This window comes from Gibbsiella quercinecans (assembly GCF_002291425.1).
Lineage (GTDB): Bacteria > Pseudomonadota > Gammaproteobacteria > Enterobacterales > Enterobacteriaceae > Gibbsiella > Gibbsiella quercinecans.
The window spans coordinates 2,987,055-3,102,397 of sequence record NZ_CP014136.1 but is presented as its reverse complement, the minus strand read 5'-3'; the positions used below and the strand labels follow the sequence as shown (position 1 = coordinate 3,102,397).

Below are 115,343 nucleotides of genomic sequence, written 5' to 3'. Positions count from 1 at the left end.
CAAACAGAATCGCGATTTGGCTCTTGAGCGTTTCCCGTACCAGATATCTAATGATAATCACGCTTATTACGCCTGTGAAAACTTGTCTTTTTGCAGGAAAATCGATAGTTTCTTCGCTAATCCGCCATTTATTCTCATCATATGGCAACCTTCACAGCTAAAATAGTATTACAACATCAAGCTGTTTGTGTGTCCTATAGGAACGCGCCTATAGTCGCCAAAACAGAGAAATTTTCGCCGTTCAGGTTAACACACACAGTTAACTCAATGGCGGGAGATCGTTACGGAGTTGGTCATTCTAGCCGTAGCGCCCGCCTTTGTCTTTAAGATTCAGGAGAGTGCATGGAGTTCAGTGTAAAAAGCGGTAGCCCGGAAAAACAGCGCAGCGCCTGTATTGTCGTCGGTGTTTTTGAACCGCGCCGCCTGTCACCTATCGCAGAACAACTCGACAAAATCAGTGATGGTTATATCAGCGCCCTGTTGCGCCGTGGCGAACTGGAAGGCAAAGTCGGGCAGACATTACTGCTGCACCATGTGCCTAACATTCTCTCTGAACGTATCCTGCTGATCGGCTGCGGCAAAGAGCGCGAACTTGATGAGCGCCAGTACAAACAGGTGATCCAGAAAACCATCAACACCCTCAACGACACCGGCTCGATGGAAGCGGTCTGCTTCCTGACCGAGCTGCACGTCAAAGGCCGCAACACCTACTGGAAGGTGCGCCAAGCGGTGGAAACCGCCAAAGAAACGCTTTACACCTTCGATCAGTTGAAAAGCAACAAGATCGAACCGCGCCGCCCGCTGCGCAAAATGGTATTCAACGTGCCGACCCGCCGCGAACTGACCAGCGGCGAGCGCGCCATCCAGCATGGCCTGGCGATCGCCGCCGGCATCAAGGCCGCCAAAGATCTCGGCAACATGCCGCCGAACATCTGCAACGCCGGCTATCTGGCTTCGCAGGCGCGCCAACTGGCGGATGCCTTCAGCAGCCATATCGCCACCCGCGTCATCGGCGAGCAGCAGATGAAAGAGCTGGGCATGAACGCCTATCTGGCGGTCGGCGCCGGTTCGCAAAACGAATCGCTGATGTCCGTGGTGGAATATAAGGGCAACCCGAACCCGGACGCTAAGCCAATCGTGCTGGTGGGCAAAGGGCTGACCTTCGATTCCGGCGGTATCTCGATCAAACCGGCCGAAGCCATGGACGAAATGAAGTACGACATGTGCGGCGCGGCCACGGTGTACGGCGTGATGCGCGTGGTGGCGGAGCTGAACCTGCCGCTGAACGTGATCGGCGTGCTGGCCGGCTGCGAAAACATGGTCGGCGGGCGTGCCTATCGCCCCGGCGACGTGCTGACCACCATGTCCGGCCAAACGGTCGAAGTGCTGAATACCGACGCCGAAGGCCGCCTGGTGCTGTGCGACACCCTGACCTACGTCGAGCGCTTTGAGCCGGAACTGGTGATCGACATCGCCACGCTGACCGGTGCCTGCGTGATCGCGCTGGGCCACCACCTGACCGGGCTGATGTCCAACCATAACCCGTTGGCGCACGAGCTGATCGGCGCTTCCGAGCAGGCCGGCGACCGCGCATGGCGTTTGCCGTTGGCGGACGAGTTCTACGAACAGTTGGACTCCAACTTTGCCGATATGGCCAACATCGGCGGCCGCCCGGGCGGCGCCATCACCGCAGGCTGCTTCCTGTCGCGCTTTACCCGCAAATACAGCTGGGCGCACTTGGACATCGCTGGCACCGCCTGGCGCTCCGGCAAGGCCAAAGGCGCCACCGGCCGCCCGGTGGCGATGCTGGCGCAGTTCCTGCTGAACCGTGCTGGGCTTAACGGCGACGAGTGATGCCGATACACCGTGGGTTTCAGGCCGCCGCGTTGTTGGCTGCAACTTGAAATCCATTGGGTATATAATCGCCGTCATGCAGATCCCGAAGGGCGCACAAGTTGCGCCCCTACTTTTTTCTAACGGCAAATGAGCTAATGAGCAAACAGGCAACGTTCTATCTCTTCGAACACGACCAGCCCGCAGGCGCGCTCAGCGCCCATGAAGCCGTGGCCTGCGCCGTTGCCGCAGAAAGATGGCGCGCCGGCAAACGGGTGTTGATCGCCTGTGAAAGCCAGGAACAGGCCCAGCGCCTGGACGAAGCGCTGTGGCAACGCGAGCCGCATGAATTCGTGCCGCACAACCTGGCCGGCGAAGGGCCGTATGCCGGCGCGCCGGTCGAGCTGTGCTGGCCGGGCAAACGCGGCAACGCCCCGCGCGATTTGCTGATTAACCTGCAGCCGCAGTTTGCAGATTTTGCTACCGCTTTCCATGAAGTGGTAGACTTCGTCCCTTACGAGGACACCTTAAAACAGTTGGCGCGCGAACGTTACAAAGCCTATCGCAGCGTCGGCTTCCACTTGACCACGGCAACGCCGCCAACTCACTGAATTACGAAATAAAATGGAAAAGACAAACAGTCAACTCGACACCGCATACGATCCAACCCAGATCGAACAGAAGCTGTACGATCACTGGGAAAGCCAGGGTTACTTCAAGCCGAACGGCGATACCAGCCAGGAAAGCTTCTGCATCATGATCCCGCCGCCGAACGTGACCGGCAGCCTGCACATGGGCCACGCTTTCCAGCAAACCATCATGGATACCATGATCCGCTACCAGCGCATGCAGGGTAAAAACACCCTGTGGCAGGCGGGCACCGACCACGCCGGCATCGCCACCCAAATGGTGGTTGAACGCAAAATCGCCGCGGAAGAGAACAAAACCCGCCATGACTACGGCCGCGATGCGTTCATCGACAAAATCTGGCAGTGGAAGGCGGAATCCGGCGGCACCATCACCCGCCAGATGCGCCGCCTCGGCAACTCCGTGGACTGGGAGCGTGAACGCTTCACCATGGACGAAGGCTTGTCCAACGCAGTGAAAGAAGTGTTTGTCCGCCTGTATAACGAAGATCTGATTTATCGCGGCAAGCGCCTGGTGAACTGGGATCCCAAACTGCGCACTGCCATTTCCGATCTGGAAGTGGAAAACCGCGAGTCCAAAGGGTCGATGTGGCACCTGCGTTACCCGCTGGCCGACGGCGCGAAAACCGCCGAAGGCAAGGATTACCTGATCGTCGCCACCACCCGCCCGGAAACCGTGCTGGGCGATACCGGCGTGGCGGTTAACCCGGAAGATCCGCGCTATAAGGATCTGATTGGCAAAGAGATCATCCTGCCGCTGGTCAACCGCCGCATTCGCATCGTCGGCGATGAACACGCCGATATGGAAAAAGGCACCGGCTGCGTGAAAATCACCCCGGCGCACGACTTCAACGACTACGAAGTGGGCAAGCGCCACGGCCTGCCGATGATCAACATTCTGACTTTCGACGGCGACATCCGCCAGGAAGCCGAAGTGTTCGATACCCTGGGCGAAGCCAGCCAGGTTTACAGCAGCGAGATCCCGGCCCAGTTCCGCGGCCTGGAGCGCTTTGCCGCCCGTAAGGCCATCGTGGCCGCCTTCGACGAGCTTGGCCTGCTGGCCGAGATAAAGCCACACGATCTGACGGTGCCGTACGGCGATCGCGGCGGTGTGGTTATCGAACCAATGCTGACCGACCAATGGTACGTGCGCACCGCGCCGCTGGCCAAAGTGGCGGTGGAAGCCGTGGAACAGGGCGAAATCCAGTTCGTGCCGAAGCAGTATGAAAACATGTACTTCAGTTGGATGCGGGATATCCAGGACTGGTGTATCTCCCGCCAACTGTGGTGGGGCCACCGTATCCCGGCCTGGTACGACGCCAACGGCAAAGTGTACGTCGGCCGCAACGAAGAAGAAGTGCGCCGCGAGAACAACCTGGGTGCCGACGTTCAGTTGAACCAGGATGAAGACGTGCTGGACACCTGGTTCTCTTCCGGCCTGTGGACCTTCTCCACCCTCGGCTGGCCGGAGCAGACCGAAGCGCTGAAAACCTTCCACCCGACCAACGTGATGGTGAGCGGGTTCGACATCATCTTCTTCTGGATTGCCCGCATGATCATGCTGACCATGCACTTCATCAAAGATGAAAACGGCAAGCCGCAGGTGCCGTTTAAAACCGTGTACATGACCGGCCTGATCCGCGACGACGAAGGGCAGAAAATGTCCAAGTCCAAGGGCAACGTGATCGATCCGCTCGACATGGTGGACGGTATTTCGCTGACGGACCTGCTGGAAAAACGCACCGGCAACATGATGCAGCCGCAGTTGGCGGAAAAAATCCGTAAGCGCACCGAGAAGCAGTTCCCGAATGGCATCGAGCCGCACGGCACCGACGCCTTGCGCTTCACTCTGGCGGCGCTGGCCTCCACCGGCCGCGACATCAACTGGGACATGAAGCGCCTGGAAGGCTACCGCAACTTCTGTAACAAGCTGTGGAACGCCAGCCGCTTTGTGTTGATGAACACCGAAGAGCACGATTGCGGCTTTAACGGCGGCGAAATGCAGCTTTCGCTGGCAGATCGCTGGGTGCTGGCAGAGTTCAACCGCACGGTGAAAGCCTACCGCGAAGCGCTGGACAGCTACCGTTTCGATATCGCCGCCGGCATCCTGTATGAGTTCACCTGGAACCAGTTCTGCGACTGGTATCTGGAACTGACCAAGCCGGTGCTGGGCAACGGCAGCGAAGCGGAACAGCGCGCCACCCGCCACACGCTGATCACCGTGCTGGAAGCGTTGCTGCGCCTGGCGCACCCGATCATTCCGTTCATCACCGAGACCATCTGGCAGCGTGTGAAGCAGTTGAAAGGCATCACCGCCGACACCATCATGCTGCAGCCGTTCCCGGCCTATGACGCCGCCCAAGAAGACCAGCAGGCGCTGGACGATCTGGAGTGGATCAAGCAGGCGATCACCGCGGTGCGCAACATCCGCGCCGAGATGAACATCGCGCCGAGCAAGCAACTGGACGTGCTGCTGCGCAACGCCAACGCCGATGCACAACGCCGCGTGCAGGAAAACCAGAGCTTTATCGAGAAGCTGGCGCGCCTGCAGTCCATCACCCTGCTGCCTGCTGGCGAGAAAGGCCCGGTTTCCGTCACCAAACTGGTGGACGGCGCCGAACTGCTGATCCCAATGGCGGGCTTTATCGATAAGGATGCGGAAATCGCGCGCCTGACGAAAGAAATGGCCAAGCTGGACGGCGAAATCGCCGCGATCGAAGGCAAGTTGGCGAACGAAAGCTTCGTCGCCCGAGCGCCGGAAGCGGTGGTGAATAAAGAGCGCGATCGTCTGGCGGCCTGCAAGGAAGGCAAAGTGAAACTGCAGGAACAACAGGCGACCATCGCCGCCCTGTAAGCCGCACCGTTGCCCTTCATCCGTTTAGGGTGCGGGGCAACGGTTAGCATCAGCAGAGAGCCTGGCCCACGGCGGCGGCTTGCCGCCATTGCATCCGGCCGGGTTTCAATGTTATTACAAAGCATTGCTATAGTAGAACACGCTTGGGCGCGGCCCCGGCGTGTTTTGCCCTGCCATCGCGACAGGTTTTCACGATTATTGGCAAGTGAGTATAAAGATATGACCACAGCAATCTCTACGCGCCTGCGGGTGCGCCCGATTACGGCAGCAGACAATGCCGCTATTGCTCAAGTCATTCGCGACGTTTCCGCCGAGCACGGCCTGACGGCGGATAAAGGCTATACCGTTTCCGATCCCGATCTGGACACGCTCTATCAGCTCTACAGTCGGCCGCGCAGCGCCTACTGGGTGGTTGAGATCGACGGGCGGGTTGCCGGCGGCGGCGGCGTGGCGCCGTTACAGGGCGGCGAGCCTGACGTGTGCGAATTGCAAAAGATGTACTTTCTGCCGGTGCTGCGCGGCAAAGGCCTGGCAAAACGCCTGGCGCTGCAGGCGCTGGACTTTGCCCGTGAACAGGGGTTCCGCCGCTGTTACCTGGAAACCACCGCCAGCCTGACGCAGGCCATCGCCCTGTATCAGCACCTGGGCTTTGCGCATATCGATCACGCCATGGGCACCACCGGGCACAGCGACTGCGAAGTCACGATGCTGAAAACGCTGTAGCCTTCAAAGAGCACGCTCCCCGCGCTGAAGCCCCAGTGCCTCTCGGGAGCGTGATTTCTGCCGGTTAGGCTAAACAGCCTAACCCGGCACTCCTGGCGATGGCTCACAACGGCTGATGTTCAACCTGCGGTATCCATGTTGGCCACGAACGGCCTTTTGATCATGCGTTCAATATGGGCCAGCACAACGCTGGTCAGATATGAAACCGCGATCAATAGCATGAGTATTAATGGCGTATACATCGGGTAGAAAATCGCTTTCTGCGCAAAGTGGTAACAATAAAAACTGTGGGTAAGCCACATATACATTGAGTGCCGGCCAAGCGCATCGACAACGCCATACAACGTTGCATTTATTTTTTCAGAGGACTTCATCAACGCACTAATAAATAACGGCGTTGCGAGGATCAAGCCCAGGTTCTTCAATAAGATGAAAGCAATCGCCGTCAGGAGAAACAGCCAAATAGCCGGCGTGGTTTCGATCTTATTCAGAACCTTTGCGATTAACGCGTTCTTAGGAAAGTCATTCGCGCGGCCAAAGACCATGCCAAGGCCAAATGGCAGTAGCCAGACAAAGTAATCGCTGATAAACAACGGCGCCAAATCATGACTGGTTAAGACCTTGCCAATACCCGCAGCCAATAACATAACCAACAATAATGTATAGTTATTCAGTTTAATCAATAACGGCAGAGAAAGCAGATACAATACGTAAAGCCTAAAGAACCACCACTCACCATTGTAGGTGGATTTTATCCCGATCAGGTTTTCAATAAATGTGGTGATTGACGTTGAGAAAGTCGGGCCAGGATAAAATATTATCCCGATTGGCACAAAAATAAAAATAACCAGCCAATAGCTAATATAGAGACTTTTCAACTTACCGAAAATATATTTAGCGGAGACTTCTCTCCGTAAAGAAAAACCATAGCCAGAAAGGAATAAAAACATCGCAACGCAGATGCGCCCAAACAAGCCAAGATAGGTTTCAATATACATATCGGTACCTGGCAGTATTCCTATGTAATTTATTGATACCTCGGGGCTGATTCGTTCAGGAAAAGAAAAAAGATGGTGGGCCAGCATTAATATAATCGCAATGCCCTTTAAATAGTTGGATTTCCCTTTTGAGATATTCATTGATAGTACCGTAACAATATGTCCCTGTAGGGGTATCGTACCATAGACAATGTCTCATTCCACCGATTTCACCCCTGATAAATATACCCACTCGCGGCGATATTAAGAATAATCCCATTAAAAATAAACATTATACTATTAAACAATAAATTAGCCGGGCGTTTAAAACCGTTAATTAATTATCATCCCTATTTCCGGGTAGCTTTAGCCAAAATAATTCGCGTTGTAGGCAGCACCACTGCCTATTCTGGCACAGCGGCCAGAATAGGTACGGACAACACGCAAACAGCATGACAGGGTATGTAAGCCGGCGTTAACCCAGCGCCCGGCCATCAGCCCCCGCCGGCACGCCGCTGTGAAAACGGAACTCGCTGTCCGGCGCCAGAATAAGCTGTGCCTCCAGCCGCCCGAAATGCGCAACGCGCTCGCTGATATCCTCACCGGCAATCTGCTGCGCCAGCGCCAGATAATCCTGATAGTGGCGCGCTTCAGAACGCAGCAGCGAAACATAAAAGCGGTTCAACTCATCGTCCAGGTGCGGCGCCAGCCGGGCAAAGCGCTCGCAGGAACGCGCTTCGATATAGGCGCCGCAGATGAGTTTATCGATCAGCGTCGCCGGATCGTGGGTGCGCACTTCGCGGATCATTCCCTTGGCATAACGGCTGGCGGTGATTTTACGATACGGGATCTGCCGCGCCTGCATAATGCCCAACACCTGGGAAAAATGATGCAGCTCTTCTTTAATCAGCAGCACCATCTTATCCACCAGATCCTGCCCGTAGGCCGAGCCGTTTTTCGGCAGGATCTTCTTGGTGAAATTGCTCTGGCGGAACAGGGTTTCCGGCTCGCCCTGCTCTTCGTGTACAAAGGCCTCGTAAGGCTTCAGCAATGCCAGCAGCGCGTCCCCGCCCTGTTTGTCCGCCACATAGCGGCGGATCAGCCACATGCCGGTCTGCGCCGCTTTCAGCTCGCACACCATATGGTCGGTCAGCAGCAGGCGCAGGTTTTCCGGGCGGCGCGCGGCGGCAATCCAGGCGTCTGGGGTTTCACAATGCAGGAAGTTCAGAATGGGTGTTAAAAGTGATTGGTATGTCATCGGGGTTAGCAAAGGCCGGCGCTGGCCGGCCCACAGGATAATGTTTTACCCTTCAGGCACCGGGCGCACGGCCTGATGCCTGAAAGCCTCGGCGGTAATCAGTGGCGTTTGCCGTCGTCGTCTTCGTCGATGAAATCGCCGTCTTCGTCATCCTCGCCGTCTTCACCGTTCGGATCTTCGAAGTAAGTGCCCCAACCGTCGTAGTTGACGCCGATTTTCTCGGCCAACTGCACCAGCTGTTCCACCTGTTGATCGATAGCATCAGCATTCAGGCCAAGTTCACTGATCACGTCGCAGCACATCAGCAAGACGCCATCTTCCCCTTCCAGCTCTTCGGCATCGGTCACTTCGTAGCCCAGCTTAAACGCCTCAACCGCAGCCTGTTCCAGCACCTCGAACTTTTCAGCGGAAAGGTGATGCTCGATGGTATAGAGCGCATCAGGATCGCTGCCGTCATCCAGCAGTTCTTCGATGATCAGGCGGGTTTCTTCACGTTGTTCTTCCAGCAATGCGCGGTTTGCCATGCCTATATCCTCAAGTCAAATGGCCGTTATTGGCGCTATTTTCCCACACCGCCGCCGCCGCTGCACGATAAACGTGAAAGATTTCCATCCCGGGGTTGAAATTGAATATTCATACATATAAAGTGAATTTTAATTCAACTCGAACTGCAGGGATACCCGGATATGAGCACGATGAACCCATTTTATAAACGTCATTTCTTAAGGTTAATGGATTTCACTCCCGCCGAGATCCTGGCGCTGCTTAAGCTGGCAGCCGATCTGAAACAGGCGAAAAAACAGGGCCAGGAAACCCGCCACCTGCAGGGTAAAAATATCGCGCTCATCTTCGAAAAAGACTCAACCCGCACCCGATGCTCTTTCGAAGTTGCCGCATACGATCAAGGCGCCCAGGTGACCTACCTCGGCCCAAGCGGCAGCCAGATCGGCCATAAGGAATCCATGAAAGACACCGCGCGCGTGCTTGGCCGCATGTACGACGGTATTCAATACCGCGGCTACGGCCAGGAACTGGTGGAAACCCTGGCGCACTATGCCGGCGTGCCGGTGTGGAACGGCCTGACCAACGAGTTCCACCCGACCCAACTGCTGGCGGATCTGCTCACCGTGCAGGAACACCTGCCGGGCAAAACCCTGGCGGACGTCAAGTTCGCCTATATCGGCGACGCCCGCAATAACATGGGCAACACCCTGATGGAAGCCGCGGCGCTGGTGGGGATGGACCTGCGCCTGGTGGCGCCGAAAGCCTGCTGGCCGGAAGCCGAACTGGTTGCCGAGTGCCAGGCGCTGGCGCAGCAGACCGGCGGCAAAATCACCCTGACGGATGAGATTGCCATCGGCGTGAAAGGCGTGGACTTCCTGTATACCGATGTGTGGGTATCCATGGGCGAACCGAAAGAAGCCTGGCAGGAGCGCATCCAGCAGTTGCGGCCTTATCAGGTGAACATGGCCATGGTGCAGCAGACCGGCAACCCGGCGGTGAAATTCCTGCACTGCCTGCCGGCGTTCCACGACGATAAAACCACCATTGGCAAACAGATGGCGGAACAGTACGGCCTGCACGGCGGCATGGAAGTCACCGACGAGGTGTTTGAATCCGAACACAGCGTGGTGTTCGATCAGGCGGAAAACCGCCTGCACACCATCAAAGCGGTGATGGTCGCGACGCTAAGCCAAACGCTGTAACCCCCTTTGGCGGGGTGCGGGCCAGGCCCGTACCCCGTTCACCACTGCCCTGCCCACTCCCCAGCCCAGGCGTTATCGCTTTTTGGCATATTAAATACCCGTTTGGCCTTTGCCAGACACGGAGCAAAATCCTACCGTGGGATGCGGCCGCCAGGCCGCCGGGTAACCCAATGATAAAAAAAACGTCTTACTGCGCACTCTGCACAGCATTCAGGGGATATTCATCTATGAAAGCCAAAACGCTGCTTCTGTTGATCCTGGCCGGCCTTTCCGCCCATGCGCTGGCCGCCACGCCGCCCACCACGTTAGTGGTGGCGCAATCGCTTGATGATATCGTCAGCCTCGATCCGGCCGAAGCCAACGAACTGTCCAGCATCCAAACCATTCCCAGCCTTTACCAACGGCTGGTCCAGGCCGATCGCGACGCCCCGGCTAAAATCACACCGGTGCTGGCGGAAAGCTGGCAGGCGGACGCGGCGGCGAAAACATTAACCGTCAAGCTACGCCCGCAGGCGGTTTTCACCTCCGGCAACCCATTGACCGCCGACGACGTGATCTTCTCCTATAGCCGCGCGGTGAAGATGAATAAATCCCCGGCGTTTATCCTCAACGTGCTGGGTTGGCAGCCAGATAACATTGACGCGCAGTTAACGAAAATCGACCAACACACGGTGCAACTGCGCTGGATCGCCGATGTCAGCCCGGCGGTGGCGCTGAATATCCTTTCCACGCCGATTGCCTCCATCGTCGACAGCAAAACCGTGCAGCACAACGTGAAAAGCGGCGACTACGGCAATGCCTGGCTGAAAATGCACTCGGCCGGCAGCGGCCCGTTCACTATGCGCGTTTACCAGCCGCACCAGGCGATTGTGCTGGATGCCAACCCGACCACCACAGGCAGCAAGCCGCTGCTGCACAGCATCATCATTAAAAACGTGCCGGATCCCGCCACCCGCCGCCTGCTCATCCAGCAGGGCGACGCCGACATCGCCCGCGAACTGGGGCCGGATCAAACCATCGCGCTGAAGAGCCAGCCGGGGATCAAGGTGCTGGAGATCCCCTCTGCCGAACTTAACTATCTGGCGTTCAACACCGGCAACACCGCTAATCCGCTGCTGAAAAACCCGGCGTTCTGGGAAGCGGCGCGCTACCTGGTGGATTACCAAGGCATCACCCGGGATCTGCTGAAGGGCCAGTATTTCGTTCACCAAAGCTTCTTGCCGATCGGTATGCCCGGCGCGCTGGAAGATAATCCATTCAGTTTCGATCCGGCCAAAGCCAAGGCCATCCTGGCTAAAGCCGGCATCACCCACGCCGCCTTCACGCTGGACGTAGAAAACAAACCGCCGTTCATCACCATTGCCGAAGCCTTGCAGGCCAGCTTCGCCGCGGGTGGTGTGAAGGTCGAACTGCTGCCGGCCGCCGGCAGCCAGGTGTATGCGCGGGTGCGCGCCCGGCAGCACCAGGCCGCCATCCGCCTGTGGATACCGGACTATTTCGACGCCCATTCCAACGCCAGCGCCTTTGCCTATAACGACGGCAAGGCCAGCACGGTCGCCGGTTTGAACGGCTGGCAGATCCCGCAGTTGAACAAGCAAACGCTGGCCGCGGTGGCCGAGGCCGATCCGGCTAAGCGCACCGCGTTGTATACTGAACTACAGCAGGCGCTGCAACGCAGCTCACCTTATGTGTTTATCGATCAGGCCAAAACCGAAGTGGCGCTGCGCGATAACGTTAAAGGCTACCAGCAGGGCCTGAATGCCGATATGGTCTACTACGATCGCGTCAGTAAATAACCCAGCCGCGCGCCGGGTGCTGTTGTATTCGTTAAGGTGAGTAAAATCGGAGCCAATCGTTTGCTCGTGGGCAAAAATGCGCGCTTTAGCGCTTGCAGTCGCGAAAAGCATGCGTATAATGCGCGACAATTTGCCAGGAGAAAGTATGACTATCAGCGTGTGTTTTGTTCGCCATAACCGACAAAACCGGCTGCCGTTCGGCGGCCTGCTGCCGTTATTTCTCCTGTGGCTAAACCGATCGCTTCAAGCCCCTCGTTGAGGGGCTTTTTTTTGCCTGAAAAAGACAGTTTGTTCAACACGCCCAGCGCCACGGGCACGAGTCGAGGAGAGTGAAAATGGCCAACCCGCTGTATCATAAGAATATCATCTCTATTAACGATCTCAGCCGCGAGGAGCTGGAGCTGGCGCTGCGCACCGCCGCCCGCCTGAAAGCCACCCCACAGCCGGAGCTGCTGCGCCACAAAGTGATCGCCAGCTGTTTCTTCGAAGCCTCGACCCGCACCCGTCTGTCGTTCGAAACCGCCATCCAGCGCCTGGGCGCGTCGGTGGTCGGCTTTTCCGACAGCAGCAACACCTCGCTGGGCAAAAAAGGCGAAACGCTCGCCGACACCATCTCGGTCATCAGCACCTACGTCGACGCCATCGTGATGCGCCATCCGCAGGAAGGGGCCGCGCGCCTGGCGTCTGAATTCGCCGGCGGTATCCCGGTGCTTAACGCCGGCGACGGCGCCAACCAGCACCCAACGCAAACGCTGCTGGATCTGTTCACCATCCAGGAAACCCAGGGCCGCCTGAACAACATCAACATCGCGATGGTGGGCGATCTGAAATACGGCCGCACGGTGCACTCGCTGGCCCAGGCGCTGGCCAAATTCCAGGGCAACCGCTTCTACTTTATCGCGCCGGAAGCGCTGGCGATGCCGGGCTACATCCTGCAAATGCTGGAAGAGAAAGGCATTGCCTACAGCCTGCACGAAAGCATTGAAGAGGTGGTGCCGGAGCTGGATATCCTGTACATGACGCGCGTGCAGAAAGAGCGGCTCGATCCTTCCGAATACGCCAACGTGAAGGCGCAGTTCATTCTGCGCGCCGCCGATCTGCACGGTGCGCGCGCCAACCTGAAAGTGCTGCACCCGCTGCCACGCATTGATGAAATCACCAGTGACGTGGACAAAACGCCCTATGCCTACTATTTCCAGCAGGCGGGCAACGGTATCTTTGCCCGCCAGGCGTTGCTGGCGCTGGTGTTAAACGAAGAATTGGCTTTTTAAGGGGAGAAACGTAATGACTCACGATAACAAACTCCAGGTTGAAGCGATCAAATGCGGTACGGTGATTGACCACATCCCGGCGCAGATCGGTTTTAAACTGCTCACCCTGTTCAAGCTGACCGCGACCGACCAGCGCATCACCATCGGCCTGAACCTGCCTTCCAAGGCGCTGGGGCACAAGGATCTTATCAAGATCGAGAACACCTTCCTGACCGAGCAGCAGGCCAACCAGTTGGCGATGTACGCGCCGAAGGCCACGGTCAACCGCATCGACAATTACGAAGTGGTGCGCAAACTGACGCTAAGTCTGCCGGACCACATCGACGGCGTGCTGACCTGCCCCAACAGCAACTGCATCAGCCGCAGCGAGCCGGTGTCGTCCAGCTTCAGCGTGAAGTCACGGGAAGGCGACGTGCACCTCAAATGCCGCTACTGCGAAAAAGAGTTTGAACATCAGGTGGTTCTGCAAGCGGACTGACCAGGCGGCCGGCGGAGGACGCGTCCGCTGCCGGCGGTTGCCCCGGCCAACGTACATGCAACTTGAGCGATGACGTGTATATAATGCGTTTTCTACATTAAAGACGCCGTTAATCAGGAGAGAAAATGTCTCGTAATATCAGCACCGAATTAGCCCCCGCTGCGATTGGCCCTTACGTACAGGGCGTGGATCTGGGCAGTATGATCATGACCTCCGGCCAGATCCCTGTCGATCCGAAAACCGGCGCCGTTGCCGAAGACGTTACCGCCCAGGCGCGCCAGTCGCTGGAGAACGTGAAGGCGATCGTCGAAGCCGCCGGCCTGAAAGTGGCCGATATCGTGAAAACGACCGTTTTCGTGAAAGATCTTAACGACTTCGCCACGGTTAACGCCGCTTATGAAGCCTTCTTTACCGAGCACCACGCGCCGTTCCCGGCTCGTTCCTGTGTGGAAGTGGCCCGTCTGCCAAAAGACGTAAAAATCGAAATCGAAGCGATCGCTGTTCGCCGCTAATCGGCGGTAATCCGCAGTGCCCCACGGCTGGCCACGCCGGCCGTGCAATCCCCCCGCCTACGGCCCATCGTTGTGCATCTGCCGGCAATGAGATCTTTTTTGCCCTCCAGGGTGCGCCATCAGCGACCATAGTTAACTCTATGCCCCGAAAAGCTGCCCCGTTTTAACGCGCAGCGCGCCGGCCACGCACCATAAACGTGCTTGATACGGCCTTTTTCACGGTTTTAGCGCCCTTTTTCACCCCGAAAACATTTTGGCACATTTTATGCTGAATCCTTCTACAGCCTGGAATGCCAACGAGGTGATGGATGCTAAATATAGACCTTTCTGCTTCACCGTTTTTTGATGAGATGTTACTGGCTGAGGGGAAACACCGCGGCCACTACGAAGCTTACTGGCATTGGCTGCAACAGGCCGACCAAAAGGCCATTCAACGTAAAAAAGAAGAAGCTGCACTGCTGTTTCACCGTGTGGGAATTACCTTCAACGTCTATGGCGAGGACGACGGCGCCGAGCGGCTGATCCCGTTCGACAGCGTGCCCCGTATCATCCCGGCCGGCGAATGGGCGATGCTCGATCGCGGCATTCGCCAACGCGTACAGGCGCTCAACGCCTTCCTGCATGATATCTACCACCAACAACATATCCTGAAAGCGGGCATCATCCCGGCGGAGCAGGTGTTGGCCAACGACCAATACCAGCCCTGTATGCAAGGGGTCGATCTGCACCGCAATATCTATGCGCATATCATCGGCGTGGACATGGTGCGCAACAGCGACGGCCAGTACTACGTGCTGGAGGACAACCTGCGCACCCCGTCCGGCGTGTCCTACATGCTGGAAAACCGCAAGATGATGATGCGCCTGTATCCGGAGCTGTTCGCCCAGCAGCGTATCCGCCCGGTGGAACGCTACCCGTCCTACCTGCTGCAAACCCTGCGTGAAAGCACCCCCGTCAACGATCCCACCGTGGTGGTGCTGACGCCGGGCCGCTTCAACAGCGCCTATTTCGAGCACAGCTTCCTGGCGCAGCAGATGGGGGTGGAGCTGGTGGAAAGCGCCGATCTGTTTGTGAAAGACGGCGTGGTGTTTATGCGCACCACCGAAGGGCCGTGCAAGGTCGATGTGATTTACCGCCGCGTTGACGATGCGTTTCTTGATCCGTTGGCGTTCCGCCCGGATTCGATGCTCGGCGTGCCGGGGCTGCTGTCGGTTTACCGCGCCGGCAACGTGGTGCTGGCGAACGCCATCGGCACCGGCGTGGCCGACGACAAATCCATCTACCCGTACGTGCCGGAAATGGTGCGCTTCTATCTGCAGGAAGAGCCGATCCTCAACAACGTGCCCACCTGGCAGTGCCGCCACCCGAACGAGCTTTCCTACGTGCTGGCCAATCTGGAAAAAATGGTGGTGAAAGAAGTCCACGGCGCCGGCGGTTACGGCATGCTGATCGGGCCGGCCGCCACGAAGGACGAGATCGCGCATTTCCGCACCCTGCTGCAAACCAAACCGCACAATTATATCGCCCAGCACACGCTGGCGCTGTCTACCTGCCCGACCTTCGTCAACGAGGGCCTGGCGCCGCGCCATATCGATCTACGCCCCTTTGCCTTAAGCGGGGCCGAGATCCGCCTGGTGCCGGGCGGCCTGACGCGCGTTGCGCTGGCGGAGGGTTCGCTGGTGGTCAACTCGTCACAGGGGGGTGGAACAAAAGATACCTGGGTATTGGAGGATGACGCATGCTGAGCCGCACTGCCAGTGAACTCTATTGGATGGCCCGCTATCTGGAGCGGGCCGAAAGCATCGCCCGGGTACTGGACGTCACCAACAAGCTGTCAATGATGCCGACCCGCGGCAGCGAAAACCACGATTTAAAAGTGCCTCTTAACCTGACCAACACCGGAGAACTTTACGCGGCGGCCTATACTGAAATCACTATGGCGAATCTGGTGAGCTTCTTCGCGCTGGACAACCGCAACCACAGCAGCATCTACAGTTGCCTGCAGATGGGCTGGAATAATGCCCATGCGGTGCGCGGCAGCCTGTCGTCGGAAGTGTGGGAGTGCATTAACGCCACCTGGATCGAAATGAAGCTGATCCGCCGCCAAGGCATCGACGCCGTCGGCGCAGACAGCTTTTTCGACTGGGTGAAAGAGCGCGCCCATCTGTTCCGCGGCGCCATCTTCGGCACCCTGTTGCGCAGCGACGCCATGTACTTTATCCGCCTGGGCACCCTGCTGGAACGGGCGGACGGCACGGCGCGCTTACTGGATGTAAAAAACCAACTGCAGGCAGCCGATGACGACCCGGTGCGCGAGTATTACCGAATGGACACGCTGTTGCGGGCGGTCAGCGCGCGCGAAGCCTACCACAGTATTTATAAGCAGCAGCTCAGCCGCGACACCATTGCCGAACTGATGATTTTGCGTAATGAAATCCCGCGTTCGCTGCTGGCCTGCGTCGGCGATATGGTACAGCAGTTGGAACACATCGGCGGCACTCGCTCCAACGGGCCACGCCGCCTGGCGCATACGCTGCTGGCAGAACTGCGCTTTAGCAGTATCCAGGATCTGAATGCGGTCGGCCTGCACACCTGGCTGAACGACTTCCTGGCGCAGATTAACCAGATTGCCGAAAGCATTCACCATACCTATCTGGAGGCACAATGAGACTGAACATTGAGCACAGCACCCATTACACCTATGCCCAGCAGGTACGGCGCAGCACCCAATACCTGCGCCTGACGCCGCAGGATTCGCAGCATCAGCGCATCATATCCTGGCAGTTGACGCTGCCGGAAAACGCGGTGCGCACCACCGATGCGTTTGGCAATGTGCTGCACGTGCTGACGCTGGACGTGCCGCACCAGGCCATCACCATACAGGCCCACGGCGTGGTCGAGATTGAAGACAGCGCCGCGGATCAGGCGGCCGGCCATCTTTCACCGCTGGTGTACCTGCGCCACAGCCCGCTGACCCAGCCGGACAGCGCGATCCGCACCTTCGCCCAGCGCTATTACCAGCCACAGGACGCGCTGGCCAGCCTGGAAACCCTGATGAGCGAGCTGCTGCTGAAAATGCCCTACAGCCCAGGCACCACCAGCGTCACCGACAGCGCCGCCGAAGCATTCGCCGTCGGCCAGGGCGTTTGCCAGGATCACACCCACGTGTTCCTGGCCTGCTGCCGCAGCCTGAACATCCCCGCCCGCTATGTGAGCGGTTATCTGTATAACGACGATTCGCCGCACGTTGCTACTCACGCCTGGGCCGAAGCCTGGCTCAACGATCGCTGGCACTGTTTCGACATCAGCAACAACACTTGCCTGCCGCACAGGCACCTGAAACTGGCGGTCGGGATAGACTATCTGGATGCCTGCCCGGTACGCGGCGTGCGCCTGGGCGGCGGCAGCGAAAATATGCAAACCGCGGCTGCGGTGCAAATGTTGCCGGATGAGCAAGAACAGTAGAGGGGAAAAGATAATGGCGCCCGCTGGGGCGCCATTAATAGAAATCAGCTAAGTTTATCTTCCAGCCCGTGGCGTTTGATCATCGCCGGCGGCGTGGCGTTATGGCTCCAGTTCAGCGAGCGAATTTGCGGGCGTGGGGCTTTGTTTTTTTTACCGGGCAGCTTAATCACCAACGCTTTTTCGTGATACAGCTTCAGCACAATCACCGCAAACGCCAGTAGCGCGGTGATACCGTTGGCAGACATGACCGGCACGTCATGCATTTTAAAACCGTAGAAAGTCCAGCAGGAAACGCCGAAGAACAGCGCCGCGTACATCCCGAGCGAAATACCGGTGGTGTCTTTGTTTTTTATGATGTGCAACACCTGCAGGCAGAAGGAACCGGTGGTGACCCAGGCCGCCAACGTCCCAAGCGCAAACGGCCACGGCGAAAGGAAAATGATCGAAAGCATTGCCGCAGCAATGGTAAAAACAACAATTAGAATACTTTTCATATTATGCCTCTGTTATTTTTCCTGGCTACTCAACCATCGCTTAACCTCAGCAACGGCATCACGCAGATCGCTTATCAATTCTTTTTTCTGCGCCAGTGAACCAAAGAGTTTTTTATTGCTGGCGTAGGCCAGTAGAGCGTCATCCGCAGCAAAAATAGCATCGAAATCCACGCTGTCGATTGCCCGATCCTGATAGTCAAACGGCAGCTTCTGCTGCTGGCGCGCCTGCATAAACAAGAAGAACAGGGCCGGCAGGATCATTGCCGCACGCGGTGTTTCACCCTGCTGATAACGCTGCTTGAGCGTCGGGACAATAAACTCATGCATCTTGGCGATGCTGTCTGAAGAGACGCGCTGATTGGTATCGCGCACCCAGCGGTTGCCAAAGCGCTCCAACGTCGTATCGCAGTACTCTGTCAAATCAAAGGCAGCGGGATGCAGCGCCGCGGCCACGTCGTCCAGCACATAGGCGCGGATCCAGGCGTCCACCTGCGGCAGGGCAATGCTTTGATCGATATATTTTTTACCCACCAGCGCCCCGGCCCAGGCAATGCCGCTGTGGCTGGCGTTGAGGATGCGAATTTTCGCTTCTTCATACGGCGTGACGCGTTCGGTAAACTCCACGCCCACCTTCTCCAGCGCCGGGCGGCCGGCGATGAAATCATCCTCAATCACCCATTGGGAGAAGGTTTCGCAGGTCAGGGGCGCGCGGTCTTCAATGCCCTGCTGCGCCAAACGTTCGTTGATTTGCGGATCGTATTTCGGCGTGATGCGATCCACCATGCTGTTCGGCGCCCGCGTATTGGCGCGGATCCAGGCTTCCAGCGCGCTATTGTTCTGCGCCTGCACGAACTCAATCAGGCCGCGGTAGAAGCTGTCGCCGTTGTTGCGCAGGTTATCGCAGCTCAGCAACGTTACCGGGCCGCTGTCCTGGGCCATTCTGGCACGCAGAATTTTACTCAGCGCGCCGTACAGCGTGCGGGTTTCCCCTTCTTCACGCAGATCTGCGGCAATCGCTTTATCCGTAATATCCAGGTGGCCGTCATCATCCAGGAAATAGCCCCCTTCAGTGACGGTAAAAGAAATTATTTTGGTTGACGCCTGTGCACCACATTTAATAACGGAGCGGATGCCTTCATCCCACAGAATAATGTCTTTAATAGCGGAAATGGTTTGATAATTGAATTCACCCTGCGGTGAGATTGATTCCAGCGTATAGCGGCCTTGCTGTTGATGGAGGTGTTGCAGCATTTCTTGCGTGGCGCTGTTACGAATATTCGCCAACGCCATATGCCAGTCTGTTTCCCCATTCTCCCTCAGTTGATTCAAATACCACGCCTGATGCGCTCGATGAAATGCGCCAGCCCCAAGATGCAACCACGTTCGCTTATTTTCTACAGTCAAACTTACTCCTTAATCCCAATGGACAGATTCAGTCATGTTGTTAACGTTAGCATATTTATTTCACAAAATAAAATTAATGGCCAAATAAGCAGCGACTGCCCGGGAAAATATCCGTGGGATATATTGAATTTATTACCGTATATCAACCAGCTAGCGGCTGAACATTATTTGGCCGCTGCCACTTGCCGAACGGCCTGGATTACGGCAGGCTAACGGTATCGTTTTCCGGTGCGCAAAGCCTGCGGCGCGCGGCGTATGCAGGCACCGGTATCCACCGCCGCGCGGTGTAACACCTTGTTTGAGGGACTGTTGTATGACCTATTGTGTGGCCATGGGTTTGTCATCCGGGTTGGTGTTTGCTTCCGATTCACGCACCAACGCCGGGGTCGACCATATTTCAACCTTTCGTAAACTGCATGTGTTCCAGCAAGACGGCGAGCGCACGCTGGTTCTGCAAAGCGCCGGCAACCTGGCCACCACCCAAAGCATCATCAGCCTGCTGCTACGCCGCAGCCAGGATCCGGATCAGCACAGCATGCTGACCGTGCGCAGCATGTACGATGCGGCAACGCTGGTGGGGGAAACGGTGCGGGAAGTGATCCATCGCGACAGCAGCGCCCAGCAAAACGGCACCGCCACCGATTTTAGCTGCAGCCTGCTGCTCGGCGGCCAGATCAAGGGCGAAGAGATGCGGTTGTTCAATATCTATCCGCAGGGCAACTTCATTGAATCGGCCCATGACACGCCCTATTTCCAGATTGGCGAGAGCAAGTACGGCAAGCCGATTATCGATCGCGTGCTGGATTACGATACGCCGCTGGAACAGGCCATGCAGTGCGCGCTCATCTCGATGGATTCCACGCTGCGCAGCAACCTGTCGGTCGGCCTGCCGCTGGATGTTATGATCTATCCACGCGATAGCTTCAGCGCCGCCCAGCAGTACCGCATTACCGAAAACCACCCCTATTTCAGCACCATTCGTAAAGGCTGGGGGGAAGGGCTGGTCAGTATTTTCAAACAGTTGCCGCCGCTGGTGCTGTAACCGTTTGGGCCGGGCGCCCCGCGCCCGGCCCGTTACCGTTGCCAGCTAGGCGTGGTGGGTGGAGCCCAGCGGCACACCCTGCGCTTTATCTTCGCCGATCGGTTCAACTTTCCCCAGCAGGAACAGATAGTTAAGTATCCCCAACACCACCAGCGCGGCGGAGAACACCAGCGCGTAGGTGAAGGAGCCGGTGGCCGCCACAATCGCCCCGGTCACAATCGGGCCGATCGCGCCGCCAAAGTTGGACACAGTGTTTTGCAAACCGGCCACAATGGAAACGCTGTTCTTCGGCGCCACGTCGCCGGGCAATGCCCATACCTGCGAAGCCGCCACGGTGGTGCCGGATTTCGCCACGCACAGCAGGAAGACCGTCATAAACACTGAATCGGTAAACGGGGCAAAACCGATGCACAGCGCCATCAGCAGGCCAATGGTTAAAAACAGTTTGCGCGTGGCGGTCAACGAGAGCTTGCCGCTGTGCGCCACCCGATCGGATGCCCAGCCGGCGATCACTTCCACCACCATGCCGCAGAGCAGCGGCAGCGCGGCAACCATCCCCATCTTGATGAAGTCCATCCCCTTTTCCTGCACCAGATAGGTCGGCAGCCAGGTAATAAAGAAATAAGAGGTGTAGTTGATGGTGAAAAAGCCCAGGCACATCGCCCAGATGTTGCGATAGCGCAGCAGCTTGTACCAGCGCATTGGCAGCACGCTTTTATCGCCGTGGTGCTGCTTTTGGCCGTCGCGGATATAGCGCACTTCCTGTTGGCTGATCAGCTTGTGGTCTTCCGGGTTTTCGGCGTAAATGAAATACCAAGCGATCACCCACAGCAGGCCGACGGCGCCGATAATCAGGAACGTCATGCGCCAGTCCACCACGAAAATCATCCACACAATCAGCGGCATCGCCACCGCGCCGCCAAATTTCGACGCGCTGTCAAACAGCCCGGAAATGGTGGCGCGCTCGCGATCCGGGAACCAGCGCGCCGCGATACCGGCGTTGCTGGGGTAGGCCGCGGCTTCGCCCACGCCAAGCGCCAGGCGCAGCGCCAGCAGGGATTTAAAGCCGGTGGCCAGCCCCATCGCCGCCGTGGCGATAGACCACCAGCCCACCGCCAGGCCCAACCCTTTCTTTTGGCCGTAGCGATCGGCAAACCAGCCGGCGGGAATTTGCAGCAATGAATATGACCAGAAAAACGCAGCCATAATGAATCCCATCATTTCCGGCGACAGCTGGAGCTCATCAATCAGGTGCGGCGCAGCGGCGGAAAGCACCGTGCGGTCGATATAATTTATGGCGATCGCCAGCCACATCAGGCCGGCGACCCACCAACGAATGCGGGTTTGGGTTGCTGTTGTATTCATTGTTATCGGGCCAGTAAATAAGAGATCGGAGTATTCCCGGCATAATTAACCTGGCGGCGGCATTCACCATGCTGCTGCTTGAATTATTCCGGCCGTATTGACTGAAAATATTTTCAGTCATTAATAAGAAAGCGTTAGCGCCTTCTTATTATTTTTCTGGTCGCGCTGTTTACAGTGAATTCATAATATTGACGGGGCGTTCCCCTTGATTGATACACTGGATAATTTGCTGTACGCAGCGTTCGCCAATGGCGCTGATTGCGCCGTCGGTATATCCCGCAATATGCGGGGTAGGGATAAAATTATTCAGCGTAAACAGGGGATGATTATTTAGCGGCTCCTGCTCAAAAACATCCGCCGCGGCGCCGGCTATGGCATTATTTAACAACGCCTGGTAAAGATCCTGCTCGTTAACAATACCGCCGCGCGATACGTTAATCAGAAAAGCCGATGGCTTCATCTGCTCAAAACGCGCGGCGTTGAACAGGTTGCGGGTATCCTCGGTTAATGGCGTATGCAGGGTAATAAAGTCGCTTTGCGCGGTCAGCTGCGCCAAATCAACAAACTCCACGCCATGTTCAGCGGCAAAGGCTTCATCGCGATAAAAATCAAACGCCAGCACGCGCATGTTGAACCCGCTGGCGCGCAGCGCCACCTGTTTGCCGATGTTGCCCAGGCCGACGATACCCAGCGTTTTGCCGTACACGTCGGTGGCGAAAATACGCGGCCACGTACCGGCACGGGTTTCCTGCGCCGCCTGAGTCACCTGGCGGGCGCCATCTAGGATCAGCGCGAAAGCAAAATCGGCCACGGCATGCTTATTGGCATCCGGCACGTTGGTGACGTAAACCCCGCGTTCACGGGTGGCGTTCAGATCGATATTGTCCACGCCGACCCCATGTTTACACACAATTTTCAGCGTTGGCGCCCGTGCCAGCAGCTCGGCGTTAACGTCGGTGAAGGCGACGATCATCGCCACCGTCTCGGCAAGGTGCGGTTCAAGCGCGGACAGCGCCGCATCCGCCGGCAGCATGACCAGTTCAAAGCCCCATTCGCGCAACGTCTCGATCGGTGCGGGATCGTATTTGGCGAAAGAAGGGGAAGTACAGATGACTTTCATCGTTGCATCCTCATCGTGGTAAGGCGGCGCCGCAGCGCCGCTGCCGCCGTTATTGCAAATACTGCTGCACAACCTGGCGAATACGTTGTTCATCCTGCTCGCTAAAGCGCACGGCATAACGGCTTTCGCCCACCTCATGACCGAGCAGCGCCAGGGCCTTTTTCACCGCCGCCGGCGAGAACGCCACGCTGTACAGATCGGTGCGCAAGCCGGTGACGTTTTCCTGCGCCTGGCGCGATGCAGCGATATCGCCACGTTGGAAATGCGCCCAAATAGCATTGATTTCATCAGGCGCCACGTTGGCCAGCCCGGAGATACAGGCGCTGCAACCGTCGACAAAGCCCTGGTGGATCAACGAATCCGGCCCGTTCAGCACATTAAAGCCGCTGATGCCTTCGGCCGCCTGCAAGAAGCCTTTCAGGCTGTCGTAGCTGCCGGCGCTGTCCTTGATGCCGATAATGTTCGGGTGTTGCGCCAGTTGGCGCACGGTTTCCGGCTGCAGGGTGTTGCCCGTGCGCGCCGGGATGTTGTAGAGAAACACCGGCACCGGAACCGCATCGGCGATTTTCAGGTAGTGATAAATCAGCTCTTCCTGCTTGAGCGGCACAAAGTACGGGGTGATCACCGATACGGCATCCACCCCAAGCGCGGCCACCTGTTTACCCAGATGAATGGTTTCACGCGTGGAGATCTCGCCGATATGGCCGACCACCGCCGCCTGGCCGTTCACTTCCTCCACGCAGGTCTGGGTCACCGCCAGCTTCTCTTTTTCATTCAGCACAAAGAATTCGCCGTTGGTACCGCCGCAGAAAATCCCGTTGCCGGCGGCCAACTGGCGGCGGATCTGCACGCGCATCGCCGCTGGGTGATATGCCCCCTGGTGATCAAAGGTGGTGACAATGGCGGTGAGTACGCCCTCTATTTTTCTGGTCATGGTTTTCCTCGGTTTCTGTCAGGTATTTTTAGCCGGGAACAGCGTCAGATAGATGTCGCGCACATCATCGGCGCTGACCTTGGATGGGACATTTTTCATCAGGCGCTGAACGTCCAGCGCCGCTTCCACCAGATACGGCAGATGGTCGCTGCCAATGCCGAGCGCTTCCAGGCTGGCGGGTAACTGCAGGCGTTTGACCAGATCGGCGAAATAGGCCACCAGCGCGTGGGATTTTTGCTCCTCGCTTAGAGAGGCATCGGCATCGGGGATCAGGTCATAGGCCACGGCGAACTTGCTGACCGCGGCCGGGCGCACGAAACGCATACAGGGCGCCAGCAGGATGGCGTTGGCAACGCCATGGGGAATGTGGTACTTGCCGCCCAACGGATAGGACATGGCGTGCACCAGGTGGGTGCCGGCATGGGCGATCGCCGCGCCGCCGTAATAAGAGGCCCACAGCATGTCGAGTTTGGCCTGCAGGTTGTCCGGCTGCGCCACGGCGGTTTCCAGGCTGGCGAACAGTTTCTTCATGCCGATCAGGGCATAGTTGTCGCTCACCGGGTTGGCGACGGTGGCGGTAAAGCATTCGATCAGGTGGCAAAGCGCATCAATGCCGGTTGAAGCGGCAATCTGCGCCGGCATGCTGGTGGTCAGTTCCGGCACCAACGCCACGTAATCCGGCAGCATGACCGGTGAAATAATGCCGACTTTGGTTTCTTTTTCCGGGATCGCCAGGATCGCGTTTGGGGTGGCTTCCGAGCCGGTGCCGGCCGTGGTGGGGATCAGCAGCGACGTGGCGCGCCTGAGCGGCTTTTCCCCGGCCAACAGCGCCTCCAGCGTTGGCGCCTGCGCAATGCACAGCACCGACAGCAGTTTGGCGACGTCCAGCACGCTACCGCCGCCGATGCCAATCACCAGATCCGTCTCCTGCACCGGCAACTGCTGCAAAATGGCGGCGACATCATGCTGGCTCGGCTCCGGCGGCACGCTATCCACCACCACCAAATGCCCGGCGCCGGCGCGAACCTGGGCGATAAACGCCTGGGCGGCAGGGATACGGGCAATATTCCGGTCCGTCACCAGCAGTACGCTGCGCTTTCCCGTTAACAGGTAACCAATGTCATTAAGCGCCTGATAGCCGCTGATAAGGGTGCTGTTGATATTCATTATTACCGACTCTCCTCCCGGCCCGTTGGGCAACGGTGATTTTATTTACTCAAAATCACGCCATCTTTACTGCGTGTCGTGCTTATTTTATAGGCCATCTCGATATTGATTAATTTGAACTTGCTCACATATAATCAATTATGATTGAATATAATCAATGGCAGCGTAACACGAAAAAGGCGGAATACGATGCAGTGGAACACACCGGTTCTGGTCATCGCAGATGATTTCACCGGCGCGAACGATGCCGGTATCGGGCTTGCCAGCGCTGGCGCCCAGGTCAGGGTGCTGTTTGAGCCGCAGGTAGCCGCCGCGCAAACGCAAGGAGTGCGGGTGATCAGCACCGACAGCCGGGCCGCCACAGCGGAAGAGGCAGCGCAGCGCGTTCGCCAGGCGCTAGCCGGCTGGCCGCAAGGATTGGGTTGGGTGTTCAAGAAGATCGATTCAACGCTGCGCGGCAACCTGGGCGCCGAAGCGGAAGCCGCGCTGTTGGCCAGCGGCGCGCCAATGGCGCTGATCGCCCCGGCGGTGCCCCGGCTTGGGCGCATTACCCGCGGCGGCAACTGCCTGATCCACGGCCGCTTATTAACGGAAACGGAATTCGCCAGCGATCCCAAAACGCCTATCACCACCGCCAGCATTCAGCAGCGCCTGCAACAACAAAGCGCCCTGCCCTGCAGCCGGCTGCCTTTGGCGGCGGTGCGCGGCGGCGAACTGCAAGCGGCACTGGCGCAGTTGCAGCAACAGCACGCGCGTTTTGTCATCGTTGATGCCGAAACCGATGACGATCTGCAACGCCTCATGCTGGCGGCGGCCCGCTTGCCACAGCGGCCGCTGCTGATCGGCGCAACCGGCCTGAGCGATGCCCTGGGCAGGCTGCTGGCCGACCGCCGCCCCGCTCCGCTGTTGGCGGTGATTGGCTCAATGAGCGAAATGGCGCAGCGGCAAATCGCACAGTTGAACGCCAGCCACGCCATCACGCTGGTGGATATCGATATCGAAGCGATGTTCCAGGGCTGGCCGCAGTTGGCGCTCTGGCGCAGCACCGTGGTTCAGGCACTGGCGCAAGGCCGGCACTGCGTGATCCGCACCAGCCGGCAGGCGGCGCAACGGCAAACCATTGACCAACTGTGCCGGCAGCACCGGATCACGCGCCGCCGGTTGGGGGAAGATCTGTGCGCGCTGCTGGCCCAACTGACCCAGGAAGTCCTGGAAATACAAACGCCGGCCGGGCTGTACCTTTCCGGCGGCGACGTGGCGCTGGCGGTCGCCCGCGGGCTGGGCGCCAGCGGCTTTCAGATTCATGGGCAGGTGGCGGGCTGTGTGCCCTGGGGCCACCTGTTGAACGCCCGGCACAATTTGCTGGTTATGACTAAAGCCGGTGGCTTTGGTGATGAAAATACCCTGGTAGAAGTCATCCGTTTCATTGAGGAGAAGTCGAGTGAGTAAAACTATTGCAGTCACCATGGGCGATCCGGCGGGCATCGGGCCAGAAATTATCATCAAGTCGCTGGCGCAGGGGGAGCTTGCCGGCGCGCCGGCGGTGGTGGTGGGCTGTGCCGCTACGCTGCGGCGCATCATCGGCATGGGCATTACGCCGCCGGCGGAATTGCGGCTGCTTGGCAGCATGGCCGACGCCCGCTTCGCGCCCGGCATCATTAACGTGATCGACGAGCCGCTGGCGCAGCCGGATAGCCTGCAGCCAGGCCGGGTGCAACGGCAAGCCGGCGATCTGGCCTACCGCTGCATCAAGCGCGCCACCGAACTGGCGCTGGCCGGCGAGGTAGACGCCATCGCCACCGCGCCGCTCAACAAAGAGGCGCTGCACGCGGCCGGCCATCTTTACCCCGGCCACACTGAACTGCTGGCCAAGCTGACCCACAGCAAAGATTACGCCATGGTGCTGTATACCGACCGGCTGAAGGTGATCCACGTCACCACCCACATCGCCCTGCGCAAATTCCTGGATACGCTCAACCGTGAACGGGTGGAAACGGTTATCGGCATGGCGGATACCTTCCTCAAGCGCGTGGGCTACGCCGCGCCGCGCATCGCTGTCGCCGGCGTGAACCCGCACGCCGGGGAAAACGGCCTGTTCGGCGATGAGGAGATCACCATTGTCGGGCCAGCGATCCAGGCCATGCAAGCGCACGGCATTGATGCCTACGGCCCGTGCCCGCCGGATACCGTTTACCTGCAATGCTACGAGGGGCAATACGACATGGTGGTGGCGATGTACCACGATCAGGGGCACATTCCGCTCAAGCTGTTGGGTTTTTATGACGGGGTGAACATCACCGCCGGGCTGCCGTTTATCCGCACCTCGGCCGACCATGGCACCGCATTTGATATCGCCTGGACAGGCAAAGCGAAGTCTGAGAGCATGGCAATCTCGATCAAACTTGCCATGCAACTTGCCTAGGAAAGGTATGAAGGGACAAAGCCGCCTCGACCAGATTATGGACTATCTGAAAAGCCATAATCTGGTCACCGTTGATCAACTGGTTACTGCCATTTCAGCTTCACCGGCCACTATCCGCCGTGATCTGATAAAACTTGACCACGAAGGGGTGATCAGCCGGACGCACGGTGGGGTAACGTTAAACCGCTTTATCCCTGCACAACCCACGACGGTAGAAAAGATGCAACGCAATCTGGCGGAAAAACAGGCCATCGCGCAACGCGCGGTGGCGTTTGTCAAAGCCGGCGATGCCATCATACTGGACGCCGGCACCACCATGCTTGAACTGGCGCGCCAGCTCACGCACCTGCCGCTGCGGGTGATCACCGCCGATCTGCACATTGCGCTGTTCCTGTCGGAATTCAAACAAATCGAAGTCACCATTATCGGCGGGCGCATTGATGACAGCAGCCAATCGTGCATCGGTGAACATGGCCGCCGGCTGCTGCGCGGTATCAATCCCGATATCGCCTTCGTCAGCTGCAACTCCTGGAGCCTGGAGAAAGGCATCACCACCCCGACGGAAGAAAAGGCCGGGCTGAAGCAGGATCTGCTGGCTAACGCGCGCCGCCGGGTGCTGCTGGCGGACAGCAGCAAATACGGCTCCTGGTCGCTGTTTTGCGTCGCGCCGCTGGAAACGCTGACCGATGTGGTCACGGACAATCACCTCAAGCCCGAACAGCAACAGGCATTGCAGGATAAAGGCTTTACCCTGGCGTTGGCGGCGAGCTAAACCGCCAGCCCCATCAGGGCCGGCGGCATCGGCGCTTACTGCCAGCCGTAGCGGCGCGCAAACCAGCCTTTCACGCACTGGGTCAGGACCATATAGCCCGCCAAAATCGCGATCAGCCACGGGAAATACCCCAGCGGCAGAGCCTGCAGTTGCAGGAAACCGGCCAACGGCGAGAAGGTCAACCCAACCCCGGTGGCGATCACCAGCAGCGTGGTGACCAGCAGCGGCCACGACGGGCGGCTCTGCAGGAACGGGATCTTGCGCGTGCGGATCATATGCACAATCAGCGTTTGCGACAGCAGCCCTTCAACAAACCAGCCGGACTGGAACAACGTCTGCATCTCCGCCGTGTTGGCCTGGAACACCCACCACATCAGGGCAAAGGTCAGCACGTCAAAGATCGAACTGATCGGCCCGAAGAACACCATAAAACGCCCAAGATCGGCGGAGTTCCAGCGCTGCGGCCGGGTGATCTGATCGTCGTCCACGTTGTCGAACGGGATCGCGATCTGCGAAATATCGTACATCAGGTTCTGGATCAACAGGTGCAGCGGCAACATCGGCAGGAACGGCAGGAAAGCGCTGGCGATCAACACGCTGAACACGTTGCCGAAGTTGGAACTGGCGGTCATCTTGATGTACTTGAGCATGTTGGCGAAGGTGCGGCGCCCTTCGATCACCCCCTGTTCCAAAACCATCAGGCTTTTTTCCAGCAGAATGATATCCGCCGCTTCCTTGGCGATATCCACCGCCGAATCCACCGAGATGCCGATATCGGCCGCCCGCAGCGCCGGGGCATCGTTGATGCCGTCGCCCATAAAGCCCACCACGTGATCCTGCTTACGCAACAGCTGGACCAACCGCTCTTTGTGCAGCGGCGTCAGCTTGGCGAACACCGTGGTATCGGCCAGCGCCTGCGTCAGTTCGGCATCGTCCATCCGTTCGATTTCGCGGCCAAGCAGCACGCGATCGGCCTGCAGCCCCACGTCCTGGCAGACTTTCGCCGCCACCAGCTCATTGTCGCCGGTCAGGATCTTCACCGTCACGCCGTTTTGCTTCAGCGCCGCCAGCGCCGGCGCAGTGCTCTCTTTCGGCGGATCGAGGAAGGCGATGTAACCTTCGAGGATCAGATCCGATTCATCGGCCACGCCGTACTCTTCGTTTTGCGCCGGCAGGATCTTGTTGGCCACCGCCACCACGCGCAGCCCCTGTTGATTAAGATCGTCGGTAATGCGGCGGATCCGCGCCAGCAGCGTATCGCTCAGCGGGATCACCTCATCGTTATGGCGCACATGGCTGCAGATCGCCAGCATCTCTTCCAGCGCCCCCTTGCACACCAACTCGTGGTATTGCGCGTCTTTCGCCACCACCACCGACATGCGGCGGCGTTCGAAATCAAACGGGATTTCATCCACTTTGCGATACTGTTGCAGCGCCTGCGGTTGGCCGTTCACTTCCGCGCAGCTAAGCACCGCCACATCCAACAGGTTTTTCAGCCCGGTCTGGTAAAAGCTGTTCAGCCAGGCGTAATGCAGCACCCGCGCGCTGTTTTCGCCAAACACATCGGTATGGCGCTCCAGTACGATTTTGTCCTGCGTCAGGGTGCCGGTTTTATCGGTGCACAGAATATCCATGGCGCCAAAGTTCTGGATCGCATCCAGCCGTTTAACGATCACTTTCTGCCGCGACAGCTTCACCGCCCCGCGCGCCAGGGTGGAAGTGACAATCATCGGCAGCATTTCCGGCGTCAGCCCCACCGCCACCGACAGCGCAAACAGCGCCGCTTCCCACCAATCGCCCTTGGTATAGCCGTTGATCAACAGCACGATCGGCGTCATCACCAACATAAAGCGGATCAGCAGCCAGCTCACCTTGGCGATCCCACTCTGGAAGGCATTCGGCTGCTCATCCTGGCTGGTAACGCGCTGCGCCAGTTGACCGAAATAGGTATTGCCGCCGGTGCCAATCACTAACGCCAGCGCTGTGCCGCTCACCACGTTGGTGCCCATAAAGCACAGGTTCTGGCATTCCAGCGGATCGTCCGCCAGGCTGCGCGGCGCGGCGCTTTTTTCCACCGGCAGCGATTCACCGGTTAACGCCGCCTGGCTGATGAACAGATCTTTCGCCGTGAGCAGCCGCAGATCCGCCGGGATCATATCGCCGGCCGCCAGTTTGATGATGTCACCGGGCACCAGTTGAGAGATCGGCAACTCCACATGCTCGCTTTTGCCGGTCAGCGCGTCGCTGCGGATCACCGTGGCGGTGTTGCTGACCATCGCCTTCAGCGCATCAGCCGCTCTGTTGGAGCGCGCTTCCTGGATAAAGTTAAGCAGCGTCGAGATCACCACCATCAGCGCGATCACCAGCGCCGCAGTCAGATCCTCGGTGGCATAGGAGATCATGCTCAGTGCGGTCAATAGCAGATTGAAAGGGTTGCGATAGCAGTGCCACAGGTGTTGCCACCAAGCCTCTTTTTGCTGATCGTCAACGATGTTTTCGCCGTGCTGCTGGCGCGCACGCGCCGCGTCGGTTTCCGTGATGCCTTCCGGGTGGCTGTGGAAACGTTCGTAAAGCTGGGTGGCCGTGGCGGCCGCGCTGGCCAACCGTTGTTCGGCCAGGCCGTGCTGCATTTCATGGCTGCCGGCGCTAACGCTGTCCAGCAGGCTGTCGCGGTGTACCAAACGGCGCGGCAGGCTGCGGCTGAACAGCCCCAGTAGCCGGCGTGGCAAAGTTTTCAGTTTCATCGTTCGTGCCTCATCGCCCACAGCCCTACGGCTGCGGGTTCAGTACACCCAGCCGGTACAGGCGCACGAACGCCGGCCCCGGGCGGGCTTTTCAGTCGATAGCAACAGGAGCGAACGCAGAACGCGCGCTGCCGGTTACCGTGTTATTCACCGGTAAAACAGCAGCGCAAAAGCGAGGGGTTTTACCGGATAGCCGAATCGGCGCTTATGGGGGTAGGATCGGGATCCATTAAGGTAATGACCTCCGGTAAGTGACACACTGCATACCCGGCCCAGCCGGCGTACACGCGATAAAGAAAGCCCGGTTTTACGCAAGGATCACGCTGAAAAAATGCGTTATTCTGGCAGGCAATCATTATTGGCTGCGAGTTTACGCCTTTTAACCTCAACGATAAGTAAACCATGCAAAACCGACTGACAATCAAAGATATCGCCCGCCTGAGCGGCGTGGGTAAATCCACCGTCTCCCGCGTGCTGAACAACGAAGGCAGCGTAAGCCCACGCACGCGCGAACGGGTGGAGGCGGTGATCCGACAACAGGGGTTTACCCCATCCAAGTCGGCGCGCGCCATGCGCGGCCAGAGCGATAAAGTGGTCGGAATTATCGTTTCCCGTCTGGACTCGCCGTCGGAAAACCAGGCGGTGCGCACCATGCTGCCGCTGCTGTATCAGCATGGGTTTGATCCGATCGTCATGGAAAGCCAGTTTGAAACCCACCTGGTGCAGGAACACCTGCACGTGCTGGCGCAGCGCAACGTGGATGGCGTGATCCTGTTCGGTTTTACCGGGCTCACCGCCGCCATGCTGCAGCCCTGGCAGGAAAAAATGGTGGTGATGGTGCGGGAGTACGAGGGTTTTTCTTCGGTTTGCTACGACGACGCCGGCGCCGTCAACCTGCTGATGGAGCGGCTGCGCCGCCAGGGCCACCGGCATATCAGCTACCTGGGCGTGCACCAAAGCGATGCCACCACCGGCCAGCGCCGCTACGAAGCCTACCTTGCCGCCTGCCGCCAGCACAATATCGAGCCACGCGCCGCACTGGGCGAACTTAGCTACCAAAACGGCTTTCAGCATGCCGCCGAGGTGATCGTGCCGGAAACCAGCGCGCTGGTGTGCGCCTCCGACAGCATCGCCCTCGGCGCCATCAAATACCTGCAACAGCAGCAAATCACCACCATCCAGGTGTGCGCCATCGGCAACACCCCGTTGCTCAGCTTCCTGTTTCCAGAGACGCTTTCGGTGGAGTTCGGCTACGGCAGCGCCGGGCAACAGGCGGCGCAACAACTGCTCGGGCAGCTCAGCGGCGAGCTGGCGATCCAACGTATTGTGGTGCCAAGCAGACTGTCATGAGGGAGGCCATCAGGCTGATTTTGTGATCTTTAGCTCAAACCGGGAACGTTCCCATTTAATAAAAAACCCAAACGAGTAAGCTTTGATCATCCGTCATACCTCTGTGCATGATCCATAAAAAAGGTATTCCATAATGAGCAAAGTAAAACAGAAGGATATCGATCGTTTGATAGTCCTGGTGGGCGGCCGTGAAAATATCGCGACCGTGAGCCACTGTATTACCCGGCTGCGCTTTGTCCTTAACGATCCGGATAAAGCCAAACCCAAAGAAATTGAAACGTTACCGATGGTCAAAGGCTGCTTCACCAACGCCGGTCAGTTTCAGGTGGTCATCGGCCCTGAAGTGGGTGATTACTACCAGGCGCTGACCGCCAGCGCCGGCGTCAGCGAAGCCAATAAAGAACAGGCCAAGGCGGCGGCACGCCAGAATATGACCTTGACCGAACGCACCATTTCACACTTCGCCGAGATTTTCTTCCCCCTGCTGCCGGCGCTGATTAGCGGCGGTTTGATCCTGGGTTTCCGGAACGTTATCGGCGATATCCCGATGTCCAGCGGCCAAACGTTGGCGCAGATGCACCCGGCGTGGAAAACCATCTACGACTTCCTGTGGCTGCTCGGCGAAGCCATCTTCATGTTCCTGCCGGTGGCCATCTGCTGGTCGACGGTGAAAAAAATGGGCGGCACCCCGGTGCTCGGCATCGTGCTGGGCATCACCCTGGTATCGCCACAGTTGATGAACTCCTATCAGCTCGGTACGCAACTTCCGGAGGTGTGGAACTTCGGCTGGTTCACCATTGAGAAAGTGGGCTACCAGGCACAGGTGATCCCTTCCATCCTGGCCGGGATGGCGCTGGCCTGGATCGAAACCCGGCTGAAAAAACTGATCCCGGATTATCTGTATCTGGTGGTGGTGCCCGTTGTTTCGTTGCTGTTGGCCGTGTTCCTGGCACACGCGCTGATCGGCCCGTTTGGCCGCATGATCGGCGACGGCGTGGCCTGGGCGGTCAAAGCGGTGATGACCGGCAGCTTCGCGCCAATCGGTGCCGCCCTGTTCGGTTTCCTGTACGCGCCGCTGGTGATTACCGGCGTGCACCAGACCACCCTGGCGATCGATATGCAGATGATCCAAAGCATGGGCGGCACCCCAGTGTGGCCGCTGATCGCCATCTCCAACATTGCGCAAGCTTCCGCGGTGCTGGGCATCATCATCATCAGCCGCAAGGCCAACGAGCGTGAAGTCTCGGTTCCGGCGGCCATCTCCGCCTACCTTGGCGTGACCGAACCGGCGATGTACGGGATCAACATGAAGTATCGCTTCCCGATGCTGTGCGCCATGATCGGCTCTGCGGTCGCCAGCCTGATTTGCGGCCTGGACGGCGTGCTGGCCAACGGCATCGGCGTGGGCGGCCTGCCGGGCATCCTGTCGATTCAACCGCAGTTTTGGCTGGTGTTCTCGCTGGCGATGCTGGTGGCGATCGTCATTCCACTGCTGTTGACCATCATGATCTACAAACGTAAAGCCCGCCGCGGGGAACTGCCGGTCTAAATGAATGGAGGGGCCCGCTGCGCCACATGGCTGGCACGGGCCCGCTGTAACAGTCAAAAGGTAATCAGTTATGAGCAACCCAATCCCCTGGTGGCAAAACGGTGTCATCTATCAAATCTACCCAAAAAGTTTCCAGGACAGCACCGGCAACGGCTATGGCGATTTGGCCGGCGTGATCCAACGGCTGGACTACCTGCAGGAACTGGGGGTCGACGCTATCTGGCTGACGCCGGTGTATCTCTCTCCGCAGGTGGATAACGGCTACGACGTGGCGGATTACTGCGCCATCGATCCGGCCTACGGCACCATGGCGGACTTTGAACGGCTGGTTGCGGCCGCGCACCAGCGCAGCATCCGCATCGTGATGGACATGGTGTTCAACCACACCTCAACCGAACACCCGTGGTTCAAGGCGGCGCAGGACAGCAACAGCCCCTACCGCCAGTTCTATGTCTGGCGCGACGGTGAAGGCGATGCCCTGCCCAACAACTGGCGCTCCAAGTTCGGCGGCCCGGCGTGGCAATGGCATGAAGCCAGCGGTCAGTATTATCTGCACCTGTTCGCCACCGAACAGGCCGATCTGAACTGGGAACACCCGCCGGTGCGTGAAGAGCTGAAAAAGGTTTGCCGCTTCTGGGCGGATAAGGGGGTCGACGGTTTGCGCCTGGATGTCATCAATCTGGTGTCCAAGCAGCAGGACTTCCCCAGCGATCCACAAGGCGATGGCCGCCGCTTCTATACCGACGGCCCGCGCATCCACGAGTTCTTGCAGGAAATGAGCCGGGACGTGTTCCAGCCGAATGGGCTGATGACCGTGGGCGAAATGTCCTCCACCACGCTGGAACATTGCCGCCAGTACGCCGCCAGCAGCGGCGTGGAACTATCGATGACCTTCAACTTCCACCACCTGAAAGTGGACTACGCCGGCGGCGAAAAGTGGACGCTGGCGGCGCCGGATTATGTGGAGCTGAAACGGATTTTCCGCCACTGGCAGCAGGGCATGCATAACCGCGCCTGGAATGCGCTGTTCTGGTGTAACCACGATCAGCCGCGCATTGTGTCGCGCTTTGGCGATAACGGCGCGCTGCGCGTGCCTGCCGCCAAGATGCTGGCGATGGTGCTGCACGGTATGCAGGGCACGCCGTATATCTACCAAGGGGAAGAGCTGGGCATGACCAACCCAGGGTTCAACAACATCGCACAGTATCGCGATGTGGAAAGCCTGAACATGTATGCTGAATTGCGCGCCCAGGGGCAGGATAGCGATACGTTGCTGACGATTCTTGCCAGCAAATCACGCGACAACAGCCGCACACCGATGCAATGGAACGCGGCACCTCATGCCGGTTTTACCCGCGGCACACCGTGGATTGGCTGCGCGCCGAACTATAAGGAGATCAATGCGGAAGCGGCGCTGGCCGACGTTGATTCGGTATTTTATACCTATCGCCACCTGATCGCCCTGCGCAAGCAGTACCCGCTGCTGACGCTGGGTGACTATCAGGATCTGGCGCCGCAGCATCCGGCGCTCTGGTGCTATCAGCGCCGCTGGAACGGCCAGCGCCTGCTGGTGGCCGCCAACCTGGGCCGGGCGCCGCTGGCGCTAGAGGTGGAAGGGATCGAACCGGGCGAACTGTGGCGCCGGCTGGTGTGCAACTACGCCGACGCGCCGGAGCATCCGCACGCGGTAACCCTGCGGCCGTTCGAAGCCGTGTGGTGGGTTCTGGAAGAGTAGTGTTCGCCTGCTTCACTCCCCCTCACCCCAACCCTCTCCCGCCGGGAGAGGGAGCCGTCCGAGCTCGTTGGTAAATAAAGGCGCTTTACTGTCAGATATCGTCCCCTCGCCCCTTGGGGAAAGGGACAGGGTGAGGGGCCGTCCGTGCCGTTGGTAAATAAAGGCACTTCACTATCAGATTTCGTCCCCTCGCCCCTTGGGGAGAGGGACAGGGTGAGGGGCCGTCCGTGCCATTGGTAAATAACGGCACTTCACTATCAGATTTCGTTCTCTCGCCCTCACCCCAGCCCTCTCCCGCCGGGAGAGGGAGCTGTCCGCGTTCGTTGGTAAATAAAGGCGCTTTACTGTCAGATTCGTTCTCTCTCCCTCACCCCAACCCTCTCCCACAGGGAGAGGGGGCTGTCCGTGCTCGTGGTAAATAACGGCGCTTCACTGTCAGATGTCGTCCCCTCGCCCCTTGGGGAGAGGGACCGGGTGAGGGGAAACCGCTACGCAGTGCCGCCTACCGTCAGCGTATCGAGCTTCAGCGTCGGCTGGCCGACGCCGACCGGCAGGCTCTGCCCTTCTTTGCCGCAGACGCCCACGCCTTTATCCAACGCCAGATCGTTGCCAACCATCGAAATCTGCTGCATGGCTTCAATACCTGAACCGATCAGCGTGGCGCCTTTCACCGGTTTGGTGATGCGCCCTTTCTCAATCAGATAGGCTTCCGACGTCGAGAACACGAACTTACCGGAGGTGATATCCACCTGCCCGCCGCCGAAGTTCGGCGCATACAGCCCGTACTCCACGCTTTCGATGATGTCCTGCGGGGTGGATTTGCCCGCCAGCATATAGGTGTTGGTCATACGCGGCATCGGCAGGTGCGCGTAGGACTCACGGCGGCCGTTGCCGGTTGGCGCAACCCCCATCAGGCGCGCGTTGAGCTTATCCTGCATATAGCTTTTCAAGATGCCGTTTTCAATCAGCACGTTGTACTGCCCCGGCACGCCTTCATCGTCGATCGCCAGTGAACCGCGGCGGCCCTGCAGAGTACCGTCATCCACCACGGTGCACAGTTCGGAAGCCACCAACTGCCCAATCTGGCCGCTGAACACCGAGGTGCCGCGGCGGTTGAAGTCGCCTTCAAGGCCGTGACCGACCGCTTCATGCAGCAGCACGCCCGGCCAGCCGGCGCCGAGCACCACCGGCATCGTGCCCGCCGGCGCGGCGATAGCGGAAAGGTTCACCAGCGCCATGCGCACCGCTTCTTTGGCAAATACGTCGGCACGCACTTCACCGTCCACGGTTTCCAGAAAATAATCATAGCCGAAACGGCCGCCGCCGCCGCTGGCGCCACGTTCGCGTTTGCCGTCCTGTTCCACCAGCACGCTGACGGAAAGGCGCACCAGCGGGCGCACGTCTGCCGCCAGCGTGCCGTCGGTTGCCGCGACCAGCACCTGCTCATACACGCCGGTGATGCTGGCGCTGACTTCCTGCACGCGGGCATCGGCCGCGCGCGCAGCTTTGTCTACCCGGTGCAACAGCGCGATTTTCTCTTCACGCGGTAGGCTCTGCAAAGGATCGAGCAGCGGATACAGCGCCTGATAGCTGATTTCGCCCAGGGTATGCACCTTGCCATTACCACTGTCGCGCACAATGCTGCGCGCGGCGACGGCGCTCTGGTTGAGGGCATTGAGGGTGATCTGATCGGCATAGGCAAAACCGGTCTTTTCACCGCTGACCGCACGTACCCCAACCCCCTGATCGATATTGTAAGAACCATCTTTGATGATGCCGTCTTCAAGCACCCAGGCTTCATGGTAGCTGGACTGGAAATAGAGATCGGCGTAATCAAGTCGGCGTTCTGCCAGTTGACCCAATACGGAGAACAGGTCTTGATGACTCAGCTTATTCGCAGCGAGTAACTGCTCACTGACAAACGTCAGGCTCATAGTATTTTCACTCTTTTTTGGCGAAAGGGTTATCAGCCGGCGCAACCAGCGCCGTCTGGAATCGGTTATGTTGCAGCACCGGCATCTGCGCACGGATAGTTTGCAACGCCGCTGTATCAACGCACACGTTTAGTGCCGAGACCGAGTCCGGGTTTTCGGCCAGAATTTTGCCCCAGCCGTCCACGGCCAGCGAGTGGCCCCAGGTACGGCGCGTCGCGCTATGGCGACCCACCTGCGCCGGCGCCAGAATCACACACTGGGTTTCAATCGCCCGGGCGCGCAGCAAAATTTCCCAGTGCGCCTCGCCGGTGACGCGGGTAAAAGCCGCCGGCACGGAAATCAGCTCCGCGCCCTGCGCGCGCAGCGCCTGATACAGCGCCGGGAAACGTAAATCGTAGCATATCGTCATGCCCAGGCGCCCCACCGGGGTGTCCACCACCGTCAGCTGCTGACCATGCTGGTAAGTGTCTGATTCGCGGTAGTGCGCATGGGCATCGTTGATATCCACGTCAAACATATGCAGCTTGTCGTAACGGCCCCGGATCTCGCCCTGGTCGTCAAACAGCAGGCTGCTGGTGGTAATGCGGGCCGGGTCTTCGCCGCTGATCAATGGCATCGAACCCACCAGTAGCCACACGCCGTAGCGGCGGGCAATATCGCGCACCGCCTGCTGCAAGGGGCCGTCACCGGCCGCTTCCGCATGTTGGCGATAAGCCGCCGAGTTGGCAAACAACAGCGCATTTTCCGGCGTCATGACCAGCTTAATCCCGCCTTTGAGGTGCTTGATCTGCTGCTCAATCTGCGCCAGGTTATCCCGCACCTGATCGCCACTACACAGTTGTAACAACGCAACGTTGGCTTTTTTCATGGCGTCTTATCCTCCTTTGGCTTACGCAATACCTCATCGATCTTCGGCTGATCCAGGCTGCCGACAATGTGGTAACGAATCAGCGAAATTTTATTCCATAGGGGTGCCAGCACTTTTGATGCGGCAAACACTGCCGCCCCAACGATCGGGTTAATCACGAAGGCGGTCGCCACGCCCACCGTGGCGGAGATTTCCGGCGCCACCACCGCTTCCATATCGATCTGGCGCTGCACCAGATCAATCTGGCCGCTCATGGCGATGTCCGCCGCCAGCCCGTCGACCAATAGATTATCTGTATGCATTATGCCATCTTTCAGCCATGCGGTGCTGCGGATGGAATCAAAGTAGAAGCCTTTGCCAAAGGTATCGCTGAAATCAAACTGTAGCTTACGCAGCAACGCATCGAAACTCACCAGCCGCAGCAGTTGGCCGGCCCGGCCGCCGCCAATATCTTCAATTTCACCTTTGCCGAGGGCCGCTTGCAGCGTGCCGCTCAAGGTGGCTATCTGCGGCTGCCACGGCTTGCCGTGCCAATACAGATCGAAATCCACATCATACGGCGCGCCCTTCAGCGGCGTGGTGATGCCAAAAAAGGTGGCGGTATCGTCAATATTGCCGCCCAGCAGTTTGCCTTTCAGCGCGGTGCGTTCTTCCTGACTGTTTTGCTTCCACAGCCCGGTGGCCGTCACTCGCCCTTTGCCGGTATCGATCAGCGCATGCGTCAACGCCAGGGTATCCCCCTGGTTTTGTATATCGGCTTCCACCTTGCCCAAGTTCTGGCCAAGTATCCAGCAAGACTGGCAGCGCAACATCAGCGAAGGCCAATTGCGGAATGACGCGTTATCCATGGCGGATGTGGAACCGCCTTGCGCGGCCTTCCCGCTGCCGCCGTTGAACTGCGGATTGTAATAAAGGTACTGAATGTTGGCGCGCCACGGGCCGTTATCCGCGCTCAGCAGGCTGCCATCCACTTCATCGCCCTTGGCGGCGATCTCCAGCCCGCCGATGCGCTGTTCGGCGCTCAGCGTCAGCCGGTGCCAGGCCTGGCCGCCCAGCAGCAGTTGGGGCGTATGCAGCGCGACGGTGGTCGGGAAGCGGAAGCTGCCTGCGGTGCCGCTATGGCCGCCGCTCGCCGGCAGCGCCGGCGCCAACAGCGCCAGCCATTTTTCACCGTCCAGCGGCGGCAGGTCCAGGCTCAACGACGGGCTGCCCGGCAAGGCCGGAGTAGCACCGCCGTCGCTGCGCCATGCGGCGCGCACCAGTTGCACCTGCTTGCCTGGGAAGCGCCATTCGCTGTTGAAATGCTCTTGTTTGCCCGCGCGGCCGCTTAGCCGGAAACCATTCAGACCGCCTTCCACGTTGACGTTCAGCGGCAACGGCTGGCCAGCCGGTTTATCCAGCGGAGAAGGTAAGTGACTGCTTACTTTCTTGAGGTCCGCCTCCAGACCGATGTCATAGTGGGCGCCGCCGCCATGCGGCAGGCTGATCGCTACTTTGCTCTGCCAGGGCGCGCTGCCCTGCAGCGCCTCGGCGGCGGCCGGCGGCAACCCCGGGAATTTGCCCGGCAGCCAGTCGCCCTGTAGCCCAACGTTGATTTTATAGTCTTTTTCCGCTTCCTGGGTGTTGAACTCTATCGCCAGCGGCTGCCCGAACCAATTGGCGCTCAGGGTATCGCTGGTCAGGTTGCCGTTATCAAAGCGGAATTTGCCGCTCACCTGCTCCAGCGTGCTACCCAGGGGCTTCACCAACAGCGCGTTGTTGTTCAGCGCCACTTCGCCTTGCGCATCGGTATGCCCGCCGTTGAGGGGAATATCGAGATGTAAGCGCCCACTGACATCACCTTTAACCTGCAGTTGATCCAGCGCCGAGCCGACCGATTTCGCCAACGGCGTTTGTTTGAAATAGTCATGCACATCCGGCCCGGCGCCAGCGAGTTCGGCATCCACAAACAGCCGCTCTTGCTGGTAATCCGGGATCACCGCGCTGATATCGCGCCCTTCCACCTTGCCCAACCAGGCCTGCGGCGCATGCATCCACAGGCCGTTGTTGGCAAAGTCGAGGTCAATCGCCAGATCGTTTAGCGCCGGCCAACCCGGCTGGAACTGGAAGGTGGCATGGCGCAACGGCACATACACCTCAAATTGCCCTTCGTGCTTTTTATACGGGAAGTGATGCGGGTTGCCGGCATAAATCAGCGATGCGTTATCCACCTGGCCGCCCTGAATCGCGCCGCTCAGGTAGTCCACCAGATGGGTGCCCATCAGTGGCTCGGGGAAATAGCGCCAGGCTTGCGCACCGTCATACAGGCGGATACCGGCCAGAATGCTTAACCACGGCTCGCCCTGCGCCGGCTGCTGGTAGCGGAAATTGCCGTTCACCCACAGCGCGTTGGCTTTCACATCGAGATTTTCGCTCGCCAACTCCCAGCCGCTATCGCTGTATCGCCAGGTCAGCGCGCCGCTGGCGCGGCTCACTTCCAGCGGCGCACGGAACATATCGCCCACCGGCAACGTGCTGTTGTTCAGATCGATCGTCAGGCGGCCGCTTTCCACACCGCCGGCCAGCGCGCCGGCAAAGTGGTTCACCCCCGGCAAACGCTGCCAGGGCTGCCAGCTCACATCCTGCCAGCGGGCCTGGAAACGGCTTTTTTCGGGCTGTTTGAGCGGCACATCCAGCGCCAGCGCGTCAAGCCGGCCTTTCGGCTGCATCACATCCCAGCGTTGCAGCACATCCGGGCTGAGGAAGGAGAACATCGGCAGCAGCGGGGTTAAGCGCTCAAGCGTAATACCGCTGGCGCGCAGGCGCAGTTCCTCTGGCTGATCCGGGCCAAGCAGTTGCGTGTCTTCCGGCAGCCATAGCGCAGAAAGCCGCCCCTGCGGCCAGCTATCGCCATCGGTCGCTAGCTTTAATTGCGGCACGTCCAACAGCCAACCTTTGCCCTGTCGGCTCAGCGCCAGCGCCAGATTATCCACCTCCAGGCGGTGCGGCTGGGCGCCCACCTGCCAACTGGCGCTGCCCTGTTTCAGCAACGCATTGCCGCTGTACACTTCGCCGCCTTCAACCTTCAGCCAGGCCGCCAGATTGAAGTTGGCGCTTTCCAGCCCGGTATTGCTGCGCAGCCAACGGCTGAACCACGGCTTCATATCAATATTTTCAGCCTGCAGATACACCGTGCCGGTATCCAACAGCCCTTTATTATCGCGCAGATCCAGGCGCAACTGCACCACGCCGTGCTGGCCGTTGAAGGACGACAGGCCAATCTGCCCTTCGGCCCGGTGGCGTTCGCGGCTGTTGAGCCAGGTTAAACGGGGAATGTCGAAAGCGGCGCGGGCGTCGGAAGGGGTGAGGAAAGAGACGCGGCTGTCGCGCAAGTCAAAATGATCGAGCTGATATAAAAACAGATCGCTGACGGTGCCCGGCTGGAGGGTTTCACGTTTGTCGCCCTCACCGCCCAGCGTGGTGTTGAGATCGAGCTGGAGTTGGTAGAAGGTAAGATCGCGAAACTGCCAGCGCCAATGCAGCAACGACTGCCAGACGTCCAGCGCCAGCGTGACGCGCCCGACCTGCAGGTTGCCGGCCGGGAACGTGGTGCTGATATCGCGCACTTCCAGGCGTGGGCCGAACGATTCCCAGTGCCCCTCAATAAAGCTTGCCTGAACGGGCAGCCCCGTAAAGGCGGCAACCTGTTGCAACAGTTGGGGCCGGTAATCGTTCAGCACAGGCAACACCAGGCGCAGGCCGCTGATCAACAGCGCCACAGCGACAAGTAAAGTGGCGCCCGTTGCTAACAGAATACCAGGCAGTCGCCTCACGCATTTCTCCTTGCTCCGCTGCCTGGCAACGGTTGTTACTGTTTAAAGCTGCACATAACCGGCGCGCACGCCGTTCGGCCTGGGCGCAAGGCGCCGCAGGGGGGCAATGGACAGTTTTACATCATCACAACGTCAAACTGCTCCTGGCTGTACAACGGTTCGATTTGTACTTTTACCTGTTTGCCGACGAAAATTTCCACCTCTGCCAGCGCGTGCGACTCTTCGCTCTTCAGCGCTTCCCCTACCGCAGCCGATGCATACACCAGGAAGCGATCGGAGTCGTAAGCGTGGTGCACCCGCACAATCTCGCGCAGGATTTCATAGCAGACGGTTTCGACCGTTTTCACCGTACCGCGGCCGTTGCAGGTAGGACATCCGTGGCACAGCACATGTTCAATGCTTTCACGCGTCCGTTTACGCGTCATTTCCACTAATCCTAGCTGAGAGAAGCCGTTGATTGTGGTTTTTACCCGATCTTTACTTAGCGCCTGCTCCAGGGAGTGCAGCACGCGGCGGCGATGATCTTCATTACTCATATCAATGAAATCAATGATGATGATCCCGCCCAGGTTGCGCAGCCGCAGTTGGCGGGCGATCGCCTGGGTCGCTTCGATGTTGGTGTTGAAAATGGTTTCATCCAAATTGCGATGGCCGACAAAGGCGCCGGTGTTGATGTCGATGGTGGTCATCGCCTCGGTCTGATCGATGATCAGATAGCCGCCGGATTTCAATTCAACCTTGCGCTCCAGCGCCCGCTGGATCTCGTTTTCCACATCGAACAGATCGAAGATCGGCTGCGTGCCGGCATACAGCTCCAGCTTGCGGGTAATATCCGGGATATATTCGGCGGTAAACTCCACCAGCAGTTCGAACGTCAGGCGTGAGTCGATCCGGATGCGATCGAGCGCCGCGCCGGCGAAATCGCGCAGGATGCGGTGGGCCAGCGCCAGCTCGCCGTACAGCATGCAGCGGGTCTGGTTGCGTTTGCGGCGCTCGACCACTTTGGTCCAGAGGCGTTTGAGAAACGCGGCGTCCTGCGACAGCTCTTCCTCGCCGATGCCTTCGGCGGCGGTGCGGATAATAAACCCGCCCAGCTCATCGCAGTAGTCCGCCACGATGCTTTTCAGGCGTTCGCGCTCGGCTTCGCTTTCAATGCGTTGAGACACCCCAACGTGCGCCGCACCCGGCATGAACACCAGGTAGCGCGATGGCAGAGTGATATCGGTGGTCAGGCGCGCGCCCTTGGTGCCCAGCGGATCTTTCACCACCTGCACCACCAGATCTTGCCCCTGGCGCACCAGCTCGGCAATATCGCGCACGTGGAAATTCTTGCGCTCTTCGCCAGCCACGCATTCGGTATGCGGCATGATATCGGAGGCATGCAGGAAGGCGGCCTTCTCCAGGCCGATATCCACAAATGCCGCCTGCATGCCAGGCAGCACGCGGCTGACGCGCCCTTTATAAATGTTGCCGACGATGCCGCGCTTGGATTCACGCTCAATATGGATCTCTTGCAGGATGCCGCCGTCTATATAGGCAACCCGCGTTTCCGCCGGTGTGATATTAACCAGTAGCTCAGCTGTCATTGTCTTCTCCCCGGAACCGGCCGCATCATGCTCATCAACCGGTTCTTACACTTCGTAATGCGACAAAATTACTGAGCAGCTCATGTGTTTCGACCAGCGGCAAACCCACCACCGCATGATAACTCCCAGTTATCGTTTTGACGAAACAACCACCCTTTCCCTGAATTCCATAGGCACCCGCTTTATCCATCGGCTCGCCGGTGGCAATATAATCGGCAATATCCTGCTGCGACAGTGCGCGGAACGTCACGTCCGTCACCACCAGTTGGCACAGCAGATGCTGACGATCGGCAATCGCCACGGCGGTCATCACCTGATGTTGGCAGCCCGAAAGCGCGGCCAGCATCTCGGCGGCATGCGCCGCGTCGCGCGGCTTCTCCAACACCTGGTTATTTTGCACCACGATGGTATCCGCTCCCAGCACCGGCCAGTCTTGCGCGGCAAGCGCCACCCCGGCCTGCGCCTTCTCCTGCGCCAGCCGCCGCACATAGGCTTCGGCCGCTTCGCCCGCCACGCGTTGCTCCACGGTATGGGTCAGCAGGATTTCAAACGGAACCCCCAACAGGGTTAGCAATTCACGCCGGCGCGGGGAGCCGGAAGCCAGATAAAGCGATGTCATTAATGCCCTCATTGTACAGCGAACTGGCGGCGAATCTTGCGCATCAGCAGGAACAGCCACGGCCACAAAACGCCGTTTACCACACTACTCCAGAATACCTCTGGGCGGAAAGAGACGTTGATCACTAAAAACTCAGCCCAAAAGACAACAACGTCCATCGCCAGCGACAATAGCACCACGATCAGAGCCTGCTGCCACAGCGCCATATTGCGGAACAGTTGGTATTTGAAGGCCACCAGATAGGCAATGATGCCAAGCGCCAACGCACGCACGCCCAGCGTAGAACCGAGGATCAGATCCATTATCAGCCCCAGCACAAAGCCGGTGCCGACGTTCACCCGGTGCGGCAACGCCATCACCCAGTAGATCAGGATCAGAGCCAGCCAAGAAGGCCGGAACATATAAATCTGTTCCGGCCACGGCATGATTTGCAGCACCAGCGCCACCAGGAACGATAGCCAGATAATCCAGCGCCCATTGCTGCGGTAGCTATTCATTGAACCACCTCAGGCGGCGGCGATGAAACCGCACCTGGCGCCGGCGCAGGTGGCGGTGGCCCCATGGTGGCCGGTGACAGCACCTGCGGCATCATCTGCATCAGGCGCTCGTTCGCCACCCGATGCACTTCACTTGGCGACATCGGCATATCGCCATTGCGATCCGCCCCCCACAGCAGCAGCAGGTAGCGCAGGCGTTGCAGCCCAGCGGTCGGGCGCGCCTGAATCACTGTATAGGCGCGTTGGTTATCCACTTTGACCGAAGAAACGACCCCAACCGGATACCCTTCGGGGAAACGCCCGCCCAGCCCGGAAGTCACCAGCACGTCGCCTTCCCGGATGTCGATATTGCCGGGCAGGTGTTCCAGTTGCAGATCGTCAGCGCAGCCGTTGCCCGCCGCGATGACGCGAATATCGTTGCGCAGCACCTGGATCGGCAGCAGATGGGAAGCATCGCAGATCAGCAGCACGCGGCTGGTCATTTTCGCCACCGCCACCACCTGGCCCACTACGCCTTTATCGCTGATCACCGGCTGGCCTTCATACACGCCGTTATCGGCGCCTTTATCAATCACCACTTGATCGCTGTAAGGATCGGAACCGGTCGAAATCACCTGGGTGACCATCTTGTGTTCATCCTGGCGCAGCGGCGAACCCAGCAGCTCACGCAAACGGGCGTTTTCCTGTTTGAATTGGCCAAGAAGAAGCAGATCGCTGTTCTTTAGCAGCAGTTCCTGCCGCAGAGCACGGTTTTCCAGCTCTAACTGTTGGCGGGTAGCCAGCGTTTCAGAAACGCCATCCAGCACCTTACGCGGCCCATTGGCCAAAAAATAGAAGGGGCTGACGGCGGTATCCATGTAGGTGCGCACTTTGGCGAACGTACCAAGCCGGCTGTCGGCGACGATAAGCCCAATAGCGGCGATCACCGCCAGAAAAAGTCGTAGTTGCAGGGACGGGCCCCTGCTAAAGATCGGCTTCATAAATTATGCGAGTTCCTCGACAACAGAAGGAGGAACCGTACAAGATGCCCGCGCAATGCATTCATCCAATACGGTTCCTCCTTCCTGGAGCTGATTATTCTTCGCTGAACAAATCACCGCCATGCATGTCGATCATTTCCAACGCCTTGCCGCCGCCGCGTGCGACACAGGTAAGCGGATCTTCCGCCACCACCACCGGAATGCCGGTTTCTTCCATCAGCAGGCGATCCAGGTTACGCAGCAGCGCGCCGCCGCCGGTCAGGACCATGCCTCGCTCGGAGATATCGGAAGCCAGCTCTGGCGGGCACTGTTCCAGCGCTACCATCACCGCACTGACGATGCCGGTCAATGGTTCCTGCAGTGCTTCCAGGATTTCATTGGAGTTGAGCGTGAAACCACGCGGCACGCCTTCCGCCAGGTTACGGCCGCGCACTTCGATTTCGCGCACCTCATCACCCGGGTAGGCAGAGCCGATTTCATGTTTGATACGCTCGGCGGTGGCTTCACCGATCAACGAGCCGTAGTTGCGGCGCACATAGTTAATGATAGCTTCATCGAAGCGATCGCCGCCAATGCGCACGGAGGAAGAATAGACCACGCCGTTAAGCGAGATGACGGCGACTTCGGTCGTCCCGCCGCCGATATCCACCACCATTGAACCGGTAGCTTCGGAAACCGGCAGGCCGGCGCCGATGGCGGCCGCCATCGGTTCTTCAATCAGGAAGACTTCGCGCGCGCCGGCCCCTTGGGCAGACTCGCGGATAGCACGGCGCTCAACCTGGGTGGCGCCGACCGGCACACATACCAGCACCCGCGGGCTTGGCCGCATGAAGCTGTTGCTGTGAACCTGTTTGATGAAATGCTGCAGCATTTTTTCCGTCACGAAGAAATCGGCGATGACGCCGTCTTTCATCGGACGAATAGCTGCGATATTGCCAGGCGTACGCCCCAGCATTTGTTTAGCATCATGACCCACGGCCGCGACGCTTTTCGGCGAGCCGGCACGATCCTGGCGAATGGCAACCACCGAGGGTTCATTCAGTACAATGCCTTGCCCTTTCACGTAAATCAGGGTATTGGCCGTACCCAAGTCGATGGACAAGTCATTGGAAAACATGCCACGAAATTTCTTAAACATACTAAAGGATAATCCTGCAAGCTGGGGGCGGAAAATAAAATCCGCCTACTTTACCAACCACACGAAGCAGCGACAAGGCGCAAAAACGTTCTGCTTCGGTGAAAAATAGCCTGTATTATTTTTGCTCGCCTGCACGGATATGGAAGAAGGCCTGATATCCTTGAAGAATGGCCCAACTTGCTCCCTTGCCAGCGCATAAAACGGCGTAACACAGCTCATAAAATCTAACATTTTCCCTGATTATTTCGGGTGGTAAGCGCCCACCAACTTCCACCAGGAAAGGACAGGCTATTCTACGTTAAAACCTGCCCAAAATTCAGATTAAACATGAAAGCGGCGCGAATATTTTTTATCCTTGCCGTCGACTCGCGCCAGCGGCGTGAAAAAATCCCCTTGGCCGCCGAGCACTCCTTTTTCTTTTAGCGTTTCCCACTCACAGCGCGTACGCACGCCGGTGGCGAACACCTGCGCCCGCGTTCCTTCGCAGGCCCCGGTCAGGCTCTGAACAAACAGCTGATTTTCATCGCGTTTATCAATATTACGCACCAGGCCCGTGTGCAGCTTGACCAATTCTACCGGCAACGACTTGATATAAGACGTGCTCACGACGGTTAAACCCGCCTGGGATACCGCCAGCCGACAGCCCAGCCCGGCGAGCAAACGCATCACCGGGCGCAGGCGATCTATGTGTAGACAGAGATCTGCCTCGGCAAGTTCAATCATTATTCGCCGCCGGCGACTTTTTTCGCATTGCAGCAGGGTATCGCGCAGCCAGAGCTGAAATGGCTTGCGCAACAAAGAGTCCACGCACAGCGGAAACGCCAGCGTTTCATCCGGCCAGCGGCTCAACAACGCCATAATGCGGCTGAGCAATTGGCGATCGTAACTTTCCGTGAGCCCAAACTGCTGCACCATTGGCATATATTCGGCGGGTAACAGCTCCTGATCGCCATCATGGATCCGGCTCACGATTTCCCGGTGATCAACCTTGCCCGCCAGCGTGATCGCCGGTTGTTGGTAAAACCTGGCGCTCTGCTGCGCCAGCGCCTGGGCCAATAAGGTGCGCCACTTCACGCTGCCGCGGCCCTTTTCCGGCACCTGGCTGTCGTAGACAAACCAGCCGTTGCCGCCGCGCAAAGTGGCATTGCGAGCCGCTTGCTCTGCGCGATCGATCACCTGTTCGGCCGCCTGGCCGCCGCCGTAGGCGACGATACCGATATACATAAACGCCTGGCGATCGATAATCTCCGTGGCCGGCAACGCATCGGTGGCATGCACCAACTGAGCGGCAATACTGCCGGCGTCTTTTAATGTGCAGTGGGGCAACAGCACGGTGAAATCGCTGTGAAAATAGCGCGCCAACAACGCCGCCGGGTAACGCAGCACGAACGTTGATAGCAGATTGACCACCGAATACATCAATTCCTGAACTTTGGTGTTGCCGTGGGTTTCCCACAGCGTTTCAAAATCCGGCAGCCGGATCATCATCACCACGCCGTAGGCATTGTCTACTTCCAACTGAGTCGCCAGTTGGTTATCAAAAAACAACCGGTTATTCAGGCCGGTCATGGCATCTCTGGCGGCAAAGGCGCGGATCAGGGTATCGACGCGGCTGCGCTCTTCGCGCGATTCCATCAAATCCGCCAGCAGGCGATCGAGCGCCCCACTGACGCTGGACGGCCATTCCCCCTCCTGCCCATGCATCACCGTTTCCCGCTCGCCGTTGAGGATGCGGCGCGCACGCCGCTCCAGGCGGTCTTCCCCTTCGGCCTGCGCCCCCAGCCAACGCAGGCTGAACAGCAAGGTGATAAGTGCCGAAAGTTTGGTGGTAAATCGCATCCCTGTGCCCTATCCACTATGGTTTATGAAGTATGCAGCCGTTAAGGCACATAACGCTTATACCCTGATGAGCTGACAATAGCCTATTTTTTAGACTTTGCGCATGTGCCTTTCTTTGTTCTTAATCAGAGTATCAGTTAGCTAGATGCATATAGTCGATAAATCAAATTCGGTCATTCATTCAGGAATGCACACCAAGAGGAAGCGTGACATGCGTGCACTATTATTAGAGCAACAAAACGATCAAACGCTGGCGCACATTCGGGATATCAGCAGCGATCAACTACCGGAAGGCGATGTAACGGTCGACGTTAACTGGTCCAGTGTGAACTATAAAGACGCACTGGCCATCACCGGCAAGGGCAAAATCGTTCGCCACTTCCCGATGGTGCCAGGCATCGATTTTGCCGGTACGGTTCATAGTAGTAAGGATCCGCGCTTTAAAGAAGGCCAGAGCGTGGTGCTCACCGGCTGGGGCGTGGGGGAAAACCACTGGGGCGGCCTGGCGGAGCAAGCGCGGGTGTCGGGCGAATGGCTGGTGCCGCTGCCGCAGGGGCTGGATGAACGCAAGGCGATGATTATCGGCACCGCCGGCTTCACCGCGATGCTGTGCGTGATGGCGCTGGAAGAAGGCGGCGTCCACCCTGACAGCGGTGATGTGCTGGTCACCGGCGCCAGCGGCGGCGTGGGCAGCACGGCGATCGCCATTCTGGCCGCGCTGGGCTACCACGTTACCGCCATCAGCGGCCGCGACAGCAACACCGATTACCTGAAGGCCCTCGGCGCCAAAGAAGTGCTGGCGCGCAGCGGCTACATTGAAGCCCCACGCCCGCTGGAAAAACAGCTGTGGGCCGGGGCGATTGATACCGTCGGCGATAAGCTCCTGGCCTGCGTGCTGGCGCAGATGAACTATAACGGCACCGTTGCCGCCTGCGGCCTGGCCGGCGGTTACCAACTGCCCACCACGGTGATGCCATTCATCCTGCGTAATGTGCGCCTGCAGGGCGTGGATTCCGTACATACGCCGCTGCACCGCCGCCAGACCGCCTGGGAGCGCCTGGCCGGTATCCTGCCGGAAAGTTTCTACCAGCAGGCCACCCAGGAAATCTCGCTTGAGCAAGTGCCCGCCACCGCGGCCGATCTGCTGGCCAATAAGGTCACCGGCCGCACGCTGGTTAACATCCGCTAAATAGCCCTCCCGGCAGGGCGCATCGCCTATGCGCCCTGCATTCTCCCCTGTTTACCCCGATTGTCCGGCGGAATTTTTCGCCACGCGATTCGCAGAAGCCCGGTTTTCACGCCATGCTTATGGGATATCAGGAGGAAAACCCATGAACAAACCGCGTATCTTGACGGAAAAGGATGTCACACCGGAAAGCGTGTTCCAACAACGGCGCAAGGTGCTCAAGGCGCTCGGCATTTCCGCCGCGGCGCTGGCGTTACCCAACAGCGCGCGGGCGGATTGGCGATCGTGGTTCAAAGGCCACGATCGGCCAAAAGCGCCGCCCGGCAAAGCGCTGGCGTTCAGCCAACCGCCCGAATGGCAGCCCCAGTTGGCATTAACGCCGGAAGACAAGGTGACCGGCTACAACAACTTCTACGAATTTGGCCTGGACAAGGCCGATCCGGCGGCCAACGCCGGCGAACTGAAAACCGCCGGCTGGCAGGTAAAGATCGACGGTGAAGTCGGCAAACCGATGACGCTGGATATCGACGGACTGATCGCCCGTTTCCCGCTGGAACAGCGCATTTACCGTATGCGCTGCGTGGAAGCCTGGTCGATGGTGGTGCCGTGGATCGGTTTTGAACTGGGCAAACTGCTGCAGCTGGCCGAACCGAACGGCCATGCCCGCTATGTGGCCTTCCAGACGCTGTACGATCCGCAGCAGATGCCCGGGCAGAAAGACCGCTTTATCGGCGGCGGCTTGCCGTACCCCTACGTTGAAGGGCTGCGCCTGGATGAAGCGATGCATCCGCTGGCGTTGTTGGCGGTGGGCGTCTACGGCAAAACGCTGCCGCCGCAAAACGGCGCCCCGCTGCGCCTGGTGACGCCGTGGAAATACGGTTTTAAAGGCATAAAATCGATCGTGCGCATCAGCCTGACGCGCGATCGGCCGCCCAGCACCTGGAATGTGTCTGCACCGAACGAATATGGCTTTTACGCCAATGTGAACCCGCACGTTGATCATCCCCGCTGGTCGCAGGCCACCGAGCGTTTTATCGGCGCCGGCGGCATTCTGGATGTCAAACGCCAGCCGACGTTGCTGTTCAACGGCTATGCCGACCAGGTGGCGGCGCTGTATCGCGGTATGGATCTGCGGGAGAATTTCTAACGTGCGTTTAACCCCAACCCACATCAAATGGATTAAGGCCGCCATTCACCTGGCGGCGTTGCTGCCGTTTTTCTGGCTACTACTGGCGGTGAATCAGGGCGGCTTCAGCGCCGATCCGGCCAAGGATATCCAGCATTTTACCGGCCGAATGGCGTTGAAGCTGCTACTGGCGGCCTTGTTGATCGCACCGCTGGCGCGCTATAGCCACCAGCCGTTGCTGATGCGCTGCCGCCGGCTGGTCGGCCTGTGGTGTTTTGCCTGGGCCACGCTGCACCTGGCGTGTTATGCGGCTCTTGAATTGGGGCTGAGCAATGTCGCCATGCTCGGCAGTGAGCTGGTGCGCCGGCCTTACCTGACGCTGGGCATGACCAGTTGGTTAATCCTGCTGGCGCTGGCCGCCACTTCGACGCAGTGGGCCATGCGCAGACTGGGGCCGCGTTGGCAGAAATTGCATAACTTCGTCTATCTTGCCGCGATCCTGGCGCCGGTTCACTATTTATGGTCGGTGAAAATCCTCTCGCCGCAGCCGGTGATTTACGCCCTGTTCGCACTGGGGTTACTCCTGCTGCGTTACCGCAAATTCGCAGGCTGGCTACGGTAAACCCTTTATGGGCCTGCTTTGTTGACGGTAAAAATTCCCGTTTTGCCATGGGAACTTTTCTGTGTTCTATCCCTCATAATCCAATAGTTCTCAATCCTCTTGTATCCAAGGGGGTTGAATATCTTCGCTGATAAGACCAGTATTTAGCTGCGAATTGCTACGATATCGCTATAATGCCCCACTTTGTCCCTGAGTACGGCGCAAATTTTCCCGTCAATAGGTGACAAATCGGTGACATCGGGCTATTTTCTACGATGATGGTTTTATTGCCGGAGATACCAGCACAATGGCGGATAAGTTTCACATTTTGCTTCTGAACGGCCCCAACCTGAATCTGCTGGGGACGCGTGAGCCGGATAAGTACGGCAGCACCACGCTGGCCGAAATTGTCAACGGCTTGGAGAACCAGGCGGTTGCGCTGGGTATCACCCTGAGCCATTTGCAGTCTAACGCCGAACATGTGTTGATCGAGCGCATCCATCAGGCGCGCGACAATACGGATTTCATTTTGATCAACCCTGCCGCGTTCACGCATACCAGCGTGGCGTTGCGCGATGCGCTGCTGGCAGTTGCGATCCCGTTTATCGAGATCCATCTGTCGAATGTGCATGCCCGCGAACCTTTCCGCCATCACTCCTACCTGTCTGATATTGCAGTAGGCGTGATTTGCGGGCTCGGTGCGCAGGGCTATTCATTCGCTTTACAGGCAGCGGCCAGCCGCTTGTCAAAATCCAACTAATTGCTACACAAAAAGAGTACGGAATCACACTCATGGATATTCGTAAAATCAAGAAACTGATCGAACTGGTTGAAGAATCAGGTATTTCTGAACTGGAAATTTCTGAGGGCGAAGAGTCAGTTCGCATCAGCCGCGCCGCCCCTGCCCAGGCTTACCCTGCACAACAGGTGTACAGCATGCCTGTTCAGCAGCAGCCCGCCCTGGCCAGCGCCGTTGCTCCCGCGCCAGCCGAAGTAGCGCCTGCCGCACCGGCGGCCGTGAGTGGCCACATGGTCCGTTCCCCAATGGTCGGTACTTTCTACCGCACGCCAAGCCCGGATGCGAAAGCCTTCATCGAAGTGGGCCAGAAAGTGAGCGCCGGCGATACTCTGTGCATCGTTGAAGCAATGAAAATGATGAACCAGATCGAAGCTGACAAATCCGGCGTGGTAAAAGCCATCCTGGTCGAAAACGGCCAACCAGTTGAATATGACGAGCCACTGGTCGTCATCGAATAACGAGGCGAACCATGCTTGATAAAATTGTTATCGCCAACCGTGGCGAGATTGCGCTGCGTATTCTGCGCGCCTGTAAAGAGCTGGGCATCAAGACCGTTGCCGTCCACTCCAGCGCAGACCGCGATCTGAAACACGTCCTGTTGGCTGACGAGACCGTGTGCATCGGCCCGGCGCCGTCAACCAAAAGCTACCTGAACATCCCGGCGATTATCTCGGCGGCGGAAATCACCGGTGCGGTGGCGATCCACCCCGGTTACGGCTTCCTGTCCGAAAACGCCGACTTTGCCGAGCAGGTTGAGCGCTCCGGCTTTATTTTCATCGGCCCGAAAGCCGAAACCATCCGCCTGATGGGCGATAAAGTTTCCGCCATCACCGCGATGAAAAAAGCCGGCGTGCCGTGCGTGCCGGGTTCAGACGGCCCGCTGACCGACGACATGGATAAAAACCGCGCCTTTGCCAAACGCATCGGTTACCCGGTGATTATCAAGGCGTCCGGCGGCGGCGGCGGCCGCGGCATGCGCGTAGTGCGCAGCGACAAAGAGCTGGAACAGTCCATCAACATGACCCGTGCGGAAGCCAAAGCGGCTTTCAATAACGACATGGTGTACATGGAAAAATACCTGGAAAACCCGCGCCACATCGAAATTCAGGTGTTGGCGGACGGCCAGGGCAGCGCCATCTATCTGGCCGAACGCGACTGCTCCATGCAGCGCCGCCACCAGAAAGTGGTCGAAGAAGCGCCAGCGCCGGGCATTACCAGCGAACAGCGTAAATTTATCGGTGAACGTTGTGCGAAAGCCTGCGTGGAAATCGGCTATCGCGGCGCCGGCACCTTTGAGTTCCTGTATGAAAACGGCGAGTTCTATTTCATCGAAATGAACACCCGTATCCAGGTAGAACACCCGGTTACCGAAATGATCACCGGCGTGGATCTGATCAAAGAGCAACTGCGCGTTGCGGCCGGCCAGCCGCTGTCGATCAAACAGGAAGAGGTCAAGGTTCACGGCCATGCGGTGGAATGCCGTATCAACGCCGAAGATCCGAACAACTTCCTGCCAAGCCCGGGCAAGATCACCCGTTTCCATGCGCCAGGTGGCTTCGGCGTGCGTTGGGAATCCCATATCTACGCCGGTTATACCGTGCCGCCGTACTATGATTCCATGATCGGCAAGCTGATCACCTACGGTGAAAACCGTGACGTGGCGATCGCCAGGATGAAAAACGCGCTGGCGGAGCTGATCATCGACGGCATCAAAACCAACGTTGAACTGCAACAGAAAATCATGAACGACGAGAATTTCCAGCACGGTGGCACCAACATCCACTATCTGGAGAAAAAACTCGGTTTGCAGGAACACTAAGGTTTACCCTAAACGGCGTATACGCCCTGCCAGCGCCCCCTCCCTGTCGAGGGGGCCTGTTTTTTCCGCCGGGTAGCCCGCTCTACGCCCAAAAAGATCGCCACGGCGGCCGAACCGCTTGGCAAATGCCGCACTTGCCGTAAAATCCCCTTCCTTCTGAGATATCCATAACCGTAAACCGACCGGAGAAATGGATGGAAAAGCGCTTTATTCAGGCCCACCGCGAAGCACGCTGGGCACTGTGGCTGACACTGCTCTACCTGTTGGCCTGGACGCTGGCGGCCTACCTGCCGGACAGCGACATCGGCATCACCGGGCTACCGCACTGGTTTGAGATGGCCTGCCTGTTGGTGCCGCTGCTGTTCATCGGCCTGTGCTGGCTGATGGTCCGCGTGCTGTTCCGCGATATTCCGCTGGAGGATAACGATGCAAACTGAAGTGATCATACCGCTGATCGCCTATCTGCTGCTGGTGTTCGGCCTGTCGGTCTATGCCTACAGCCGCCGCCAGCAGGGCAACTTCCTCAGCGAGTATTTCCTTGGCAACCGCTCAATGGGCGGCTTTGTGCTGGCGATGACCCTGACCGCCACCTACATCAGCGCCAGCTCGTTTATCGGCGGCCCGGGCGCGGCCTATAAATACGGCCTGGGCTGGGTGCTGCTGGCGATGATCCAACTGCCGGCGGTCTGGCTGTCGCTTGGCGTGCTGGGCAAAAAGTTCGCCATCCTGGCTCGGCGCTACAACGCCATAACCCTCAACGATATGCTGTATGCCCGCTATCAGAGCCGCCTGCTGGTATGGCTGGCCAGCCTTAGCCTGCTGGTGGCGTTTGTCGGCGCGATGACGGTGCAGTTTATCGGCGGCGCACGCCTGCTGGAAACCGCGGCCGGCATCCCCTACGACACCGGTTTGCTGATCTTCGGCATCAGTATTGCGCTGTATACCGCCTTTGGCGGCTTCCGCGCCAGCGTGCTGAACGACACCATGCAGGGGCTGGTGATGCTGATTGGCACCATTTTGCTGCTGGTTGCCGTGGTGCACGCGGCGGGCGGCCTGCACAGCGCGGTGGATAAGCTGCAGCAGATCGATCCGGCGTTGATTTCGCCGCAGGGCGGCGAGCAGATCCTCAGCCTGCCGTTTATGGCTTCGTTCTGGATCCTGGTGTGTTTCGGCGTAATCGGCCTGCCACACACCGCCGTGCGCTGCATCTCCTACAAAGACAGCAAGGCGGTGCACCGCGGGATTGTCCTTGGCACCATCGTGGTCGCCATCCTGATGTTCGGCATGCACCTGGCCGGCGCCATCGGCCGTGCGGTGATCCCGGATTTGAAGATCCCCGATCAGGTGATCCCCACGCTGATGATCACCGTGCTGCCGCCGTTCGCCGCCGGGATCTTCCTGGCCGCACCGATGGCGGCCATTATGTCGACCATCAACGCACAGCTGTTGCAGTCCGCGGCGACGATTGTCAAAGATCTGTATCTGGGCATCCGGCCGCAGCAAATGCAGAACGAGAAAAGGATCAAGCGGTTTTCCAGCCTGACCACGCTGATCCTCGGCCTGCTGGTGCTGTTGGCCGCCTGGCGGCCGCCGGAGATGATCATCTGGCTGAACCTGCTGGCCTTCGGCGGGCTGGAAGCCGTGTTCCTGTGGCCGCTGGTGCTTGGCCTGTACTGGGAGCGCGCCAACGCGCAAGGGGCGCTTAGCTCAATGATCGTGGGTGCGGTATGCTATACGCTACTGGCCAGCTTTAATCTGCACCTGGCAGCGCTGCACCCGATAGTGCCTTCGCTGTTGCTCAGCCTGCTGGCGTTTTATATCGGTAACGTCTGCGGCGAAAAGCGCCGTGCGGCGTCATCATTACCCTCTTGAAGAGAACTGTTATGCCTTGGATCCAACTCAAACTGAACACCACCGGCAGCCAGGCGGAAGCCCTGAGCGATGCGCTGGTTGAAAGCGGCGCCGTCTCGGTAACCTTTCAGGACAGCCACGACAACCCGGTTTTTGAACCCCTGCCTGGCGAGACGCTGCTATGGGGCGATACGGACGTGATTGGCCTGTATGACGCCGAAACCGATATGGTGGAGGTGGTCGCCATCCTAGCGCAGCACCCGCTGCTGGGCAACGGTTTCCACCACAAAATCGAGCAGTTGGAAGACAAGGACTGGGAGCGCGAATGGATGGAAAATTTCCACCCGATGCGCTTTGGCCAACGGCTGTGGATCTGCCCGAGCTGGCGCGAAGTGCCGGAGCCTGATGCGGTGAACGTGATGCTCGATCCGGGCCTGGCCTTTGGCACCGGCACCCACCCGACCACCGCGCTGTGCCTGCAGTGGCTGGACGGGTTGGATCTGGTGGGCAAAACCGTGATCGACTTCGGCTGCGGCTCCGGCATCCTGGCCATCGCGGCGCTCAAGCTTGGCGCCGCGCACGCTATCGGCATTGATATCGATCCACAGGCCATCCAGGCCAGCCGCGACAACGCCGAACGCAATGGCGTGGCGGATCGCCTGGCGCTGTACCTGCCGAAAGACCAGCCGGAAGGGCTGCTGGCCGACGTCGTGGTGGCCAACATCCTCGCCGGCCCGCTGCGCGAGTTGGCGCCGTTGATCAGCTGCCTGCCGAAATCAGGGGGCTATCTGGGCCTGTCCGGTATCCTGGCGACCCAGGCCGACAGCGTGGCCGAAGCCTATGAAGACAAATTTACCCTCGATCCGGTGGCCGAACGCGAAGAGTGGTGCCGTATCACCGGCCAGCGCAAATAATCGCCGTTTTTTGCCGCATCAGCGCCGCCGCGAGCATCCTCCGGCGGCGTTTTTTTCCCCGCACACCCCGTTTATCCATGACTAAAGTAGGTGTATCCTGCGTGCCGACAGGCATACTGCCGCATCACACAGGGCAGTTGCTGAATAACGCAGAGACTTATTTTAAAAGGGAAGGGAAATGAAAAATAAACTGTGGATTGCCATCATGCTGGCGGGCAGCGTTTCTGCCGGCGCCGCGGAACACGCGCATTGGGGCTATGAAGGCCAGGAAGATCCCGCGCACTGGGGCAAACTCTCGCCGGATTTTTCGCTGTGTGAAACCGGCAAAAACCAGTCCCCAGTCGATATCCAGGGCGCGTTGAAAACCCATCATGCGCAGTTGAAGCTCGCCTTCCAACCGGGTGCCCAGCAAATCATCAATAACGGCCACACGGTTCAGGTGAACGTCAGCCACGGCAATACCCTGGTGCTGGACGGCAAAACCTTTACCATGCAGCAGTTCCACTTCCACGCCCCGAGCGAAAACGAAATTGACGGCAAACAGTTCCCGCTGGAAACGCACTTTGTTTATAAGGCTGACGACGGCGCCCTGACGGTGTTGGCGCTGATGTTCCAGGCGGGCAAGGCAAATCCACAGTTGGCGCATGCCTGGAATCAACTGCCGGCGACGGCCGGTGAGCCGGCGCGGCTGAACACGCCGGTGGATATCCAGGCGCTGATACCGCCACACGCTAACTATTATCGCTTCAGCGGTTCACTGACGACGCCGCCTTGTTCCGAAGGGGTGAGCTGGCTGGTGCTGGATAAGCCTGTAAGCGCTTCTGCTGAACAAATCGATCAATTCCGTTCCGTAATGCACCATGCCAATAACCGGCCGCTACAACCGCTTAACGGCCGCGTGATTGTCGATTAACCGCCTCCGCGGCGCTTAGCGACAAACAGCAAAGCACACCGGTGTTTCAGGGGGGGTTGGCGATGTATTTGCCTGATAAAGCCGCTATCCCCCCTGCTATCGCCGATAATAACCGTGGCAATGGCAGATAATATCCTGTTGGCAGGGGAATATTTCCCTGAACACAAAATGGGCTAAAAAGCACAAGTCATTGTTAAATATATATAATATTTTTACGCACCGCGCGGAACCACATTTCGTGTATTCGTCAACGAAAAATTGGTCAAAGTTTGGCCTTTCATCTCGACGAAAAAATGCGTAATATACGCGCCCTTGCGGACACAGTATGGTCATTCTTTGTCTATGCGCATTGGACACCACCAGTTAACAAATTGCTTGATTGCGGCCCCGATGGCCGGCATTACAGATCGCCCTTTCAGAACATTATGTTATGAGATGGGGGCTGGGATGACGGTATCCGAAATGCTCTCCTCCAACCCGGAGGTGTGGCGTACGGATAAGTCGCGTCTGCGCATGGTACATAGTGATGAACCCGGGATCCGCGCCGTGCAAATTGCCGGATGCGATCCGGATGATATGGCCGCCGCGGCACGGATTAACGTGCAGAACGGGGCGCAAATCATCGACATCAATATGGGTTGCCCGGCTAAAAAAGTGAACCGGAAGCTGGCGGGATCTGCCTTGTTGCAGTACCCGCAGTTGATAAAACAGATCCTGCAGGCGGTAGTTAACGCTGTGGATGTGCCGGTAACGCTGAAGATACGTACTGGCTGGGCGCCAGAACACCGTAACTGTGTAGAGATTGCCCAACTGGCCGAAGATTGTGGTATTCAGGCTTTGACGGTTCATGGCCGAACCCGTGCCTGCCTGTTTAACGGCGACGCGGAATACGACAGCATTCGGGCAGTTAAGCAGAACGTTTCCATTCCGGTTATCGCGAATGGCGACATTACTGACCCGCATAAAGCCAGAGCAGTGCTCGACTACACTGGGGCCGATGCCCTGATGATAGGCCGCGCTGCTCAGGGGAGACCCTGGATCTTCCGGGAAATCCAGCATTATCTGGACACAGGGGAGCTGCTGCCACCAATGCCACTTGGCGAGGTGAAACGCTTGTTGATTGGGCATATTCGGGAATTGCACGGCTTTTACGGCCAAGGCAAGGGATTTCGAATTGCTCGTAAACACGTATCCTGGTATCTCCAGGAGCATGCCCCAAATGACCAGTTTCGGCGCACATTCAACGCCATAGAGGATGCCAGCGAACAGCTGGAGGCGTTGGAGGCATATTTCGAAAATCTTAGCGTAAAAAAAGAGCTGACAGAACTATGTTCGAACAACGCGTAAATTCTGACGTACTGACCGTTTCAACCGTAAACTCACAGGACCAAGTGACCCAAAAGCCTCTGCGCGACTCGGTTAAACAAGCACTGAAGAACTATTTTGCTCAACTGAATGGTCAGGATGTCAATGACCTGTATGAGCTGGTACTGGCTGAAGTAGAACAGCCACTGTTGGACATGGTGATGCAATACACCCGTGGCAACCAGACCCGTGCAGCCCTGATGATGGGCATCAACCGCGGTACGCTGCGCAAGAAACTGAAAAAATACGGCATGAACTGATACTAGTCAGTTAACGTATTGATAAAAGGCGCTTTAACCTTTGCGGTTAAGCGCCTTTTCTTTGTCACAGCACAGCCGCCCGCACTGAGGGGGTTGGGCGCAGGTGGGGGCTTGTTGACAACCAGCAGTATGTCAGCAGAAGATGACCGCAATCTTACAATCAGAGTTTCACTGATGAAAAAACTCCCGGCGGTTACCATTCACTATTGTTCACAATGCAACTGGCTGCTACGCGCAGGGTGGATGGCGCAGGAACTGCTTAACACGTTCAGCACCGATCTGGCCTCCGTGACGCTGGTTCCCGGTACCGGCGGCATCTACCAAATCCTGGTGGATGAAACGCTTATCTGGGATCGGAAAACCGATGGCGGCTTCCCCGACGCGGCCGCGCTCAAACAGCGTTTACGTGACCATTGCTTCCCCGAGCGTTCTTTAGGCCACACGGACAATAAGGCCCGCAAAGACGAAACCGCCGGCGGCTGAAATATCTTGTAGTAGGTATTAACCCGATTTAATCAGAATATTCATATTCCATGGCGCCCATTCGCGGCCGGCGAGTGTGATATACTGCCTCTCCAAGGGCCCAGCTGCAGCTAACAGTGTTTCCCCACCTGATGCCAACGGCCCCTTGAATGTAAAGGTTTAGTCAATTTAAGATGTTGGCTAAACCATCATCTTGGTCGGGTGTCTGAGTATCGTAACGCTATAGAACGGCTTCTTAATGCGCTACAAGTTTCTGCTCCCTATATTGCATAAAAGAGTCGATATGAAGCGTACGCAAGCTTTCCAAGCAGCCCTGCTGCACCCCCGCTACTGGCTGACCTGGTTTGGCCTTGCCATCCTTTTCCTGCTGGTCCAACTGCCTTACCCGGTGCTTCATCGCCTGGGCATCTGGCTTGGCCGCACCTCAATGCGTTTCCTCAAGCGCCGCGTCGCCATCACCCGCCGTAACCTGGAGCTGTGCTTCCCGGATATGGAGCCGCAGCTGCGCGAACGCAAAGTGGTGGGCAACTTTGAATCCCTCGGGATGGGGCTGCTGGAAACCGGTATGGCGTGGTTCTGGTCTGATAAGCGCGTTAAACGCTGGTTCAATGTCTCCGGCATCAACCACCTGAAAGTGGCGCAGCAAGACGGCCGCGGCGTACTGGTCATCGGCGTGCATTTTATGTCGCTGGAGCTGGGCGGCCGGGCAATGGGGCTATGCCAGCCGATGATGGCCATGTATCGCCCGCACAACAACAAGGCGATGGAATGGGCGCAAACCAAAGGCCGTATGCGCTCCAACAAAGCCATGCTGGACCGTAAAGATCTGCGTGGCATGGTGCATGCGCTGAAACGTGGCGAAGCGGTATGGTTCGCCCCCGATCAGGACTACGGCCCGCGCGGCAGCGTGTTTGCCCCGCTGTTTGCCGTCGATCAGGCCGCCACCACCAGCGGCACGTTTATGCTGGCCCGCATGGCCAAGCCGGCGCTGGTGCCGGTGGTGTTAATCCGCCGTGAAAACGGCAGCGGCTATGATCTGCTGATTCAACCGGCGCTGGAAAACTACCCGATGACCGATGAAATAGCCGCCGCCGCCTACATGAACAAAGTGGTGGAAAAAGAGATTATGCGGGCGCCGGAACAGTATATGTGGCTGCACCGCCGCTTCAAAACCCGCCCGGTCGGCGCCCCGTCGCTGTATTAATTCCCCGCTATCGCCCCCGCTGCACCGCCGGGGGCTGTTGCCTTTGCAACGCGTTACCCACCACGTATCCATCACGCCGAACGGCATTTCACATCGCTTGATTTTCCCACCACCAACGCCATATCAATCCGCACCAAAATACAGCAGCCGCTGCGTCAACGCCTGTTCTTAGTGCATACCCATGCACTCTTAAGCACTACTTCTTCATAGGTAGCTTGAATAATCAGACTCCTGCAATTCTGGCATCTTGTTTGCTAAGCACTCTTTGGCATTACTTCCATAGATTTTGAGAAGGTGCGCCCTACTGCACCAGTAACAACAATCAGTGCAATTCGCTTACAGGACGCTTTATGAAAAAACTAATTATCTCTACGCTGGCCGCTACGGCCACATTATTCGCTATTACAGGACAAGCGCACGCCGGCGCCACATTAGACGCCATCAAGAAAAAAGGTTTTGTCCAGTGTGGTATCAGCGATGGGCTGCCCGGCTTCTCTTATGCCGATGCCAGCGGCAAATTCTCTGGGATTGACGTTGATCTGTGCCGCGGCGTCGCCGCAGCGGTATTTGGCGATGCCGAAAAAGTGAAATATACCCCGTTGACCGCCAAAGAGCGTTTCACCGCGCTGCAATCCGGCGAAGTGGATATCCTGTCGCGCAACACCACCTGGACATCGTCACGCGATGCCGGCATGGGGATGATCTTCGCCGGGGTTAACTATTACGATGGCATCGGCTTCCTCACCCACCAAAAAGCCGGGTTGAAAAGCGCCAAAGAACTGGACGGCGCCACCGTCTGTATCCAGGCCGGCACCGACACCGAACTGAACGTCGCCGACTACTTCAAAGCCAACAAGATGCAGTATACGCCGGTCACGTTTGACCGCTCCGACGAGAGCGCCAAAGCGCTGGACTCCGGCCGCTGCGATACGCTGGCCTCCGATCAGTCGCAGTTGTATGCATTGCGCATCAAGCTCGGCAAGCCGGATGAGTTTATCGTACTGCCGGAAGTGATTTCTAAAGAGCCGCTGGGGCCGGTGGTGCGCCGCGGTGACGAAGACTGGCTGTCGATCGTGCGCTGGACGCTGTTCGCCATGCTGAACGCCGAAGAGATGGGCGTCACGTCGAAAAACGTCGACCAACTGGCCGCCAAGCCCACCACGCCGGATATGTCGCACCTGCTGGGGCATGAAGGCACCTACGGCAAAGATCTGAAGCTGCCTAACGACTGGGTGGTCAAAATCGTTAAACAGGTCGGCAACTATGGCGAAGTGTTCGAACGCAACGTCGGCATGGGTAGCGAGCTGAAAATCAAACGCGGCCAGAACGCGTTGTGGAACCAGGGCGGCATCCAGTACGCACCGCCAGTGCGTTAATTCCCCGCTTAGCGTGTAGCGCCCGGCAGGGGGGAAACCCCTGCCGGCACAGTCCTGGTTAACAGAGGTTTATATCATGTCCCCACGCCCAACCGTTAAAAGCGACCTGTCGCTGACTAATCCCGCGGTTCGCGCCTGGCTCTACCAGATCATTGCTCTGGTGGCTTTAGTCGCCTTCGGCGGCTATTTAATTCACAACACAGTGACCAACTTATCCCATCGCGGGATTACCTCTGGTTTCGCCTTTCTGGATAACCCCGCCGGCTTCGGCATCGTGCAGAGCCTGATCGACTACCAACAGGGCGACAGCTATGGCCGGGTGTTCCTGGTCGGGCTGATGAACACGCTGTTGGTTTCTGCGCTTTGTATCGTTTTCGCCTCGCTGCTGGGGTTTTTCGTCGGCCTTGGCCGCCTGTCCGACAACTGGCTATTGCGCAAACTTTCTACCATCTACATTGAAACCTTCCGCAATATTCCCCCGCTGCTGCAGATCTTTTTCTGGTATTTCGCCGTGTTGCGCAACCTGCCCGGCCCGCGCCAGAGCATTGATGTGTTCGGCAGCCTGTTCCTGAGCAACCGTGGGTTGTATATCCCGGCGCCGATCGCCGGTGAAGGCATATACGCCTTCCTGGCGGCGGTAGCAGTGGCCATTGTCGCCATCCTGGCGCTGCGCCGCTACAACCACCACCGCCAGATCCACACCGGGAAGATCCGGCACACCTGGCCCTATGCCCTGCTACTGCTGATCGGCCTGCCGGCGCTGGCCCACCTGCTGTTTGGCGCGGCCCTGCACTGGGATATACCGGAACTGCGCGGCTTTAACTTCCGCGGCGGCCTGGTGCTGATCCCGGAGCTGGCGGCGTTGACGCTGGCGCTGTCGGTCTACACCTCATCGTTCATCGCCGAAGTGATCCGCTCCGGTATTCAGTCGGTGCCTTCTGGCCAGCATGAAGCGGCGCGCTCGCTCGGGCTGCCCAACCCCGTCACGCTGCGCCAGGTGATCCTGCCGCAGGCGCTGCGGGTGATTATCCCGCCGCTGACCAGCCAATACCTGAACGTGGTGAAGAACTCATCCCTGGCAGCCGCCATCGGCTACCCGGATATGGTGTCGCTGTTCGCCGGCACGGTGTTGAACCAAACCGGCCAAGCGATAGAAACCATCGCCATCACCATGTCGGTCTATCTGATTATCAGCCTGACGATTTCGTTGCTGATGAATATTTATAACCGGCGTATCGCGCTGGTTGAGCGCTAAGGGAACTTCATGACGATGACACTGCATTCCCATACCGCCGTTCCGCCCAACCGCCTGCAATTGGCGATCGCCTGGGCGCACCGCAACCTGTTCTCCAGTTGGGCGAACAGCCTGCTGACGCTGTTCTGCCTGTGGCTGATGTGGGTGCTGATCCCGCCGTTGCTCAACTGGACGATCTTCGACGCCAACTGGCTGGGTAACAGCCGCACGGATTGCACCCGGGACGGTGCCTGCTGGGTGTTCGTTCATGCCCGTTTCGGCCAGTTTATGTATGGCCTGTACCCCACCGATGAACGTTGGCGCATCAACCTGGCCCTGCTGATCGGGCTGCTTTCCATTGCCCCGATGTTCTGGAAAGCCATGCCGCGCCGTGGGCGCTATATCGCCTGCTGGGTGGTGGCTTACCCGATTGTGGTGTGGGTGCTGCTGTATGGCGGTCTGTTCGGCCTGCCGCTGGTTGAGACGCGCCAATGGGGCGGCCTGACGTTAACGCTGATCATCGCCGCGGTCGGCATTGCCGGCGCGCTGCCGCTGGGGATCCTGCTGGCATTGGCGCGCCGCTCAACGCTGCCCATCGTGCGCGTGCTGTCGGTGGTGTTTATCGAATTCTGGCGTGGCGTGCCGCTGATTACCGTGCTGTTTATGTCCTCGGTGATGCTGCCGCTGTTCCTGGCCGAAGGCACCAATATCGATAAGCTGCTGCGGGCGCTGGTCGGGGTCATCATGTTCCAGTCCGCCTACGTGGCGGAAGTGGTGCGCGGTGGGCTGCAGGCGCTGCCGAAGGGGCAATACGAAGCCGCGGAATCGCTTGGGCTGGGCTACTGGAAAACCCAGGGGCTGGTGATCCTGCCGCAGGCGCTGAAGCTGACGATCCCCGGCTTGGTCAACACCATCATCGCGCTGTTTAAAGACACCAGCCTGGTGATCATTATCGGCCTGTTCGATCTGTTCAGCAGCGTGCAGCAGGCAACGGTCGATCCGGCCTGGCTGGGCATGTCGACCGAAGGCTACGTGTTTGCCGCCGCCATCTATTGGGTTTTCTGTTTCAGCATGTCGCGTTACAGCCAGCATTTGGAAAAACGCTTTAATACCGGACGTTCCAACCACTGAGGTCAAGCATGAATAACACTACTACCGCCGGCGAAAAAATGATGATCACGCTGGACAACGTCAACAAGTGGTACGGGCAGTTCCACGTATTGAAAGACATTAACCTGCAGGTGCGCCCCGGCGAGCGCATCGTGCTGTGCGGGCCATCCGGCTCGGGCAAATCCACCACTATCCGCTGCATCAACCATTTGGAAGAGCACCAGCAGGGCAAGATCACCGTGGATGGGATCACGTTGGACGGCAATCTGCGCAACATCGAGCGGGTGCGTACCGAGGTCGGCATGGTGTTTCAGCACTTTAACCTGTTCCCGCACCTGACGGTGTTGCAAAACTGCACGCTGGCGCCATGCTGGGTGCGCAATATGCCGAAGAAAGAGGCGGAGGAGCTGGCGATGCATTATCTGGAGCGGGTGCGGATTGCCGAGCATGCGATGAAGTTCCCAGGGCAGCTGTCCGGCGGCCAGCAACAACGTGTGGCGATTGCCCGTTCACTGTGCATGAAGCCGAAGATCATGCTGTTTGATGAGCCCACCTCTGCGCTGGATCCGGAAATGGTGAAAGAAGTGCTGGATACCATGATTGGGCTGGCTAACGACGGTATGACGATGCTGTGCGTAACCCATGAGATGGGTTTTGCCCGCACCGTGGCCGACCGGGTGATCTTTATGGATCGCGGTGAGATCGTGGAACAGGCACCGCCACTGGAGTTCTTCAGCAATCCGAAATCAGAACGCACCCAAGCGTTCCTGGCGCAGGTGATTCACTAATCTCCCCTCACCCAACCCTCTCCCAATGGGAGAGGGCTTAATTCCGTGCGCGCTGCCAGCCACGAGCGCCTGCTCTGGGCTGCCGCAGAATAACTGCGTACTGCCAACGTGCGCGATCTCTCCCCTCTCCCTGTGGGAGAGGGTTAGGGTGAGGGCAGGGGCGAAGGCGAGCAACCCCGTCACCACATCAATTGCCCAATCATCGGTGCGGAAACCACGGTGATAATCCCGGCCAGCATCATCACCAGGCTGGACACCACGCCCTCCTCCGGCCCCATTTCATAGGCCCTGGCAGTGCCCGCGCCGTGCGAAGACGCCCCCAGCCCGGCGCCTTTCGCCAGGCGGCTGCGCACCATCAGCCGCAGGAACAGAAGATCCCCCACCGCCATGCCGAACACCCCGGTGATCACCACAAACAGCGCCACCAAATCCGGCTGGCCCCCCATCTGTTTGGCCGCTTCCAGCGCGAACGGCGTGGTAATCGAGCGCACCGCCAAACTGCGCTGCACCGCTTCGGGCAGCGTCATCAAACGCGCCAGCCACACCGAACTGTAAACGGCCACCAGCATGGAAGTGACCACGCCAACGCTCAGCGACAGCCAATGGCGGCGGATAATATGCAGGTTTTCATACACTGGCACCGCAAAGGCAATGGTGGCCGGGCCAAGCAGCCACAGCAGCCAGTGGGTTTCCCCGAGGTAATCCTGGTAGGAGACATGGGTGATCACCAGCAGCAAAACCAACACCAGCGGCGTCAGTACCAACGGCATCAGCAACAAGTTCCGGCGGCGGCGGTACAGCACCTTGTTGGCGAAATACAGTGCCAGCGTTAGCGCAAAGCAGGCCAGGCTGATCATAAAATCACTCATTGCCGTTTACGCCTCTGTAGCCAGATTTCAAACCGATACACCCGATCGACCACCAGCCCGGTGGCGCCCAGCGTCAACATGGTGCTGACGGCGATCACCAGAAAAATCTTCCAGCCTTCCACCATCAGCAACTGCGCGTAATTCACCACCGCCACCACCGCCGGGACAAAGAACAGCAGCATTTCCGCCAGCAGCCAGCGTGAGCCGGCTTTCACCCAGTTCAACGGCAAAATGCGCAGCAGAATCAACGCCAGCAACAGCATCATGCCGATGATGTTGGCCGGCAGCGGCAGATGAAAGTGCTGCACCAACCGATCGGCGATCACAAACAGCACCGCGTACAGCACCACCTGAACCGGCACCTGCAGGCGGCTCAACAGGGAAGGCGCCGCTGGGCGTAACGCCAAAGACATGGCAAACCACCTCAAATTCCATCGAAAAAATCAGAAATAACAGTATACGTAGCCAAGAAACCAGAGATGAAATGAATTAAAATTATCAACATCATGCCGGACGGGAATAGTTTCTCACCGGTATTGCCCATCAGGAGAACCTACCGTGGATGTCCGCACCCTGCGCTATTTTGTTGAAGTGGTCCGCCAGCAGAGCTTTACCCACGCGGCGGAAAAGCTGTTTGTGACCCAGCCGACCATCAGCAAGATGCTGCGCCACCTGGAAGAAGAGCTGGAATGCACATTGTTGATCCGCGAAGGGCGCAGGCTGCGTTTGACCGACAGCGGCCAGGCAGTGTATCAGCGTGGGCTGGCGATCCTGGATGAGTTCCGCCAGTTAGAAACCGAGCTGGACGATATCAGCGCGGTCAAAAAAGGCGTGTTGCGCCTAGGCATTCCGCCGATGGTGGGCCGGCAGATCGCCGATTTAATCCGCCAGTTTCGCCAGCGTTACCCCGGCATTGAGCTGCGTATTTCCGAACTGGGTGGCCTGTCAGGCGAGCAGGCAGTCATCGCCGGCGAGCTGGATCTGGCACTGACCGCCTACTCACCCGATTCCGAACAACCGCTCACCTTTCTCCCCCTGCTGGAACACCCGATGTGCGTCGTGGTGCCGCGCACCGCGCACTGGCAAAAGCGCACCGCCATTGATATTAGCGAATTGGCCAACTCGCCGATCCTGATTTATAACGAAGACTTCGTGCTGTACAAGATGCTGATGGCGGCGTTCCGGCGGGCCGGGATCGAGCCGCAAATCGCCGTACGCAGCGGCCAGTGGGATTTTTTGGCTTCCATGGTGCAGGCCGGCGTGGGCATCGCCATGCTGCCGGAGCCGGTGTGCCGGTGGCTGGATAAAGACAGCCTGCTTTGGCTGCCGCTGGCGCCGCGTATGGCCTGGAGCGTGGGGCTGATCTGGCGCCAGGGCAGCTACCTTTCCCACAGCGCACAAGCGTGGATCGCCTGCTGCCGCGATATCTACCCGCTGGCCAAATAGCCCGGCGCAAACAACAAGGGCCGCTCACGGCGGCCCCTGCGATAATACCCGGCGTCTACCCTTCGCGCTCTACCAGCAGCGCTTCGAGTAGATCTAGATCGTGCAGCAGTTTTTGCAGCGTTTCATTGCTGATCTTCTGCGTGGCGCGCAGGTGATACAGCTCGCCGCGCTCTGCACGCAGCGCCGTCAGGCGGAAACGCCGCTCCAGATTCTCCAGCGCCAGCGCATTTTCGATATCGTCCTTGCTGGCGATACGCCGCCGCAGCGTACCAATCACCCGTGAACTGATCTCTTTTAGGATCTGCGGGTCGATATTCTCTTCGCTGTCGGCCGCCAGCCGCTCTTCCATTTTGTGAATGCTCTCAATCGCCACTTCCGCCGCCATGGCGATCGCCATACGTTCTTCGCCTTTGCTGACGCTAACGTCCGCCACCTGCACGCCGCGCAACAGCAACGGCAGCGCCAGCACGCCGATCACCAACGACAGCAGGATCACGCCGGCGGCGATAAACACCAGTTGGTAACGCGCCGGGAACGCCGAGCCGTCGCTCAACAGCAGTGGGATAGAAAGCACACCCGCCAGCGTGATGGCGCCGCGTACGCCGGCAAATGACGCTACCCACAGCTCACGGGTGGTATAGCTGCCGAACAGCAGCGGGCGTTTCTTCAGAAAACGCCGGCTGGCCCCCTTCATCAACCAGAGCCAGCTGAAACGCAGCAGCAACAGCGCGGCGTAGATCACCGCCACATCGGTAAACAGGTACCAGGTTTCAATCGTCGGATCGAGTTCGGCCTGCAGGATGGAGGTTTCCAGAATGCCCGGCAACTGCAGCCCCAACATGATGAACACCATGCCGTTGAAGACAAACTCCAACATCGCCCATACGCTGTTGGCGCGCAGGCGCATCGCCAGCGGCGCATTGCGGATAACGCCAGACTGGCTGATGGTCATCCCTGCCGCCACCGCCGCCAGGATGCCGGATACGCCGATATGTTCCGCTATCAGATAGGAGGCGAACGGCAGCAGCAGCAGGAACACGATCTGCGTCGCCGGATCGTCCCCGCTCCAGCGGCTCATCATGCGCAGCGATTTACTGTAGGTCCAGGTGACCGCAACCCCAGCCAGCAGGCCGCCAATCGCCACCTTTAAGAATTCCAGCGTGGCGCCGCCGACGGTAAACACCATGGTGCCCATCGCCACCGCAATGGCAAACTTCAGCGAAACCAGGCCCGACGCGTCGTTCATCAACGCTTCGCCTTCCAGCACGCCCATGATGGTTTTCGGGATACGCCCTTTGCCGACTATGCCGGACAGCGCCACGGCATCGGTCGGTGAGAGCACGGCAGCCAGCGCAAACGCCGCCACCAGCGGGATGCCCGGCACCATCGCATAAATCAGGTAGCCCACGCCAACCACCGTCACCAGCACTAAGGCCAGCGCCAGCCCAAGGATCTCCCGGCCGTGGTGAATAAATTCACGCGTTGGGGTTTTCCAGCCGTCGGCAAACAACAGGGGCGGGATAAACAGCACTAAAAACAGCTCGGGATCGAAATCGACATGCAGCCCAAAATGTGGCCAGGCCAACAGGGCCCCAATCGCAATCTGCATTAACGGCAACGGCACCTGGAACGGCAACATGCGCGTTACCACCCCAGACAGCGAAACCACCAGGATCAAAATGAGGATTGTAAAAAAGATTTCCATGCTTTCCTTAGACTCTACGGTTCAAACTACCAAGGCGTGTTACCAAAGTATCTGCCGATGATAGATCACTTTTTTTACAGTGGATAAAACTTGTTGTGCCTTTCAGAAAGGCCTGAGGGGAAATACGCCACGGCGGCGGCGCATATCAAGGATAATGTGCCGCCGCCGGGTTGCCCCGCCGGGAACGGCGGGGGAAAAGCAAACTCAGATCGCCCAGCCGCCGGCATAGAATGCCACCAGCGCCACCGCGATCAACACCGTGCCGATGTTCAGCTTGCGCCACTCGCCGGCGAAGATGCGGCCAATCACCAGCGCGCTAAAGCCCAGCATAATGCCGGTAACGATATTGCAGGTCAGTACGATAAACACCGCGCACAGCAGGCCGGCCATCGCATCCACAAAGTCGTTGAAATCCAGCTTGGTTACGTTGCTCAGCATCAACAGGCCCACGTACATCAGCGCAGGCGCCGTCGCATAGGCTGGCACCAGATAAGAGAGCGGCGACAGGAACAGGATCAGCAGGAACAGGATGCCAACCACGGTGGCCGTCAGGCCGGTTTTGCCGCCCGCTGCGGTGCCCGCGGCGGATTCGATGTACACCGCTGCCGGCGAAGCCCCCACCAGGCCGGAGAATATGCTGCTTAGGGAGTCGGAAGTCAGCGCCTTGCCACCGCTGATGATCTGCCCGTCTTTATCCAGCAGGTTCGCCTGCCCCGCCACGGCGCGGATCGTGCCGGTGGCGTCAAATATCGCCGTCATGACCAGCGCCAACACGCTCGGCAACACCACCGGCTGCAACGCCCCCATGATGTCCAGGCTGAAGATCAGCGAGTTACCGTTGGCATCCGCCAGGCTCGGCATCGCAAACAGCCCCTGATATTTCACCGCCGGATCGAAGATCAAGCCGATAATTGAAATCGCGATAATCACCAGCAGGATGCCGCCAGGCACCCGCCGCTTTTCCAGCCCGAAGATCGCCGCCAGCCCCAGCAACGTCATCACCACCGGGAAAGAGGTAAAGGCGCCGAGCGCCACCGGCAGCCCGTCCAGCGGATTTTTTACCACCAGGCCAACGCCGTTGGCGGCGATCAGCAGCAGGAACAGGCCGATACCGATGCCGGTGCCATGCGCCACGCCCATCGGCAGGTTACGCAGGATCCAGGCACGGATGCCAGTCACCGAAATCACGGTGAACAAAATCCCCATCAGGAACACCGCGCCCAGCGCTACCGGAATGCTGATATGTTGGCCCAGCACCAGGCTGAAGGCAGTAAACGCCGTCAGCGAAATGGCACAGCCAATCGCCATCGGCAGGTTGGCCCACAGCCCCATCAACAGCGAACCAAAACCGGTGACCAGACAGGTGGCGACAAACACCGCCGTGGGGGGAAAACCCGCCTTGCCAAGCATGCTCGGCACCACGATCACCGAGTAGACCATCGCCAGAAAGGTGGTTAACCCGGCCACCACTTCCTGACGCACGTTACTGCCCCGTTCTGAAAGTTTAAAAAATGCGTCAAGCCCGCCTTTCGGCTGAGAATTCGACATATGCTTATCCCCTGTAGTCATCCCGACCATTGTTATACCCTTCATACTTCAAGTTGCAGGTATGTTGGCTTTCCTTGCTCACCCCAGTCACTTACTCCAGTAAGCTCCTGGGGATTCGCTGCGTTGCCGCCTTCCCGCAACTCGAATTATTTTGGGTATATATGGCCTTATTGTTTCCGCGTTGAGCCATGGCGAACCGCCGTTGCCAGGTTTCACCCCACACTTTTCCCTAACGCCGCAACATGCAGCGCGAAAAAAGCAAACGTTTTAGCGTTTAACGCCTGGTGCGCGTCATTTATGATGTTTTATGCAAAGCAAACGATTATCCAACCTTCCGCACCGTCTAATCAATGAAAAACAGCGACAAAATAGGCACAAAGGCATTAATGCTAATCATCAGCGAAAATGTGGGCTTTGTCACATAAATAATCGATGGATAGCAGCCTGAAACGCGCCCCTTCCAACGCCCATCTCGGGATAAAGGATTGGCGTTGGCAATGTTGGGTTAACGCGGCAATTCAAACGGGCCGCCCTGTTGCAGGGCGCGTTGATAAGCGGGGCGGGCATGGATGCGTTGCAAGAAATCGCTCAACTGCGGGCAACCGTTCAGGCCGCCGCGCGCCGCCATCGCTTCGATAGGAAAGCTCATCTGGATGTCGGCGGCGCTGAAGTCATTGCCGACAAACCAGGCGCTTTTGGCCAGGTGCTGTTCAAGATAAGCGCGGTGGCCGGCAATCTGTTTATCCAGGTATTCACGCTGAACCCCTTTGCCGATAGCGCCCGCCAGCGGGCGCATCAGCCAAGGCATCGGCGGGTGATCCAAACGGCCGAACACCAGTTTCATCACCAGCAGCGGCATTAACGACCCTTCAGCATAATGCAGCCAGTAGCGGTGCTGCTGGCGCGCGTGAAAGTCGGTGGGCATAAACAGGCCCTGCGCATCATAGGCCTCTTGCAGGTATTCAATGATGGCGCCCGATTCCGCCAGCACCAAATCGCCATCCTCAATCACGGGCGACTTGCCCAGCGGGTGCACCTTTTTCAGCGCCGGCGGCGCCAGCATGGTCACGCTATCGCGCTGATAGCGCTGCACCTGGTACGGCACGTTCAATTCTTCCAGGAACCACAGAATACGCTGCGAACGCGAGTTGTTCAGGTGGTGGACAATAATCATAGCGACACTCCGGTTAGTTGCCGCCCCGGCGAGACGTGGTGATAGGGCCGGGGTATAACGCGGCGCCAGTGAATTACGGGCAGCAGGCGCCCGCCAGTTGTAAGCGTAGTGGCGATCCCGGTATCCCGCCATGATCAAAGCCCAATGCGCATTAATCAGTCAATTAATTTGACAAATTAACTCAAAACTCTCCGATTTCCTCCGCCCAGCCAGAGGGCTATTATTCAACACATCGAGAGGAAACGCCCTCTCATCTAACAAACAAGCCAAGGAATTTATCATGAAAAGCATCAAAATTTTTGTTACCACACTGCTGCTGACCACCGCTTCTTTTGCCACTGTCGCCGCCGACCACATCAGCAGCCAACCGGCTGAAGGCGCGCAAAAAATCGGCGTGATTTCCGTCACCGGCGCCTCCAGCCTGAGCTCACTGGAAAGCGAACTGGCCAGCAAAGCCGCCGCATCCGGCGCCAGCGCCTACCGCATCACCGCTGTCGGCGGCCAGAACAAACTGTACGGCACCGCAGAAATCTTCAACTAATGACTAACCCCGCCAGGTTATTCAAAAAAATGCCAGCCAGCGCCGCCTGCCTGGCATTTTCTTTAGCTCACCCCACCTGCCGGTCATCGCCTCAAAAACAGCGGCGCCATGTTGCCTCTCACTGGGTGTAACCTTGCGGGTGACGGGACTGCCAACGCCAGGTATCCCGCGCCATGTCGTCAAGATTACGGGTTACCCGCCAATTCAGCTCCCTCTCGGCCTTGCTGGCATCCGCCCAATAGGCAGGCAGATCGCCCTCGCGACGCGGAGCAAAATGGTAACTGATGGGTTTACCGCAGGCGTTGCTGAACGCGTTAACCACCTGCAGAACGCTGCTGCCGACCCCGGCGCCCAGGTTATAAATATGCACGCCGGGTTTACCCGCCAGTTGCTGCATCGCGATAACGTGGCCGTCAGCCAAATCCATCACATGAATATAATCACGCACACCGGTGCCGTCCGGCGTGGGATAGTCATTGCCGAACACCGCCAGCGACGCCAGGCGGCCTACGGCAACCTGTGCGATATAGGGCATCAGGTTATTCGGAATGCCCTGCGGATCTTCCCCCAGATCGCCCGAAGGGTGCGCGCCAATTGGGTTGAAATAACGCAAGATGGCAATGCTCCAGGCTGGCTGGGCGTGGTGCAGATCGGCCAGTATCTGCTCCACCATCAGCTTGCTTTTGCCGTAGGGGCTTGTTGGCGTGCCGGTCGGGAAGCTTTCAACATAGGGAATGTTCGGCTGATCGCCGTACACTGTGGCGGAAGAGCTAAAAATCAGGTTGTTGACGTTGGCGGCGCGCATCGCGCAAAGCAGGCGCAGCGTACCGTTAACATTGTTATCGTAGTACTCCAGCGGCTTGACGGCCGACTCGCCCACCGCTTTAAGGCCCGCAAAATGGATCACCGCCTCAATGGCATAATCACCCAGCATTTCCGCCACCAAGGCTTGGTGACGAATATCGCCTTCCACAAAGATGGCCCGTTTGCCGCCGAGGCGCTCGATGACCGGCAACACGCTGCGTTTACTGTTGGAAAGATTATCAAGAATGATAACGTCGTGGCCCTGCTGCAATAATTGTACGCAGGCATGGCTCCCTATGTAACCGATACCACCCGTAACCAACACCTTCATAAGGTACTCCTTTAGCGTATTTAATGCGCTAAAAATAGCATGGTCGGCAGGTAAAAAGTGTGAAGCTGACGATATTAATGTAATCGCTTACAGCGCTGTGCGTCACCACGGTGGGCCGCTTTCAGCCAGGGACCCTGTCATTGAGGTGCGCCATTCCCTTTGGCGAAGACCATGCGGCGCGGCTTTTACCGGCTAAGTTGATGCGCAATCGCCTGCAACTGTTCGGCAATCGCCTGCAGATTGTTGCCGGACTCCCGTTTTGGGCCGGTTGATTGGCGCACAATCAGCTGGGCCGGCAGGATCGAAGAGCTTCTCGACACTTCATTCTCGTTGGAATCAAGAATACGGCGCACCGCTTCTTTTCCCTGCAAATCCAGATCCAAGGAGACTGTGGTCAGCGCCGGGTGAAAAAAAGAGCTTTCATAGGTGCCGTCATACCCCACGATGGACTTTTCGCCCGGTATTGAAATTTGGTGCTGGTGGAACGCGCTGAGCACGCCGAGCGCCATTTGATCGTTCGCCACCAGTACGGCGCTAAAACCGGGGGTTTCCCGCAGCATCTGCAACGCCCCAACGTAGCCACTCTGCGCGTCCCAATTCCCGTATACCACGCTGGCCGGTTCCAGGCCGTAACCGGCCAGCGTTTCCAGCCAGCTTTTGAGCCTTAACTTCGCCGACACGGAGCTTTCCGGCCCCGCCAGCAGAGCGATATCGCGGTGCCCCAGATCATAAAGGTACTTGACGCTGGCACGCGTGCCGTCCGCAGGATTGAAAGAGACATTAAACACGGCGCTATAAGGATCAACGTCGAGGAACAGGCAGACAATATCGTCGTTATCGGTGGCGATTTTTTGCGCCAAATTCGTCTCTAGCGGGACGTTAATGATAACCTTATCAACCAGCTGAGACTTGAGTTTGTTGATTGATTTTTGGATATTTTGATTGACGCTCTCATCAATCATCGAAATAAGCACCTCGTATCCTTCAATGTTCGCATAACGCTTTATCGCCGCGGCGACCTGCGAAGGCGCATGCAGCGCCAGCGATGTCGTCACCAGGCCAATGGTCTGGCTTTGCTTGCCGACCAGTTGCTGAGCCAGGCGGTTTGGCACATAGCGCAATAGCTCTATGGATTTCTCGACCTTGCGACGCGTGGCTTCCGACACATTCGCCGATTTATTAAGCACCCTGGATACCGTCTGGTAGGACACACCCGCATGACGGGCCACATCTTCTAATGTTGCGCTTTTAGACTTCATGATCCGGTTCCTTGTGTTGTCATGCATTGATTGTAACAGGGGCCATTAAAAAAAACGCTCACTGCCCGTTCCAGTGGCAAAAATCAGACACAAAAGTACTACGCTCACATTTCGATAATTCACGAACAAACTCGCTAATCCTGACAAAATCGACGCATTTATTTGCACTTAATCACAATATCTTAATCATCAATTTGCCTGTTTTTACAATTAGGCATTCTATGTCATCAATCATGTGAACGTAATACAAACGATAAGAGGCTACTATGAACACAACCCTACGCGCCGCATCCATTGCGTTAGCGACTACACTGGCTTCACCTTCACTGCTCGCTGCCGCAAACCCTATCGATTTTCATGGTTACCTGCGCTCCGGCGTCGGCGTCTCACGCGATGGCGGTATGGAAGAGTGGCAAAAAAATAAGCTTGGCCGGCTGGGCAATGAAGCGGATACCTATGGCGAACTGGAGCTGGGCTCCGAGGTGTATAAGAAAAACGATGTCAGTTTTTATCTCGACAGTATGGTCAGCATGGTGTCCGACGGCTCGAACGATAACGAAACCACGTTCGGGGATGATGCCGAATTCGGCCTGCGCCAGTTGAATCTGCAAATCAAAGGGCTGATCCCCGGCGATCCCAACGCGGTGATTTGGGGCGGGAAACGCTACTATCAACGCCACGATCTGCACATTATTGATACCAAATACTGGAACATTTCAGGTTCCGGCGCCGGGATAGAAAACTACACGTTCGGCCCCGGTGCCATTTCCGTGGCCTGGATCCGTGGCGATGCCAATGACGTCGACTACCGCGTTGATGGCGATAGCAATGTCAATATCAACTACATCGATCTGCGCTATGCGGGTTGGAAACCCTGGAATGGCGCCTGGACGGAATTCGGCATTGATTACGCCATGCCGAACCCGACCAATAAACAAAAAGCCTACGGCGGGCTTTATGATGCCGACAATGGCGTGATGCTGACCGGCGAAATCAGCCAGGATATGCTGGGCGGTTACAACAAACTGGTTCTACAGTATGCGAACAAAGGGCTGGCACAAAACATGGTTTCGCAGGGTGGCGGCTGGTACGACATGTGGAACTATGTCAATGATGCGACAGGCTACCGTGTTATCAACACCGGCTTGATTCCCATTACAGACCGGCTGTCATTCAACCATGTCTTGACCTGGGGCTCGGCTGACAATATCACGCAGGATACAGACAAATCGCGCTTAATCTCGCTGGTCGGGCGGGCACAATATCAATTTACCGATTATGTGCGCCTGATTGGTGAAGCCGGCGGTTTTTACCAAAAAGATACCAATAAAGATGGCTCGCACTACAAACAAAGCGGCGAGAAATATACCATTGCCTTAGGCTTGGCTGACGGGCCGGAGTTTATGTCGCGCCCAGAACTGCGCGTGTTCGCGTCTTATCTGAATGATTCGGAAAATGGCAAGTCGTTCCAGGACGGCACCGCCAATAACACCTGGAACTTTGGCGTACAGGTTGAAGCATGGTGGTAATTGTTCTGCATTAGTCTCATTCATGGCATACGTTGATACCCTTCATACTTCAAATTGCAAGTGTGTTGGCTTTCCTGCGAATCGAATTATTTTGGGTATATTGCTACACATCGGAACGCTATTTCCTCGCCGCCTGGTCATTTAGGGAAACAATACGGGCTAACCCATTAGCGGTTATCCCGTATTCTTTATTAGCTTGCGGAAAAATGCTCTTCCAATAATTTACGCAACGCATCAGATTGTTTACCAAAAATAGCATGCACCTGTTGGCCAAGAATAATCACGCCCAATGCCCCTTCTGTCTGCAACGCCGCCGAATTTACCAGGGAAAGATTTTTCACCGTTACCCGCAGGCGGGTAATACAGGCATCGACGTTTTCGATATTCGCATCGCCGCCGAATGCGGTGACCAATCGCTGGATCTGTTGCTGCTCCGATTCGCTAAGTTTTACCGCCGGTTTAGCCGGTGAAAAATAGTGCAGAAATGATTTAACACTGACCATAATTAACTCCTCATTTTCTTCAGATAAGAAAACGCCTGTTATAAAAACAGGCGTACAAATGCGCTATACCCTCATACTTCAAGTTGCAGGTGTGTTGGCTTGGTTACTCGGCCCATCTACGGGGCCAGCGCTAGCGCTGTTCAAAAACGCTTTTGCGTTTTTGTCCTGCAACTCGAATTATTCTGGATATAATTATGCTTTACGGCTAACAATCCGGCAGCCCCAGGGCGCCAGAACCACCTCTCCGCTAATGGCTTGCCGATCAATACAATCCGTGTACCCCGCCGGCAGCGTGAGCGTTTGTGGTTGTACGGTAAAATTCTGGATAAAGACAAACGCCGTTTCACCATCGGTACGCGCGGTGGCGACCACGCCAGGCGGGAAGTGGCTTTCCACCGCGCGCGGCAGCCGAAGCGCATCAATGATGTGGCCGAAGAAATCACGCTGGAAGGCCAAATCGTTGCGTGAAGCCACATACCAGGCTTTGCCCTTGCCAAAGAGGTTCACAGTCACCGCCGGCTGGCCGGCATAAAAATCCGAACGGTACGTTGCCAGCGCCTGGGCGGCTTCCGTATGAATCAAATCACACAGATGGCGGGCCTGATACGGCCCCTGAAGGCCGGCGGTATTGCCTGCCAGCCCCTGAACCAGGTTGTGTTCCCCCTCGCCCAGGCAGTCAATCTCTTCCGCCCAGATCCCTAACAAATTGCGCAGCGGCCCCGGGAAGCCACCGAGATGGCAAAGATCTGATTCATTCACGATCCCGCTCCAGTAAGTCGCCACAAAGTGGCCGCCGGCGGCGACAAAGGCTTCCGCGCGTTCGGCAAAGCCATCGCGCACCATATACAGCATCGGAGCGATCACCAGCTGATAGTTGGCCAGATCGCAATCGGCATTGATCACGTCAACGGCAATGCCCTGTTCCCAGAATGGCCGATAGTGTTCGACGACCGTGTTTTCATACTCCAGCCCCAAATTGCGCGGCCCCTGCGCATCATCCATCGCCCAGCGGTTTTCCCAATCGAAAATAACGGCCACTTTGGCTTCGGTACGGCAGCCGACAACCCCTTGTAGCCGGCTCAGTATGTCGCCCAGTTTGCTGACTTCCCGCCCGGTGCGGGTATCGATATGGCCCACATGATCAACCACCGCGCCGTGGAATTTCTCTACCGAACCCCGGCTTTTACGCCACTGAAAATACTGCACCGTATCCGCGCCGTGCGCCACCGCCTGCAGCGATGAGAGAATGTGCATACCCGGTTTTTTCAACTTACTGGTCGGTTGCCAGTTGGTCACGCTGGGCGTCGACTCCATCAATGCAAACGGCTTGCCCTGTTTCAGGGTGCGCATCAGGTCATGATACATGGCGGTATAGCAGGCAAGGGTGGTTTCGTCCTTGTCGCGATGCCACATGGGGTAACTGTCCCAGGAAATAAAATCTAACGGCTCCGCCAGCTTCCAATAGTCGTAGTCGTAGAAATACTCCATAAAGTTGGTGGTCACCGGCAAATCGGCATTGGCGGCTTTCAGCGGGGCGATCTCATGCCGGCAAAAATCGGTGACCTGGGCGGTATTGAAACGGCGCCAGTCCAAATTCAAGCCATGAATGGAAATTTCGCCCTGCGGCGCCGGCGATTCAATCTGCTGCCAATCGCTGTAGGTATGGCTCCAGAAGGTGCTCCACCAGGCATGATTAAGCGTATCCAGCGTCTGATAGCGCGCCTTCAGCCAGCCACGGAACTGCGCCTGGCAGCGTTCGCAGTGGCATTCGCCGCCATATTCATTGGAAACATGCCAACCCAACACGGCGGGATGATGCGCATAGCGTTCCGCCAACAGGCTGTTGATTTTTAATGTTTTATCACGATAAACCGGCGAGCTCATACAGTGATTATGGCGCCCGCCGTGCAAGGCGGGCACGCGATCGCGGCCCACCCGCAACACCTCGGGGTATTTCTGCGACATCCAGGCTGGCCGGGCGCCGCTTGGCGTGGCAAGAAACACGTGAATACCGGCCTGATAGAGCTTATCCAAAATGGTATCCAACCACGCAAACTCAAATACGCCTTCCTGCGGTTCAAGCTTTGCCCAGCTAAAAATCCCCACGGACATGACGTTGCAATTTGCCTGCTGCATCATCGCAATGTCTTTATCAATAATATCCGGATAGTCTTCCCATTGTTCAGGGTTATAGTCTGCGCCATGCAATAAGGCATTGACCTTCAAACTTAAAGGCAAAAATTTATTCATAATGAAAACCCTAAGACTTACGACAATTAATTAAATACTTTTACCGATGGCAGCACTTTCCCCTGGCAATTAAAAAGCGCCTGATTTTCCCGGGCATTGCCCTCTTTCCATTGGTCATCAATATATTTCATACCGGCCGGCGTGGCCCAGGTATTCCCCGGCACCGCTATCCATGTAGGCTCCCAATAAAAAATCCCTTTGCCGCGCTGGCCGGGAACATTGATAACGGCCTGCATAAGATCGTGAATATAATCATATTGGCCCTGCACCGTTGCCGGATATCCCCCCTCTTTCTCTTCCTTTTGTTGAAAACTGTTTTCCGCGTTGTCGCAATTTTCCAGCGTATAACCATAGGCCGCTTCAACGACGATAACATCTTTGTTATAGCGTTTACTGATGTCGTCCATATTGGCCTTCAACGCGCTAATTGGGCCGTTCCAATAGGTGTACATGGAAAGGCCGATCACATCGAACGGTACATTGCGGCGGGTAATTTCATCGAACCACCAGCGGAAAACATCGTTTTTAGTGCCCTCCGCCAAGTGCAGCATAATTTTCACCTGCTCACCGCCGGTAAGATTCTCTTTCAGGCCGGCAATGGCGGCATTAAGCAAGCCAGCCACGCGATCAAACTCCCCCCCGCCCTGCCCCCAGCTTTTGCCTTCCGGCCACAGGATACCGCCGTTGATTTCATTGCCGATCTGCACCATATCCGGCAGCATGCCCTGTTGTTTAAATTGGGCGATGGTCGCGCGGGTATAATCATGGATTGCCGTTTTCAACTGTGCATAATCCATGTTGGCCCAGGCTTTCGGTTTAAATTGCTTGCCGGGATCGGTCCAGAAATCGCTGTAATGAAAATCCAGCAAGAGCTTCATGCCCTGTGCCTTGGCCCGTTTTGCCAGGGCCAGCGTGGTCGCCAGATCGTTATCGCCGCCGCCATAACCTTGCCCCGCCGCATCTTGCGGATCCACCCACAGGCGCAAACGGACATAGTTCACGCCGTTTTGGCGCAAAATAGCGATCGCATCCCGTTGCTGATGATTTTCGTCATAAAATTTCGCGCCGTGCTTTTCCGCATCCAGCAAGGTGGAAATATCCGCCCCCTTAATAAAATCGGCGGGCATATTGGCAAATGGCCGCGTGGCGATCGCTTCCGCCGCATACGCGCTGGCGGAAAAACTACAGCTCAGACACACGGCAAGCAGAGCAGGTGTGAATCTTTTCATGCGGTTATCCTTTTGTACTGCCGGAGGTGAGGCCGGAAACAAAGTATTTCTGTAGCGCCAGATAGAGGATCGCCACCGGAATCGCGATCAACACGGCGCCTGCGGCGTAGGTGGTGTAACTGGCGCCCATTTTTTGCGCCACCAGGTTATAAAGCCCGATCGGCAAGGTGTATTTATCTGGGGTGCGCAAGATGGTACTGGAGAGAATGAAATCCCCCAGCGGGCCGGTGAAGGAAAACAGCGCGACGACCGCCACGATAGGCTTCGACAACGGCATGATGATCTCAATAAAGATGCGGAAGTTGCTGGCGCCGTCCATGCGCGCCGACTCATCCAGATCTTTGGGGATCGCGTCCAGGTAGCCCTTCATCAGATAAGTGTTCATCGGGATCATCCCGGCGACATAAATCAACACCAGCGCCAGATGGCTATTAATCAGGCCCAGCAGCTGTGACAGCACGAAAATCGCAATCAATGCCGAAAACTGCGGGATCATCTGCAGCAACAGGAACAGCATCAGGCCGTTTTGCCGCCCTTTAAAACGGAAACGGGAAAAGGCATAGGCGGTAAAGCTGACGCTAATTAAAGTCAGCACCATGGTCAGAAAACTGATTTTCATCGAGTTCCAGTACCACGTCACGTAATTAACCTGGCCATTAAAAAGATCGGCGTAATGCTGGAAAGAAAGATTCTCCGGAATAATAGAGGTACTCAGCAGGCTATTGCCGGCATTCAGCGATGCGCCCACCGTCCAAACCAACGGGTAAATAATAATGAGCGATACCAGCACGATAATCAGCCACGATAACGACAGGCGCACCCATTTTTCACGTTTAATACTTTGTGATTTAGCCATTTTGCTTCCTTTAGGCCATGTCATCATTTTTAAATGATTTCGTGGCGCGGAATTGCCACAGAGCCAGGCCGACGACAAAGACAGACAGCAGTATGGTAATGGTTGCCGCAATGGCGTACTGCGAAGAGGACATGGTCAGTTTGTAGATCCACGACACCAGAATATCGGTCCCCCCTGCGTTAGACCCCGCCACCGCCGGCCCCCCGTTGTTAAACAAATAGATGATATTGAAGTTGTTAAAATTGAAGGTGTACTGGGTAATGATGATGGGCGCGATCGAGTACAGCACCAGCGGCAAAGTGATGGTGCGCAGTTTGGTCCAACTGCTGGCGCCGTCCATCGTCGCCGCCTCATAAAGATCTTCTGGGATCGCCTGCAACACACCGGTCGTCATGGCGAAAACAAACGGGAAGCCAAGCCAGGTCTGCATCATGATCAGCGCCGTTTTGGTCCAGAATGGATCGGTCATCCAGGCCTTGGGGCTAATACCGATAAACGCCAGAATGGCATTGTTAATGATGCCAAAGGAATCATTAAACATGCCGGCAAACACCAGAATCGTCACGAACCCCGGCACCGCCCACGGCAGGATAAAAATGGTTCGAATTAACGGCTTGAAACGTAAATCCTTCTGATTGACGAGGATCGCCAACAGCACCCCGACGCTGCACTGAAAGGTGGTCGCCAGCAACGTCCAGACGACCGTCCACTGCAAAACATCCAGAAACGTGGAGCGCCAAATCGACAGGGTAAAAATATTGATGAAGTTTTTAATCCCCACCCAATCCACCAGCTTCGCCGGCGGCGTGTGGTAGAGGTTATAATTGGTGAAGGCAATGGCAAAGCCGAACAGAATCGGAAATATCACCACGAAGACCAGCAGAATAAAGCCGGGCGTAATCATCAGATACGGGAAACCTTCGCTTAACAACATCTGATATTGCTTACGCACGCTGTTTAGCTGCAACCCTTCATCGCGTTTTTTCCCGTTCAGCCAGGCATCCCGCAGGGAGAGGTAATAGATAGTGACGCCAAAGGCAATAATCAGCACGCTGATGATCCCTTCCGCCAGCAAAAAGATGGAGTTATCACGCGGTACTTGCTCACCTAAGGTATACAGCCCCCATAACCCTTCGCGCAGAAAATCATAAAAAATGCCGATAAAACTGCCCAATAGAACCAGAAAGATCCCCCCCTTTAACCACTGGCGGTGATAAAACTGACCGAAGCCCGGCACAATAGCCAACAACAGGCCACACCAGGCATGGCGCCCCGCGCCATGCGCCTTAGCAAAATTCTCGCTGGGACTGATAATCACATACGGCTCCTTCTGAAAACGGGGAAAGCTCCCCGTTCCGCTACGGCAAAGTCATTACTGATTGCTGGCCTGCATGGCTTCAATTTGCATATTGATCTGTTTTTCTGCGTTATCAAGCGCGTCTTTCGGCGCCTGCTTACCGGTCAGGCTAAGTTCCAGCGCCGCATTGGCCGGCCCCCAGACCTCCCCCATTTCCGGAATGCCGGGCATCGCGGCCGCGCGCGTTGATTGCACCGCCACCGCGTTGGCCTTTTCATCATTCTTGATCAGCGGATCATTCATCATCGCCGTCAGCGGCGGGATTTCGCGCGTCGCGATATAGCGGGCTTTCACATACTGCGGCTGGTTAATAAACTCGATAAACCGCTGCGCCAGCTGTTTATCTTTGCTCCAGGTAGAAACGACATAGCCTTTCACGCCAAGGAAAGAGCCCATCGGTTTGCCATCGGGCAAATTGGGCATAGGCGCCACGCCGTAATTAATACCGGCGGCTTCATAAGGCTGGAATGCCCAGGGGCCGTTAATCACCGCGGCGGCTTTTTTCTCGGTAAATAATGAGTCAATGGCATTCAGGCCGTTATCGCCGATGATCCCGGCAGGGAAGACGCCATCGGCATAGAATTTCTTCAGGAAAGTCACGGCTTCAACCACGCCGGGTTTATTTAACCCCACATCCTGCGGATTAAGCCCGCCCTTGCCGTTGTCGCCAAAGATATAGCCGCCCATGGGGGCAATCACACCCCAGCTGTAATAAATCTGGTCAAACTTGGCCAGCAAACCGTATTTATCCTGTTCTCGCTGCTTTTTAGAGAAGTCGTACCATTCCTGCAGGTTGCTTAGCGGGTGTTCAATCAGGTCTTTGTTGTAAATCAGCACCAGCGTTTCCACCGCTTTCGGCACGCCGTACAACGTATTGTCCATACGGAACGCCTTCACCGCTGCCGGCGTGAATCCATCCATCTTGGTTTTTTCAACATCCAACGGCGCCAATAACCCCTGAACAACGGCCCCGCCCAACTGATCATTAGGGATAACCAACACGTCCGGGCCAATCCCTGCCGGGCCATCCAGGCGTAGCTTTTCCAACTGTTGTGCATAAGGCATCTCTTGTACGTTAACTTTTACGTTGTACTGTTTTTCAAAGTCGCTAATCGCATCTTGGATGCCGACGGATTTTTTGATGTCTTCCCAGACATTGAGCTGTTGCGCGGCATGCGCCGGCAGACTCATTATCTGCCCAACGGCCAGGCCAGAGAGGATAAGTGCAGCAAGTATGTTCTTTTTCATTATCAACCTCATGTGAAGGTATAACAATTTAATGATTATTATTGTGCATCACCGTTTTTAGACGCCCAGGAATTGTTGCTATACCTTGATTTCATGCCATTCCCTCTGGCCGCGTCATTTTGTTATACGCTACGCTGCAGGCAGGAATAAAACTACAAAAAACTGCTCATTGTGTGATCATGGCTACAGAAATGAAACATCACGATAGGGCGCAAAAACACGGGAAGTTATAGTCAATACATGAATTCAGTGCTGTTGAGCATCGCTTTTCTGGAATGTTATACGTAATACAAAAATCATTTCAGCACGCTAAGAAACCCAACGGCAAACAGCGGCTAACTAGTTCGAGGAGCGTTGATGTCCAGCATACGACTGAGAAATGTCACTAAGCGGTTTGACAATACGGTAACGCTACATAACGTTGATCTTTATATTGAAAATGGCGAATTTGCGGTATTTGTCGGCCCATCGGGCTGCGGTAAATCTACGCTGCTGCGGATGATTGCCGGATTGGAAGAGGTCAGTGGTGGTGAAGTATTGATTGGCGATGAAGTGATGAACGATGTCGCTCCGGCGCACCGTGGGGTAGCTATGGTGTTTCAATCCTATGCGCTGTACCCGCATATGACGGTGGCAGAAAACATGGGCTATGGGTTGAAGGTGAATAAAGTCCCCAAAGAAGAAATACGCCACCAGGTTGAAATGGTGGCTAAAACCTTGCAACTGTCGCAGTTGCTGGACAGAAAACCGAAGCAGCTTTCCGGCGGCCAGCGGCAACGCGTCGCTATTGGGCGCGCGATTGTGCGCAATCCCCGCGTATTTATGTTTGATGAACCGCTATCCAATCTGGATGCCGAATTGCGCGTTGAAATGCGCCTGCATATCGCAAAACTGCATCAGGAAATGAAAACCACCATGGTGTATGTCACCCACGATCAGGTTGAAGCAATGACGCTTGCCGATAAAATCGTGGTTATGAACTACGGCCAGGTTGAGCAAATGGGCTCACCGATGAGCCTATACTACAACCCGATAAACAAATTCGTCGCCGGCTTTATCGGTTCCCCCAAAATGAACTTGCTGCCGGCGACGGTAACCGCCTGGCAGCCGGGTGAACTCAGCGTCAGCCTGGCGCAAGATCATACCGTCACCCTGGCGATAGATACCACACCGTTAAAAGCCGGTGAGGACATCACGCTGGGGATTCGCCCAGAGCACCTGTCGACGGAAGCCACAACCGGGCCGGGCATGGAGTTCCAGTGTGAAGTGGTGGAACGGCTGGGAAACAACACCTATCTGTTCGGCCAATGCTATGGCCATGACAACGTGAAAGTATTATTGCCCGGTGACGTGCGTTTCCGCCCTTGGCAAAAAATTAACGTGGCCTTTGCCGCCAGGCACTGCATGATCTTCGATAAGCATGGGGTACGAATTAGTGCGGATATTCCGCTGCCAGATGAGCATTAACGCAAGGCCAAACTCATCAGGCTAACGCGTTGGTGAGGGGAACGTCTATTAAACATAGGCCCACTCTACTCTGGGCCTTTTGCCCCGACGGCAGGCTGATCTATTGCCAGGCAGAGCCCGATAATTCACGTGGCGGAAGCACGGCTCAAATATCCCACGATAAAAACTCAACGACTAAGCAACATAAATTTAAAATAAATTAACAACCGCGTATATACCATATATGTCAAATAAATATAACATTTTGTAAGTTGCAAAAATATCTCATAAGAACATTATATTTTCAGAACTTGTTGATCTTTATGGTGTGTTGGCAATGGTAATAATCAGGGATATTATCAAGCATTATTCAGACGAAAAAATATTAAAAGGCGTATCCCTGGATATTAACCAAGGAGAGGTCATTTGCATTATAGGCCCCAGCGGCTCTGGTAAAACAACCCTGTTGCGCAGCCTTAATTTTTTAGATCCCGCCGATGGCGGCACCATCAAGATTAACGATGTGCAGGTAAACTGCGCCAGTGCTAATAAAAAAGAAATTAATCGGCTGCGGGCGAAAACTGCGATGGTATTTCAATCCTGGAATTTATTCCATAACCGTACGGCGCTGGAAAATATCACGGAAGGTTTGATTTACGCGAAAAAGATGCCGCGCCGTGACGCCCTTAAACTGGCCGAACGCCTGCTCACACGCGTGGGGTTATGGAACAGGAAAGATCACTATCCCAATAGCCTATCCGGCGGGCAAAAGCAACGCGTTGGCATCGCCCGCGCGCTGGCAATGAACCCCGCATTGTTGTTGCTTGATGAGCCAACCTCCGCGCTCGATCCTGAAAAAGTAGGCGAAGTATTGAGCCTGATTCAGGAGATCGCCGCGGAAGGGCAAACCATGATTATCGTTACCCATGAGATGGCGTTTGCCCGCCAGGTTGCGGACCGCGTGATTTTTATGGAAGAGGGGAAAATCATTGAGCAGGGGCCACCAGAACAAATTTTTGCGGCGGCCAAGCAGGCCCGCACCAACGCGTTTCTCGCCCGCCTACAGTTCCAGCGTTGAGGCGCCGCGATGAACACGTCATTATTCAGCCTTGATGATCTGTACCAGATTGTCCCAAAACTGCTTGAGAACCTGCCGATTACCTTGGGCATTACCGGCGCTTCTCTGGTGATTGGCCTGGCTCTTGGCCTGGCTACCGCGATATTGCAATTCAACAAACGCCGGTGGCTGCGCAAATTTGCCAAGGCGTATACCGATATCATGCGCGGTGCGCCGCTGGCGCTGCTGATTTTATTGTTTTTCTATGGCGGCAAGCTGCTGTTGAACGCCGCCGGGTTTGAGCCGCGCAGCATCAGCGACACCACTTTCGCCGTGTTGTCCATCGCGGTGGGTATGAGCCCGTACTTTGCAGAAATGCTGCGCTCCGCCTGGAACGCCGTGGATCGGGGGCAAAAAGAGGCGATCCAAAGTTTGAATATCCCCTACCCGATCGGCGTGCTGCGTATTATCTTCCCACAAGGGTTAATTATCGCGTTGCCTAACTTCGGCAATTTATTAATCAACCTGATTAAGATGACGTCGCTGGTCAATATTATCGGCATTGTAGATATCTTCGGCCGGGCGCAAAAAATAGCGCAAAACAGCTACGGCGCTAAACAAGTCTCTGCATTTATCAGCGTAATTATTATTTATTGGGCACTGAACGTTGCCATTTATTTTCTGACGCAGCAGATAGAAAAACGCTATCGCTATTTATTGGAGTAAACCACCGGCATGTTTAGCATTGAGTTTATTATCAACAACTGTGGTTTTATTTTAAGCGCGCTGCCGGTGACGCTCAGTATTACTGGGTTGTCATTGGTATTCTCGCTACTGCTGGGCGGATTGCTGGCATCGGTGATGATTCGCAACACCCCGGGTGTGAAATATCTGGTTAAGGTATTTATCTCTTTCGGCCGTTCAATCCCCATGCTGGTGATGCTGTATTTCGTGTTTTACGTCTGGCCATGGGGCGCCAGCGCCCTGTTTAGCGGGCCGAACACGCCCATCTTCCATTACAAGCTCGCACCGATGGTAGCCGCTGTCATTGCTTTTTCGGTGGTATTTAGCGCCTATTTCGCCGAGGCGTTTCGCGCCGCCTGGAATGCGGTAGAGAAAGGCCAACGCGAGGCCGCCTGGTCCGTCGGGTTAACCGGTTTTACGCGGCTGCGGCGCATTATTCTGCCACAGGCAGCGGTATCGGCGCTGCCTAACATGACCAGCATTGTGATCGATCTGATTAAAGATACCTCGCTGGTCTACACCATTACCGTGGTGGATTTGATGGCGAAGGCCAATATGGCCGCCGCACGTGGGTTCCATTTCGTGGAGGCGTATTGCGTGGTGTTGCTGGTTTACATTCTGCTGTGCCTGGCTATCGCAGGGGCGCTACGGCGCCTGGAAGGGTTTTTGAGCCGTAAATGGGCCACGCATGCGCAGCCAGCTTAATAATAATGATGATGCACTCGTTGGGGGTCACAATGGTTACAAGTAAAAAATTACGCGTTGCCGCGCTGGCATTACTGGCCGGTATCAGCGCCACATGGGCAGCGCAAAGCAGCGCGGCGCCGCAAACGGTGGAAGTGGTGGTTAACGCCAATGGCTTTCCGTTTAGCTTTATCGATGATAACAATAAACTTTCCGGCTATGACGGCGAGCTGCTGCAAATCGTTGATGAACGCTTGCCGGATTATCAATTCCATTTCAGCGCGGTCTCGCGCGATGCCATGATCGTCGGGCTCTCTACCGGCGCCTATAGCCTGGCGGCGGATCATTTCTACCTGACCAAGGAGCGTGCCGCGCAGTATGACTATTCCCACCAACCATCCGGCATCAGCGATTTACGCCTGATTGTCCGTAACGATGAAAACGGCATTCATAACCTGGACGATCTGGCCAACGGCAATAAAAAATTGGTGCCGATCCACACCAATGATGCCCGCTATACGGTGATTGAAAACTACAACCAAAAGCACGCCGCCAAACCGATCAATCTTCAGCCCAATGGCGAACAGTCGGCGGCGGATATCTTCCGCTCCGTCGCCTCCGGCGAGTATGACGCAGCTATTTACCCGATTGGCGCACTGCTGGCGCTAAACAAATCATTGAACTTGAACCTGAAAGCCTCTGATTCCGTCGGGTTATTCCCTAATGTGTTCCTGTACCGTAAAAATACCGATCCGAAATTGATTGAAGCCGTGGATAACGTGCTGGTGGCGTTGAAGAACGACGGCACACTCTCGGCGCTGTCCAAGAAATGGTACAACGAGGATGTGTACCAACTGCCGGGAGCCAGTGCGGTTAAGGTAAACACCGACTGGGAATAGCGGCCTGCCGGGCGGCAGTTGATAAACCCTGAAGACGATTAGCGAGGCATGTATGGCAACGTTACGTTGGGACCACGCGGTGCACTTTGTTAACGCGCCACAGGCGGCGATCGAGACTTTCGCCGCGCACCAATTGTTAGCCGTAGCGGGTGGCAAGCACCCCGGCTGGGGCACCTATAATGCACTAAGCTATTTTGGCCTAACCTACATTGAATTTTTGGCGATCGCCGATGCTGCAGAGCTGGCGGCAGCGCAATCACACTTTCTGCTCGCACGCGACGCGGCGCACCTGTTACCACAGCGCCAGGCTTTGTACCGGGTTGCCTTGCGCAGCGATAACATTGCGCAAACCCACGCCGCCCTGCGCGATCGTGGGCTGGCCGTATCCGCCATCCTCGACGGGCAGCGCAAGGATCCGCAAGGCAACCTGATCAGTTGGCGTATTTTCACGATTGATGGCGACTATCAGGGAGTGGTCTATCCGTTTGTCCTGCAATGGGACGAAAGCGATCGCCAGCGGCTCGCCACACTGCAGGCGCGGGGGCTTGACCGCCCGCACCCCGCCGGCCCAATCACCCTGCAACGCGCCGTGTTTGAAGTTGCAGAGCCGGCCAGCGTGGCGGCGCACTGGCAAACGTTGTTTGGGTTAACCGGGCAGGCAGAAACGCTGAACATTGGTGAGCAGCAGTTTGTCTTCCGCCAGGGCACGGCCAACGGGCTGGCGGCGCTGGAGTTTTCCACCGCCAACCCGGCGCTGAAAGGCCAGACGCTGCGTATCGGCCAGGGGCGTTATCACTTTATCTGAAGGAGTAGCAAATATGGCTAACGTACATTTTATCGGGGCCGGACAAATGGCGGAGGCAATTTTGCGCGCATCGCTAAACGCCGACACGCTGGCGCCTGATGCCGTTTCACTCGAGGATATTGATGCCCAGCGTGTCGCCATTCTGGCCGCACGCTACGGTTTATCCGCCACACAGCCCGGCGATAAGGGGTTACGCAGCGCGCAGTTGGTGGTGCTGGGTATTCGCCCGCAGGATGATCTGGCCGGCGTAGCACAGCGCCTGCAGGGGCAATTGGCGCCCGGGGCTACGCTGGTTTCCCTGATTGCCGGGGTGACGCTGGCGCGCCTGGAAGCGCTGTTTGGTGAAGAAACGCCTATCGCTAGGGTGATCCCCAACACCCTGACCGATACCGGCTTCGGCTACAGTGGCGTGGTGCTGAATGCGCATGCGCACGAGGAGCAGGTAACCCCATTCCTCAAGGGCTTTGGCAAAGTGCTCTATCTGCCGGAGCGGTTGATTGATGTCTTTACCGGCTTTGGCGTAGCGGGGCCGAATTATATTTATTACTTTATCGAATCGCTCACCGACGCCGGGGTGCTTGCCGGGCTGCCGCGCGCCCAGGCAACGGAGGTCGTACTGGAAAACCTGCAGGGGACTGTGGAAATGCTGCGCCTGAGCCAGAAACACCCCCGCCAACTGCTGGATATCAACAACTCCCCCGCCGGGGTGGGCATGCACGGCCTGTACGAGCTGAACAACAGCGACTTTGCCGCCGGCTTGCAGCGCAGCGTTCTGGCCGCGGTGCGGCGCACCACCGAACTGGCGAATCTGGGCTAAGTTTGCAGACCCCAAGACGTAATATGTGGCAAATCCCCCGCCCCGATTTGCCACCGCGGCACGCCGCTCTGGCTTTCTTATTCACGGTGATAGTATAAAGCAACCAGGAAGTGCTTCTAACGGCTGTATTATTATGCCTTTGTTTATTCGCCAAAAAATATGGAGCAGCGGTGATAAACTGCTTGAGGTCGTCAAATGAAGAAAAATATCATCGTTCTGTTGGCTATATTCTCGCCATTATCAACCATGGCCGCCTCTCCTGATTGCCATTCATGGCCAATGAATATGGCCGAAGCATGGATGAAGAATGCTGGGATTGTCGATATTGTTAATCTTGATGAATCGAAGACGGAGATTAACCGGCTGGCCTCGGAGAAGAAGGGAAAAGATCGCTATACTCAGGTTTATCATTTTGTTTTCCATGATAAATCGGGTGGACGCTACGAGGTAATCACGCAAAGCGATGCATCCAGTACCGAGTGTTCAATAAGCGAAGTTAACAGCTATCTGGTGTCAAAAAGCGATATAACGCACTGACTGCGTTGGCAGCGGGCAACGTCCAAATGTGGAGCCCGAATGGTGTTTACGCAACAATAAAAAACCCTGCCGAAGCAGGGTTTCATTCGTTCTTCGTGAACGCATGCTAAAAATGCATGCGTTAGAACGGGATATCGTCGTCAAAATCCATTGGCGGTTCATTGCTGCTGGCCGCCGGGGCGCTATTCTGCGCCGGGCGCGCCTGCTGGCCGCCGCTGAATTGATTGCCACCCTGGGGTTGCTGTGGCTGGCCCCAGTTGCCCTGGCCGCCGGCTGATTGGCCAGCGCCTGCGCCGCCGCCCTGCCCTTGCTGACGGCCGCCCAGCATCTGCATGGAGCCGCCAATGTTCACCACCACTTCCGTGGTGTAACGATCCTGGCCGCTCTGATCCTGCCATTTACGGGTCTGAAGCTGGCCTTCGATATAAACCTGTGAGCCTTTACGCAGGTATTCGCCCGCCACTTCCGCCAGTTTGCCGAACAGCACTACGCGGTGCCATTCCGTTTTTTCTTTCTGCTCGCCAGTCGCCTTATCACGCCAGCTTTCGGAGGTTGCCAGAGTAATGTTGGCAACTGCGCCCCCATTAGGCATGTAACGAACTTCCGGGTCTTGGCCCAGGTTCCCGACCAGAATTACTTTGTTTACGCCTCGGCTGGCCATGAGCACTCTCCTGATGAATGATTTTTACACAGTATAAACGAGTGAGTTTAACATGCCAGACGCGAAACCACACCTACGTTAATAACTGCGAATGGGGTTCCAGAAGTGTTCCCACACCGGGCTACGTTGCATTCATATACTGGATATCCATTCAGTTTTTTTTGTGCCATAATTATGCGTTTCGTACTGGCTGTACTGTTTTTTTGCGCGTTAAGTCACAAGAATGCACGCAAAAAGTGCAAACGGGCGCAGCGTATCATCAAGACGGGAAGTGTAAATGGACAATATCGAAGTTCGTGGTGCTCGTACCCATAATCTCAAAAACATCAACCTGATTATCCCACGCGACAAGCTGGTGGTGGTCACCGGTCTGTCTGGATCAGGCAAGTCCTCACTGGCTTTTGATACGCTATACGCCGAAGGGCAGCGCCGCTACGTTGAATCGCTTTCCGCCTATGCGCGCCAGTTCCTTTCTCTGATGGAAAAGCCGGATGTCGATCATATCGAAGGGCTGTCGCCGGCCATTTCGATCGAGCAAAAATCAACGTCGCATAACCCGCGTTCCACCGTGGGCACCATCACGGAAATCCACGATTACCTGCGCCTGCTGTTCGCCCGCGTCGGCGAGCCGCGCTGCCCGGAGCACCATGTGCCCTTGGCGGCGCAGACCGTCAGCCAAATGGTGGACAACGTGCTCAGCCAGCCGGAAGGCAAACGGCTGATGCTGTTGGCGCCGGTAATTAAAGATCGCAAAGGCGAGCACACCAAAACGCTGGAAAACCTGGCCACCCAGGGCTACATCCGTGCGCGTATCGATGGCGAAGTGTGCGATCTTTCCGATCCGCCGAAACTGGAACTGCAGAAAAAACACTCTATTGAAGTGGTGGTCGATCGCTTCAAAGTGCGTGAGGATCTGGCCCAACGTCTGGCGGAATCGTTTGAAACCGCGCTGGAGCTTTCCGGCGGCACGGCGGTAGTCGCCGATATGGACGACGCCAAGGCGCCAGAGTTGCTGTTCTCCGCCAACTTCGCCTGCCCGCAATGCGGTTACAGCATGCGTGAACTGGAACCGCGCCTGTTCTCGTTCAACAACCCGGCCGGCGCCTGCCCCACCTGCGACGGCCTGGGCGTGCAGCAGTTTTTCGATCCGGACCGCGTGGTGCAAAACCCCGAGCTGTCTCTGGCCGGTGGCGCGATCCGCGGCTGGGATCGCCGCAATTTCTACTACTTCCAAATGCTGCGCTCGCTGGCGGACCACTACAATTTTGATATCGAAGCGCCGTTCAACAGCCTGGGCGACAACGTGCAAAAAGCCGTGTTGTATGGCTCCGGCAAGGAATCGATCGAGTTTAAATACATCAACGATCGCGGCGATACCACAGTGCGCCGCCACCCGTTCGAAGGCGTGCTGCACAATATGGAGCGCCGCTACAAGGAAACCGAATCCACCGCAGTGCGCGAAGAACTGGCGAAGTTCATCAGCAACCGCCCCTGCGCTTCCTGTAACGGCACGCGCCTGCGTGAAGAAGCGCGTAACGTGTTTGTTGAAGACACCACGCTGCCGCAAATTTCCGATCTTAGCATCGGCCATGCGCTGACCTTCTTCCAGAACATGAAGCTGAGCGGCCAGCGCGCCAAGATCGCTGAGAAAGTATTGAAAGAAATCGGCGATCGCCTGAAGTTCCTGGTGAACGTCGGCCTGAACTACCTGTCACTGTCCCGTTCGGCAGAAACGCTGTCCGGTGGCGAAGCGCAGCGTATCCGCCTGGCAAGCCAGATCGGTGCCGGGTTGGTGGGGGTAATGTACGTGCTGGATGAGCCTTCCATCGGCCTGCACCAGCGCGATAACGAGCGCCTGCTGGAAACGCTGATCCACCTGCGCAACCTGGGCAACACGGTGATTGTGGTGGAACACGATGAAGACGCCATCCGCATCGCCGACCACGTGATCGATATTGGCCCCGGCGCCGGTGTACACGGCGGCCAGGTAGTGGCGGAAGGCACCGTTGCCGACATCATGGCGCAGCCGGATTCCCTCACCGGGCAGTTCCTGAGCGGCAAGCGCGAGATCGCCATTCCGCAGCAGCGCGTCCCGGCCGATCCAAGCAAAGTATTGAAGCTGAGCGGCGCACGCGGCAACAACCTGAAGGACGTCACGCTGACGCTGCCGGTCGGGCTGTTCACCTGCATCACCGGGGTGTCCGGCTCGGGCAAATCAACGCTGATTAACGATACGTTGTTCCCGATCGCCCAGCGCCAGCTTAACGGTGCCACCCTCGCCGAACCGGCGCCGTTCCGTGAAATTACCGGGCTTGAGCATTTCGACAAAGTTATCGATATCGATCAAAGCCCGATCGGCCGCACGCCGCGTTCCAACCCGGCCACCTACACCGGCATCTTCACGCCGGTGCGTGAGCTGTTCGCCGGCGTGCCGGAAGCGCGCAGCCGCGGCTATAACCCGGGGCGGTTTAGTTTCAACGTGCGCGGCGGCCGCTGCGAAGCCTGCCAGGGCGATGGCGTGATCAAGGTGGAAATGCACTTCCTGCCGGATATTTACGTGCCCTGCGATCAGTGCAAAGGCAAACGCTATAACCGCGAAACGCTGGAGATTAAATACAAAGGCAAAAGTATCCACGAAGTGCTGGATATGACCATCGAAGAAGCACGCGATTTCTTTGATGCCGTTCCCGCGCTGGCGCGCAAGCTGCAAACGCTGATCGACGTTGGCCTGTCGTACATTCGCCTCGGCCAGTCGGCCACCACGCTGTCCGGCGGCGAAGCCCAGCGGGTGAAACTGGCGCGTGAGCTGTCAAAACGCGGCACCGGCCAAACCCTGTATATCCTTGACGAGCCAACCACCGGCCTGCACTTCGCCGATATTCAGCAGTTGCTTTCGGTGCTGCACCAGTTGCGCGATCAGGGCAACACCATCGTGGTGATTGAGCATAACCTGGACGTGATTAAAACCGCGGACTGGATTGTCGATCTGGGGCCGGAAGGCGGCAGCGGCGGCGGTGAGATCCTGGTTTCCGGCACGCCGGAAACCGTGGCGCAGTGCGAAGCCTCGCACACCGCGCGCTTCCTTAAACCGATGCTTGAGAAGAAATAACCCGTTATCAGGCGCCCCTCCGGGCGCCTGTTTACTGTTGCGGCAGCATTTTCAGCAGCCGGGCGGGGTTGCCGCCCACCACGCAGTTGGCCGGCACGTCTTTGGTCACCACCGCGCCGGAAGCCACCACCGCGTTATCGCCAATCGTGACACCAGGGTTGATCACCGCCCGGCCGCCAATCCACACGTTATTGCCAATGGTCACCGGCTTGCCATACTCCACCCCGCGTGCGCGCAGCTCCGGCTCTAACGGATGCGTGGCAGTGTAAATATGCACGCCCGGCGCCAGCAGGCAGTTGTCGCCGATGCGCACTTCGCACACGTCCAGCATGACGCAATCGAAGTTGACGTAGATGTTGCTGCCCAGATAGATGTTGTAGCCATAGTCGCAGCGAAAGTTCGGTTCGATGGTTCCGCCCTGGAACCGCCCCAGCAGCTCCGCCAACCATTGCGCACGCAGTGCGCCCTCATCCGGCGCCGAGTGATTGAAGTGATGTAGTAGTTGGCGCGCCCGCATGCGCTCGAGGCGCAGCTGTTCGTCCTCGGCATTGTAAAATTCACCGGCCAACATGTTGCGTTTTTCGTCACCGATCGCCATGCTAGAAGCATCCCTTGTTAATGTTGTTTAGCCGAATGACCAAGCGGCGCGCCGCCATCGATCATGATGCCGTCGCCGCACGACGGCAAGACACCGCTTAGGCACGCAACGTCTGGCGCACCTGTTCCGGTAACCCCGCCAGCACTAGCTGATATGAACTGTCGATCAAGGTATAAAACTGCGAATTGGGCAGCTCGCCATCGAGAAACACTGCGTTCCAGTGCGCTTTATTCAGGTGCTCGCACGGCACGATCTCCGGGTGCAGCTCACGCAGGTTTTCCGCCAGTTCCGGGCTGCTTTTTACTGCCAACGCCGGGCGCCCGTCCACTTCCCATACCATGGCGAACATCACATCCCCAACCTTGATCTGGCTGGCCTGCCATTGGGGCTGTTCGCTTTGCTGCGCGCCCGGCTTGGCCATACAGTATTCCAGCAGTGCTGAGTGGTTCATTGGTTATTCCCCTTGTAACGTGGCCACGACGCGGCGTGCGCCGCTGTGGTTACGGTGTTCCCCCAGCCAGATCCCCTGCCATGTTCCCAGCATCAACCGCCCGTGGCTGACGGGCAAAGACAGCGACACGCCCAGCAGCGAAGATTTGATGTGGGCAGGCATATCGTCCGGCCCTTCATAGTCGTGTTGATAGGGCGCATCTTCCGGCACGTGGCGCAGAAAGTGCTGTTCCATATCGAACCGCACGGTGGGATCGCAGTTCTCGTTAAGCGTCAGCGAGGCTGAGGTATGCTGCAACAACAGGTGCAGCAGGCCGATTTTCACGCGATGCAAATGGGTTAGCTGGTCGGTGATTTCTTCCGTGACCAGATGAAAACCACGCGCTTTTGCGCTGAGGATAAGCGTTTGCTGATGCCACATAACTGAGCTCCCTCAATCAGTATATTATTTATCCAATCGGCGACAACTCTGGCCGCCGCCCCCTGTAAGCGATATCCCATTATTGTGCGTGAAAGCGCATGGCATGCTGCTTGTCTGGCCCGGTTTCACGCATTGCGACGGCATATCAGCGAAAAAAAAGGACGATATCGCTATCGTCCTTTCTCAAATAACAGCGAACCGCAGTTCACCCTAACAGCATTTACTGCACGGCGGCAAATGCCTCCGCCACCAAGTGCACGTTGTTATGGTTCAGGCCGGCCACGCACATACGGCCGCTGTGGATCAGATAAACGCCGAATTCATCACGCAGGCGATCGACCTGCGCCGCGCTAAAGCCGGTGTAGCTGAACATACCACGCTGTTGCAGCAGGTAGTCGAAGTTGCGCTGCGGCAGCGCGCTTTTCAACGCATCGACCAAGGTATGACGCATCGCCAGAATACGCGCCCGCATGGCTTCCACTTCATCCAGCCACTGCTGCTTCAGGGCAGCATCTTGCAACACCGTCGCCACCACCTGCGCGCCAAACTTCGGCGGGCTGGAGTAGTTGCGGCGCACGGTGGCCTTCAGTTGGCCCAGCACACGGCCGGCCGCTTCGCTGCTTTCGCACACCACGGAAAGGCCGCCGACGCGTTCGCCATACAGCGAGAAGATTTTGGAAAACGAGTTGCTCACCAGGCACGGCAGGCCGGCGGCGGCCATTGCACGGATCGCGTAGGCATCTTGCTCCATACCGGCGCCAAAGCCCTGATATGCGATGTCCATGAAGGGGATCAGCTCACGTTCGGCCACCACCTGCACCACCGCATCCCACTGGGCGTTGGTCAGATCCGAACCGGTCGGGTTGTGGCAGCACGGGTGAAGCAGCACGATGCTCTTCGCCGGCAACTGTTTCAGCGCCGCCAGCATGGCGTCGAACTTCACGCCCAGGCTGGCGTTATCGAAATAAGGATAGGTATTCACCGTGAAACCGGCGCCGCTGAAAATGGCAACGTGGTTTTCCCAGGTCGGATCGCTCACCCACACCTGGGAATCCGGGAAATAGTGGTGCAGAAAATCCGCCCCGACCTTCAACGCGCCGGAACCGCCGACGGTCTGCACGGTGGCGATGCGGTTCTGCTGCAGCATTGGATGATCGGCGCCAAACAGCAACGGCTGGATAGCGCTGCGGTAGGCCGGCAGCCCTTCCATCGGCAGATATACCGAAGCGCCCTGTGGTGCCGCGTTCAGTTGCGCCTCCGCGTTGGCGACCGCCTGCAACTGCGGGATGATACCCTGCGCGTCATAGTACAGGCCGATACTCAGGTTCACCTTGCGCTCACGGGGATCCTGCTTGAAAGTTTCCATCAGCGACAGGATCGGATCTCCGGCATAGGCATCAACATTTTGGAACACGTAATGGCTCTCCTTGGTTCAGTGATTCGGCGGCGCTGGTTACCACTCGCCGGCCGCGCACAATCGCTATCTAGTGGACATAGCGGCCAGGCCGGTGGTTCATGGCGATAATCAAATTCAGCACCAGTGCGCCCAATATAGACGCAATCAGCATGGGAATACTCACCACGAATAATGAGGCCAGCACGATGACCACATCAACCCCCATCTGCAGTTTGCCGGCGCGCAGGCCGTATTTGTCCTGCAGGTAGAGCGCCAGGATGTTGACGCCGCCCAGGCTGGCCTTGTGGCGAAACAATACAATAAACCCTAATCCCATAATCACGCTACCGAATACCGTCGCGTAAAACGGCTGCAGGCGGTCAAAATGGATAAAGTAGGGGTGCAAATCGGAAAAGATCGACACCAGCGCCACCGAACAGAACGTTTTCACGGTAAAGGCCCAGCCCATGCGGCGGATCGCCAGCCAGTAAAACGGCAGGTTCAGCAGGAAAAAGACCACGCCGAAAGACAGCGGCGTCAGGTAGCTAATCAAGAAGGCCATGCCCGCGGTACCGCCGGTCAACGCGCCGACTTGCCGCAATAAAATAACGCCGAACGACACCATCAGAGTGCCGATAATGATCGCCAGCACATCTTCCAACCAACTATGCGAAAGGTTTTCTTCAGGGGTAATGCAGTTATCCATGGGGTAATTACTCTACGTCAGGAAGTCATCATCGCCCGGCACTGCGGGCTTATGGCGTTGAATAATGCAAGAAATGCACCATGGGAGAGAAGGCTGACCGGCAAGGCGGTAGTTAACTTAGCTAATGCGCTGTTTTCCCTCAAGAAGAAAATGCACGATATACGCACAAAAAAGGCATATCACGCACAACAAAACCGATTATGGACAATAACAGGCGCAAAAAAGCAAGATGTTCCCTATTTTGGTGCATTGCGCCCCAAAATAGGTCGCCCTGCGCGGCAGATTAACGCGCCACCGGCAGCAGGCCGTTTTCTTTAATGCGGTTAAGCACCACCGCGGTTTTCACATGCCCAACGCTGCTGTGGGTCAATAGGGTTTTGCTGATAAAATCGCTCAACGCGGCCAGATCGGCCACGGCCACCTTCAGCAGATAGTCGGCGTCGCCGGTGGTCTTGTAAGCATCCAGCACCGCGTCCGCCTGCTCCAGCAGCTCATGAAAGCTGTCCACCCGCTCATGCCCGTGGTGTGTCAGGCTGACTTCGATCAGCCCCACCATGCCAAGCCCCACCGCTTCTGGCGCCAGGCGGGCATGGTAACCGCGAATCAGTTGCGCCTGCTCCAGGCTGATACGCCGCCGTGAACACTGGGAGGCGGACAACCCCACCAGATCGCTTAGTTCCTGATTGGTCAAACGGCCGTTGGCCTGTAACAGCGTCAGGATTTTCATATCAAAATCATCAATGTTGTACATAGCCACCCATAAACTGTGTTAAGAAATATCGACGCTATCCCCAAAATCATTCGAGTTGCAGGGCAAAACGCTACCGGCGTTTTCAACAGCGCGGGAGCTGGTAACGGCGCCCGGCAGCGGCCCCGTTGGGGCAAGCCCAAAGATGGGCCCAATCCAGCAGCAACTTGACGTATGATGGAGATATCAGACTATCAGTTTTTTTGCCGTTGTAGTCCCCCTGGCGCCGAAAAGGCGGGATACAACAGCAAACGGCCCATTGATGGCATAAATAACGGCTAATGCCGATAAATCAACAACAATTAACGGCTATGTAGTACTTTTATACCCAAAATAATTCGAGTTGCAGGCAGGCGGCTTTGCTGCGAACCCCCAGGAGCTTACTCCAGTAAGTGACTGGGGTGAGTAAGGAAAGCCAACACACCTGCAACTTGAAGTATGACGGGTATAGCCATGCATTTGTAACAAGGGAACTCCATGAAAAGAATACTGCCTCTTGCCCTGCTGCTCGCCGCCGGGAGCGCCAGCGCCCAATCGCGCCTGGACAAAGTTCTGCAACAAAAAACGCTGGATGTGTGCACCACCGGCGACTACAAACCCTATACCTTCCTGAAGGACGACGGCAGCTATGAAGGGATCGACATCGCGATGGCCGAATCGCTGGCCAACAGCCTGGGCGCCAAAGTGAAGTGGGTGAAAACCACCTGGAAAAACCTGATGACGGACTTTGTCGCCGGCAAATGCGATATCGCCATGGGCGGGATTTCCGTCACGCTGGAACGGCAAAAACGGGTGTTTTTCGCCGAAAAATTGGATGTGGACGGCAAAATCCCACTGGTACGCTGTACGGATGTGAAGAAATACCGCACCGTCGAGCAAATCAATAAACCCGGCGTGCGCCTGATCGAGCCGGCGGGCGGCACCAACGAGGCCTTCGTGCATGCCTACCTGCCGAAAGCGGATTTAACGCTGTCCCACGACAACATGGGGATTTTCCAGCAGTTGGTGGATCGCAAGGCGGACGTGATGATCACCGATGCCTCCGAAGCCCTGTATCAGCAAAAACACTACCCCAAGCTGTGCGCCGTGAACCCGGATCAGCCGATGCAGTATGGCGAAAAGGCCTATATGCTGCCGCGTGACGACATGAGCTGGAAGCTGTATGTCGATCAGTGGCTGCACCTGGCGAAAGCCACCGGGGAATACCAGCACGTGCTCGATCAGTGGCTGGCCGCGAAGAAATAAACCGCCGTTAACCATGCCCGATAAGCAGCGGCGGGTAGCCTGGCCGCCGCTGCCGTAACACCGCTCGCCCTTGCCTGACCACCCGCCCCCACGGCTTAGCGCCGCCCTACACGCCAAAAACGGCAAACTGTGATCGCCATCCTTCCCATCCACTGAATTTTGCCAGCTTTATGCCACCGGCGGCATTGCGCCGAAGGTCGGCCTGTTGCCACCCCCATAGACTCATGGCTATTGGGGGAAGCGCTATCCCCCGCCAACTCAAAAAATGAGGAGTGAAAAATGAGTGACGCAATAACCATGGGGATAGTTTGGCACTTGATCGGGGCAGCCAGCGCCGCTTGCTTTTATGCTCCGTTCAAAAAAGTGCGGAATTGGTCGTGGGAAACCATGTGGTCGCTGGGCGGGATGGTTTCATGGTTGATCCTCCCTTGGGCGGTCAGCATCGCGCTGCTGCCCAATTTCTGGGCTTATTACGGTTCGTTCAGCCTGTCGACCCTGCTGCCGGTATTCCTGTTCGGCGCCATGTGGGGGATCGGCAATATCAACTATGGCCTGACCATGCGCTATCTCGGCATGTCGATGGGCATCGGTATCGCCATCGGTATCACGCTGATCGTCGGCACCCTGATGACGCCGATCCTGAACGGCAAAATTGACGTCCTGATCGGAACGCCGGGCGGCAGGATGACGCTGCTTGGCGTCTTTGTCGCGCTGATCGGCGTGGGCATCGTCACCCGGGCCGGGCAGTTGAAAGAGCGCAAAATGGGCATTCAGGCGGAAGAGTTCAACCTGAAAAAGGGCCTGCTGCTGGCCGTCATGTGCGGTATCTTCTCCGCCGGGATGTCATTCGCCATGGATGCCGCCAAGCCGATGCATGAAGCGGCAGCGGCGCTGGGCGTTGATCCGTTATACGTGGCGCTGCCAAGCTATGTGGTGATCATGGGCGGCGGCGCGCTGATTAACCTTGGCTTCTGCTTTATCCGCCTGGCCAGGGTAAAAACGCTGTCGCTCAAGGCCGATTTTTCCATCGCCAGGCCGCTTATCATCAGCAACCTGCTGTTTTCCGCGCTCGGCGGCCTGATGTGGTACCTGCAATTCTTCTTTTACGCCTGGGGCCACGCCAAAATCCCGGCCCAGTATGATTACGTCAGTTGGATGCTGCACATGAGCTTCTACGTGCTGTGCGGCGGCCTGGTGGGGCTGGTGCTGAAGGAGTGGAAAAACGTTGGCCGCCGCCCGGTGGGTGTGCTGAGCCTTGGCTGCATCGTGATTATTCTGGCCGCCAACATCGTTGGCCTGGGTATGGCGAACTAAGCGCTAGCACAGTGAACCGGAACGCGCGCGCGCTTTCTCCCGTTCCGTGGCGGCACCGAACCGTTGCCGCCATAGCCGCGGCGTCATCCCGGTTTCCCGCGTGAATACCACCGAAAAGTAGTTGCTGTCTTCAAAACCGCAGCGGGCGGCAATATCGCTGATCAGCATGTCGCTATGGCGCAGCAGATGCTGCGCCTGGCAGATACGCAACTGGCGCAGATACTGGTTGACCGTCATCCCGGTTTGCTGGCGGAACAGTTCCCGCAGCGGGCGCTCGGCGAGCTGTTGGCGCTGGCAAAATTGCTGCAGATTGAACGGCCGGGCCAGGCTGTTGCCGAGCGTAGCCAACAGCAGATCAATACCTTCGCCCTTTTCTAAGCCGCTGGCGCTCGCCGGCTGGTAGCGATGGCGGCGCAGAATGATGGCAAGCTGCAAAAACAGGCTTTCCGCCAAACAGTAGGACAGTTGATCGCGCTTTTGGCTCTCATGTTCAAGCTGGCCAATCACCTGGCGCGCCTGCGCCATGCCGTGGCTGCTGAGCCGCCAGTGCGGGCTGCAGCCCGGCGGCTGGCGCTGCTGCAACAGTTCCCCCCAATCGACGTTCAACTTCAGCCGTTCCGGGCAGTAGATAATATTATGCAGCATCAGCTTATCAACGGACTCATAGCTGTGGCGGTCCTCCGCCCGGATATAGAACAAATCGCCGCAGGTTATCCGGTACGGCCGGTCGTTCAGGGTGTGCAGGCCGTTGCCGCGCCAGATCAGCACGACTTCGCAAAACTCATGGGTGTGTTCGGCAAATACATTCTGCGGATAACGGTCGGCCACCGCCACCGGCTGGGTGGCAGTAGCGAAGAAATCGTCTTTTTTGAGGATTAACTGATCGGCCACAGCGCTGCCTCATGAAAAAAAACCATCAGCAAATATCCGCTTTTCTGGCGAAAAAAACGGTGACGGTTCCCGCATTATTGCTTGCCAATGGCGATCCTTGCGCTATCGCCTATTGCGTGGCCCCACGGGTAACGAACAATTAGCGCCGGTCAAGGGAATTACGGTGGCAGAGCATTTAAATTATATGTTTAGTAACCAGATTTATAATATTTTACCGGGGTAAGTCTGTTCAATAGTCTGAGTGTCTACGCAGTCGGTGAATTTTCTCTCTCCTACGCGCTTCAAAGGACACAGACATGACAGACGAAATCATCAAAACCGATACGCTTATCGTGGGTGGCGGCCAGGCCGGCATTGCGATGAGCGAGCACCTGACAACGCTGAACATCCCGCATCTGGTATTAGAAAAAAACCGGGTTGCCGAAGCCTGGCGCAGCGGGCGTTGGGACTCGCTGGTCGCCAATGGCCCGGCCTGGCATGACCGTTTTCCCGGCATGCAATTTAAAGGCATGGGCCAAGACGATTTTGTGCCGAAAGATCGGGTCGCCGACTATTTGGCCGATTATGCTGAAAAGTACCAGGCGCCCATTCGCACCGGCGTTGAAGTCAAACACGCCGCACGTAACCCGGGCCGCCCCGGCTTCCGCGTTGAAACCACGGCGGGGATCATTGAAGCAACCCGCATCGTCGCGGCCACCGGGCCGTTCCAGCGCCCGGTGATCCCCGTGGTCGCCCCCGAGGATGCGCGCCTGCTGCAAATGCATTCCGCCCATTACAAGAACCCCGGGCAGTTGCCGGAGGGGGCCGTGCTGGTTGTCGGGGCGGGTTCATCCGGCGTGCAAATTGCTGATGAACTGCAACGCGCCGGTAAAAAGGTCTATCTTTCGATCGGCGCTCACGATCGCCCGCCGCGCGCCTACCGTAACCGTGACTTTTGCTGGTGGTTAGGCGTTCTTGGCCTGTGGGATGCAACGGTAAACCAACCGGGTAAAGAGCACGTGACGATTGCGGTCAGCGGCGCACGCGGCGGCCATACCGTGGATTTCCGCGCGCTGGCAAATCAGGGCGTGCACCTGGTCGGCCTGACCAAAAGTTTCCACAACGGCGTGGTGACGTTTCAGCCGGATCTGAGCGAGAACATCAAAAACGGGGACCAGAATTATTTGTCGCTGCTGGATGCCGCCGACGAATATATTGCCCGCAATGGTTTGGTTCTTCCTGAAGAGCCGCAGGCGCGTAAATTTTTACCCGATCCGCCCTGTATGACCCACCCCACGTTACAGCTGGATTTAGCCGCCGCCGGGGTTACCACCATTATTTGGGCGACCGGTTACAAGACGGATTACAGCTGGCTCGACGTGAATGCTTTCGATGAAAACAACAACCCCAAACATCAACGCGGCGTATCAAGTGAACCCGGCGTGTATTTCCTGGGGCTGCCCTGGTTATCGCGCCGTGGCTCGGCGTTTATTTGGGGCGTATGGCATGACGCCAAATATATCGCCGACCATATAGCGACGCAGCAAAAATACAGCGCCTATCAATGCGGCTAAACCGCGCCGATGCCAGGCTGTGTCCCGCAATAGCGAGACGCAGCCTAATCAGTGAATGTTTGATGACGGCCGCAACGGATAACGGAGCGGCTTTTTTTATCGGCGGATTCACGGGGAAGCTGATTGACCATGCCGACGGCGGCCTTCAGGCGTTGATCCCCTGGCGTATCGTCCGTGGCGAGCAGGAGAACTCCCGCTTGAACAGGGTGGAAAAATGGTTGCTGTCGCTAAAACCGCATTGGAAGGCGATATCCGTCACGCTGTCATCGCTGTGGCGCAATAAATGGTGCGCTTTCATCAACCGCAGCCGGTTCAGGTAACGCTGGGGCGTGAGCCCGGTTTGCTGCTTCAACTGCCGGTGCAGGGTGCGCAATGACAGGCGAAAACGATCGGCGAGCTGCTCCCAGCACACTTCCTCGGCAAAATGCGCCTCCAGCCAGACGATCAGGTGGTTCAGCCGCCCCTCATCCCCTTCGCCGCACTCGGCCAGTGTGCTCTTGCGCAGCACCACCAGCAGTTGCATAAACAAAATCTCGCGCGCGGCGATGGCATGCGCCCCCGCATCATCCGCCAGGGTTTCAAAGCGATCAATCACCTGTTTGACCTGCTGCAACATGCACGGATTCACCCGCCAATGGGAAAGATAATTGCCGTCTTGCTCCTGCGGCAACAGCTTTTCCAGGCCGGTCAGAAAGTTGAACCCGTTCGGCGCCCGATACAGCACATTGGTCAGGCACAGGTTTTCCGTATGCTCGAACAGGTGCCGATCGCGGTCGCGCACAAAGCAGACGGAGCCGCCGCTGAGCGTATACGGCTGGCCATTGAAAACATGCGTACCGGTACCGTGCTCAACCACCACAATCTCATAAAAATCATGGTAATGCTCCGGAAACTCCGGCTGCGGCAAACGCGGTTCGATCGCCACCGACGCGTGTTCGGAAGGGAAAAAATCAACGCTGCGTAAAACGGTCATTGTCATCCCCACTCGGTTGTAACGTCGTTTGATAGTAGAGAACGATTCTCAACGCCACCTTCATTTTTTGACAAAAAAACGCGCAAATCCCGTGCATTTTTTAAGAAACACGGCGGAATCATTCAGAAATGCGACTGGCATCACAAGCAGTGCCGTTTGGGCACCAAATTACATTCTGTGAGCTTGCTCACACTCACCTTTTTCTCTTTGCCAACCGCCCCTTACGGATGTCAGTGGCATGAAGGTCGGCGCGCGGGGAACTTCTTAGACTGGTGGGCAATGAGACAAATAAGGACACCTACCATGACTCTCCGCCATAGTGTTGCCGTTGATTTGGGCGCCTCCAGTGGCCGCGTGATGCTGGCGCGTTACGACAACCGGGACCATAGCCTGGCCTTGTGTGAAGTTCACCGCTTTAAGAACGGGTTAAAGCGCATCGATGGCCACGACGTCTGGGACGTGGATGCGCTGGAAAGCGAAATTCGCTTCGGGCTGCAACAGGCCTGCGACCAGGCGCCCGCCATCGATTCCATCGGCATTGATACCTGGGGCGTCGACTATGTACTGATTGATAAACAAGGCCAGCGCGTTGGCCTGCCTATCGCTTACCGCGACGGCCGCACCGAGGGCGTCATGGCGCGCGCCCAGCAGGCATTGGGCCGCGAAGAGATCTACCGGCGCAGCGGCATCCAGTTTCTGCCGTTCAATACGCTCTACCAACTGCGCGCGCTGGCCGAACAACAGCCAGAACTGCTGGGCCAGGTGGCGCACGCGCTGCTGATGCCGGATTACCTCTATTACCGCCTGACCGGCAAGCTGAACTGGGAATACACCAACGCCACCACCACGCAAATGGTGAACATCAACACCGATAACTGGGATGAGCGCCTGCTGAACTGGGCGGGGGTGCCGCGCGAATGGCTGGGCACGCCCACCCACCCGGGCAACATTATCGGCCACTGGGTGTGCGCGCAGGGAAAACGCATTCCGGTGGTTTCCGTCGCCACGCACGATACCGCCAGCGCCGTGATCGCCGCTCCGCTGGCCAGCGACGATGCCGCTTATCTCTCGTCCGGGACCTGGTCACTGATGGGGTTTGAAAGCAAAACGCCCTATGTCGATGAACGCGCGCTGGCGGCCAATATCACTAACGAAGGCGGCGCGGAAGGGCGCTACCGGGTTTTGAAAAACATCATGGGCCTGTGGCTGCTGCAACGCATCGTTCAGGAGCAAGCGATCGACGATCTGCCGGATCTGATCCGCCAGGCGCAGGCCGCCCCCGCCTGCCGCGCGATCATCAACCCCAACGACGATCGCTTTATCAACCCGGCGAACATGAGCCAGGAGCTCCAGGCCGCCTGCCGCGAAAGCCGCCAGCCGGTGCCTGCCGGCGCCGGTGAACTGGCGCGCTGCATCTTCGACAGCCTGGCGCTGCTGTATGCGCAGGTGCTGCTGGAGCTTAGCGAGCTGCGCGGCCGGCCGTTCACCCGCCTGCATATCGTCGGCGGCGGCAGCCAGAACCACTTTCTTAACCAACTGTGCGCCGACGCCTGCGGCATCACGGTGATCGCCGGGCCGATCGAAGCCTCGACACTGGGCAACGTTGGCTGCCAGCTGATGGCGCTGGACGAAATCGCCGACGTCGATGCCTTCCGGGCGCTGATCGGCCGCAACAGCGAGCTGCAACAGTTCACCCCCGATTCAAATAGCGAAACTGCCCGCTTCGTCGCGCAGATTCTGCAAAATCGTCAATCACGTAAGGAGCTTTGCGCATGACTACACAAATCAATCAGGCCTGGGAGCTGGCAAAACAACGCTTTGCCGCCGTTGGCGTCGATGTCGAACAGGCCCTGCGCCAGCTCGATCGTTTACCGATCTCCATTCACTGCTGGCAGGGCGATGACGTGGCGGGCTTCGAGAACCCGGATGGCGAGTTGAGCGGCGGCATTCAGGCCACCGGCAACTACCCCGGCAAAGCGCGCACCGCCGGCGAACTGCGCGCCGATCTGGAACAGGCACTCAGCCTGATCCCCGGCCCCAAACGCCTGAACCTGCACGCCATTTATCTTGAAGCCGACACCCAGGTGCCGCGCAACGAAATCAAACCGGAGCACTTCACAAACTGGGTGGCATGGGCCAAGGCAAACCAACTGGGGCTGGACTTCAACCCATCGTGCTTCTCGCATCCGTTGAGCGCCGACGGCTTTACCCTGTCGCACGCCAACGATGAAATCCGCCAGTTCTGGATCGAACACTGCCAGGCCAGCCGCCGCGTCTCGGCCTATTTTGGCGAACAGTTGGGCACGCCGTCGGTGATGAATATCTGGATCCCGGACGGCATGAAAGACATTACCGTCGATCGCCTGGCGCCGCGCCAGCGCCTGCTGGCCGCGCTGGATGACGTGATCGCCGAAAAGCTCAACCCGGCGCACCATATCGACGCGGTGGAAAGCAAGCTGTTCGGCATCGGCGCGGAAAGCTACACCGTCGGCTCCAATGAGTTCTACTTCGGCTACGCCACCAGCCGCCAGACCGCGCTATGCCTGGATGCCGGCCACTTCCACCCGACCGAAGTGATTTCCGACAAGATCTCCAGCGCCATGCTGTATATCCCCCGCCTGCTGCTGCACGTCAGCCGCCCGGTGCGCTGGGACAGCGATCACGTGGTGCTGCTGGATGACGAAACCCAGGCCATCGCCAATGAAATCGTGCGCCACGATCTGTTCGACCGGGTGCATATCGGCCTTGATTTCTTCGATGCCTCCATCAACCGCATCGCCGCCTGGGTGATCGGCACCCGCAACATGCGAAAAGCCCTGCTGCGCGCGCTGCTGGAACCGACCGCACAACTGCGCCAATTGGAGCACGATGGGGATTACACCGCCCGCCTGGCGCTGCTGGAAGAGCAAAAATCCCTGCCGTGGCAGGCCGTGTGGGAAATGTACTGCCTGCGCAACGATACCCCGGCGGATGCCTCCTGGCTCGCCACCGTCCGCCGTTATGAACAACAAATTTTGGCCCAACGCTAAGGAACCCCTATGCAACGTATTCTCTCTTCATGGTTTGTTCAGGGCATGGTGAAAGCCACCAGCGATATGTGGCTGAAAGGCTGGGACGAGCGCAACGGCGGCAATGTCAGCCTGCGGCTGGATGCCGAAGATATCGCCCCCTACCGCGATGAATTTGCCGCCGAACCACGCTGCGTCGAACTGAGCCAGCCGGCGCCGGCGCTGGCCGGATGCTGGTTTATCGTTACCGGCTCCGGCAAGTTTTTCCGCAACGTGCAGCTCGATCCGGCAGATAGCCTGGCGCTGCTGCAAATCAACGACGACGGCATGGCCTACCACATTCACTGGGGGCTGGTGAACGGCGGCTTGCCAACCTCTGAACTGGCGGCGCATCTGCAATCCCACGCGGTGCGCAAACAACTCGCCGGCGGGGCGGACCGCGTCATCATGCACTGCCACGCCACCAACCTGATCGCCCTGAGCTACGTGCTGGAACTGGATAGCATCAGCTTCACCCGCAAGCTGTGGGAAGGCAGCACCGAATGCCTGGTGGTGTTCCCCGACGGTATAGGCATCGTGCCGTGGATGGTGCCGGGTACCGACGGCATCGGCGCCGCCACCGCAGAACAGATGCGCGCGCACAGCCTGGTGCTATGGCCGCATCACGGCATCTTCGCCACCGGCCCAACGCTGGATGAAGCGTTCGGCCTGATCGACACGGCGGAAAAATCCTCGGAAGTGCTGGTGAAAGTGATCGCCATGGGCGGCATGCGGCAAACCATCACCACCGAACAACTGATCGCCCTGGGCGAGCGTTTTGGCGTCACGCCGATGGCCGCCGCACTCAAGATATAAGGAACAGATCATGAGCTTTATGTTGGCACTACCGAAAATCAGCCTGCATGGCGCAGGCGCCATCGCCGATATGGTGAAACTGCTGGCGGGCAAACAATGGGGCAAGGCGTTGATCGTCACCGACGGCCAACTGGTACAGTTAGGGCTGCTGGACACGCTGTTCACCAACCTGGATAGCGCGCAGCTCCCCTATACCCTGTTCGACCGTGTGTTCCCCAACCCAACCGAAGAACTGGTGCAGCAGGGGCTGGCGGCCTACCGCGCCGCCAATTGCAGCTACATCATCGCCTTTGGCGGCGGCAGCCCGATCGACACCGCCAAAGCCATCAAAATCCTCACCGCCAACCCCGGCCCTTCCACCGCTTACGCTGGGGTGGGCAAAGTGGCCCATGCCGGCGTGCCGTTGGTGGCGATCAATACCACGGCGGGCACCGCCGCCGAGATGACCAGCAACGCGGTGATTATCGACAGCGGGCGCCAGGTCAAGGAGGTGATCATCGATCCGAATATTATTCCTGATATCGCGGTTGATGATCCCAGTGTCATGTTGGAGATCCCGGCCAGCGTCACCGCCGCCACCGGCATGGATGCGCTCACCCACGCGATTGAAGCCTATGTTTCCGTCGGCGCGCACCCGTTGACCGACGCCTCCGCGTTGGAGGCCATCCGCTTGATTTGCCAGTGGCTGCCGAAAGCGGTGGACGACGGGCACAATCTGCAGGCGCGTGAATACATGGCCTACGGCCAATATCTGGCGGGCATGGCGTTTAACAGCGCCGGCCTGGGGCTGGTGCACGCCCTGGCGCACCAGCCGGGCGCCACGCACAATCTGCCGCACGGCGTCTGCAACGCCATTTTGCTGCCGATCGTCGAAGCATTTAACCGGCCGCAGGCGGTGGCGCGCTTTGCGCGTATCGCCGAAGCGATGGGCGTGGATCGTCAGGGCATGAGCGACGAGCAGGCCAGCCAGCAGGCGATTGCCGCAATCCGCCAACTGTCGCGCCGCGTCGGCATTCCCGACGGGTTTCAACAGCTGGGGATATCGCAGGCCGATATTGAAAATTGGCTGGATAAGGCGCTGGCCGATCCGTGCGCGCCCTGCAACCCACGCAGCGCTTCCCGTGAAGAGGTGCGTGAGATGTACCTGGAGGCGCTATGATCCGCAAAGCCTTTGTGATGCAGGTGAACCCCGATGCGCATGAAGAATATCAGCGCCGCCATACGCCGATTTGGCCGGAACTGGCGGCGGTTCTTAAACAGCACGGTGCTCATCACTATGCTATTTATCTCGACGCCGATCGCCACCTGCTGTTTGCTACGGTAGAGATTGAGTCCGAGGCGCGCTGGGCCGCAGTGGCCGGCACCGAAGTGTGCCAGCGCTGGTGGGCGTCCATGTGTGCATTGATGCCGAGCAACCCGGACAACAGCCCGATCAGCCAGGAACTCAAAGCAGTGTTTTATCTGGAATAACGCGGGCAACGGTACCCGCGCTGCGCCGCCGGCCATACCGGCGGCAAGAAGGGTTTATTCGCCGAGGTATTGCGTCACCACGCGCGCCGTCAGTTTGGTGATCAGCTCATAGGCGCTGATGCCGGTAAAGGCGGCGATACGCTCAACCGGCAACGGTTTGCCCCACAGCAGCGCTTCATCCCCGACGCTGTCGGTGCTGTCTGGCCCCAGATCGACCGACATCATATCCATCGAAACCCGCCCGACGATCGGCACTTCTCGGCCGTTGATCCACACCGGCGTGCCGGAGGGGGCGCTGCGCGGGTAACCGTCGCCGTAGCCAATCGCCACCACGCCAAGCCGCGTGTCGCGCTCGCTCACCCAGGTGCCACCATAGCCCACCGGCTCGCCGGCCTTATGGCTGCGCACCGCAATCAGGCTGGAGGTCAGCGCCATCGCCGGCTGCAGGCCGAAGCTCTCGCCATAAGGCTCCGCCAGCGGCGAGACGCCGTACATAATAATCCCTGGGCGCACCCAGTCGTAGTGCGCCTGCGGCCAGAGCAGAATGCCGCCGGAGGCAGAGATAGACCGCAACCCCGGTTTATCTTGCGTGAACTGTTCAAAACAGGCGATTTGCTGCGGCGTTACGTCCAATTGCGGCTCGTCGGCGCGGCAAAAATGGCTCATCACGTTCACCGGTTGCGCCACGCTGCGGCAAGCGCACAGGCGCTGGTAGAAGGCTTCAGCCTGCTCAGGATGCACGCCCAGCCGATGCATGCCGGTATCCAGCTTCATCCACACCCGCAGCGGGCGCGGCAAGTCGGCCTGCTCCAGCGCGGCCAACTGCTCGTTGCTGTGCACGGCGGTTTCAATATTGTTGGCCGCCAGCAGCGGCAAGTCCTCGGCGGCGAAAAAGCCTTCCAGCAGCAGAATGGGTTTAACGATGCCGCCGGCGCGCAGCGTAAGCGCTTCGCTCAGGCGCGCCACGCCGTAGCAGTCTGCGTCTTGCAGGGTGTGTGCCGTATCCAGCAGGCCGTGGCCATAAGCGTTTGCTTTCACAACGGCGATCAGGCGGCTTTGTGGCGCCAAACGGCGCACCTGTTGCAGGTTGTGTCGCAGAGCGCGGCGGTCGATTACAGCGGTTGCCGCTTTCATTTCAGTTCCTTAAAGCCTGGGTTCAATAGGTGCCTGAAGGCACAAGGGCTATTGAGATCGGCTCGGTTAATTATTCTTCGTCATACTGTGGCCCAGCGTAATTATCAAAACGCGACCACTGGCCGTTAAAGGTAAGCCGCACGGAGCCGATCGGGCCGTTACGCTGCTTACCGATAATAATTTCAGCGATACCTTTCAGATCGCTGTTCTCGTGATAGACCTCATCACGGTAAATAAACATGATCAGGTCGGCGTCCTGCTCGATCGAGCCGGATTCACGCAGATCCGAGTTAACCGGGCGTTTATCGGCGCGCTGCTCCAGCGAGCGGTTAAGCTGCGACAGCGCCACCACCGGCACCTGCAGCTCTTTGGCCAGCGCCTTCAGCGAGCGGGAAATCTCGGCGATCTCCAGCGTACGGTTATCCGACAGGGACGGCACACGCATCAATTGCAGGTAGTCGATCATGATCAGGCTCAGGCCGTCATGCTCGCGGAAAATACGCCGCGCGCGGGAACGCACTTCGGTTGGCGTCAGGCCGGAAGAGTCATCGATATACATGTTGCGTTTTTCCAGCAGCAGCCCCATGGTGCTGGAAATGCGCGCCCAGTCCTCATCGTCAAGCTGGCCGGTACGAATCCGCGTCTGGTCCACACGCGATAGCGAAGCCAGCATACGCATCATAATCTGCTCGCCGGGCATCTCCAGGCTGAAAATCAGCACCGGTTTTTCCTGCAGCATGGCGGCGTTTTCACACAGGTTCATGGCGAAGGTGGTTTTACCCATCGACGGACGGGCCGCCACAATGATCAAATCTGATTTCTGCAGGCCGGCGGTTTTCTTGTTCAGATCGTTATAGCCGGTGTCCACCCCGGTCACGCCGTCATGCGGCGTCTGGTACAGCGATTCGATGCGCGACACCGTGGCTTCCAGGATCTGATCGATGCTTTTCGGCCCTTCGTCTTTATTGGCGCGGTTTTCAGCAATCTGGAACACGCGCGATTCCGCCAGATCGAGCAGATCCTCACTGCTGCGCCCCTGGGGATCATAACCGGCATCGGCGATCTCATTGGCAACCGAGATCATTTCCCGCACCACTGCGCGCTCGCGCACGATGTCTGCATAGGCCGCGATGTTGGCCGCGCTGGGGGTGTTTTTGGACAGTTCCGCCAGGTAGGCAAAGCCGCCGACGGAATCCAGCTCCCCTTTTTGCTCCAGAGATTCAGACAGGGTGATCAGATCGATCGGCTTGCTCATCTCCAGCAGGCGCTGCATCTCGGTGAAGATCAACCGGTGCGGGCGGCTAAAGAAATCGCCGGCCACCACGCGCTCGGCCACATTGTCCCAGCGCTCGTTGTCCAGCATCAAACCGCCCAACACGGATTGCTCCGCCTCCAGCGAATGCGGCGGCATCTTCAGCCCTTCCATCTGGCGATCGCGGGGTGCCTGGGCCTCGTAAGATTTGTTGGTGGGTTTCTTTCCTGCCATAGTGGGAATAAATTACCTGTTATCAAGTGACGACGCGTCAGTATACATAATGATAAATCCCCATGCCCCAACAATTGGGCCACGGGCTGAATAGGTTACCTGAGGAGCGATCATGGCTAAACGCATTCAATTCGCCGCGACCGGCGGGCCGGACGTGCTGCAATACGTTGATTTTACCCCGCGCGATCCTGCGGCGGGCGAAGTACAGATTGCCAACAAGGCGATCGGCATCAACTATATCGACACCTATGTGCGCAGCGGCCTGTATGCGCCGCCGCAGTTGCCGTCCGGGCTGGGCACCGAAGCGGCCGGCGTGGTCAGCAAAGTGGGCACCGGCGTCAGCGGCATCAAGCCCGGCGATCGGGTTGTGTATGCCCAGGCGCCGCTGGGCGCCTACAGCGAAATCCACAACGTGCCGGCCGCCAAAGTGGCGCTGCTGCCTGATGCGCTCAGCTTCGAACAGGGCGCGGCATCGTTCCTTAAAGGCCTGACGGTCCATTATCTGCTGCGCCAGACCCACGTGGTGCAGCCGGGCGAAATCTTTCTGTTCCATGCCGCCGCCGGCGGCGTTGGGCTGATCGCCTGCCAGTGGGCAAAAGCGTTGGGCGCCCGGCTGATCGGCAGCGTCGGTTCAGATGTCAAGGCCGAGCTGGCGCAGCAGGCCGGCGCCTGGGCCACCATTAACTACAACACCCAGGATATCGCCCAGCGCGTGGCGGAACTGACCGATGGCGCCAAAGTCGGCGTGGTGTATGACTCGGTGGGCAAAAATACCTGGTTGGCTTCGCTCAACAGCCTGAAACGCCGCGGGCTGATGGTCAGCTTTGGTAATGCCTCCGGCCCGGTGACCGGGGTGGATCTGGCGCTCCTGAACCAGAAAGGCTCGCTCTACGTGACGCGCCCTTCGCTGAACGGCTATGTGACGAACCGTGAAGAGCTGCAGGCAGCCAGCGATGCGCTGTTTGCGCAGATTAGCAGTGGGGCGATCAATGTGGATGTGCGCGATGAGCAGAAGTTTGCGCTGGGGGATGCGCAGCGGGCGCACCAGGTGTTAGAGAGCCGCGCAACGGTTGGTTCCAGTTTGCTGATCCCCTGAACGGCCGGCTGATTAAGCGCAGCAATAAAAATGCCAGCCAGGGATTAGCTGGCTGGCATTTTCCCACAAGGGGCTTTCTGTTTTTATTACTGCAGGGTTGTCGTAGGGGTGGAGCAGAGTCCGCCGGGAACGGGGGTTGCTTGTGCAACACGAATTATCGGTTTATTCCCAACGGTGATGAAATCATTCGCATCGGCGATTCGGCGGCTATCCTAGCAGCCCTTCAACATAAAAAACATGCTTACGTGCCGCTAAACTTCCAAGGTGTGATCTCTGCCGCATTCGGCCGGCATGAATCTCCCTCTTTTGAGGGAGTGCCTGATAATTCAACACAATGCCCGCTCAATAACGGCGTATCTGCGGCTTTTGCACCGCACGGTAGATCCACACGCAAACCACCGCCAGCACCAGCCACGGCAGCAGTTTGAACATCATGGCGAACAGGCCGCCGAGCAGCATAAACGCCGCGGCCGCAAACAGGGCGGCGATCACCCCCAGTAAAGAAACGCCGGTCACCAACAGCATGACGACGAAGCCAATGATAAAGAAAAGTTCCAACATGATTGCTCCTTGGCAAAACACGGTATCTCACCTGTCAGTTACAAGAAGCGTGCCAAGCCGCACGCAATGCTAACGGCTTGATTTTACGCGTAAGTGATATTCACTGCGGC

Annotated in this window: 104 protein-coding genes and 1 pseudogene (1 of these 105 only partly in view); 59 read left to right on the top strand and 46 right to left on the bottom strand. The window is 57.6% G+C overall.

The window, feature by feature from the left end:
* A protein-coding gene (gene lptF / locus ACN28Q_RS14430) for an LPS export ABC transporter permease LptF (RefSeq protein ID WP_095846972.1) crosses the window boundary here: on the bottom strand, positions 1-61 show its 5' portion. The gene continues 1,034 nt to the left of window position 1, outside the view; the window shows 61 of its 1,095 coding nt (coding positions 1-61); its start codon is at positions 59-61; the stop codon falls past the left edge of the window.
* Between the two features lie 281 nt (positions 62-342).
* Between lptF and pepA the strand changes: the two genes are divergently transcribed.
* The 4 genes from pepA (at position 343) to ACN28Q_RS14410 (ending at position 6,057) form a co-directional block, all read left to right on the top strand.
* Entirely contained in the window at positions 343-1,854 is a 1,512-nt protein-coding gene (gene pepA, locus ACN28Q_RS14425) for a leucyl aminopeptidase (RefSeq protein ID WP_095846971.1), read from the top strand.
* A gap of 137 nt (positions 1,855-1,991) precedes the next feature.
* Entirely contained in the window at positions 1,992-2,444 is a 453-nt protein-coding gene (locus ACN28Q_RS14420; RefSeq protein ID WP_095846970.1) for a DNA polymerase III subunit chi, read from the top strand.
* 13 nt (positions 2,445-2,457) lie between these two features.
* Entirely contained in the window at positions 2,458-5,334 is a 2,877-nt protein-coding gene (locus ACN28Q_RS14415; protein WP_095846969.1) for a valine--tRNA ligase, read from the top strand.
* Between the two features lie 249 nt (positions 5,335-5,583).
* On the top strand, positions 5,584-6,057 hold the full coding sequence (locus tag ACN28Q_RS14410) for a GNAT family N-acetyltransferase (RefSeq protein WP_183096494.1): 474 nt from the start codon (positions 5,584-5,586) through the stop codon (positions 6,055-6,057).
* Positions 6,058-6,176: 119 nt separating this feature from the next.
* Here ACN28Q_RS14410 and ACN28Q_RS14405 read toward each other — a convergent pair whose 3' ends face one another.
* The 3 genes from ACN28Q_RS14405 to rraB form a co-directional block, all read right to left on the bottom strand.
* Positions 6,177-7,196: an acyltransferase family protein gene (locus ACN28Q_RS14405; protein ID WP_095846967.1), complete on the bottom strand. Its 1,020-nt coding sequence runs from the start codon at positions 7,194-7,196 to the stop codon at positions 6,177-6,179.
* Between the two features lie 313 nt (positions 7,197-7,509).
* A complete protein-coding gene (miaE, locus tag ACN28Q_RS14400; RefSeq protein ID WP_095846966.1) occupies positions 7,510-8,292 on the bottom strand; it encodes a tRNA isopentenyl-2-thiomethyl-A-37 hydroxylase MiaE in 783 nt (260 codons plus the stop codon).
* 98 nt (positions 8,293-8,390) lie between these two features.
* Positions 8,391-8,816 (bottom strand): ribonuclease E inhibitor RraB, encoded by a 426-nt coding sequence (gene rraB / locus ACN28Q_RS14395; RefSeq protein WP_095846965.1) that lies wholly within the window; start codon positions 8,814-8,816, stop codon positions 8,391-8,393.
* A gap of 162 nt (positions 8,817-8,978) precedes the next feature.
* Here rraB and argF point away from each other — a divergent pair, with 162 nt between their 5' ends.
* Entirely contained in the window at positions 8,979-9,998 is a 1,020-nt protein-coding gene (argF, locus tag ACN28Q_RS14390) for an ornithine carbamoyltransferase (RefSeq protein WP_095846964.1), read from the top strand.
* Between the two features lie 227 nt (positions 9,999-10,225).
* A complete protein-coding gene (locus ACN28Q_RS14385) occupies positions 10,226-11,794 on the top strand; it encodes an ABC transporter substrate-binding protein (protein WP_095846963.1) in 1,569 nt (522 codons plus the stop codon).
* 152 nt (positions 11,795-11,946) lie between these two features.
* On the opposite strand, the gene ACN28Q_RS14380 is transcribed toward ACN28Q_RS14385, so the two are convergent.
* Positions 11,947-12,093: a hypothetical protein gene (locus ACN28Q_RS14380; protein ID WP_165907062.1), complete on the bottom strand. Its 147-nt coding sequence runs from the start codon at positions 12,091-12,093 to the stop codon at positions 11,947-11,949.
* Positions 12,094-12,129: 36 nt separating this feature from the next.
* Here ACN28Q_RS14380 and pyrB point away from each other — a divergent pair, with 36 nt between their 5' ends.
* From pyrB to ACN28Q_RS14350, 6 genes are all read left to right on the top strand, one after another.
* Complete coding sequence (gene pyrB, locus ACN28Q_RS14375) at positions 12,130-13,065, top strand: aspartate carbamoyltransferase (RefSeq protein ID WP_095846962.1); 936 nt, start codon at positions 12,130-12,132, stop codon at positions 13,063-13,065.
* Positions 13,066-13,078: 13 nt separating this feature from the next.
* The gene (gene pyrI, locus ACN28Q_RS14370; RefSeq protein WP_095846961.1) at positions 13,079-13,543 is read left to right on the top strand and encodes an aspartate carbamoyltransferase regulatory subunit; all 465 of its coding nucleotides are present in this window, start codon (positions 13,079-13,081) and stop codon (positions 13,541-13,543) included.
* Positions 13,544-13,668: 125 nt separating this feature from the next.
* On the top strand, positions 13,669-14,055 hold the full coding sequence (ridA, locus tag ACN28Q_RS14365; protein ID WP_095846960.1) for a 2-iminobutanoate/2-iminopropanoate deaminase: 387 nt from the start codon (positions 13,669-13,671) through the stop codon (positions 14,053-14,055).
* Between the two features lie 308 nt (positions 14,056-14,363).
* A complete protein-coding gene (locus tag ACN28Q_RS14360) occupies positions 14,364-15,800 on the top strand; it encodes a circularly permuted type 2 ATP-grasp protein (protein ID WP_095846959.1) in 1,437 nt (478 codons plus the stop codon).
* Positions 15,794-16,723: an alpha-E domain-containing protein gene (locus tag ACN28Q_RS14355; RefSeq protein ID WP_095846958.1), complete on the top strand. Its 930-nt coding sequence runs from the start codon at positions 15,794-15,796 to the stop codon at positions 16,721-16,723. Before ACN28Q_RS14360 ends, ACN28Q_RS14355 begins: the two co-directional genes overlap by 7 nt.
* The gene (locus ACN28Q_RS14350; RefSeq protein ID WP_095846957.1) at positions 16,720-17,520 is read left to right on the top strand and encodes a transglutaminase family protein; all 801 of its coding nucleotides are present in this window, start codon (positions 16,720-16,722) and stop codon (positions 17,518-17,520) included. The genes ACN28Q_RS14355 and ACN28Q_RS14350 overlap by 4 nt, the downstream gene beginning before the upstream one ends.
* Before the next feature lie 44 nt (positions 17,521-17,564).
* On the opposite strand, the gene ACN28Q_RS14345 is transcribed toward ACN28Q_RS14350, so the two are convergent.
* Positions 17,565-18,014: a SemiSWEET family sugar transporter gene (locus ACN28Q_RS14345; RefSeq protein WP_095846956.1), complete on the bottom strand. Its 450-nt coding sequence runs from the start codon at positions 18,012-18,014 to the stop codon at positions 17,565-17,567.
* Between the two features lie 12 nt (positions 18,015-18,026).
* Positions 18,027-19,418, bottom strand: a complete 1,392-nt coding sequence (gene dalD / locus ACN28Q_RS14340; protein ID WP_268992145.1) for a D-arabinitol 4-dehydrogenase — start codon at positions 19,416-19,418, stop codon at positions 18,027-18,029.
* A 313-nt stretch (positions 19,419-19,731) separates the two neighbouring features.
* Between dalD and ACN28Q_RS14335 the strand changes: the two genes are divergently transcribed.
* Positions 19,732-20,460 carry a proteasome-type protease gene (locus ACN28Q_RS14335; protein ID WP_095846955.1) on the top strand — a complete coding sequence of 243 codons (729 nt, stop codon included), beginning with the start codon at positions 19,732-19,734 and terminating at the stop codon, positions 20,458-20,460.
* Positions 20,461-20,505: 45 nt separating this feature from the next.
* Here the strand turns inward: ACN28Q_RS14335 and ACN28Q_RS14330 are convergent, their stop codons facing one another.
* The 4 genes from ACN28Q_RS14330 to ACN28Q_RS14315 form a co-directional block, all read right to left on the bottom strand.
* Positions 20,506-21,825: an MFS transporter gene (locus ACN28Q_RS14330; RefSeq protein WP_095846954.1), complete on the bottom strand. Its 1,320-nt coding sequence runs from the start codon at positions 21,823-21,825 to the stop codon at positions 20,506-20,508.
* 169 nt (positions 21,826-21,994) lie between these two features.
* Positions 21,995-22,945 (bottom strand): phosphoglycerate dehydrogenase, encoded by a 951-nt coding sequence (locus ACN28Q_RS14325; protein ID WP_095849033.1) that lies wholly within the window; start codon positions 22,943-22,945, stop codon positions 21,995-21,997.
* 49 nt (positions 22,946-22,994) lie between these two features.
* Positions 22,995-23,879, bottom strand: coding sequence for a dihydrodipicolinate synthase family protein (locus ACN28Q_RS14320; RefSeq protein WP_095846953.1), 885 nt, complete (start codon positions 23,877-23,879; stop codon positions 22,995-22,997).
* 18 nt (positions 23,880-23,897) lie between these two features.
* Positions 23,898-25,046 carry an iron-containing alcohol dehydrogenase gene (locus ACN28Q_RS14315; RefSeq protein ID WP_095846952.1) on the bottom strand — a complete coding sequence of 383 codons (1,149 nt, stop codon included), beginning with the start codon at positions 25,044-25,046 and terminating at the stop codon, positions 23,898-23,900.
* Positions 25,047-25,235: 189 nt separating this feature from the next.
* Between ACN28Q_RS14315 and dtnK the strand changes: the two genes are divergently transcribed.
* From dtnK to ACN28Q_RS14300, 3 genes are read left to right on the top strand one after another with little or no spacing between them, the layout of a single operon-like run.
* Positions 25,236-26,495, top strand: coding sequence for a D-threonate kinase (gene dtnK, locus ACN28Q_RS14310; protein ID WP_095846951.1), 1,260 nt, complete (start codon positions 25,236-25,238; stop codon positions 26,493-26,495).
* The gene (locus tag ACN28Q_RS14305; RefSeq protein WP_095846950.1) at positions 26,488-27,468 is read left to right on the top strand and encodes a D-threonate 4-phosphate dehydrogenase; all 981 of its coding nucleotides are present in this window, start codon (positions 26,488-26,490) and stop codon (positions 27,466-27,468) included. Before dtnK ends, ACN28Q_RS14305 begins: the two co-directional genes overlap by 8 nt.
* Positions 27,469-27,475: 7 nt before the next feature.
* A complete protein-coding gene (locus ACN28Q_RS14300; protein ID WP_095846949.1) occupies positions 27,476-28,240 on the top strand; it encodes a DeoR/GlpR family DNA-binding transcription regulator in 765 nt (254 codons plus the stop codon).
* 35 nt (positions 28,241-28,275) lie between these two features.
* On the opposite strand, the gene mgtA is transcribed toward ACN28Q_RS14300, so the two are convergent.
* Positions 28,276-30,984, bottom strand: coding sequence for a magnesium-translocating P-type ATPase (gene mgtA / locus ACN28Q_RS14295; RefSeq protein WP_095846948.1), 2,709 nt, complete (start codon positions 30,982-30,984; stop codon positions 28,276-28,278).
* Between the two features lie 402 nt (positions 30,985-31,386).
* Here mgtA and treR point away from each other — a divergent pair, with 402 nt between their 5' ends.
* The 3 genes from treR (at position 31,387) to treC (ending at position 35,618) form a co-directional block, all read left to right on the top strand.
* The gene (gene treR / locus ACN28Q_RS14290) at positions 31,387-32,334 is read left to right on the top strand and encodes a trehalose operon repressor TreR (RefSeq protein WP_095846947.1); all 948 of its coding nucleotides are present in this window, start codon (positions 31,387-31,389) and stop codon (positions 32,332-32,334) included.
* A gap of 133 nt (positions 32,335-32,467) precedes the next feature.
* Positions 32,468-33,883, top strand: a complete 1,416-nt coding sequence (gene treB, locus ACN28Q_RS14285) for a PTS trehalose transporter subunit IIBC (RefSeq protein WP_095846946.1) — start codon at positions 32,468-32,470, stop codon at positions 33,881-33,883.
* 70 nt (positions 33,884-33,953) lie between these two features.
* Positions 33,954-35,618, top strand: coding sequence for an alpha,alpha-phosphotrehalase (gene treC, locus ACN28Q_RS14280; RefSeq protein WP_095846945.1), 1,665 nt, complete (start codon positions 33,954-33,956; stop codon positions 35,616-35,618).
* A 488-nt stretch (positions 35,619-36,106) separates the two neighbouring features.
* Here the strand turns inward: treC and tldD are convergent, their stop codons facing one another.
* From tldD to csrD, 9 genes and pseudogenes are all read right to left on the bottom strand, one after another.
* On the bottom strand, positions 36,107-37,552 hold the full coding sequence (gene tldD / locus ACN28Q_RS14275; RefSeq protein WP_095846944.1) for a metalloprotease TldD: 1,446 nt from the start codon (positions 37,550-37,552) through the stop codon (positions 36,107-36,109).
* Positions 37,553-37,559: 7 nt separating this feature from the next.
* The gene (gene nit1 / locus ACN28Q_RS14270; protein WP_095846943.1) at positions 37,560-38,420 is read right to left on the bottom strand and encodes a deaminated glutathione amidase; all 861 of its coding nucleotides are present in this window, start codon (positions 38,418-38,420) and stop codon (positions 37,560-37,562) included.
* Positions 38,417-42,232: an AsmA2 domain-containing protein YhdP gene (gene yhdP / locus ACN28Q_RS14265; RefSeq protein ID WP_095846942.1), complete on the bottom strand. Its 3,816-nt coding sequence runs from the start codon at positions 42,230-42,232 to the stop codon at positions 38,417-38,419. Before yhdP ends, nit1 begins: the two co-directional genes overlap by 4 nt.
* A gap of 116 nt (positions 42,233-42,348) precedes the next feature.
* On the bottom strand, positions 42,349-43,818 hold the full coding sequence (gene rng, locus ACN28Q_RS14260; protein ID WP_095846941.1) for a ribonuclease G: 1,470 nt from the start codon (positions 43,816-43,818) through the stop codon (positions 42,349-42,351).
* A 34-nt stretch (positions 43,819-43,852) separates the two neighbouring features.
* The gene (locus ACN28Q_RS14255) at positions 43,853-44,437 is read right to left on the bottom strand and encodes a Maf family protein (RefSeq protein ID WP_095846940.1); all 585 of its coding nucleotides are present in this window, start codon (positions 44,435-44,437) and stop codon (positions 43,853-43,855) included.
* A gap of 8 nt (positions 44,438-44,445) precedes the next feature.
* Positions 44,446-44,934, bottom strand: a complete 489-nt coding sequence (gene mreD, locus ACN28Q_RS14250) for a rod shape-determining protein MreD (RefSeq protein ID WP_095846939.1) — start codon at positions 44,932-44,934, stop codon at positions 44,446-44,448.
* Positions 44,931-45,914 (bottom strand): rod shape-determining protein MreC, encoded by a 984-nt coding sequence (mreC, locus tag ACN28Q_RS14245; protein WP_095846938.1) that lies wholly within the window; start codon positions 45,912-45,914, stop codon positions 44,931-44,933. The genes mreD and mreC overlap by 4 nt, the downstream gene beginning before the upstream one ends.
* Positions 45,915-46,008: 94 nt before the next feature.
* Positions 46,009-47,052, bottom strand: a complete 1,044-nt coding sequence (gene mreB, locus ACN28Q_RS14240; RefSeq protein WP_003855260.1) for a rod shape-determining protein MreB — start codon at positions 47,050-47,052, stop codon at positions 46,009-46,011.
* A 321-nt stretch (positions 47,053-47,373) separates the two neighbouring features.
* Positions 47,374-48,864: pseudogene (gene csrD, locus ACN28Q_RS14235) on the bottom strand (RNase E specificity factor CsrD); the annotation flags it as partial.
* A 238-nt stretch (positions 48,865-49,102) separates the two neighbouring features.
* Between csrD and acuI the strand changes: the two are divergent.
* The 18 genes from acuI to ACN28Q_RS14145 all read left to right on the top strand — a co-directional run bounded on the left by acuI (position 49,103) and on the right by ACN28Q_RS14145 (position 65,920).
* Complete coding sequence (gene acuI, locus ACN28Q_RS14230) at positions 49,103-50,080, top strand: acrylyl-CoA reductase (NADPH) (protein ID WP_095846936.1); 978 nt, start codon at positions 49,103-49,105, stop codon at positions 50,078-50,080.
* A 142-nt stretch (positions 50,081-50,222) separates the two neighbouring features.
* Positions 50,223-51,224, top strand: coding sequence for a protein-methionine-sulfoxide reductase catalytic subunit MsrP (gene msrP / locus ACN28Q_RS14225; protein ID WP_095846935.1), 1,002 nt, complete (start codon positions 50,223-50,225; stop codon positions 51,222-51,224).
* Between the two features lies 1 nt (position 51,225).
* On the top strand, positions 51,226-51,825 hold the full coding sequence (gene msrQ, locus ACN28Q_RS14220) for a protein-methionine-sulfoxide reductase heme-binding subunit MsrQ (RefSeq protein WP_095846934.1): 600 nt from the start codon (positions 51,226-51,228) through the stop codon (positions 51,823-51,825).
* 286 nt (positions 51,826-52,111) lie between these two features.
* Complete coding sequence (gene aroQ, locus ACN28Q_RS14215; protein ID WP_095846933.1) at positions 52,112-52,564, top strand: type II 3-dehydroquinate dehydratase; 453 nt, start codon at positions 52,112-52,114, stop codon at positions 52,562-52,564.
* Between the two features lie 32 nt (positions 52,565-52,596).
* Positions 52,597-53,061, top strand: coding sequence for an acetyl-CoA carboxylase biotin carboxyl carrier protein (gene accB / locus ACN28Q_RS14210; protein ID WP_095846932.1), 465 nt, complete (start codon positions 52,597-52,599; stop codon positions 53,059-53,061).
* 11 nt (positions 53,062-53,072) lie between these two features.
* Positions 53,073-54,422: an acetyl-CoA carboxylase biotin carboxylase subunit gene (accC, locus tag ACN28Q_RS14205; RefSeq protein ID WP_095846931.1), complete on the top strand. Its 1,350-nt coding sequence runs from the start codon at positions 53,073-53,075 to the stop codon at positions 54,420-54,422.
* Positions 54,423-54,616: 194 nt separating this feature from the next.
* Complete coding sequence (locus ACN28Q_RS14200) at positions 54,617-54,859, top strand: YhdT family protein (protein WP_095846930.1); 243 nt, start codon at positions 54,617-54,619, stop codon at positions 54,857-54,859.
* A complete protein-coding gene (gene panF / locus ACN28Q_RS14195) occupies positions 54,849-56,294 on the top strand; it encodes a sodium/pantothenate symporter (protein ID WP_095846929.1) in 1,446 nt (481 codons plus the stop codon). Before ACN28Q_RS14200 ends, panF begins: the two co-directional genes overlap by 11 nt.
* Before the next feature lie 11 nt (positions 56,295-56,305).
* The gene (gene prmA / locus ACN28Q_RS14190) at positions 56,306-57,187 is read left to right on the top strand and encodes a 50S ribosomal protein L11 methyltransferase (protein WP_095846928.1); all 882 of its coding nucleotides are present in this window, start codon (positions 56,306-56,308) and stop codon (positions 57,185-57,187) included.
* Positions 57,188-57,365: 178 nt separating this feature from the next.
* Positions 57,366-58,100 carry a carbonic anhydrase gene (locus ACN28Q_RS14185; protein ID WP_095846927.1) on the top strand — a complete coding sequence of 245 codons (735 nt, stop codon included), beginning with the start codon at positions 57,366-57,368 and terminating at the stop codon, positions 58,098-58,100.
* Positions 58,101-58,442: 342 nt separating this feature from the next.
* Positions 58,443-59,447, top strand: a complete 1,005-nt coding sequence (gene dusB, locus ACN28Q_RS14180) for a tRNA dihydrouridine synthase DusB (protein ID WP_095846926.1) — start codon at positions 58,443-58,445, stop codon at positions 59,445-59,447.
* On the top strand, positions 59,429-59,725 hold the full coding sequence (gene fis / locus ACN28Q_RS14175; RefSeq protein ID WP_000462905.1) for a DNA-binding transcriptional regulator Fis: 297 nt from the start codon (positions 59,429-59,431) through the stop codon (positions 59,723-59,725). The genes dusB and fis overlap by 19 nt, the downstream gene beginning before the upstream one ends.
* Positions 59,726-59,899: 174 nt before the next feature.
* Positions 59,900-60,208 carry an Rdx family protein gene (locus ACN28Q_RS14170; RefSeq protein ID WP_095846925.1) on the top strand — a complete coding sequence of 103 codons (309 nt, stop codon included), beginning with the start codon at positions 59,900-59,902 and terminating at the stop codon, positions 60,206-60,208.
* 283 nt (positions 60,209-60,491) lie between these two features.
* Positions 60,492-61,412, top strand: a complete 921-nt coding sequence (lpxP, locus tag ACN28Q_RS14165; protein WP_095846924.1) for a kdo(2)-lipid IV(A) palmitoleoyltransferase — start codon at positions 60,492-60,494, stop codon at positions 61,410-61,412.
* Between the two features lie 350 nt (positions 61,413-61,762).
* On the top strand, positions 61,763-62,788 hold the full coding sequence (locus ACN28Q_RS14160; protein WP_095846923.1) for an amino acid ABC transporter substrate-binding protein: 1,026 nt from the start codon (positions 61,763-61,765) through the stop codon (positions 62,786-62,788).
* A gap of 76 nt (positions 62,789-62,864) precedes the next feature.
* Positions 62,865-64,043, top strand: a complete 1,179-nt coding sequence (locus tag ACN28Q_RS14155) for an amino acid ABC transporter permease (RefSeq protein WP_095846922.1) — start codon at positions 62,865-62,867, stop codon at positions 64,041-64,043.
* A gap of 9 nt (positions 64,044-64,052) precedes the next feature.
* A complete protein-coding gene (locus ACN28Q_RS14150; protein ID WP_095846921.1) occupies positions 64,053-65,153 on the top strand; it encodes an amino acid ABC transporter permease in 1,101 nt (366 codons plus the stop codon).
* A gap of 8 nt (positions 65,154-65,161) precedes the next feature.
* Complete coding sequence (locus ACN28Q_RS14145) at positions 65,162-65,920, top strand: amino acid ABC transporter ATP-binding protein (RefSeq protein ID WP_165907063.1); 759 nt, start codon at positions 65,162-65,164, stop codon at positions 65,918-65,920.
* Between the two features lie 179 nt (positions 65,921-66,099).
* On the opposite strand, the gene ACN28Q_RS14140 is transcribed toward ACN28Q_RS14145, so the two are convergent.
* Positions 66,100-66,789, bottom strand: a complete 690-nt coding sequence (locus tag ACN28Q_RS14140; RefSeq protein WP_095846919.1) for an LrgB family protein — start codon at positions 66,787-66,789, stop codon at positions 66,100-66,102.
* Complete coding sequence (locus tag ACN28Q_RS14135; RefSeq protein WP_095846918.1) at positions 66,786-67,202, bottom strand: CidA/LrgA family protein; 417 nt, start codon at positions 67,200-67,202, stop codon at positions 66,786-66,788. The genes ACN28Q_RS14140 and ACN28Q_RS14135 overlap by 4 nt, the downstream gene beginning before the upstream one ends.
* A gap of 145 nt (positions 67,203-67,347) precedes the next feature.
* Between ACN28Q_RS14135 and ACN28Q_RS14130 the strand changes: the two genes are divergently transcribed.
* On the top strand, positions 67,348-68,235 hold the full coding sequence (locus ACN28Q_RS14130) for a LysR family transcriptional regulator (RefSeq protein ID WP_095846917.1): 888 nt from the start codon (positions 67,348-67,350) through the stop codon (positions 68,233-68,235).
* A 55-nt stretch (positions 68,236-68,290) separates the two neighbouring features.
* Here ACN28Q_RS14130 and ACN28Q_RS14125 read toward each other — a convergent pair whose 3' ends face one another.
* The 3 genes from ACN28Q_RS14125 to ACN28Q_RS14115 form a co-directional block, all read right to left on the bottom strand.
* Positions 68,291-69,940, bottom strand: a complete 1,650-nt coding sequence (locus tag ACN28Q_RS14125; protein WP_095846916.1) for a Na+/H+ antiporter — start codon at positions 69,938-69,940, stop codon at positions 68,291-68,293.
* A gap of 204 nt (positions 69,941-70,144) precedes the next feature.
* Positions 70,145-71,488, bottom strand: a complete 1,344-nt coding sequence (locus tag ACN28Q_RS14120) for an NCS2 family permease (protein WP_095846915.1) — start codon at positions 71,486-71,488, stop codon at positions 70,145-70,147.
* 505 nt (positions 71,489-71,993) lie between these two features.
* Positions 71,994-72,662 carry a glutathione S-transferase family protein gene (locus ACN28Q_RS14115; protein WP_095846914.1) on the bottom strand — a complete coding sequence of 223 codons (669 nt, stop codon included), beginning with the start codon at positions 72,660-72,662 and terminating at the stop codon, positions 71,994-71,996.
* A 280-nt stretch (positions 72,663-72,942) separates the two neighbouring features.
* On the opposite strand from ACN28Q_RS14115, the gene bhsA reads away from it, so the two are divergent.
* Entirely contained in the window at positions 72,943-73,203 is a 261-nt protein-coding gene (gene bhsA, locus ACN28Q_RS14110) for a multiple stress resistance protein BhsA (protein WP_095846913.1), read from the top strand.
* A gap of 118 nt (positions 73,204-73,321) precedes the next feature.
* Here the strand turns inward: bhsA and galE are convergent, their stop codons facing one another.
* Together galE and ACN28Q_RS14100 are read right to left on the bottom strand one after the other, a co-directional pair.
* Positions 73,322-74,338, bottom strand: coding sequence for a UDP-glucose 4-epimerase GalE (galE, locus tag ACN28Q_RS14105; protein ID WP_095846912.1), 1,017 nt, complete (start codon positions 74,336-74,338; stop codon positions 73,322-73,324).
* A gap of 185 nt (positions 74,339-74,523) precedes the next feature.
* Positions 74,524-75,597 carry a LacI family DNA-binding transcriptional regulator gene (locus tag ACN28Q_RS14100; RefSeq protein ID WP_095846911.1) on the bottom strand — a complete coding sequence of 358 codons (1,074 nt, stop codon included), beginning with the start codon at positions 75,595-75,597 and terminating at the stop codon, positions 74,524-74,526.
* Between the two features lie 266 nt (positions 75,598-75,863).
* Between ACN28Q_RS14100 and ACN28Q_RS14095 the strand changes: the two genes are divergently transcribed.
* A complete protein-coding gene (locus tag ACN28Q_RS14095) occupies positions 75,864-77,126 on the top strand; it encodes a maltoporin (RefSeq protein WP_095846910.1) in 1,263 nt (420 codons plus the stop codon).
* 191 nt (positions 77,127-77,317) lie between these two features.
* On the opposite strand, the gene ACN28Q_RS14090 is transcribed toward ACN28Q_RS14095, so the two are convergent.
* The 6 genes from ACN28Q_RS14090 to ACN28Q_RS14065 form a co-directional block, all read right to left on the bottom strand.
* Positions 77,318-77,629, bottom strand: a complete 312-nt coding sequence (locus ACN28Q_RS14090; protein ID WP_095846909.1) for a PTS sugar transporter subunit IIB — start codon at positions 77,627-77,629, stop codon at positions 77,318-77,320.
* Between the two features lie 192 nt (positions 77,630-77,821).
* Entirely contained in the window at positions 77,822-79,879 is a 2,058-nt protein-coding gene (locus tag ACN28Q_RS14085) for a beta-galactosidase (protein ID WP_095846908.1), read from the bottom strand.
* A gap of 26 nt (positions 79,880-79,905) precedes the next feature.
* Positions 79,906-81,108, bottom strand: coding sequence for a glycoside hydrolase family 53 protein (locus tag ACN28Q_RS14080; RefSeq protein ID WP_095846907.1), 1,203 nt, complete (start codon positions 81,106-81,108; stop codon positions 79,906-79,908).
* Positions 81,109-81,112: 4 nt separating this feature from the next.
* Positions 81,113-81,964, bottom strand: a complete 852-nt coding sequence (locus ACN28Q_RS14075; RefSeq protein ID WP_095846906.1) for a sugar ABC transporter permease — start codon at positions 81,962-81,964, stop codon at positions 81,113-81,115.
* A 10-nt stretch (positions 81,965-81,974) separates the two neighbouring features.
* The gene (locus ACN28Q_RS14070; RefSeq protein ID WP_095846905.1) at positions 81,975-83,282 is read right to left on the bottom strand and encodes a carbohydrate ABC transporter permease; all 1,308 of its coding nucleotides are present in this window, start codon (positions 83,280-83,282) and stop codon (positions 81,975-81,977) included.
* 54 nt (positions 83,283-83,336) lie between these two features.
* On the bottom strand, positions 83,337-84,569 hold the full coding sequence (locus tag ACN28Q_RS14065; RefSeq protein WP_095846904.1) for an extracellular solute-binding protein: 1,233 nt from the start codon (positions 84,567-84,569) through the stop codon (positions 83,337-83,339).
* Positions 84,570-84,926: 357 nt separating this feature from the next.
* Between ACN28Q_RS14065 and ACN28Q_RS14060 the strand changes: the two genes are divergently transcribed.
* From ACN28Q_RS14060 to ACN28Q_RS14025, 8 genes are all read left to right on the top strand, one after another.
* Positions 84,927-86,036 (top strand): ABC transporter ATP-binding protein, encoded by a 1,110-nt coding sequence (locus ACN28Q_RS14060; protein ID WP_095846903.1) that lies wholly within the window; start codon positions 84,927-84,929, stop codon positions 86,034-86,036.
* A gap of 310 nt (positions 86,037-86,346) precedes the next feature.
* Positions 86,347-87,093: an amino acid ABC transporter ATP-binding protein gene (locus ACN28Q_RS14055; RefSeq protein WP_269467116.1), complete on the top strand. Its 747-nt coding sequence runs from the start codon at positions 86,347-86,349 to the stop codon at positions 87,091-87,093.
* Positions 87,094-87,102: 9 nt separating this feature from the next.
* A complete protein-coding gene (locus tag ACN28Q_RS14050; RefSeq protein WP_095846901.1) occupies positions 87,103-87,798 on the top strand; it encodes an amino acid ABC transporter permease in 696 nt (231 codons plus the stop codon).
* Positions 87,799-87,807: 9 nt separating this feature from the next.
* Positions 87,808-88,521, top strand: a complete 714-nt coding sequence (locus ACN28Q_RS14045) for an amino acid ABC transporter permease (protein ID WP_095846900.1) — start codon at positions 87,808-87,810, stop codon at positions 88,519-88,521.
* 32 nt (positions 88,522-88,553) lie between these two features.
* Positions 88,554-89,399, top strand: coding sequence for a transporter substrate-binding domain-containing protein (locus ACN28Q_RS14040; RefSeq protein ID WP_095846899.1), 846 nt, complete (start codon positions 88,554-88,556; stop codon positions 89,397-89,399).
* A 52-nt stretch (positions 89,400-89,451) separates the two neighbouring features.
* Positions 89,452-90,204: a VOC family protein gene (locus tag ACN28Q_RS14035; protein ID WP_095846898.1), complete on the top strand. Its 753-nt coding sequence runs from the start codon at positions 89,452-89,454 to the stop codon at positions 90,202-90,204.
* A 13-nt stretch (positions 90,205-90,217) separates the two neighbouring features.
* Positions 90,218-91,021, top strand: coding sequence for a pyrroline-5-carboxylate reductase family protein (locus ACN28Q_RS14030; protein WP_095846897.1), 804 nt, complete (start codon positions 90,218-90,220; stop codon positions 91,019-91,021).
* 195 nt (positions 91,022-91,216) lie between these two features.
* Positions 91,217-91,558, top strand: a complete 342-nt coding sequence (locus ACN28Q_RS14025; RefSeq protein ID WP_095846896.1) for a hypothetical protein — start codon at positions 91,217-91,219, stop codon at positions 91,556-91,558.
* A gap of 121 nt (positions 91,559-91,679) precedes the next feature.
* Here the strand turns inward: ACN28Q_RS14025 and ssb1 are convergent, their stop codons facing one another.
* Entirely contained in the window at positions 91,680-92,219 is a 540-nt protein-coding gene (ssb1, locus tag ACN28Q_RS14020; protein ID WP_095846895.1) for a single-stranded DNA-binding protein SSB1, read from the bottom strand.
* Positions 92,220-92,496: 277 nt separating this feature from the next.
* Between ssb1 and uvrA the strand changes: the two genes are divergently transcribed.
* Positions 92,497-95,328 (top strand): excinuclease ABC subunit UvrA, encoded by a 2,832-nt coding sequence (gene uvrA, locus ACN28Q_RS14015; protein ID WP_095846894.1) that lies wholly within the window; start codon positions 92,497-92,499, stop codon positions 95,326-95,328.
* 31 nt (positions 95,329-95,359) lie between these two features.
* Here uvrA and maa read toward each other — a convergent pair whose 3' ends face one another.
* From maa to ACN28Q_RS13990, 5 genes are all read right to left on the bottom strand, one after another.
* A complete protein-coding gene (gene maa / locus ACN28Q_RS14010; RefSeq protein WP_095846893.1) occupies positions 95,360-95,926 on the bottom strand; it encodes a maltose O-acetyltransferase in 567 nt (188 codons plus the stop codon).
* A 97-nt stretch (positions 95,927-96,023) separates the two neighbouring features.
* Complete coding sequence (locus ACN28Q_RS14005; protein ID WP_095846892.1) at positions 96,024-96,377, bottom strand: MmcQ/YjbR family DNA-binding protein; 354 nt, start codon at positions 96,375-96,377, stop codon at positions 96,024-96,026.
* 3 nt (positions 96,378-96,380) lie between these two features.
* Positions 96,381-96,797, bottom strand: a complete 417-nt coding sequence (locus ACN28Q_RS14000) for a secondary thiamine-phosphate synthase enzyme YjbQ (protein ID WP_095846891.1) — start codon at positions 96,795-96,797, stop codon at positions 96,381-96,383.
* Positions 96,798-97,017: 220 nt separating this feature from the next.
* A complete protein-coding gene (locus ACN28Q_RS13995; RefSeq protein WP_095846890.1) occupies positions 97,018-98,211 on the bottom strand; it encodes an amino acid aminotransferase in 1,194 nt (397 codons plus the stop codon).
* A gap of 70 nt (positions 98,212-98,281) precedes the next feature.
* Positions 98,282-98,899, bottom strand: a complete 618-nt coding sequence (locus ACN28Q_RS13990; RefSeq protein WP_095846889.1) for a YitT family protein — start codon at positions 98,897-98,899, stop codon at positions 98,282-98,284.
* A 51-nt stretch (positions 98,900-98,950) separates the two neighbouring features.
* Between ACN28Q_RS13990 and ACN28Q_RS13985 the strand changes: the two genes are divergently transcribed.
* The gene (locus ACN28Q_RS13985; protein ID WP_131928981.1) at positions 98,951-99,217 is read left to right on the top strand and encodes a hypothetical protein; all 267 of its coding nucleotides are present in this window, start codon (positions 98,951-98,953) and stop codon (positions 99,215-99,217) included.
* On the opposite strand, the gene ACN28Q_RS13980 is transcribed toward ACN28Q_RS13985, so the two are convergent.
* Positions 99,183-99,650, bottom strand: a complete 468-nt coding sequence (locus ACN28Q_RS13980) for an Lrp/AsnC family transcriptional regulator (protein ID WP_095846888.1) — start codon at positions 99,648-99,650, stop codon at positions 99,183-99,185. The two genes, ACN28Q_RS13985 and ACN28Q_RS13980, sit on opposite strands and share 35 nt — an antisense overlap.
* A 474-nt stretch (positions 99,651-100,124) precedes the next feature.
* Here ACN28Q_RS13980 and ACN28Q_RS13975 point away from each other — a divergent pair, with 474 nt between their 5' ends.
* Positions 100,125-100,892: a transporter substrate-binding domain-containing protein gene (locus ACN28Q_RS13975; RefSeq protein WP_095846887.1), complete on the top strand. Its 768-nt coding sequence runs from the start codon at positions 100,125-100,127 to the stop codon at positions 100,890-100,892.
* A gap of 279 nt (positions 100,893-101,171) precedes the next feature.
* Positions 101,172-102,206 carry an L-rhamnose/proton symporter RhaT gene (rhaT, locus tag ACN28Q_RS13970; protein WP_095846886.1) on the top strand — a complete coding sequence of 345 codons (1,035 nt, stop codon included), beginning with the start codon at positions 101,172-101,174 and terminating at the stop codon, positions 102,204-102,206.
* A gap of 3 nt (positions 102,207-102,209) precedes the next feature.
* On the opposite strand, the gene rhaR is transcribed toward rhaT, so the two are convergent.
* Positions 102,210-103,097 carry an HTH-type transcriptional activator RhaR gene (gene rhaR, locus ACN28Q_RS13965; RefSeq protein WP_095846885.1) on the bottom strand — a complete coding sequence of 296 codons (888 nt, stop codon included), beginning with the start codon at positions 103,095-103,097 and terminating at the stop codon, positions 102,210-102,212.
* Between the two features lie 296 nt (positions 103,098-103,393).
* Here rhaR and ACN28Q_RS13960 point away from each other — a divergent pair, with 296 nt between their 5' ends.
* Positions 103,394-104,650: a flavin-containing monooxygenase gene (locus tag ACN28Q_RS13960; RefSeq protein WP_095846884.1), complete on the top strand. Its 1,257-nt coding sequence runs from the start codon at positions 103,394-103,396 to the stop codon at positions 104,648-104,650.
* Between the two features lie 145 nt (positions 104,651-104,795).
* Here ACN28Q_RS13960 and rhaS read toward each other — a convergent pair whose 3' ends face one another.
* Positions 104,796-105,623, bottom strand: a complete 828-nt coding sequence (gene rhaS, locus ACN28Q_RS13955) for an HTH-type transcriptional activator RhaS (protein ID WP_095846883.1) — start codon at positions 105,621-105,623, stop codon at positions 104,796-104,798.
* A gap of 303 nt (positions 105,624-105,926) precedes the next feature.
* Between rhaS and rhaB the strand changes: the two genes are divergently transcribed.
* From rhaB to rhaM, 5 genes are read left to right on the top strand one after another with little or no spacing between them, the layout of a single operon-like run.
* Positions 105,927-107,399: a rhamnulokinase gene (rhaB, locus tag ACN28Q_RS13950; RefSeq protein ID WP_095846882.1), complete on the top strand. Its 1,473-nt coding sequence runs from the start codon at positions 105,927-105,929 to the stop codon at positions 107,397-107,399.
* Entirely contained in the window at positions 107,396-108,652 is a 1,257-nt protein-coding gene (gene rhaA / locus ACN28Q_RS13945; protein WP_095846881.1) for an L-rhamnose isomerase, read from the top strand. The genes rhaB and rhaA overlap by 4 nt, the downstream gene beginning before the upstream one ends.
* Positions 108,653-108,661: 9 nt before the next feature.
* Positions 108,662-109,486: a rhamnulose-1-phosphate aldolase gene (rhaD, locus tag ACN28Q_RS13940; RefSeq protein ID WP_095846880.1), complete on the top strand. Its 825-nt coding sequence runs from the start codon at positions 108,662-108,664 to the stop codon at positions 109,484-109,486.
* A gap of 10 nt (positions 109,487-109,496) precedes the next feature.
* A complete protein-coding gene (gene fucO / locus ACN28Q_RS13935) occupies positions 109,497-110,645 on the top strand; it encodes a lactaldehyde reductase (protein ID WP_095846879.1) in 1,149 nt (382 codons plus the stop codon).
* Positions 110,642-110,956 (top strand): L-rhamnose mutarotase, encoded by a 315-nt coding sequence (rhaM, locus tag ACN28Q_RS13930; RefSeq protein ID WP_095846878.1) that lies wholly within the window; start codon positions 110,642-110,644, stop codon positions 110,954-110,956. Before fucO ends, rhaM begins: the two co-directional genes overlap by 4 nt.
* A gap of 54 nt (positions 110,957-111,010) precedes the next feature.
* On the opposite strand, the gene alr is transcribed toward rhaM, so the two are convergent.
* Complete coding sequence (gene alr, locus ACN28Q_RS13925; protein WP_095846877.1) at positions 111,011-112,090, bottom strand: alanine racemase; 1,080 nt, start codon at positions 112,088-112,090, stop codon at positions 111,011-111,013.
* Between the two features lie 70 nt (positions 112,091-112,160).
* Positions 112,161-113,576 (bottom strand): replicative DNA helicase, encoded by a 1,416-nt coding sequence (gene dnaB / locus ACN28Q_RS13920; protein WP_095846876.1) that lies wholly within the window; start codon positions 113,574-113,576, stop codon positions 112,161-112,163.
* 112 nt (positions 113,577-113,688) lie between these two features.
* Here dnaB and ACN28Q_RS13915 point away from each other — a divergent pair, with 112 nt between their 5' ends.
* Positions 113,689-114,672 (top strand): quinone oxidoreductase, encoded by a 984-nt coding sequence (locus tag ACN28Q_RS13915; RefSeq protein WP_095846875.1) that lies wholly within the window; start codon positions 113,689-113,691, stop codon positions 114,670-114,672.
* 342 nt (positions 114,673-115,014) lie between these two features.
* Here the strand turns inward: ACN28Q_RS13915 and pspG are convergent, their stop codons facing one another.
* Positions 115,015-115,233, bottom strand: a complete 219-nt coding sequence (pspG, locus tag ACN28Q_RS13910; RefSeq protein WP_095846874.1) for an envelope stress response protein PspG — start codon at positions 115,231-115,233, stop codon at positions 115,015-115,017.
* Between the last annotated feature and the right edge of the window lie 110 nt (positions 115,234-115,343).

Coding starts and splice junctions, on each gene's coding strand:
- pepA (WP_095846971.1), top strand. CDS start 343: ATGGAGTTCAGTGTAAAAAGCGGTAGCCCGGAAAAACAGCGCAGCGCC.
- ACN28Q_RS14420 (WP_095846970.1), top strand. CDS start 1,992: ATGAGCAAACAGGCAACGTTCTATCTCTTCGAACACGACCAGCCCGCA.
- ACN28Q_RS14415 (WP_095846969.1), top strand. CDS start 2,458: ATGGAAAAGACAAACAGTCAACTCGACACCGCATACGATCCAACCCAG.
- ACN28Q_RS14405 (WP_095846967.1), bottom strand. CDS start 7,196: ATGAATATCTCAAAAGGGAAATCCAACTATTTAAAGGGCATTGCGATT.
- miaE (WP_095846966.1), bottom strand. CDS start 8,292: ATGACATACCAATCACTTTTAACACCCATTCTGAACTTCCTGCATTGT.
- rraB (WP_095846965.1), bottom strand. CDS start 8,816: ATGGCAAACCGCGCATTGCTGGAAGAACAACGTGAAGAAACCCGCCTG.
- argF (WP_095846964.1), top strand. CDS start 8,979: ATGAGCACGATGAACCCATTTTATAAACGTCATTTCTTAAGGTTAATG.
- ACN28Q_RS14385 (WP_095846963.1), top strand. CDS start 10,226: ATGAAAGCCAAAACGCTGCTTCTGTTGATCCTGGCCGGCCTTTCCGCC.
- pyrB (WP_095846962.1), top strand. CDS start 12,130: ATGGCCAACCCGCTGTATCATAAGAATATCATCTCTATTAACGATCTC.
- pyrI (WP_095846961.1), top strand. CDS start 13,079: ATGACTCACGATAACAAACTCCAGGTTGAAGCGATCAAATGCGGTACG.
- ridA (WP_095846960.1), top strand. CDS start 13,669: ATGTCTCGTAATATCAGCACCGAATTAGCCCCCGCTGCGATTGGCCCT.
- ACN28Q_RS14360 (WP_095846959.1), top strand. CDS start 14,364: ATGCTAAATATAGACCTTTCTGCTTCACCGTTTTTTGATGAGATGTTA.
- ACN28Q_RS14355 (WP_095846958.1), top strand. CDS start 15,794: ATGCTGAGCCGCACTGCCAGTGAACTCTATTGGATGGCCCGCTATCTG.
- ACN28Q_RS14350 (WP_095846957.1), top strand. CDS start 16,720: ATGAGACTGAACATTGAGCACAGCACCCATTACACCTATGCCCAGCAG.
- ACN28Q_RS14345 (WP_095846956.1), bottom strand. CDS start 18,014: ATGAAAAGTATTCTAATTGTTGTTTTTACCATTGCTGCGGCAATGCTT.
- ACN28Q_RS14335 (WP_095846955.1), top strand. CDS start 19,732: ATGACCTATTGTGTGGCCATGGGTTTGTCATCCGGGTTGGTGTTTGCT.
- ACN28Q_RS14330 (WP_095846954.1), bottom strand. CDS start 21,825: ATGAATACAACAGCAACCCAAACCCGCATTCGTTGGTGGGTCGCCGGC.
- ACN28Q_RS14325 (WP_095849033.1), bottom strand. CDS start 22,945: ATGAAAGTCATCTGTACTTCCCCTTCTTTCGCCAAATACGATCCCGCA.
- ACN28Q_RS14320 (WP_095846953.1), bottom strand. CDS start 23,879: ATGACCAGAAAAATAGAGGGCGTACTCACCGCCATTGTCACCACCTTT.
- ACN28Q_RS14315 (WP_095846952.1), bottom strand. CDS start 25,046: ATGAATATCAACAGCACCCTTATCAGCGGCTATCAGGCGCTTAATGAC.
- dtnK (WP_095846951.1), top strand. CDS start 25,236: ATGCAGTGGAACACACCGGTTCTGGTCATCGCAGATGATTTCACCGGC.
- ACN28Q_RS14300 (WP_095846949.1), top strand. CDS start 27,476: ATGAAGGGACAAAGCCGCCTCGACCAGATTATGGACTATCTGAAAAGC.
- mgtA (WP_095846948.1), bottom strand. CDS start 30,984: ATGAAACTGAAAACTTTGCCACGCCGGCTACTGGGGCTGTTCAGCCGC.
- treR (WP_095846947.1), top strand. CDS start 31,387: ATGCAAAACCGACTGACAATCAAAGATATCGCCCGCCTGAGCGGCGTG.
- treB (WP_095846946.1), top strand. CDS start 32,468: ATGAGCAAAGTAAAACAGAAGGATATCGATCGTTTGATAGTCCTGGTG.
- treC (WP_095846945.1), top strand. CDS start 33,954: ATGAGCAACCCAATCCCCTGGTGGCAAAACGGTGTCATCTATCAAATC.
- tldD (WP_095846944.1), bottom strand. CDS start 37,552: ATGAGCCTGACGTTTGTCAGTGAGCAGTTACTCGCTGCGAATAAGCTG.
- nit1 (WP_095846943.1), bottom strand. CDS start 38,420: ATGAAAAAAGCCAACGTTGCGTTGTTACAACTGTGTAGTGGCGATCAG.
- rng (WP_095846941.1), bottom strand. CDS start 43,818: ATGACAGCTGAGCTACTGGTTAATATCACACCGGCGGAAACGCGGGTT.
- ACN28Q_RS14255 (WP_095846940.1), bottom strand. CDS start 44,437: ATGACATCGCTTTATCTGGCTTCCGGCTCCCCGCGCCGGCGTGAATTG.
- mreD (WP_095846939.1), bottom strand. CDS start 44,934: ATGAATAGCTACCGCAGCAATGGGCGCTGGATTATCTGGCTATCGTTC.
- mreC (WP_095846938.1), bottom strand. CDS start 45,914: ATGAAGCCGATCTTTAGCAGGGGCCCGTCCCTGCAACTACGACTTTTT.
- mreB (WP_003855260.1), bottom strand. CDS start 47,052: ATGTTTAAGAAATTTCGTGGCATGTTTTCCAATGACTTGTCCATCGAC.
- acuI (WP_095846936.1), top strand. CDS start 49,103: ATGCGTGCACTATTATTAGAGCAACAAAACGATCAAACGCTGGCGCAC.
- msrP (WP_095846935.1), top strand. CDS start 50,223: ATGAACAAACCGCGTATCTTGACGGAAAAGGATGTCACACCGGAAAGC.
- aroQ (WP_095846933.1), top strand. CDS start 52,112: ATGGCGGATAAGTTTCACATTTTGCTTCTGAACGGCCCCAACCTGAAT.
- accB (WP_095846932.1), top strand. CDS start 52,597: ATGGATATTCGTAAAATCAAGAAACTGATCGAACTGGTTGAAGAATCA.
- accC (WP_095846931.1), top strand. CDS start 53,073: ATGCTTGATAAAATTGTTATCGCCAACCGTGGCGAGATTGCGCTGCGT.
- ACN28Q_RS14200 (WP_095846930.1), top strand. CDS start 54,617: ATGGAAAAGCGCTTTATTCAGGCCCACCGCGAAGCACGCTGGGCACTG.
- panF (WP_095846929.1), top strand. CDS start 54,849: ATGCAAACTGAAGTGATCATACCGCTGATCGCCTATCTGCTGCTGGTG.
- prmA (WP_095846928.1), top strand. CDS start 56,306: ATGCCTTGGATCCAACTCAAACTGAACACCACCGGCAGCCAGGCGGAA.
- ACN28Q_RS14185 (WP_095846927.1), top strand. CDS start 57,366: ATGAAAAATAAACTGTGGATTGCCATCATGCTGGCGGGCAGCGTTTCT.
- dusB (WP_095846926.1), top strand. CDS start 58,443: ATGCGCATTGGACACCACCAGTTAACAAATTGCTTGATTGCGGCCCCG.
- fis (WP_000462905.1), top strand. CDS start 59,429: ATGTTCGAACAACGCGTAAATTCTGACGTACTGACCGTTTCAACCGTA.
- ACN28Q_RS14170 (WP_095846925.1), top strand. CDS start 59,900: ATGAAAAAACTCCCGGCGGTTACCATTCACTATTGTTCACAATGCAAC.
- lpxP (WP_095846924.1), top strand. CDS start 60,492: ATGAAGCGTACGCAAGCTTTCCAAGCAGCCCTGCTGCACCCCCGCTAC.
- ACN28Q_RS14160 (WP_095846923.1), top strand. CDS start 61,763: ATGAAAAAACTAATTATCTCTACGCTGGCCGCTACGGCCACATTATTC.
- ACN28Q_RS14155 (WP_095846922.1), top strand. CDS start 62,865: ATGTCCCCACGCCCAACCGTTAAAAGCGACCTGTCGCTGACTAATCCC.
- ACN28Q_RS14150 (WP_095846921.1), top strand. CDS start 64,053: ATGACGATGACACTGCATTCCCATACCGCCGTTCCGCCCAACCGCCTG.
- ACN28Q_RS14145 (WP_165907063.1), top strand. CDS start 65,162: ATGAATAACACTACTACCGCCGGCGAAAAAATGATGATCACGCTGGAC.
- ACN28Q_RS14140 (WP_095846919.1), bottom strand. CDS start 66,789: ATGAGTGATTTTATGATCAGCCTGGCCTGCTTTGCGCTAACGCTGGCA.
- ACN28Q_RS14135 (WP_095846918.1), bottom strand. CDS start 67,202: ATGTCTTTGGCGTTACGCCCAGCGGCGCCTTCCCTGTTGAGCCGCCTG.
- ACN28Q_RS14125 (WP_095846916.1), bottom strand. CDS start 69,940: ATGGAAATCTTTTTTACAATCCTCATTTTGATCCTGGTGGTTTCGCTG.
- ACN28Q_RS14120 (WP_095846915.1), bottom strand. CDS start 71,488: ATGTCGAATTCTCAGCCGAAAGGCGGGCTTGACGCATTTTTTAAACTT.
- ACN28Q_RS14115 (WP_095846914.1), bottom strand. CDS start 72,662: ATGATTATTGTCCACCACCTGAACAACTCGCGTTCGCAGCGTATTCTG.
- bhsA (WP_095846913.1), top strand. CDS start 72,943: ATGAAAAGCATCAAAATTTTTGTTACCACACTGCTGCTGACCACCGCT.
- galE (WP_095846912.1), bottom strand. CDS start 74,338: ATGAAGGTGTTGGTTACGGGTGGTATCGGTTACATAGGGAGCCATGCC.
- ACN28Q_RS14100 (WP_095846911.1), bottom strand. CDS start 75,597: ATGAAGTCTAAAAGCGCAACATTAGAAGATGTGGCCCGTCATGCGGGT.
- ACN28Q_RS14095 (WP_095846910.1), top strand. CDS start 75,864: ATGAACACAACCCTACGCGCCGCATCCATTGCGTTAGCGACTACACTG.
- ACN28Q_RS14090 (WP_095846909.1), bottom strand. CDS start 77,629: ATGGTCAGTGTTAAATCATTTCTGCACTATTTTTCACCGGCTAAACCG.
- ACN28Q_RS14085 (WP_095846908.1), bottom strand. CDS start 79,879: ATGAATAAATTTTTGCCTTTAAGTTTGAAGGTCAATGCCTTATTGCAT.
- ACN28Q_RS14080 (WP_095846907.1), bottom strand. CDS start 81,108: ATGAAAAGATTCACACCTGCTCTGCTTGCCGTGTGTCTGAGCTGTAGT.
- ACN28Q_RS14075 (WP_095846906.1), bottom strand. CDS start 81,964: ATGGCTAAATCACAAAGTATTAAACGTGAAAAATGGGTGCGCCTGTCG.
- ACN28Q_RS14065 (WP_095846904.1), bottom strand. CDS start 84,569: ATGAAAAAGAACATACTTGCTGCACTTATCCTCTCTGGCCTGGCCGTT.
- ACN28Q_RS14060 (WP_095846903.1), top strand. CDS start 84,927: ATGTCCAGCATACGACTGAGAAATGTCACTAAGCGGTTTGACAATACG.
- ACN28Q_RS14050 (WP_095846901.1), top strand. CDS start 87,103: ATGAACACGTCATTATTCAGCCTTGATGATCTGTACCAGATTGTCCCA.
- ACN28Q_RS14045 (WP_095846900.1), top strand. CDS start 87,808: ATGTTTAGCATTGAGTTTATTATCAACAACTGTGGTTTTATTTTAAGC.
- ACN28Q_RS14040 (WP_095846899.1), top strand. CDS start 88,554: ATGGTTACAAGTAAAAAATTACGCGTTGCCGCGCTGGCATTACTGGCC.
- ACN28Q_RS14035 (WP_095846898.1), top strand. CDS start 89,452: ATGGCAACGTTACGTTGGGACCACGCGGTGCACTTTGTTAACGCGCCA.
- ACN28Q_RS14030 (WP_095846897.1), top strand. CDS start 90,218: ATGGCTAACGTACATTTTATCGGGGCCGGACAAATGGCGGAGGCAATT.
- ACN28Q_RS14025 (WP_095846896.1), top strand. CDS start 91,217: ATGAAGAAAAATATCATCGTTCTGTTGGCTATATTCTCGCCATTATCA.
- ssb1 (WP_095846895.1), bottom strand. CDS start 92,219: ATGGCCAGCCGAGGCGTAAACAAAGTAATTCTGGTCGGGAACCTGGGC.
- uvrA (WP_095846894.1), top strand. CDS start 92,497: ATGGACAATATCGAAGTTCGTGGTGCTCGTACCCATAATCTCAAAAAC.
- maa (WP_095846893.1), bottom strand. CDS start 95,926: ATGGCGATCGGTGACGAAAAACGCAACATGTTGGCCGGTGAATTTTAC.
- ACN28Q_RS14005 (WP_095846892.1), bottom strand. CDS start 96,377: ATGAACCACTCAGCACTGCTGGAATACTGTATGGCCAAGCCGGGCGCG.
- ACN28Q_RS14000 (WP_095846891.1), bottom strand. CDS start 96,797: ATGTGGCATCAGCAAACGCTTATCCTCAGCGCAAAAGCGCGTGGTTTT.
- ACN28Q_RS13990 (WP_095846889.1), bottom strand. CDS start 98,899: ATGGATAACTGCATTACCCCTGAAGAAAACCTTTCGCATAGTTGGTTG.
- ACN28Q_RS13985 (WP_131928981.1), top strand. CDS start 98,951: ATGGCGTTGAATAATGCAAGAAATGCACCATGGGAGAGAAGGCTGACC.
- ACN28Q_RS13980 (WP_095846888.1), bottom strand. CDS start 99,650: ATGTACAACATTGATGATTTTGATATGAAAATCCTGACGCTGTTACAG.
- ACN28Q_RS13975 (WP_095846887.1), top strand. CDS start 100,125: ATGAAAAGAATACTGCCTCTTGCCCTGCTGCTCGCCGCCGGGAGCGCC.
- rhaT (WP_095846886.1), top strand. CDS start 101,172: ATGAGTGACGCAATAACCATGGGGATAGTTTGGCACTTGATCGGGGCA.
- ACN28Q_RS13960 (WP_095846884.1), top strand. CDS start 103,394: ATGACAGACGAAATCATCAAAACCGATACGCTTATCGTGGGTGGCGGC.
- rhaS (WP_095846883.1), bottom strand. CDS start 105,623: ATGACCGTTTTACGCAGCGTTGATTTTTTCCCTTCCGAACACGCGTCG.
- rhaB (WP_095846882.1), top strand. CDS start 105,927: ATGACTCTCCGCCATAGTGTTGCCGTTGATTTGGGCGCCTCCAGTGGC.
- rhaA (WP_095846881.1), top strand. CDS start 107,396: ATGACTACACAAATCAATCAGGCCTGGGAGCTGGCAAAACAACGCTTT.
- rhaD (WP_095846880.1), top strand. CDS start 108,662: ATGCAACGTATTCTCTCTTCATGGTTTGTTCAGGGCATGGTGAAAGCC.
- fucO (WP_095846879.1), top strand. CDS start 109,497: ATGAGCTTTATGTTGGCACTACCGAAAATCAGCCTGCATGGCGCAGGC.
- rhaM (WP_095846878.1), top strand. CDS start 110,642: ATGATCCGCAAAGCCTTTGTGATGCAGGTGAACCCCGATGCGCATGAA.
- alr (WP_095846877.1), bottom strand. CDS start 112,090: ATGAAAGCGGCAACCGCTGTAATCGACCGCCGCGCTCTGCGACACAAC.
- dnaB (WP_095846876.1), bottom strand. CDS start 113,576: ATGGCAGGAAAGAAACCCACCAACAAATCTTACGAGGCCCAGGCACCC.
- ACN28Q_RS13915 (WP_095846875.1), top strand. CDS start 113,689: ATGGCTAAACGCATTCAATTCGCCGCGACCGGCGGGCCGGACGTGCTG.
- pspG (WP_095846874.1), bottom strand. CDS start 115,233: ATGTTGGAACTTTTCTTTATCATTGGCTTCGTCGTCATGCTGTTGGTG.